Source organism: Gallibacterium melopsittaci (genome assembly GCF_042433085.1).
Lineage (GTDB): Bacteria > Pseudomonadota > Gammaproteobacteria > Enterobacterales > Pasteurellaceae > Gallibacterium > Gallibacterium melopsittaci.
On the sequence record NZ_JBHLWA010000013.1, the window covers coordinates 1 to 115343 of the forward strand.

Here is a 115343-nt window from a genome sequence, read left to right on the forward strand (position 1 = left end):
ATAAATATTAGCCACAATTTTGTCCACTTGGCATAGTTTTTGACACATCAGCAACAATTTTGTCTACTATGCCAAAATATGGGGTTCTTACTTTATTAACGTAAACTAAATGGATCACTATAAGGAATAATACCTGTACTTAGCATCTTACTAACACTACTACCGTGGCGATTACCCAATCCAGATAACTCAAAATTAATACCAAAAGAATTGGTATAAAACACATCTTCACGACTAGTATATTGCTGCTCTTCTTTCGGTGCAGTGAGATAACGTCTTGCACCTACATTTACTCGCCAACAACAAGTACGATATTCAACACCAATATATTGCTCTACCGGTTTATTTAATGAAATATCATGATAAGCATGACCAACTATTGCCCAATTATCATTAAGCTGCCATGCAGTAGCAATCCCAATCTGACGAATATTTTGATCATAGATATTGCTACCAGTTAAATTTTGGTCAATATATTTCTCACTTACATAACGGTAGGATAATTGAATTAAATTTTCTGCAGATGGGCGATATTCTACTGCGGTATTCATTAATGACGTTTCTTTCAATAAAGTATCGTATTGATAACTACCTTTCCAATTCCATTGTTCACTGATTTTCCAGTTAGCTTCTGCTGCCCAAGATGACGATGTACGCTGCGTTTGATTATCAGTGTTTTCATCAATTTTTGATGGTGTTAAATAAAGAATTTGCCCTAATGAGAAATTAAAGCGTTCATCTGCATCTTTATCAAAGAAACGTGTAGTTCCTCCAATAGTAACTTGATTAGCAGAAGAAATTCGGTCTAATCCACTATAACGTCTATCATTAAAGAGAGAATAGAAATCTTGTTGCAACAGAATTGAATCATAACCAAAACCTAAATAACTATAACGATCTGTACCGATATTACTTTGATTTCGATACGGACGATAGACATACTGCACCTTAGGCTCAATCGTTTGGGTATAGCCATCAATTAAAGTTTGATTGGATGCTAATACAGTGGCAAGCTCTGCCTTAAATTGTGGAATAACACGATTTACGGAACTATCTACTTCTTCGCTAGCACCATCACCCTTCTTCTGCGAATAATGTGTAGCATATAATTTTGTTTCCAAATTAAGGCTACCATAACGATTAGCTAATGGCATTGAGAAAGTCGGCTCCATATGGAAACGCCATGCCGATGGCATTACATCACTATCATTTTGGAAATGGACGGCTTGAGAATATAACGAAAAATCAATTAAATCATTCGCTAAACCATCACGATAATAATTAAAGTCAATTTGTGGCAAAGTACGATATGGTCCTACAGAAACCGTATCAAATACTTGGAATTGTGTTGCTGAAACTGTGATATTGTAATTTGGTTGATAATAGCTTAAAGCGAAATTTTGTGTTGCATAACCGTCAGTACTTTTTCCGTATGGCGAAGTAAAATCATTAAAATAACGACGATCACTTACCTTAGTGTAATTTACATTAAAACGCCAGTTATCCCAAAGTGAGCCACTATTTTGCCAATAGAGTAAATAACGAGGATCGCCTTTGTTATAATTTTCATAACGATCATTTTTCAAATACTCTCCAGCAAATATTCCAGATCCCAAGATATTTAAATAGCGTGCTTCTCCTAACCATTGCCAACCACGACGGCTCATATACTTTGGCGTTACTGTCATATCATAATTTGGAGCCAAATTGAGATAAATTGGTTGTGCATAATAATATCCATCTGTACTAGATGCCCCAAAATCAGGCATTAATAAACCAGAACGGCGACGATCGCCGATTGGAAACTGAACATACGGGAAATAAAAAATTGGCACATCTTTCACATAAAAAACTGCATTCCAAAGATCTGCATATTCTTCTTTAATATGTTGCTTCATCTCTGATGCACGAATTTTCCACGAATTATTATCTGGTAAACACGATGTGAAAGTTGCATTCTTCAATAAACGATAATCCTGACGCAATTCCGCTTTTTCAGCATTACCTCGCCCTTGGCGTCCAACAAATTGATAATTAGAGTGGTAAATATTGGAATCTTGAGTATTCAAATGAATATCTGCTTTTTCCCCGACAACCTGAACCAAATTATCTTGGTAATTCATATTGCCATTAATATAAGCATAACGTTGTGGATCCTGTTTATCCCCCTTTTGCTCAATAAATACTGAATCAGCTCGTAATTTACGGTTTCCTTGTTCAACTTGAACATTACCTCGATATAACGCATTATTTGGCTGATTAATTTCCGCACTATCAGAATCAATATAAACAGGTAATTCATTAGGATCAGTTGTCACAACTTCACCGCTAAAATGTGGTACGCCTAATAAACATTGGCTAGTAAGATCGGCATAACCTGATTGGCTATATAACGCCGAGAGAATCGATAAAGATAAAAAGGAATAATATTTTTTCATCGGGCGCTTCAACTATCTCGTTAACAACATCAAATGCTAGGCATTATAGCCTAAAACGTAGTTAATGATGAGCAGAAAATAAAATAAAAAGCGTTGGTTAAGGAGAATAATTAACACCAACGCTTTTTGGGAAATTACGGCTTTTATCTTACTGTACTACCGTATAAATAGGCAATCTATTACAATTTTGCTGCTAACATTGCCTCTAATTTCTCAATATCCGCAGCAAATTTACGAATACCATCAGCTAATTTTTCTACTGCCATCGCGTCCATATTATGCTGCCAATAGAATTCCGCTTCGGTCATCGCTGCTGGACGAGGTAACACTTCACCTTGATAATCAAGTTTACGTGGTAATTCGCTATTGTTTGCTTGTAACTCTTTTAACAATGCTGGAGAGATAGTTAAACGGTCGCAACCTGCCAATTCAGTAATTTCACCAATATTACGGAAACTCGCTCCCATTACTACTGTTTTATAACCATATTGTTTGTAGTAGTTATAGATTTTAGTCACAGAAATTACGCCTGGATCTTCATTTGGTGCAAATTCTTTTTTATCGCCATTCGCTTTATACCAATCTAAAATACGACCTACGAATGGCGAAATTAAGTACACACCAGCTTCGGCACACGCGCGAGCCTGTGCTTCAGAGAATAACAATGTTAAGTTACAGTTAATTCCTTCTTTTTCTAGAATTTCAGCCGCACGAATACCTTGCCAAGTTGACGCAATTTTGATCAAAATGCGGTCATTACTGATACCTGCTTCGTTATAAAGTGAAATCAGTTTGCGTGCTTTTTCTACTGTTGCCTGTGTATCATAAGAAAGACGTGCATCTACTTCTGTTGAAATACGTCCTGGGACAATTTTTAAAATTTCTAAACCAATGTTAACCGCTAATTTATCTTCTGCGTCAATTAGTTGTTGTGCCTTATCTGCACTTTTACTTTTCGCATAAGCTACAGCTTCATCAATTAATGAAGCATATTGTGGTAATTGAGAAGCGCTAAGAATAAGAGATGGGTTGGTAGTTGCATCTTCTGGTTGGTAGGTTTTGATTGCTTCGATATCACCAGTATCTGCAACCACTACGGTCATTTTACGTAGTGCATCAAGTTGAGACATGAATTTACTCCTTTTGTATATATTGTCCAAAAAAACGTACGAATAGTATCATAGAAATAGATAGAATGAGTAGTCAGTTACATAGCAATTATTGCTATCATTTAAACTAATCAATACCCAACTCTTGCCAAACTTGATCAATTTTTGCCACAACTGCTGGATCTTTCTTAATTGGTCTTCCCCATTCACGTTGCGTTTCACCTGGCCATTTATTTGTTGCATCAATGCCCATTTTCGATCCTAATCCAGCCACAGGTGAGGCAAAATCAAGATAATCAATAGGCGTATTTTCCACTAAAGTTAAATCCCGTGCGGGATCACAACGTGTGGTAATCGCCCAAATCACATCTTTCCAATCACGTGCATTCACATCATCGTCACAGACAATCACAAATTTGGTATACATAAATTGCCGTAAAAAAGACCAAACGCCCATCATTACTCGTTTAGCATGCCCTGCATATTGTTTTTTAATCGTAACCACCGCTAAACGGTATGAGCACCCTTCAGGTGGAAGATAAAAATCAACAATTTCAGGGAATTGTTTTTGCAAAATTGGAATAAAGACCTCATTAAGTGCCTCGCCTAATACCGCAGGCTCATCTGGTGGTCGCCCAGTATAAGTGGAATGATAGATCGGATCTTGACGCATCGTAATATGGGTGACCGTAAAGACTGGAAAATACTCTTGTTCATTATAATAGCCAGTATGATCACCATAAGGTCCTTCCAATGCTTTTTCCTCTGGATCAATATGCCCCTCTAGCACAATTTCTGCGCCTGCTGGGATCTCTAAATTACAACTTAATGCTTTAGCAACTTCAGTTTTATTACCTCGCAATAGCCCTGCAAAGGCATACTCTGATAAGGTATCTGGAATAGGCGTTACCGCACTAAGAATGGTTGCTGGATCAGCTCCCAATGCAACAACCACAGGAAATTTTTCGCCAGGATGAGCTTCTTGCCACTCTTGAAAATCTAATGCCCCACCACGATGCGATAACCAACGCATAATGAGTTTATTTTTACCAATTAATTGTTGGCGATAAATACCAAGGTTTTGTCGTTTTTTATATGGTCCTTTAGTCACAGTTAATCCCCAAGTAACTAATGGTGCAACATCCTCTGGCCAACATTGCATAATTGGCAAACGATATAAATCTACTTCATCATCACGCCAAACAACCTCTTGACATTCTGCTCGGCTAATTGTCTTTGTTGGCATATTGAGTACAGGGCGAAATTGTGAAAATGTACTAAAGAGATCCTTAATACCTTTCGGTGGTTCAGGCTCTTTCAAGAAAGCCAATAATTTTCCCACTTCACGTAAAGCTGTTACATCTTCTTGTCCCATACCTAAAGCGACACGTCTTGCCGTACCAAACAAATTACACAATACAGGCATCGTAAATCCTTTCGGATTTTCGAATAACAATGCTGGTCCAGCTTTGCGTAAAGTACGATCAGCTATTTCCGTCATTTCCAAATAAGGATCAACCTCTTGCGTAATACGTTTTAACTCACCTTGTTGTTCAAGTAATGTAATAAACTCACGTAAATTTTTATATTTCACCCTACTCTCCTAACTCAAGCTATAACACAATCCACGCCAATACTAATGCGAGAATAAAACGATAGATTGCAAATGAAACAAATGAAATTCGACCAATTAAGTGTAAGAAAGTCCGAATCGCAATCATTGCCACCACAAACGCTGTGATAAAACCTACAGCAAATAAAGGTAAATCCTCCAACGATAAGAAAGGCAAACTCTTATATAAATCTAAGCCTGTTGCACCAATCATCATTGGTACAGCTAAGATAAAAGAGTATTCGGCTGCTGCTTTTTTGCCTACCCCCATTAATAATCCACCAGAAATCGTTGCTCCTGAACGAGAAAAACCTGGAAATAAGGCTAAACATTGGAATAAACCAATCGCAAAAGCCTGACGATAGCTAATTTGATCTACTTCTTCCGCATAGGCACGTTGTGGACGGAATTTTTCAGCTAAAATTAACAAAATACCGCCAGCTACTAAAGAACCAATCACATTATGAATGTTAAACAATGATTTAATCGTTGAATGGAATACTAGCCCAAGAACAACCGCAGGGATCATACCTAAAATAATATGTAATAAATTTAAATGGGGTTTATGTTTATCAACAGTTTCACCAAAATGAATACCGATTAAGCCAAACATTTTTCGCCAATAGACAAAGATAACCGCTAAAATAGACCCTAATTGAATTATTACTTCAAAAGTTGCCGCTTTTTCTCCTTCAAAGCCAAGAAAGTGCCCAGCAATAATCATATGTCCAGTTGAAGACACAGGTACAAATTCCGTCAATCCTTCGACACAACCTAAAATAAAAGCAATCAACAATTCAGACATCAACTTTTCCTCACTATTTATATTCTCTTAGTTATGGCAGCATCTTGCCTAATTGTTTACCACCTACTAAGTGCATATGGAGATGGAATACTTCTTGGCCACCATGCTTATTACAATTCACAATCAAACGATAGCCATCTTCTGCAATTCCTTGTTCTTTCGCAATTTTGGCTGCCACAACAAACAGATGACCAAGCACTTGTTCATCTTCAGCTGTCACATCATTAACGGTAGGAATGATTTTGTTAGGAATAATTAAAATATGGGTTGGAGCTTGTGGTGCAATATCTCGAAAAGCGGTTACTTGCTCATCTTGATAGATGATTTCTGCTGGAATTTCCTTACGAATAATTTTACTAAAAATGGTTTCTGTTGCCATAACATCCTCTTTAATCAATAAAAATGAAACAAAAAAACGCTGCTTATTATAGTACAGAAAATTAGGATTAATTTAGTTTTTTACTCATCTTAAAACCCTCTTATATTTTCATTTTTCTAAATGTTCAGAAAATATTCAGTGATAATTTGATAACAGCTTTTTAACATACAAACAACTGTTTTTATTAGAATTTGATCTGTATCAACTACTATGCAAAAGCTATTTCCTAACTCATAAAATTACTATGTATTTTTTTCAAAAATTTTTATAATTAACTAAATTTTTTGAAAATATAAAATTTTTTTGATAAAGGAAATCGTCTTTATGAAAGATGCGACAACAATAGCACTGAATCCAACCGAGATGACTAATCTTGCGGAAGACGTTGCCGCTTATAAAGCACACAAAAAATCTTTTCTTTCCTTTGCTTCAGGCATTTCTGCTGGTGCATGTATTGCATTAGCATTTGTTTTTTATACTACTACGCAAACTGGATTAGTTAACGTTTCTTGGGGACTAGCTAAATTAGTTGGTGGCTTAGTCTTTTCATTAGGCGTAATTATGGTAGTGATTCTAGGGACAGAACTTTTTACTTCTTCTACACTAACTATCACAGCAAAAGCTTCTGGAACCATTACAACCGCCCAGATGTTACGTAATTGGGTTGTTGTTTATTTTGGGAACTTTGTTGGAAGTTTAATTATTGTTGCATTAATTTGGTTTGCTGGACAAACCATGGCAGCAGACGGTCAATGGGGCTTAACTATCCTTAAAACCGCACAACATAAAATTCATCATACTTGGCTAGAAGCTTTCTCGCTCGGTATTTTATGTAACATTATGGTGTGTGTTGCTGTTTGGATGGCCTACTCTGGTCGCACTGTTACTGATAAAGCATTTATTATGATCTTGCCTATTGGAATGTTTGTGGCTTCAGGTTTTGAACACTGTGTCGCAAATATGTTTATGATTCCAATGGGGATTATTACTGCTCACTATAGCAGTCCTGAATTTTGGCAACACTTGGGTATTGATCCTTCACTTTATGCTGATCTTGATATATATCACTTTATTGTGAAAAATCTTATCCCTGTAACATTAGGTAATATTGTTGGTGGTGCGGTTTGTATTGGCTTATTCCATCGCTTCTTAGCCAAAGCGCACTAAAGATTTAATTTTTATTATTCATTCAAACGAAGGAAATGATTATGACTCAATTAACTGAGCAACAACAAAAAGCATGGGCTGGTTTTGAAGCTGGCGACTGGCAACAAAATGTGAATGTACGTGATTTTATTCAACGTAACTACACCCCATATGAAGGTGATGAATCATTCTTAGCTGGTGCAACTGCTGCAACAACTACACTATGGAACAAAGTAATGGAAGGTATCAAAGAGGAAAACCGTACTCACGAACCTCTTGATTTTGATACAGATATTCCTTCAACTATCATTTCTCACCCAGCGGGTTATATCGAAAAAGATTTAGAACAAATCGTTGGTTTACAAACTGACGCACCATTAAAACGTGCCATCATTCCATTTGGTGGAATCAAAATGGTAGAAGGTTCATGTAAAGTTTATGGTCGTGAACTTGATCCACAAGTAAAAAAAATCTTTACTGAATATCGTAAAACTCACAACCAAGGTGTATTTGATGTTTATACTCCAGATATCTTACGTTGCCGTAAATCTGGTGTATTAACTGGTTTACCAGATGCTTATGGTCGTGGTCGTATTATCGGTGACTACCGTCGTGTAGCACTTTACGGTATCGACTTCTTAATGGCAGATAAATTTAAACAATTTACTTCACTTCAATCTCGCTTAGAAAATGGCGAAGATTTACAAATGACCATTCAATTACGTGAAGAAATTGCTGAACAACATCGTGCATTAGGTCAAATCAAACAAATGGCAGCAACTTATGGTTGTGATATTTCTGGCCCAGCAACCAATGCAAAAGAAGCTGTTCAATGGACTTACTTCGGTTACTTAGCTGCTGTTAAATCACAAAATGGTGCAGCAATGTCATTCGGTCGTGTTTCTTCTTTCTTAGATATCTATATTGAACGTGACCTTAAAGCAGGCAAAATTACTGAAGAACAAGCACAAGAATTAATTGACCATTTAGTGATGAAACTTCGTATGGTGCGTTTCTTACGTACTCCAGAATACGATCAATTATTCTCTGGCGACCCAATTTGGGCAACAGAATCTCTTGGTGGTATGGGCTTAGACGGACGTACTTTAGTAACTAAAAACACTTTCCGTTTCTTAAATACCCTTTACACTATGGGTCCATCACCAGAACCAAATATGACTATTCTTTGGTCTGAAAAATTACCAGATAACTTCAAACGTTTCTGTGCAAAAGTTTCTATTGATACTTCTTCAGTTCAATATGAAAACGACGATTTAATGCGTCCAGACTTCAACAACGATGACTATGCAATTGCTTGTTGTGTAAGCCCAATGGTTGTTGGTAAGCAAATGCAATTCTTTGGAGCGCGTGCAAACTTAGCGAAAACTATGCTTTACTCAATCAATGGTGGTATTGATGAGAAAAATGGTATGCAAGTGGGTCCAAAAACTGATCCAATCAAAACTGAATACCTCGACTTTGATGATGTAATGACTCGTATGGACAGCTTCATGGATTGGTTAGCAAAACAATATGTGACAGCATTAAACATCATCCACTATATGCACGATAAATACAGCTATGAAGCATCATTAATGGCATTACATGATCGTGATGTTTACCGTACTATGGCTTGTGGTATCGCTGGATTATCTGTTGCAGCTGACTCACTTTCTGCAATTAAATATGCGAAAGTTAAACCAATTCGTGGCGACATCAAAGATAAAGATGGTAATGTTGTAGCGAAAGATGTAGCTATCGACTTTGAAATCGAAGGTGAATATCCACAATTCGGTAACAATGACAGCCGTGTTGATGAAATCGCTTGTGACTTAGTTGAACGTTTCATGAAGAAAATTCAAAAACTCAAAACTTATCGCAATGCTGTACCAACACAATCTGTGTTAACCATCACATCTAACGTTGTGTATGGTAAGAAAACTGGTAATACCCCTGATGGTCGTCGTGCTGGTGCACCATTCGGACCAGGTGCTAACCCAATGCACGGTCGTGACCAAAAAGGTGCGGTAGCATCATTAACATCTGTTGCTAAACTTCCATTTGCGTATGCAAAAGATGGTATCTCTTATACCTTCTCAATCGTACCAAATGCGTTAGGTAAAGATTACGAAGCACAAAAACGTAACTTAGCGGGTTTAATGGATGGTTACTTCCATCACGAAGCAACTGTTGAAGGTGGTCAACACTTAAATGTTAACGTGATGAACCGTGAAATGTTATTAGATGCAATGGAAAATCCAGAGAAATATCCTCAATTAACCATTCGTGTGTCAGGATATGCAGTACGTTTTAACTCTTTAACCAAAGAGCAACAACAAGACGTCATCACTCGTACTTTCACACAATCTATGTAATCTAGATATAAACTGATAAAAAACTGCTCTTCGGGGCAGTTTTTTTATTCTTTATGACTAATCTATCAATTAAATATCTCTCATTTATTTTTCTAACTTAATTTAATCTTCCTTTATTTTTATATTGCTAAACTGTAAACAATTTGTTACAAATAAATTTCCTTTCACTTACTCACATAAGGAAATTTAATATGAAAAAATCCTATCTCTATAAAAAGAGCTTACTCTCGCTGTTGATCGCACTACCCCTAATAACTTTAAATGTTGAAGCAAATACTCAACCTGTTAATGCGACCTCACAAACAACCGCAGCAGCACAACGTTATGATAGTAGTAAAGATATTTTCCATCCTATTTATGCCAAACATGGTATGGTAGCGACTGAACAGCATCTTGCTACTAAGGTAGGATTATCAATCTTAAAAGAAGGTGGAAATGCCGTTGATGCTGCAGTGGCAGTAGGTTTTGCGTTAGCTGTTGTATTACCAAACGCAGGCAATATTGGTGGTGGTGGTTTTATGGTGCTACATGATGCCAAAACAGGTGAAGATTTTGCTATCGACTTCCGTGAAGTTGCTCCATTAAAAGCACATAAAGATATGTACGTAGATGAAAAAGGCAATGTTGTTGATGGTAAATCACTCTTCACTCACTTTGCAGTTGGTGTTCCAGGTACTGTTGCTGGTATGGAATATGCATTAAAAAAATGGGGAACAATGCCACTAGAAAAAGTTATTGAACCTGCTATTAAACTTGCTGAAAATGGTTTTATTATTAGTGACACTCTTGGTAATACCCTTGCAGTAGAAAAAGATAATTTAGGTAAATGGGAAAGTACCAAAGCAATTTTCTTTAAAGATGGAGTTCCATTAGCCAGTGGCGATCGCCTAATACAAAAAGATCTAGCTCACTCCTTACGTTTGATCGCTAAACAAGGTTCAAAAGCCTTTTATGAAGGTGAAATCGCAGAAAAAATTGTAAAAGAAATGGAAAAACACGGTGGCTTAATTTCATTAGAAGATATGAAGAGCTATCAAGTAGCCGAGCGTAAACCTGTTACGGGTGAATACCGTGGCTATAAAATTGTTACTATGCCACCACCAAGTTCAGGTGGCGCCCATTTAGTACAAATCTTAAATATCTTAGAACGTTATCCATTAAGTGAATATGGCGTAAATAGCGCCAAAGCAATTCAACATTATGCAGAAGCAATGAAATTAGCCTACGCTGATCGTTCCGAATACTTAGGCGATCCTGACTTTGTTAAAATTCCATTGAAAGGTTTGATTTCAAAGAAATATGCTGACGAATTAGCACAAAAAATCCAAGACGATAAAATCACTCCAGCTAGTGAGATTAAACCAGGAAAACCACAGCCTTATGAAAGTGATCAAACCACACATTATTCAATTATGGATAAATTTGGTAATGCTGTTGCCGTCACTTACACCCTAAATCTCAACTTTGGAACAGGAATTGTTGCTCAAGGCACAGGAATCTTACTCAATAATGAAATGGATGACTTTTCATCTAAACATGGCGTACCAAATGCCTTTGGCTTAATTGGTGGTACAGCGAATGCAATTGAAGCGAAGAAACGACCGCTATCATCTATGACACCAACCATTGTGATGAAAGATAATAAACCTTGGTTAGTCACAGGTAGTCCTGGTGGTGCACGTATAATCACTACTGTATTACAAAGTATTGTAAATACGATTGATTATGGTATGAATGTTGCTGAAGCAATCAATACCCCTAGAGTACATCATCAATGGTTACCAGATGAATTACGTATCGAAGAAGGTATTAGCCCAGATACAATTCATCTCCTTGAAAAACAAGGTTATAAAGTAGTCACAAAGGCAACAATGGGACGTGTACAAATTATCCAAGCAAAAGATGACGGCTTTTATGGTGCATCTGATCCACGTAATCCTGATGGAGCAACTTTAGGCTATTAATCCTAAAATTAAGGTCGGATACATTCCGACCTTATTCAATATCAATCCATACTTACCAATATAAACGATGTCTTCGCCAACGAGGTCCTAAATCATAAGGTGGATAATCATCATAAAACTGCCTTTCTAATTCCATCTGTCTGATTTGTTTCTCCGCCATATAATTTTGTAACGCTAATTTATAGCAGGCTTGGAACATTGGATCATTTACTTTCTTTGTATATTCCTCTTCAAACGCTTTTTGCTGTTTTGCAGTTAAGCCAATATCTTGATCAAAATGACGCTGCATCAATGCAGCAGTTTCTGCATCACATTGTTTCGCTAACGATACTTGCAATGCTTGTTGCTGACGAATTTTCGCCTCTTCCATAGCACGTTGTTCTTCTGGCGATAATGCACAACCAGCAAGTAAAGTGATAGAAATAATAAGTGGAAGTGCTTTTTTCATAATGATTCACCTATATTTGAGTAATACTGCATAAGCATACTATCAATTATGGTTGATGAATAGAGTGTTCTTTAATTACTGATACAATAAAAAACTGCACCTCACAATAACTGTTAAGGTGCAGAAACCGACTTTCAAATCAATAAGGAACTTACAATGATAAATTAACGATTATTTCTTCTTAGCATATTTCAATGAGTCAATAGCTACCGCTAAGATAATAATGGTACCTTTAATAATATATTGCCAGTACGGGTTAACACCAATATAAGTTAAACCATAGTTGATAACAGTAAAGATGATTACCCCAGTAATAACACCAATTACTGTACCCACACCACCAGCGAAAGATACACCACCAACCACACAAGCAGCAATTGCATCTAACTCATACATAAAACCAAGGTTATTTGTTGCACTACCGATACGTCCACCTTCTAACATACCTGCAAAGCCATAGAACGCTCCAGCAAGGATATAAACAAAGATTAAGTTTCGTGCAACGTTTACCCCTGATACACGTGCCGCTTCTGGGTTACCACCGATAGCAAACATATTCTTACCAAACCGAGTTTTGTTCCATACTACCCAGATAAAGAACGCTGCAATTGCGGCATAAATGGTAATATAAGAGAGCTTGAAATCCCCTAGTTGGATAAATCCTTGAGTAAATTCAGAGAATGATTTACTAAAGCCAGCAATTGGTGAAGAACCTACTGCATCATAGTAAAGTGAGTTCGCACCATACACGATAATCATCGTACCTAATGTTGCAATAAATGGTGTTACATTAAGATAAGCAACTATCAAACCATTAACCATACCAATCACTGCACCAATCGCACAAACAATTAAGATCACAACTGGAATCGGCATTTCTGCTAAATCAGGGAAAACACGATTAGTATTATCTAATGCTTGTAACATGGTTGCTGATACCACCGCAGCAAGACCAACTTGGCGACCTGCAGATAAGTCAGTACCTTGGGTGATCAAGATCCCCGCCATACCAAGTGCAATAATAAGTCTAACAGATGATTGAGTAAGAATATTACTAAAGTTAAGTAAACTTAAGAAGGTATCATCTTGAGATACGATAACGCCTAATAAGATTAATAGAACAAAATAAATCGCATTTTGTTTCATAAAATCTAGTGATTTTTTTTGTTGAATACCAGCCATAATTCAATCCTTTTATCAACTTATAAATATTTCGCAGCAAGTTGCAAAATTTCTTCTTGGGAAGTTTTTGCTGTTTCGACAATACCCGCAACACGACCATTACTCATCACTAGAATTCTGTCGGTTACTCCTAACAATTCAGGCATTTCGGATGAAATCATTATGATTCCTTTGTCTTTTTCTGCTAACTGCATCATTAATTGGTAAATTTCAAATTTCGCCCCAACATCAATACCACGAGTCGGTTCATCCATCATTAAAATTTCTGGTTGCGTTAATAACCAACGACCGATAATAACTTTTTGTTGGTTACCGCCTGATAAAGAACCAATATTCGTACGATGAGATGGTGTTTTCACATTCATTGAATCAATAACCCATTGAGTATCACTCTTCATTCTCGCTGTACTCAATAAACCAAACTTACCAAGATAGGCTTTCATATTTGAAATCAATGAGTTAAATTCAATACTTAAGTTAGCATAGATACCTGTTGAACGACGTTCTTCTGTAATTAACGCAAAACCATTGTTAATTGCTTCTAATGCATTACGGTTACGCATTTCTTTACCATGTAAAGTAATCGTACCGCTTCTCTTTTCACGAATACCAAAAATGGTTTCTACAATATCAGTTCGCTTCGCTCCGACTAACCCAGCAATCCCTAAGATTTCACCTTTACGAAGTTCAAAACTTACATCTTGAATAGATGGTTGGTTTTTAGCAGTTAAATGTTCTACGGTAAGGATAGTTTCTTTTGGAACATTATGTTTTTCTGGGAAACGTTGTGTTAATTCACGTCCCACCATCATTGCAACTAATTGATCCATATTAGTATCTTTAATCGCAACTGTATTTACCCACTTACCGTCACGTAAAATTGTTACTTCATCACAAATTTTGAAAATTTCATCCATTTTGTGAGAAATATAAATTATTCCACAACCACGATTTTTTAACTTATCAATAATCTTGAATAAGTGATCAACCTCTTTTTCAGAGAGTGACGAAGTTGGTTCGTCCATGATCACAATTTTTGCGTTATAAGAGAATGCTTTTGCGATTTCGATCATCTGCATTTGTGATACAGATAATTTAGCAACTTTCTCTTTTGGATCGATATCAATTCCTAATTCTTCAAAGATTGCTTTAGTATCACGATACATTTTTCCATGATCGACAAAACCTGCTTTTAAAGGATAACGGCCTAACCAAAGGTTATCCATTACACTTCTTTGGCGAACCAAGTTTAATTCTTGGTGCACCATGGAAATCCCATTTTCTAATGCTTCTTTTGATGTTTTAAAATTAACTGTTTTTCCGAGATAAAGGATTTCTCCTTCATCTTTAGCGTAAATACCGAACAGACATTTCAGTAATGTTGATTTTCCTGCACCATTTTCACCCATTAATGCATGCACGGAATATGAACGTACCGTTAAGTTTGCATGATCGAGCGCTTTCACACCGGGAAATGACTTACTGACATCTTTCATTTCCAACAGTATTTCACTTCGGTTTTCGACTTGCATTGACATATCTAACCCCAAACTAACGAAAGAGGGGAATTTCTCCCCTCTAGGAACTACATTACGGTATTATTTTAAGAAATCACCTATGTTATCTGCATCTACACCAACATATGGAACTCGAACATAACGGTTATTGATTTTCCATTGAGTACCTTCACCAGCTTCTTTACCGTGAGCTAAGTTATTAGAAAGATCAACAACGGCTTTAGCTTGGTTTACACCATCGTTTAACACAGTACCCGCAATTTCACCTTTCTTAATTAATTGCAATACTTCTGGTAATGCATCCACACCAAAGATTGGTAATTTCTTACCATGTGCTTTAGTTGCTTCTAATGCACCCATTGCCATACCATCGTTGTTAGAAATGATAACTTCAATGTCATTTGCTTTAGAGCTTGATAACCATGCATCAGTTTTATCTTTCGCCATTGCAGCATCCCACATACCAGTATCTAAGAAGAGTTGTTCAGTTTGGATACCTTTTGCATTTAACTCTTCAATAACATATTTAGTACGTGCTTCTGCGTCTGGGTGACCTGGTTCACCTTTTAATAATACGAATTGGATTTTACCATCTTTATTTAAGTCCCATTCTGGATGTGCTTTCCATTGTTTCGCAATTAAGTCGCCTTGGATCAATCCTGATTCTTTCGGATCTGTACCTACATAATAAGCTTTATCATAGCTATTGATTGCTTTTTGACCTGGATCTTTATTGAAGAACACTACTGGAACATTGTTTGGTTTAGCTTTTGCAATAATGGTTGGTGCAGCTGAAGGGTCAACTAAGTTGATTGCTAATGCTTTAACACCTTTAGAAAGTAGAACATCTACTTGGTCATTTTGAATTGATTGTGCGTTTTGAGAGTCATTCATTAACAATTTAACGCCTGGAAGTTTTTCTGCATCTTTATTAATCTCTTTACGCATTAATGACATAAAGTTGTCATCATATTTGTAAATGGTTACACCGATACGCACATCTTTTGCTTGTGCTACAGAACCTAAACCTAAGCCTAATGATAAAGCAATCGCACTTAAAACAATTTTCTTCATAATACAGATCTCCTGATTGTAATTTTACTGGAAATTCATTGTGTTAAAGTTAACAACTTTCCTTCATTTAACAGTCCGTTATTTTTAACCAACTGTCTTGTTATCTTTCCATACCACTACTGCAGAAATATAACTGTAAATAGCATACCGATTTTTTTTCAGCTTTGATGTGATCGGTTTCACAAAAATGTAACTCTATTACAAAATTTTTTATTTTTGTCGTCTTTCTACTGAAAAACGTCTGACTAAAGTCGGATTAAACTGGATAGGTTTAGGTAAATTTGTATCATCGTTTGCCAAACCCAATGCCAATTCAGCAGCATAATTTGCCATTAAATCAATAGGATACCTAATTGTTGTTAATTTAGGAATTAGATGATTAGCGATTGGCATATCGTCAAATCCAATGACAGAAAAATCTTTTGGCACAATAATACCGTTTTCACTCAAGACCGACATTGCTCCTGAGGCCATTGAGTCGTTATATGCCACTACTGCCGTTAAATCACTGTTATAACTTAATAAATTAATCATCGCTTCCTCACCACCTTCAAAATTCGGTGCCCCCTTGGTAATAGCAAGTTTACGAATAGGTAAGTTATATTTTTGCAACATATTCAGATAACCTTGTAAACGGTCAGTTTCATCATGAATTGGGTGGTTAGAACCTATGTAGCCAATACTTTTATGTCCATATTTAATTAAAGTTTCTGTAGCAATCTCTGTACCTTTCGTATTATCTAATCCAACACAGCGATTCTCGAATCCTGGAATCACACGATTAATAATCACCATTCCTTTTACCGTTTTCAGATAATTTGCTAATTCTTCATCTGACAAGGCTTTCGCATGCACAACCAAACAAGTACAACGTTTACGCAATAAATTATCTATCGCCTTACGTTCTTTCTCTGCATTATGGTAGCCAATACCAATCAAAATATTTTTTTGATACTTTTCGGCAACCTGATCAATTGACTTGACTAAAATAGCAAAAAAAGAATCCGTTACATCTGTTACAACAACACCAATAGTATCAATACTTTGTGAAGCTAATGCCTGTGCATTGGCATTTGGCTGATAATTTAATTCTGTAACTGCTTGTAATACTTTATTTTTTGCTTTTTCACTGATACTCTCATGGTTATTTAAAACCCGAGAAACTGTGGCAACTGAAACGCCAGCAAGTTTAGCAACATCACGAATTGTTACCATATTTTCAACCCTTCAATGACTCTGTTACATAATTTGTTTAAATAATAACGCTAAATAAGGATATAGAGTGATAAATATCTTCTTTTTGTGATCTAGATAACAGTTTATCGGACAAATAATTGGTATCTTACATAGAAATTTTGTAAGCGTTTTCATTTTATCTCAGATACAAGGAAAATATCATGAGTGAGTTTTTTGATCCTACTGAACACCCACATCGCCGTTATAATCCTTTAAAAGGCGAATATGTCCTCGTTTCACCTCATCGCGCCAAACGCCCTTGGCAAGGTCAACAAGAAAAAACGGCAGATGAGCAAAAACCTAGCCATGACCCAACTTGTTATTTATGTCCAGGCAATAAACGCATTACTGGTGAACAAAATCCGACTTATACCAAACCTTTTGTATTTAAAAATGATTTCTCTGCTTTATTGCATCAAACACCAACTCCACCAGTCAGTGACAATCCACTATTCCAAGTTTCTCAAGCAACTGGAGAAAGCCGTGTGGTCTGTTTTTCGCATGATCACAGCAAAACACTACCTTTATTAAGTGAAACAGAAATTGTTGAAGTGATTAAAGTTTGGCAAGAACAATTAACTGAATTAGGACAACATTATCCTTGGGTACAAATCTTTGAAAATAAAGGCGCTGCGATGGGGTGTTCTAATCCACATCCACATGGACAAATTTGGGCAAATAGTTTTTTACCAAATGAAGTTGCTCGAGAAGATCTGATGCAACGTCAATACTTACAACAACATGGATCTATCTTATTAGTGGATTATGTTCAACAAGAATTGCAACGCAAAGAACGAATTGTAGTTGAAACTGAGCATTGGGTGGCAGTCGTTCCATTTTGGGCTGTTTGGCCATTTGAAACATTATTATTACCAAAAGAACATATTCAACGTCTAACCGATTTAACACTAGCACAACGAGATGATTTAGCGATAGCGATTAAACAACTTACAACTAAATACGATAATTTATTCTCTACTTCATTCCCTTATTCAATGGGATTCCATGGTGCACCGTTTAATCATGAAGACAACCAACACTGGCAGCTGCATGCCCATTTCTATCCACCACTTTTACGTTCCGCTACTGTACGTAAATTTATGGTTGGTTACGAAATGTTAGCCGAATCACAACGAGATTTAACTGCTGAACAAGCCGCTGCACGCCTTGCAGCTTTATCAACTATCCACTATAGCCAACACTAAGTGAGTGAGGAATTTATGCACCCAATTCAACAAGCTAAACAGGTTTTTATTGAACATTTTGCCACTCAACCAACCTTACAAGTTTATGCCCCAGGTCGAGTGAATTTAATTGGAGAACATACTGACTATAATGATGGCTTTGTGATGCCTTGTGCCATTAATTATGGTACATCAATCTGTGGTAGTACCCGTGATGATCATCAATTCCATATTTTTGCTGCAGATCTTAATGAAACCGATCAATTTTCATTACTAGAAGAGATTAAACCTGTCGAACGTAAATGGTGTAACTATATCCGTGGTGTGGTTCATTTTATCCAGCAAACTTGTCCTGAATTTAAACAAGGGGCAAATTTAGTGATTAGTGGCAATGTACCTCATTCTTCAGGATTAAGTTCTTCCGCTGCCTTAGAGGTTGCAACAGGGAAATTCTGCCAACAATTAGGTAATTTACCGCTTACCAATACAGAATTAGCCTTAATTGGACAAAAATCCGAAAATATTTTTGTTGGTTGTCAATGTGGTAATATGGATCAATTAATTTCTGCATTAGGTCAAGAACATCACGCCTTAATGATCGATTGCCGTAGTTTAGAAACCGTCCCAACGCCAATCCCAGATAATCTGGCTATTATGATTATCAACTCACATGTTAAACATGACTTAGTCGATGGTGAATACAACATTCGCCGTCAACAATGTGAACAAGCAGCCGAATTCTTTGGTGTAAAAGCATTAAGAGATGTTTCCGTCGAACAATTTAACGCCAAAGGTTTCGAACTTAAACAAACTAATCCATTAGCCTACCAACGAGCCAAACATATTGTGACTGAAAATCAACGGGTATTAGAAGCTGTTGAAGCCTTACAACATAATGATATTAAGCGTTTAGGTGAATTAATGGCACAATCGCATGACTCCATGCGAGATGATTTTGAAATCACCGTACCTGAAATCGACTACCTTGTAGAGCTCGCACAAGTTGCTATTGGCGATACTGGTGGTGCACGTATGACAGGTGGTGGTTTTGGCGGTTGTATTGTTGCGATTGCCCCTTATGATCGTGTTGATGCTGTGCGTAAAATTATTGCCGATAACTATGAAATACGAACAGGATTAAAAGAGGACTTTTATGTTTGTACCGCTTCACAAGGAGTGCATTTATGTTAGTACAAAGTCAAATTAAAGCTCCCGATAAACAATTTTATCAACTGGTTACTCTACGTAATCTTAATGGTATGCAAATCAAATTAACTGATTGGGGCGCAACGTTATTATCCATAAAAGTTCCCGTTAATGGCCAGTTACGCGAAACATTATGCAGTTGTCCTTTAGAAAAATTAGCGGAAAATCAAGCCTACTTAGGTGCAACTATCGGGCGTTTCGCCAATCGAATTAATCGTGGCAAATTCCGCCTGAATGGCAAAACTCAACAGCTTGTCAGAAATCAACAAAATCGTCATACCCTACATGGTGGGAACGGGTTTGATCAACGCCGTTGGCAAGTTAGTCACGTTACTGAAAATACGGTGATTTTTTCCCTATTTTCTGTCGATGGCGATCAAGGTTTTGCTGGAAATGTTTCCGTACAAGCTCGCTATCATTTAGCAGAAGATAATCGATTAATATTAGATTTAACCGCTGTTTCCGACCAAGATACCGCATTAAATCTGACTAATCATGCTTATTTCAATCTTGATGGTACAAATTCTGATGTACGCCAACATCAATTACAGCTATTTGCCGATCACTATTTACCAGTTGATCAAGAAGGTATTCCAAATCGCCCTTTAACAGCTGTAGCACAAACTGGGTTCGATTTTCGTCAAACTAAAACGATAGCCAAAGATTTTCTATCCGATCAAGATCAACAAGCTGTTGGTGGTTATGATCATGCTTTCTTATTACAAGGGGCATTGGGGGAATTAAAAACAGCAGCGAAATTAACTTCCGCCACGGGTGACCTCTCATTATTGCTTTCTACTAATCAAGCAGCAGTACAGGTCTATACGGGTAATTTCTTAGCAGGCAATCCAAGTCATTTTGGTACTTATCAAAATTATCAAGCGATTGCCCTAGAACCTGAAGCACTACCAGATGCACCAAATCATCCTGAGTGGTATCAATATGGTGGGATGCAAAAAGCGAATAAACCTTATCACCATCAAATTGTGTATCAGTTTGTTAGTTAATCTTAAAAGTCGGATCATAGTATCCGACTTTTACTTAATCCACTAATCCTTTCTCTGCCAAATAATCCAATACCAAACAAGCCGCTTGGGAACAAATTGCTTTATCGGCAGTAGTTAACCAACGAATTTCTTCGATTTCTGCACTTGCTTGTAATTGCCCTTGGTAATCTCCTTGATAACAACGCATTACCACCATCACGCCTTCTGCTTTACCGTGAGCTTGTGCTTGAAAAACATCCACTAAAGATAATGTTTCAGGTATCAAATCAACGTTTAATTCTTCTTTAATCTCACGTACTAATGCTTGCTCATCACTTTCGCCAACTTCACGTTTACCTCCTGGCAAATAATATTGATCTTTACCATAAGATCGTGTCATTAATACTCGATGCTGATCCAATAAAATCCAAGCTAATTTATCGATATGTTGTGTCATTTATTTCTCCTATTAAATTTAGCGAGTCTGTTTCCTTGTATGAAGTTTCTTTGTTAGTATAGAGCGTTTTCAAATAATCAACACCTTTATTTATAGGATAGTTATGCTAACTGTTTATGGAATTAAAAATTGTGATACGGTGAAAAAAACCTTATCGTGGCTGCAACAGCATCAACTTGAATCAGTACTACACGATTATCGCCAACAAGGCGTTGATCAACATTTTTTACAACAAATTATCAATTATTTTGGTTGGGAAAATGTGGTCAACAAACGCAGCACTACTTGGCGTAATTTAGATGAACAAACAAAAAATAATTTAAATTCAGATAATGTTGTTACTTTGCTTTTGCAACAACCTACCTTAATTAAACGTCCTATTGTACTAGGTGAACATATCCAACTGATTGGATTTAATGAAAAACAATATGCTACCACCTTTGGAGTCACAAAATGAAACAATCGGTTATTACCTTAGCACAAGAATTAATTCGTCGTCCCTCTCTCAGTCCAAAGGATGAAGGTTGTCAACAATTAATTGCAGACCGCTTAGCAAAAATTGGGTTTAATATTGAATGGATGCCATTTGGCGAAACTTTAAATCTTTGGGCAACGCATGGTGATTCATCACCGACTATTGTCTTTGCAGGACATACTGATGTTGTTCCAACAGGCGATGAAACGCAATGGCAGTATTCGCCATTTTCTGCGGAAATCGTTGACGATCTGTTATATGGTCGTGGTGCTGCCGATATGAAAGGATCTTTAGCTGCAATGATTATTGCTGCTGAACAATATGTCCAACAATATCCTCACCATCAAGGACGAATTGCATTCTTAATTACTTCTGATGAAGAAGCAGCTGCAAAAGATGGTACAGTAAAAGTTGTTGAAACCTTAATGGCTCGCGGTGAGAAAGTCGATTATTGTTTAGTCGGTGAACCCTCTAGTACAGCAACATTAGGCGATATTGTAAAAAATGGTCGTCGCGGTTCAATTACAGGTAATTTGTATATTCAAGGCATTCAAGGTCATGTCGCTTATCCACATCTTGCAGAAAATCCAATTCATAAAGCTTCTGCGTTTATCAATGATTTGGTAAATATTGAATGGGATCAGGGTAATGAATTTTTCCCACCAACAAGTTTGCAAATTGCCAATATTCACGCTGGCACTGGATCAAATAATGTTATTCCTGGCGAACTCTATCTGCAATTCAATCTGCGTTTTAATACTGAAACCACTGATGACAAAATCAAACAACGAGTAGAACAGCTATTACAACACCATCACCTTAAATATCGAATTGAATGGTGGTTATCTGGACAACCTTTTTTAACACCAAAAGGGAAATTAGTTGACGCGGTTGTGCAATCGCTACAACAAATTGCTCACATTACTCCTACATTAGAAACAAGTGGAGGTACATCTGATGGACGCTTCATTGCATTAATGGGAGCTGAGGTTGTCGAGCTTGGACCTTTAAATAAAACAATCCATCGTGTTAATGAATGTGTCAGCTGTAAAGATCTCATTACATTAACTACAGTTCATGTTAAAATGCTCCAGCTTTTATTAGGAGAATAATTTATGTTATCTACTGAGTGTTTGACAGGAAAATCTCGTCAACATTTATCCCCCATACCCTCAACTTATTCAACTGCACACTTTTTACAAAAAGAAGCAGTAACTGCCTTTTTAGGGTTACAACAAGCTGCCAAACAAGCTGGGATTAATTTGCAACCCGCAAGCAGTTTTCGTGATTTTGGACGTCAACAATGGATTTGGAATCATAAATTTAATGGGTTACGAAAAGTACACGATGATCGAGGAAATATAATTAATGTTTCACTCTTTCCAGATTGGCAAAAATGTGAAGCTATTTTACGTTGGTCAACTTTACCTGGGTCCAGTCGTCATCATTGGGGAACAGAAATTGATGTATTTGCACCAAACTTACTTCCTGTTGGACAACCACTGTTACTGGAACCACAAGAATATCAAACTGGTGGTTATTTTGCTCCTTTAGTCGAATTTTTACTTGAAAATATGGAAAATTTTGGTTTTACCCTACCATTTGTTAATTTTCCTAAATATAAAAAAATGGGAGTTGAATTTTGGCATCTTAGTTATCAACCACTTGCAGATGAAGCTAAGCAACAATTTACCCCTGAAATCTTGCTTGAATCCTGGAAAGGGGAAAATATTGCTGGAAAAGAAACGATTATCGAGCACCTACCTGAAGTCTTTGAATACTTTATGCTTTAATCACTAAAAAGCCAGTTCAATAAATAATGGATTGTGATCCGAAGCAGTTGTCTGCACAGTTTTTGCTTGGATCACATTTATTCCTCTTACAAATACATAATCTAAAGGATATCGATTAAATCGAATTCTATCATCAGGCGTGAATTGTACTTCTTGTAAACCTAGCTGTTTCATTAACTGCCGCAATAACACCGTTCTTTCTTGATTCCAAGCATTAAAATCTCCTGCGAGAAGCACTGGCCCTGTGTGTTGTTTTATTTGATCAGTAATTTGTTGTAACTGCTGTTGATAAGCAGTAGGAATCCATTCAAAATTGATTAAATGGGCATTAATTACTAACAAAGCTTGTGCATTATTGCGTGAATAATTTGCACTCATACTAGCCTTCGGAAAACGAATCCAAGGTTCTACAACCGAGGCACTACAATAATATTGAGGTACAAATTTACTGATTTGGGCAACGCCAGACATCACATTACGATAAGCAAAAGGACTAGCAAAAAGTTGTTCTGGTAACGTTGGTAATAATTGAGGCAATTTTTGTTCACTGGTGACTTCTTGTAATAATAGGATATCAGCCGACTGGCTATAATGTTGTAATGCTTGTTGCCAACCACGATCCAATCCTTTGTGTAAATTCCAGACTACTACTCGTAATTGCTTTTGTTCAATCGTTGATGCCTTTAATGTTGGATGATAACAGGTACGATCTGTCTGCTCTGTCTGTATAACAGGGGTGTGATGGACTACAGAAGAAGCAGAAATTAAAGTTGTATATGGCGAGGGATAGATTGTCACTGAATCAATTAAAAATCCACTTAGCCCCAATAATACCAGTAAAAACAAGAAACGCTTTTTCAGCAAATTTTTCATAAATTATCAAAAATTTTTAAAATATACCTACATACTACCACTTTACTTATTAGCAATGAATTGCTTTAATAGCGCGCGTTAATGACTTTAATCCAAAAAGGCTTATTATGAGCATTTATACTTATATCTGTTTTTTATCTGCCATCTCAATTATTCTCGGTTTTGTCACCAGTAAAATTAGCGATAAGATTCAATCAACTATCGCTATTACTGCAGCAGCCATGGTAGGTTCATTATTATTACTACTATTAGGTTATCTCGGCTGGTTCCAAATCGATTCAATTGCGATTGAAGTGATGCAGAAAATCGATTTCAAAAGTTTCCTTCTTGACGGGATTTTAGGTTTTCTATTATTTGCTGGTGCTTTGGGAATTAAAATTCCTGTACTACGCGATCAAAAATGGGAAATTACTATTTTCGCCCTCTTTTCAACGCTTGCCTCAACCTTTATTGTCGGTGCGCTTATTTATCTTGTAGCAAATTTAATTAACCTCCCAATTAATTTCATTTACTGTTTATTATTTGGTGCGTTAATTTCGCCAACCGACCCAATTGCTGTACTAGCGATTATTAAAAATTTACGTGCGCCAAAACGCCTTTCTATGCAAGTTGAAGGTGAATCATTATTTAATGATGGTGTTGGTTTAGTTATTTTCGTTACTATTTTTACTGTTGCATTTAGTACCGAACAAATGACAGCGAGCGAAGTATTACATCTTTTCTTACATGAAGCGATTGGTGGTATCTTATTCGGTTTTGTGCTTGGTCTTATTGCTCACCTTTTAATTTCCTCAACCGATGATGGTAGCTTGGAAATCTTATTAACGTTAACCATCCCAACAGCAGGCTTTATGTTAGCGAATATGTTAGGTGTTTCTGGTGCATTAGCAATGGTAGTTGCAGGTATTATGGTGGGGAACTGGACTCGCCATCGTGGCTTCTCTGAACAAAGCCAACGTTACCTTGACCATTTCTGGGAGATGATTGACCATTTCTTAAATTCACTCTTATTCTTCCTTATTGGTTTCGCGTTATTATTAATTGATTTCACCTTTAAAGGTTTCTTAATGATGCTGTTAGCAATTCCTGTTTGCTTAGCAGCACGTTATCTTAGCCTCTGGATTCCATATTCAATTTTAAAATTCTTCCGTACTTATAACCCATATACCTTAAAAATTATGACATGGGGTGGTTTACGCGGTGGGCTTGCCTTAGCAATGGCACTTTCCTTACCAGCGAAAACCGTTTTTGTAAACGGAACAGATGTGAAAGATATTATCTTGATTATGACTTATGCGGTTGTAGTGTTCTCTATCCTAGTACAAGGTGTAACTATTGAGAAAATGATCAAGAAATCGAAATTAGTGGATCCAAATCGTGAGGAATACCTTACTCCAAGCAGCCACTTTGATTCTCAAGTATCTGCACATAAATAATTTTGCTCGATATTAGAAGAATCAGTATAATTTATTCATCTCGCCGCACATATTTTGTGCGGCATCTTTTTTCTTAGTTAGATAGGTAATTACAATGACAGCAACCATTATTACTATTGATGGGCCAAGTGGTGTAGGGAAAGGAACACTCTGCCAAGCACTTACTAAACATTTCGGTTTCCACTTACTGGATTCTGGTGCTATCTATCGCATTCTTGGGTTAGCTGCATGGCAACACCAACTTGATTTTAATAATGAAGAAGCTTTAACCAAACTTGCACAAACTATTCAAATTCACTTTGTTCCAGATGAAAATGGCGTACGCACACTATTAGATCAACAGGATGTAAGTGATACGATTCGTACACAACAAGTTGCTGAGTATGCGTCAAAAATTGCAGTATTTCCGCAAGTTCGTGCAGCTCTATTACAGAAACAACGTGATTTCGCCATTGCACCAGGTTTAATCGCTGATGGGCGGGATATGGGAACGATTGTCTTTCCTCAAGCAGATATTAAGTTTTTTCTCGATGCCACTGCAGAAGAACGTGCAAAAAGACGTTTAAAACAGTTGCAGGAAAAAGGAATTAATGGTAATTTTGCCCAGATTTTATCCGAAATTCAGGAACGAGATTATCGTGATAGAAATCGTGCAGTAGCGCCGCTTGTTCCAGCGGATGATGCGATTCTATTAGACTCATCTTCCCTTTCTATCAAAGAAGTCTTTTCGTTGGCATTACAACATATTCGTCAGCGACTCCCTCATTTGGGATAAATCGTTTTTGTGTGTTTATTCAAGGATGAATAAACAATTATTATCAGCCCCGTTTAATAGGATGTTAGACGGTCGTTATTAACTTATTGAAGATTAATTTATATGTCAGAATCTTTTGCTCAACTTTTTGAAGAATCACTAAAAGAACTTGAAACTCGTCAAGGTTCAATTGTTACTGGTACCGTTGTTGCTATCAACAAAGGTTTTGTTTTCGTTGATGCTGGTTTGAAATCAGAAGCAGCTATCCCTGCTGAAGAATTCCAAAATGCACAAGGTGAAATCACTGTTCAAGTTGGTGATCAAGTTCAAGTTGCGTTAGACGCTGTTGAAGATGGTTTCGGTGAAACTAAACTTTCTCGTGAAAAAGCTGTTCGTCACGAATCTTGGATTGCCTTAGAAAAAGCATACGAAGATCAAGAAACTGTTGTTGGTTTAATCAATGGTAAAGTAAAAGGTGGTTTTACTGTTGAGTTGAATGGTGTTCGTGCATTCTTACCTGGTTCATTAGTGGATACTCGCCCAGTACGCGATACTCTTCACTTAGAAGGTAAAGAATTAGAATTTAAAGTTATCAAATTAGACCAAAAACGTAACAATGTTGTTGTTTCTCGTCGTGCTGTTATCGAATCAGAAAATAGCCAAGAACGTGATCAATTATTAGAAACCTTACAAGAAGGTGCTGAAGTTAAAGGTATCGTTAAGAACTTAACTGACTACGGTGCATTCGTTGATTTAGGTGGCGTTGATGGTTTATTACACATCACTGATATGGCTTGGAAACGTGTTAAACACCCAGGCGAAATCGTAAATGTTGGTGATGAAGTTACTGTTAAAGTATTAAAATTCGATCGTGATCGTACCCGTGTTTCTTTAGGCTTAAAACAATTAGGTCAAGACCCTTGGGCTGCAATCGCAGAAAATCACCCAGTAAATAGCAAATTAACTGGTAAAGTAACTAACTTAACTGATTATGGTTGCTTCGTTGAAATTTTAGATGGTATCGAAGGTCTTGTTCACGTTTCAGAAATGGATTGGACAAACAAAAACATTCACCCATCTAAAGTCGTTAGCGTAGGTGATGAAGTTGAAGTAATGGTATTAGAAATCGATGAAGAACGTCGTCGTATTTCTTTAGGTTTAAAACAATGTAAACCAAATCCATGGCAACAATTCGCTGATACTCACAACAAAGGTGACAAAGTATCAGGTAAGATCAAATCAATCACTGACTTCGGTATTTTCATCGGTTTAGAAGGTGGTATTGACGGTTTAGTTCACTTATCAGATATCTCTTGGAATGTTCCAGGTGAAGAAGCTGTTCGTAACTACAAGAAAGGTGACGAAGTTGAAGCTATCGTATTACAAGTTGACGCAGCTAAAGAACGTATTTCTTTAGGTATCAAACAACTTGAAGAAGATCCATTCAACAATTTCGTTGCTGTAAACAAAAAAGGTAGTGTTGTAAGTGCGAAAGTTGCTGATGTTGATTCTAAAGGCGTAAAAGTTGAATTAGACAATGGTGTTGAAGGTTATATCCGCACAGCAGATCTTAACGGCGACGTTAATGTTGGTGATGTAGTTGAAGCTAAATACACTGGCGTTGATCGTAAAGCACGTATTGTTCACTTATCAGTTCGTGCGAAAGACGAAGCTGAAGAAGCAGCAGCTTTAGCAAGCGTAAATAACAAACAAGAAGATGTTGTTATTCCTAACGCAATGGCTGAAGCATTCAAAGCAGCAAAAGGTGAATAATCTCTGATCATTCATTGATTTGAAATAAATCCGATATGCCTAGCATATCGGATTTTCTGCGATTAGACAGAAGGAGACTAACATGACAAAGTCAGAATTAATTGAAAAGTTAGTTAATCGTCACCCGACTATGCCGATTAAACAAATTGAATGTTCAGTTAAAGAAATTCTAGAACATCTCTCTGCTACCTTAGAAGATGGGGATCGTATTGAAATTCGCCGTTTTGGTAGTTTTGCTTTACGTTATCGCCAACCTCGTACTGGTCGTAATCCAAAAACTGGCTCTCAAGTTAGCCTTGAAGCAAAATCAGTTCCGCACTTTAAAGCTGGTAAAGAATTGCGTGAACGTGTCGATAATTAATTTATTATGATCTATTTTTTCTAGAAGGCTGTTAATTCATTCCAAATTAACAGCTTTATCTTTATTTCTTTTCTTAATCACGTTTAAATTCAGAATTCCTCTATTATAGTTGAGCTATTTTTGGCATAATGAACCATCTTCAAGTATGTTCATCCCCAGGAGGCAACGTGAAATTAAAATATATTCTAACGCTCGTCGTTGTTATTGCTTTAATTATTGTAGGCATTACAGTCGGTGCAAATAATGACCAAGTTATTGCAGTAAATTACATTATTGCAAAAAGTAATATTCAACTCTCCTCTCTCGTTGCAATTCTCTTTGGTTTCGGTTTTTTACTTGGTTGGTTAGTAACAGGCTTTTTCTACCTTAAATTAAAAATGAAGAATATTGCGTTAAATCGCCAAATTAAAAAACAATTACAACAAATTAATGAGCTAATGACTGCAAGAGATAAAAACGCATAATGCTAGAACTTCTCTTTCTCCTTTTGCCTATTGCTGCTGCTTATGGTTGGTACATGGGGCATCGCAGTGCAAAAAAAGATCAAGAGGAAATTAGTAATAAATTATCCCGTGATTATATGACCGGGGTAAATTTTTTACTTTCAAATCAACAAGAAAAAGCAGTTGATCTTTTCTTGAAGATGCTAGAGAAGCAAGAATCTGAAAATGCTATCGATAATAGCTCACAATTTGAAGCTGAATTAACCTTAGGTAATCTCTTCCGTTCTCGTGGTGAAGTTGATCGGGCTTTACGCATTCATCAAAACATCGATAATAATCCTAATTATACGTATGAACAAAAGCTACTCACCAAACAACAACTTGCTAAAGACTTTATGTTTATTGGTTTTTTAGATCGTGCTGAAAAACTCTATCAAGAACTTAGCGAGGAACCAGATTATGCAGAAAATGCGTTACACGAATTAGCAAATATCTACCAACGAATGAAAGAATGGCATAAAGCGATTGAAGTTGGTGAACGTTATCGTAAATTAACGCAATCTGAAAATAATATTGCTTTGTCACATTACTATTGCGAATTTGCTTTACAACAAGAACAAGAACAAAAAAACCGTCAACAAATTATTTCTTATTTAACCAAAGCTTTAATTGTGTCACCAAATTGTGTGCGTGCTTCAATGATTCTTGCCGAAGAATATGCACTACAAAATGATTATGAACAAGCTATTAAAACATTAGAACATATCGCTGAACAAAATACCGCTTATGTCAGTGAGGCTCTACCCGCTTTAGTTGAGTATTATCAACATCTACCAACGCAGCTACATGAATTTGAACTTTTTTTAGTTCGCTTACAACAGCAAAAAGCAAGTAGTGCAGTTGTCTTAACACTGACCCATTATATTGAACAAAAATCAGGTACAGCAATTGCTAAAGAGCATCTTTATCATCAACTTGAAAAACAACCTACTATGCGAATTTTCCATCGTTTTATTCAATATCAAATTGATGAAGTTGAAGAAGGAAGTGGTAAAGAGAGCTTAAAACTGCTTTACAATATTGTTGATGAACGCTTAAAACAGGGCTTTAAATACCGCTGTCATCATTGTGGATTTCAAAGTCATAAACTAATTTGGCAATGTCCATCTTGTCGCCATTGGGAAACCATTACCCCAATTGATAACTAAACTTAACCTTAAACATAATGAGGAAAATCATGGAAAATAAAGTCATTGTTGCTTTAGATTACGAAACTAGAAAAGAAGCGATGCAGCTTGTTGATCAACTAGATCCTAGTTTATGTCGCCTAAAAGTGGGCAAAGAAATGTTTACCACTTTAGGTACTGAATTTGTTAAAGAGTTACAAAAACGTCATTTTGATGTTTTTCTTGACCTTAAATTTCATGATATTCCAAATACTGTCGCTCGTGCAGTTCGTTCTGCTGCGGATCTAGGCGTTTGGATGGTTGATATGCATGCCAGTGGTGGTTTAAGAATGATGGAAGCTGCTAAAAAAATTCTTGAACCCTATGGTAAAGATGCACCAATTCTAATTGCTATTACCGTTTTAACCAGTATGGAAGAAGCAGATTTATTACAAATTGGTGTGAATACTTCTCCTGAAGAACATGTTATTCGTTTAGCCCGTTTAAGCCAACGTGCAGGATTAGATGGTGTGGTTTGTTCGCCTCAAGAAGTGGAAATTCTTCGTCAACGTTGTGGCACCGACTTCAAATTAATTACACCTGGTATCCGTCCAGAAGGCAGTCAACTAGGCGACCAACGTCGTGTAATGACCCCTAAAGAGGCCATTGAAGCTGGTTCTGATTATTTAGTTATTGGTCGTCCAATTACTCAAGCAGCAGATCCGATTGCAGTATTAAAACAAATTAATGCTTCTATTCAAGGGTAGTATATGTCAGAAAGTCAGCTTGTTTATTCAACCGAACTTGGTCGGATCAAACCTGAAAAAACTACGCCACAACATCCAAAAGGGGATGGTATTGTACGTATTCAACGCCAAACATCTGGACGAAAAGGGAAAGGAGTATGTGTAATTACTGGCTTAGATCTAGAGCCTGCTGCACTAACGCAACTTGCTTCTGAACTTAAAAAACGTTGTGGATGTGGAGGTTCAGCCAAGAATGGTACGATAGAAATTCAAGGTGAAAATCGAGAACTCATTAAACAGCTGTTAGAAAGCAAAGGCTTTAAAGTCAAATTAGCTGGTGGTTAAGTCAAATAACTCTCTCGTTACTTTCTATTTTTGAGCAAAAACGAGAGAGTTTTTTATTTTTAACGAAAAAATTAAATTTTAACCCTACTTTTTTTTGTGAATTATCGCTCATTTTTTAATAAAACTTACAATATTTTTTTGACAAACCTCTCATTTACGAAAAAACACACTTTACAAACATTCGATTTAGTCCTTAAATACACCTCAAATGTTCGATTATGAACATTAACTACTCTACTTTTTTACTTATCAAAGGAGTCTTTATGGCACTTGATCGTTCACTTAAAGGACAATGTATCGCTGAATTTCTCGGTACTGCATTGTTAATATTTTTCGGTTGTGGTTGTGTTGCTGCAGCACGTGTTGCAGGTGCACAATTTGGTCTTTGGGAAATCAGTATTGTTTGGGGATTAGGGGTCGCCTTAGCAGTCTATCTGACTGCTGGCGTATCTGGTGCACATCTTAATCCTGCAGTTACGATCGCACTTTGGAAATTTGCTTGTTTTGATGGTAAAAAAGTAATTCCTTTTATCATTGCACAAGTTGCAGGTGGTTTTTTCGGTGCGGCAGTCGTCTATTTTCTCTATCGTGGTGTAATTATTGACTATGAAGCAAGTCAACATATCGTTCGTGGTTCAGTTGATAGTCTATTCACTGCAGGTATTTTCTCTACCTATCCTAATTCACATATCGATTTATTCACTGCAGCACTAGTTGAAATTACACTAACCGCAACATTAGTCGCATTAATCTTAGCATTGACTGATGATGGTAATGGTGTGCCTCGTGGTCCATTAGCTCCATTACTTATTGGTATTTTAATTGCTGTACTCGGTGCAGCCATGGGCCCTCTAACTGGTTTTGCTATGAATCCAGCTCGTGACTTTGGTCCAAAACTCTTCGCTACACTTTTTGGTTGGGGTGAAATTGCTATGACAGGCGGTACTGCAATTCCTTATGCTTTAATTCCAATTATCTCACCAATCATTGGTGGCCTATTCGGTGCTTGGGGTTATCGCCATTTTATTAGTAACCACCTTCCTTGTAACAGCTGTAAAATTGATAACTAATTCTTCGTATAAAAGGTAACTATTATGACAGATAAAAAATACATCATCGCATTAGATCAAGGTACAACTAGTTCTCGTGCAGTACTACTCGATCATGATGCTAATATTGTTGGTATTGCCCAACGTGAATTTACGCAAATTTATCCAAAAGCTGGTTGGGTAGAACATGATCCAATGGAAATTTGGGCAACACAAAGTTCTACCTTAAATGAAGTGGTCGCTAAAACAGGTATTAGTTCCGATCAAATTGCTGCCATCGGTATCACTAACCAACGTGAAACTACTATCGTCTGGGACAAAAATACAGGAAAACCTGTCTATAACGCTATTGTGTGGCAATGTCGCCGTACTGCTGATTTCTGCGATAAATTAAAAGCAGCTGGATATACTGACTATATTCGTAATACCACTGGTTTAGTCGTTGACCCCTACTTCTCTGGTACTAAAGTAAGATGGATTTTAGATAATGTTGAAGGTGCAAGAGAACAAGCTGAAAGAGGTGAACTTCTCTTCGGAACTGTGGATACTTGGCTCATTTGGAAATTAACTCAAGGTCGTGTTCATGTTACCGATTATACCAACGCTTCTCGTACCATGATGTTTAATATTCATACCAAACAATGGGATGAAAAAATGTTGGAAATTTTAGGCGTTCCTCGTTCTATGTTACCAGAAGTGAAAAACTCTTCTGAAATCTACGGTCAAACCAATATCGGTGGTAAAGGTGGTATTCGTATTCCAATCGCAGGTATCGCTGGCGACCAACAAGCTGCATTATATGGTCATCTTTGTGTTAATTCAGGACAAGCTAAAAATACTTATGGTACAGGTTGTTTTATGCTAATGAACACTGGTGATAAAGCGATTACTTCTAAAAATGGTCTATTAACAACTATCTGTTGTAATGCGAAAGGTGAGCCTGCTTATGCATTAGAAGGTTCTGTTTTCGTTGCTGGTGCGTCTATCCAATGGTTACGTGATGAATTAAAAATTGTTCATGATAGTTCAGATACCGAATACTTTGCACAAAAAGTTCCTGATTGTAACGGTGTTTATGTGGTTCCTGCCTTTACTGGCTTAGGTGCACCTTATTGGGATCCGTATGCACGCGGAGTAATTGTTGGACTTTCTCGTGGCGCAAATCGTAATCATATTGTTCGAGCCACACTTGAATCTATCGCTTACCAAACTCGTGATGTATTAGAAGCAATGCAATCAGACTCTGGTGAAAAATTACAAACACTACGTGTTGATGGTGGTGCAACAGCTAATAACTTCTTAATGCAGTTCCAAGCCGATATTCTTAATACCCAAGTAGAACGTCCAACCGTAAAAGAAGTTACCGCTTTAGGTGCTGCGTATCTCGCTGGTTTAGCAACAGGCTTTTGGCAAAATCTTGAAGAGCTTAGAAATAAAGCCTCTATCGAAAGAACCTTTACGCCAGATCACGATGAAGCTAAACAACAACGTCGTTACAAAGGTTGGAAAAAAGCGGTTAAACGTGCATTAGAATGGGCGAAAGAGGACGATGAAGAATAGGATAGAATAAACCAAATCTTGATCTGTACCCTAAAAGTTGGACTAACTATCCCTCATTAAAAAGGTGCAGATCATATTGTTTTGCGTGATAATGCTTTTTTATATATGTCTAAATTTTCTCTTTTTCCAACTGAAAGCACAATCACTGTTAGTTCATTTTCGTTTACGTCATAAACTAGGCGATAACCTGAAGAATGTAATTTTATTTTATAAAGTGTTTAAAATCCGTGTAATTTATCACTATGGATGTATAGTTACAAAATCATAAAAAAGAAATGTGAAAACTAACTCACATACTAATCTAATTTCAAGACTAGAGAGCATTCCACCAAAAACAAAACCACGCAAAAAGAACAAAATAAACAGAATGGATTTAGAAATTGCTTATTTAAGCTAGTGAACAATATAAACAAAAACGCTTGAAAAAATCTTTCTTCTGGCGGTGAGAGAGGGATTCGAACCCTCGATGCACTTTCGCACATACACACTTTCCAGGCGTGCTCCTTCAGCCTCTCGGACATCTCACCAATAATCCCCTAATCAGGAAATTGCAATATATTCACTTTCCGATATTTCGTCAAGCATTTTTAAATTTTATTAAGTTTGATACTTCTTTAAACCACTAAAACGTAATGAATTTTGTTAATACAATATAGGATATGCTCAATTACTGTCATACCCTATATTTACCTAATTAGGCATTTTTTTGTGCATTAAATATTTCCACTACTGAATCAAATTTTTCAGCAACATCTGGTGCTACTGGTGCAAAAATTGATGAAGCAACAGTTACGGCTGAACAAGCTAAGAAACCAGGAATAATCTCATATAAATTAGCAATATCATTCCAATTTAATGTTTGCATTAGTGGTTTCCAAGCAACTACAGTTACCGCACCCGCTAGCATTCCCCATAATGCAGCATTTGAAGTGATGTTACGGTTAAACAATGACAAGATCACTAATGGTCCAAATGATGCACCAAAGCCAGCCCATGCATAAGAAACTAATCCCATTACTTTAGAATTTGGATCTTGAGCAATTAACATTGCAATGGTAGCAATAACTAATACCATTGCTCGACCAACCCAAACAAGCTCTTTACTTGAAGCATTTTTACGTAAGAATCCATGATAAAAATCCTCTGTAATTGCTGCAGAACACATCAAAAACTGTGCAGATAAAGTACTCATAATGGCAGCTAAAATAGCAGATAAAACAATACCAACTACCCACGGATTAAAAATCGCTTTAGATACTTCAATAAAAACGGATTCCGCAGAATCTAGCATTACGCCTTTGACTTCAAAATAAGCCAAACCGAAATATCCAACCGCACAAGCACCACCAAGACAGAGAATCATCCAAGTAATACCGATCACTCTAGCTTTTTCTAAGGCTTTTACTGAATTTGCCGCCATAAAACGAGCGAGAATATGTGGTTGACCAAAATAACCTAAGCCCCAAGAAAGTGCCGAAATAACACCAATTCCTGAAACGTTATACAGCCAATTTGAATATGGAATACCAGTTTGTTCCGCTTTCACCGCTAATGCTGCAGAAATTTCACCCCAACTAATATTCAATAGCACAATAACAGGTGCTAGTAATAACGCAAAAATCATCAAAGAGGCTTGAATAGTATCACTCCATGAAATTGCTAAATACCCACCGATAAAGGTATAAGTAATTGTTGCAATTGCACCAAAAATTAGTGCTGTTCCATAATCAATTCCTAATAAACTTTGGAAAAGTTTTGCCCCTGCAACAACACCAGAAGCACAATAAATTGTAAAAAAGAACAAAATGACTGAAGAAGAGATAATTTTCAATGATTTTGCACGGCGAGGGAAACGTACTGCAAAAAACTCTGGTAATGTCAATGCGTTACCATATTGTTCCGTGAAAACACGCAAACGCCCAGCTACAATTTTATAGTTGAAATAAGCTCCTACGGTTAAGCCTACTGCAATCCAGGCTTCAGATAATCCAGTAACGAAAATAGCACCTGGTAAACCCAATAAAAGCCAACCAGACATATCTGATGCACCTGCAGACATTGCAGTAACAAAGCTACCCATTTTACGACCACCTAAAATATAGTCGTTAAAATTTTTCGTAGAATAATAGGCATAAACACCTATACCTAAAATGACAACAAGATATAAGGCAAAAGCCGTATAAATTTGATAGTTTTGCATATGTTCTTCCTGTGTTAGAAGTTATTGTTCTTCAATAGCCATAAGTGTTGCATTACCACCTGCGGCTGCAATATTTTCACTACGCGAAAATTCATGATATAACAAGGTTAAATCTTGTGTTTTTGTCCAATCATATAAACATAAAATGGCTGGATTCTTTTTTGCTAAAGATTGCCGTTTTGCCAGACTCACTGGGGACACAAATACTGCTTTCTGATAGTATTGTCCTTCAATACGACGTTCTACATCAGGTAAATCCTGTTCTAATAATGGGTTATCACTTTCCACAACAACCTTAAACCCTGATTGTTGTAAGTTCCGATAGGCAGCAAGTAATTGCGTAATATCATTACCAAGTAATAAAATACTTGTTGTTCTATAATCAATACTATTTAATTCACCAGTGATACTTGGCAAGACTTTTGGTCTTTCTGCCAACGAAGAATAATATTGGTTAGTTTTCGTTAAACGTTGCACATAAAGTTCACCTCCCGCTTTTGGACCTGTTCCTGATAAACCATGACCACCAAACGGTTGTACTCCTACTACAGCACCTACAATATTACGATTAATATAGAAATTACCACACTGTAAGTTTTCTTCGACAAACTTCACAGTACGTTGAATTCGGCTATGACATCCGCCTGTTAATGCATATCCTTTCGCATTTACTTCAGATAATAAACGTGGTAATGATTGCACTTTATAACGAACAAAATGGAGAATTGGTCCAAATACTTCATGAGTAATTTGATCAAGTGAACCTACTTCATAAATAGACGGTGCAACAAAATGTCCACTTGTTGGTGTAGTTAATTCTAAATAACGACGAGAGATTTTACGGACAGATTCTTGATAATCAAGTAATTTTTGTTTCGCTTCTGCATCAATCACTGGTCCAATATCAGTATTCAAATACGCTGGATTACCTAATACTAACTCTTGCATCGCTTCTGTTAACATTTCATACAAACGATCGGCAATGTCTTCTTGAACCAACAAAATACGTAAAGCAGAACAACGTTGTCCAGCAGAATCAAAAGCTGAACTTAATACATCGGTAATCACTTGTTCCAATAAAGCAGATGAATCCACCACCATTACATTCATTCCACCAGTTTCAGCAATCAAGACAGGTTGATCTTCCCGAGAAATTAATTGTTTATTTATTAACTGTGCTACTTCGGTCGAACCAGTAAACATTACCGCATTGAATGGTTGTGCGACTAATGTCGCACCGAGTTCTCCAGCCCCTAACGTTAATTGCAAGGCATTTTGAGGCACTCCAGCTTGATGTAAGAGATGCACAGCATAATATGCAATTAATGATGTTTGTTCTGCTGGTTTGGCTACCACACTATTCCCTGCTGCTAATGCAGCCACAACTTGACCAGTAAAAATAGCTAATGGGAAATTCCATGGTGAAATACAAAGAACAACTCCCAATGGTTCAGCTAATGCCTTTTTATCTTCTAATAAACGGATCTGTTCTGCGTAATAGCGTAAAAAATCAACTGCTTCTCTAAGTTCACCAATTGCATTCGGCAGTGTTTTTCCAGCTTCTTCAATCGCTAATTTAATTAATAAGCCAAAATTTTCTTCATACAAATCTGCTGCTTTTTCAAGAATGATAGCACGTTCTGTAACTGACTTTTGTCGCCAATCACTATTTTTCGCAGCCTGAAATACCTCTGCTACTGATTCCACTGCCATAAAATCTACTTTAGCTAATCGTTGATCTAACTGTGCTGGATTAATAACTTGAGATTGTTTCTCTGTCATTACATTCACTGTACATAAAGAAGCTATATCTGAATAGCTAGCTTGATTCAACGCTATCTCTAAACGCAATAGAGCTGTTTCATCATTCAAGTTAAAACCAACTGAATTTTGGCGAGTTGCAAATAAATTGCGAGGTAATTTAATCGCTTTATTTGGTTCTCCTTGAAAACGAGTAAATTTCTTCCATGGAGCCTCAATTAATTGCTCAATTGAAATATTTGGATCAACTAATTGATGTACAAAAGATGAATTTGCACCATTTTCTAATAATCGGCGTACTAGATAAGCAAGTAATGTTTGATGTGTTCCAACTGGAGCATAAACCCTAACTCGGCGGTTAAATTGATGAGCACCAACAACATTATCGTAAAGTGTTTCTCCCATACCATGCAAACATTGAAACTCAAACTCTTTTCCTTTTCCTAATTCAGCAATAGTTGCGAGCGTTTGAACATTATGTGTTGCAAATTGAGGATAGATTACATCCTGTGCGGCTAATAATTTTTGTGCACAGCTTAAATAGGAAATATCGGTATGTACTTTTCGAGTATAGAGTGGAAATCCCTCTACACCTTCTGTTTGAGCCCATTTAATTTCACTATCCCAATATGCACCTTTTACTAAACGCACCATCATTTTGCGTTGATAACGGCGATTCATTTCAATGATGTAATCCAATACATATGGACAACGTTTTGAATAGGCTTGAACAACAAATCCAATTCCATCAAACTCCATTAAATCTGGATCTTGTAATAATCTTTCTAATAGATCTAATGAAATTTCTAAACGTGATGCTTCTTCCGCATCAATATTTAAGCCAATATTATATTGTTTAGCTAATACAAATAGCTGTTTTAAACGAGGATATAATTCCTCCATTACACGGTGTTGTTGAGAACGAGAATATCGTGGGTGAATTGCGGATAATTTTACTGAGACACCGTTAGAATCATATAAAGAGCCTCCTGCCGATTGATGTCCTACTGCATGAATTGCTTCAACATAATCTTGCAAATATTTATCAGCGTCTTGCATTGTCATCGCAGCTTCGCCAAGCATATCAAACGAAAAGCAATAACCTATTTTTTCACGCTCAACAATATTCTTTAAGGCTTTCTCCATAGTTTCGCCTGTGACAAATTGATCGCCAAGAATCCCCATTGCTTTTTCAATTGCTAACTTCATCATTGGTGCAGACAATTTAGCAAAGCTCTTCATTAATGCTGAGGATAATACTTCCTCACTCAATGCGGCACTAATTTTCCTCCCTAATAACAGACCATAACTGGCTGCATTAGTAAATAAAGAACTGGAACGTTTTATATGTGAACGCCAATTACCTAATTTCAGTTTGTCATTAATTAAAGCGTAACGTGTTTCTGCATCAGGAATACGCAACAATGCTTCCGCCAAACACATCAATGCAATCCCTTCCTCACATCCTAAAGAAAATTCATGCATTAATGCATCAACACCATAATGATTCTGCTTCTTTGTTCGTATTTTCGTAATAAGCTGTTGTGCTACCTGACTAATTGACATTTCTTGTTCTGGTGAAAAATGAAGTGTTGCGACTAATTTTGCCACAGCTTCTTTTTCAGAACAGGCATAATTTTCACTAATTAAACGGCGTAATTCAGATTTTTGACTTAAGTTATTCGCATATTGATATTGCATTTTAGATATTACTCATGGATAGTTATCGGAAAGAAGTGGAGATAAGTGTAAAAGATTACCAAAAATAATAAATATTAATTTGTTAAACTTGTGATTTCTTTCAAAAAAATAATTTAACATTTTAAAAACATAAATACAAATTTGATAAAAAATGCTGCATTTCTCTATATAAAAAAACTCCTATTTCAACTCTCAACTTGTAGTGCACCACTACATATCATTGAAAAAGTTGATACTAATCCTATTGGCACAGATCCATTCAAGCCCATTTTCTTACCAAAAAGATTCTTTAATTCGCATAAAGCATTTGATGATGATTGGGAAGACCAAACCAAAATTGCTCGTTTAGTATTTGCTATTACTCCTGATATCTCTGCCTATCATGCAAACTTGAAGAAAGGTGAATGCCAAGTAATGCCTTATCCAAATCCAGCTGATATTGCAAAAATGAAAAAAGATCCTAATCTTGTCGTGCATGAAAAAGATAGCTTTGAAAAAGGAGTTAGCAATGAACTTTGGGCTATGCTAGTTCCCCTCCCCATACAACTTAAATGCTCATCGTATAACGAAAATGATTCAATCTGATTGGAAAAAGGTCAGTGTTGATACAAAAATTGTAAGTTATGATGGAATAAATACTTACAACATATGCGTAAAAGTAAAGACTCTACTGGTATGATGGGTTGGAGTGGTGATAATAGTGATCCTGATAACTCCTTTGGTACATTACTAATGTTGTACATCTAAAGAACAAGGTTCTAACTATACTAAATTCTGTTATGTACCATTTGATAAATTAATCCGTGAAGCAATGCAATCAAGTGATCACGCAAAATGTGTTAAACTTTATAAACAAGCTTTAGTGATTTTCAAAGAACAAATTCTTGGATTACAATTGCACACTCAACTATGTATGAGCCAGTATGTAAAGAGGGTAAAAACTATGTGATTAACCCACTAGGATTACACTCATTCTATGGCGTTGACTTAGAGTAATCTCAATAGCTATATTACATACTTCCTGATCACTATAATAAATATTCTTGCCTTGTCCTATGGCAAGAATATCTTAATAATTAGCGAGCAAACAAATTTATGTTTCGATTTATTTTTAAACGGGTAACCATGGTTATTCCAACTTTTATTGGTATTACCCTTTTAACTTTTGCCCTAATTCATCTTATTCCTGGAGATCCTATTGAAATAAGAATGGGCGAACGTGGGTTAAGTCCTGAAGTACATCAACAAATGATGCATCAATTAGGTTTAGATAAATCTTTACCTGAGCAATATATTAATTATCTAAAAGGTATTGCTCATGGTGATTTTGGTACCTCATTTAAAAATAATGTTCCTGTATTAGATGAATTTTTATCTCTCTTTCCAGCAACGATTGAGTTAGCCGTATTCGCAATTTTATTTGCAATTATTATTGGTATTCCTATTGGTATTCTAGCGGCAATCAAGCGAGGGTCTATTTTTGATCATTCCGTAATGGCTATCTCGCTGACCGGTTATTCTATGCCAATTTTCTGGTGGGGCTTATTATTAATGTTGTTAGTTTCTGTGCAATGGAACCTTACACCTGTTTCAGGGCGAATAGATGCCGAATATTGGGTTGATTCAGTCACTGGATTTATGTTAATTGATAGTTGGCTTTCTGGTGAACCTGGAGCATTTAAATCTGCTGTTATGCATCTCATTTTACCTTCTATCGTATTAGGAACGATTCCCTTAGCAGTCATTTCTCGTATGACTCGTTCTTCTATGTTAGAAGTTTTAGGAGAAGATTACATCCGTACTGCACGAGCCAAAGGCTTGTCATCTATGCGAGTTATCATTATTCATGCATTACGCAATGCGTTAATTCCAGTTGTTACGGTTATCGGATTAATTGTCGGTCAATTATTATCTGGTGCAATTTTAACCGAAACAATATTTTCGTGGCCTGGCATTGGTAAATGGGTAATTGAAGCAATCCGTGCTCGTGATTATCCAGTAGTACAAAGTGCCGTACTCATTATTGCTACGATTATTATTGTTGTGAATTTATTGGTTGATCTCTTATATGGTGTGGTCAATCCTCGTATTAGACACCGTAAATAAGGATTAAAATATGTCGAATTCCGTTATTTCTGTTTCTACACCACACACGCCATTACAAGAATTTTGGTTTAATTTTAGCCGCAATAAAGGTGCTGTGGTTGGTTTAGGCTATATCGTTATTATTTTTCTGATTAGTGTATTTGCTGATGTCATTGCACCTCATGATCCTATCACACAAGTTAGAGATGCGTTCTTATTACCACCAGCTTGGATTGATGGTGGTACATGGAATCATATTCTTGGTACCGATGATGTTGGGCGAGATATTTTATCACGCTTAATTTATGGTGCACGTCTTTCTTTATTTATTGGCTTATTAGTGGTTTTTCTCTCTTTTATTTTCGGAATCACACTTGGCTTAATTGCAGGCTATTTTGGTGGCATACTCGATATTATCATTATGCGTATCATCGATATTATGCTAGCACTACCAAGTTTATTATTGGCTATTGCGATTGTAGCAATCCTAGGACCATCATTATTAAATGCTTCCTTTGCAATTGCATTCGTATCATTACCGAGTTACGTCCGATTAACTCGTGCTTCCGTACTAAATGAGATTAATCGTGATTATGTTACATCTTCACGTGTCGCAGGTGCTGGCATTTTACGTTTAATGTTCATTACGATTTTGCCAAATTGTCTAGCACCATTAATTGTACAAACCTCAATGGGCTTCTCTAATGCAATCTTAGATATGGCGGCACTTGGCTTCTTAGGTATTGGTGCTCAACCACCTACACCAGAATGGGGTGCGATGTTAGCCGAAGCTTTACAATTCGTACAACGTGCTTGGTGGGTTGTTACCTTCCCAGGTTTAGCAATTTTATTTACAGTGCTTGCTTTTAACCTAATGGGTGATGGTTTACGCGATGCTCTTGATCCAAAATTAAAACAATAAGGAGCAATAATGACACTTTTAACGGTAAATAATCTCTCTGTCCATTTTGGTGAAAAAAATAAACCTTTTAAAGCAGTTGATCATGTTAGCTATCAAGTTGAACAAGGTGAAGTACTAGGTATCGTAGGAGAATCTGGTTCAGGTAAATCTGTTAGTTCTCTTGCTATTATGGGATTAATTGATTTTCCAGGACGTGTATCCGCTGATAATCTGCAATTCGATGGGCAAGACCTACTCACTCTTAATGAGAAACAAAAACAAAAATTAGTGGGCGCTGATGTTGCGATGATCTTCCAAGATCCAATAACTAGCTTAAATCCATGCTACACCGTTGGTTATCAAATTATGGAAGCGTTAAAAGTCCATCAAGGTGGCAGTAAAAAAGCAAGACGAGAACGTACTATTGAATTATTGCGTATGGTAGGTATTCCTGCTCCTGAGTCCCGTTTAGATGTTTATCCTCATCAACTCTCTGGAGGAATGAGCCAACGGGTAATGATTGCAATGGCAATTGCTTGTAAACCAAAACTCTTAATCGCGGATGAACCTACAACCGCATTAGATGTAACTATTCAGGCTCAAATTATTGACTTGTTATTGGAATTGCAACAAAAAGAAAATATGGCCTTAATTCTGATTACGCACGATCTTGCTTTAGTTGCCGAATCGGCACATAGAATTATTGTTATGTATGCAGGACAAGTGGTAGAAGAAGGATTAGCCGCAGATATTTTCCGCGAACCAAAACATCCTTATACACAAGCCTTATTACGCTCATTACCTGAATTTGCTGCTGGTAAATCACGTTTAGAATCACTACCTGGTGTTGTTCCAGGTAAATACGATCGACCTCAAGGTTGTTTACTCAATCCACGCTGTCCATATGCAACCGATGAATGTCGTCAAACTGAACCTGTTTTACACCGCATTGGCAACCGTCAAGTCAAATGTCATATGCCATTAGATGCAGAAGGAAATCCACAACATGTCTGAAGAAGCAATGATTTCAACTCAATCGTTACAAACACCACTATTAGAAGCGATTGATCTCAAAAAATATTATCCTGTAAAAAAAGGAATGTTTGCCCCTGTTCAATATGTCAAAGCATTAGATGGCGTTTCATTTAAGTTAGAACGAGGCAAAACCTTAGCTGTTGTAGGTGAATCTGGTTGTGGTAAATCAACTTTAGGGCGTTTGCTCACCATGATTGAATCGCCAACAGAAGGTGAACTTTATTACCAAGGACAAAACTTTTTAGTCAAAGATAATGAAACTGTAAAATTACGTCGTCAAAAAATTCAAATTGTGTTTCAAAATCCGTATGCGTCACTTAATCCACGCAAAAAAATTGGCACTATTTTGGAAGAACCTTTAAAAATTAATACCACACTAAATAAAGAAGAGCGTAAAGCAGCGGTATTAGCGATTATGGAAAAAGTGGGGTTGCGTGCTGAATTTTACGATCGTTATCCGCATATGTTCTCTGGTGGACAACGCCAACGGATTGCTATTGCTCGTGGTTTAATGTTAAATCCTGACATTGTAGTTGCAGACGAACCTGTTTCTGCATTAGATGTCTCCGTTCGAGCACAAGTGTTAAATCTGATGATGGAATTACAAGAAAACCTAGGGTTATCTTATATTTTTATTTCACACGATCTATCAGTTGTTGAACATATTGCTGATGAAGTAATGGTGATGTATTTAGGACGTTGTGTAGAACAAGGAACAACCGAACAGATCTTTGGAAATCCTCGTCATCCTTATACTAAAGCCTTGCTTTCTGCCACACCAAGACTTTCACCTGAACTAAGACGAGAACGAATTAAACTTTCAGGCGAATTACCAAGTCCATTAAATCCACCAAAAGGGTGTGCATTTAACGCTCGTTGTCAATTTGCGACTGATAAATGTCGTGAACAACAACCTGAACTAAAAACATATCCTGACGGCGTTAAAATCGCCTGCTTTATGGTGGATTAATCTTCTATGTTTAAAAGCTCGTTGTACAAAAAACAACGAGCTTTTATCTACTTTCCTTGTCTTACTATTGAATAATATTTCTTGAGTTCTATAATAAGCCATCTTGATTTTTTGATGTTCTTACAATGATCTCTAAACAATTTGCAAAAGGATTAATGTTCGGCTGTATAGCCGCATTTTTTTATGGTTTAAATCCGCTTTTTACCTTACCGTTATACCAACTTGGTTTAACACCTGATGCAGTCCTATTCTATCGTTTTGGTGTTGCTAGTATCCTATTAGCAATCATTATGTATCAGCAAAAAATTTCCTTTAAACTCAACAAAAAAGAGTTTCTGACACTCTTATTGGTTGGCATAATTTTTGCATTTTCATCACTAACGCTTTTTATTAGTTATCAACTTATTGAAGCAGGTATCGCTTCAACCATCCTCTTTATTTATCCATTACTCGTGGCTGTTATTATGGTACTGTTCTTTCATGAACGCCTAAATCTGTTAACCATGTTAGCCATTACTTTAGTCATTTTGGGTGTTTCATTGTTATATCAAAATGATAACGGTACTAATCTCAATCCTTTTGGTGTCTTGTTAGTATTTATTTCTGCATTAACTTATGCCATCTATATCATTGCAGTCGAACGTTCACCTTTACACAATATTCCAGTACTCAAATTAACTTTTTATGGATTATTCTTTGGCTCATTAGTTTTCTTTATTCGTCTTGATTTTGGTACTGCATTACCAATAGATTTCTCACCAACTTTATTAGTTAATGTCTTAGGTTTGTCAGTCTTTACCACTATTTTCTCATTAGTCTTGATGAACCACTCCATTCAAATGATTGGGCCTACAACAGCGTCTATTATTGGTGCATTAGAACCTATTACAGCGCTTTTAGTCGGTGTTGTAATCTTTAATGAACAAATGACAGCAAGAATATTTTTAGGAATTGTACTGATTTTATCAGCAATCATCTTGACAGTTTCTGGTAAGGAAATTCTTCACTTTCTTTTTGGCGGACGACATCATCATTTCCGCTTTAGACACTAATAAAAAAGGGGAATATCAATTCATATTCCCCTACTCAATAACCATTTAAATTTACTCAAACTCATCTAACCAACACAACAGAATGGCTTCTAAGATTCGTTCGTTTGATTTTTCTGGATCATCATCAAACTCTTCGATTTCACAGATCCAACGGTGCATATCCGTAAAACGAACTGTTTTAGGATCTAATTCTGGAAAACGATCATATAGTGCTTCCGCAATTTGTTGTGCATCTTGCCATTTCATAAACTAATGTTCCTCTTTGGCATGATTAATGGTATAGCGTGGAATTTCAACCACTAAATCTTCATCACCGACTACCGCTTGACAACTTAAACGACTATCCACTTCTAAGCCCCAAGCTTTATCTAACATATCATCTTCAAGATCAGAACTTTCATTCAATGAATCAAACCCTTCACGCACAATCACGTGACAAGTTGTACAAGCACAAGATTTTTCACAAGCATGGTCAATTTCAATCCCTGAACGTAACGCTGCATCTAAAATGGTTTCCCCTGCATTTGCGTCAACAACCATACCTTCTGGACAATGTTCTTCATTGGGTAAAAAAACAATTTTTGGCATTTTTATTTCCTTTTATTCTTCAAATTGTTCAACAGAATGACCTGCTAATGCTTGTTTAATTGAATTATCCATTCTTCTCGCCGCAAACTCACGGGTTGCTTGATCAAGTTGTTTAATACCTTGTGCAATTTGTTGGCTATCATCTTGTTGGCTAACCGCTTCTAATGCCTGTAATGCTGTTTTTATTCCAGCTAACTCATCTGCATTTAATAAATCTGCATCTTCAGCTAATGCACTATACACATTTTCCAATACTCTCGCCGCTTCCACTCGTTGCTCTGCTAATTCACGTGCCTGCATATCTGCTTTTGCATTTTCGTGCGATGATTTAATCATTTGGGTAATTTCATCATCTGTTAATCCGTAAGATGGTTTTACTTGAATTGATGACTGTACTCCTGTTGATTTTTCCATTGCGGTTACGCTCAATAAGCCATCAGCATCTACTTGATAAGTCACCCGAATATGGGCAGCCCCTGCTACCATTGGCGGAATACCTTTTAAACTAAAACGTGCTAATGAGCGACAATCTTGCACTAACTCACGTTCGCCTTGCACAATATGCACTGACATTGCTGTTTGTCCATCTTTGAACGTAGTAAATTCTTGCGCTCTTGCTACTGGAATCGTGGTATTGCGTGGAATAATCTTCTCAACCAAACCGCCCATAGTTTCAATACCTAGTGAAAGTGGTATCACATCTAATAACAACATCTCACTATCTGGTTTATTTCCTGCAAGAATATCAGCTTGAATAGCTGCCCCTAATGCAACCACTTTATCAGGATCGATGGACGTTAACGGCTGCTTAGCAAAAAACTCTGCAACTTGTTCTCTCACAAATGGCACTCGAGTTGAACCACCTACCATTACCGTTTCAATGACTTCATCCACACTCACATTTGCATCTTTTAATGCGCGACGGCACGCAAATAATGTCCGTTTCACTAATGGTTGAATTAATTGGTTAAATGTCGCTCGTTCAACCACAATTTGTCGATCATTTAAGGTTACAGTAGTTTCTGTGGTCGCAGTTAACGCTAATTTAGTTGCTGTTGCTAAATCTAATAATTGACGTTGTTGTTGATCGTTTTCTGCCGTAAAGTTTGCTTGTTGGGCAAGGTAATCTGCTAATAAATGGTCAAAATCATCACCACCTAATGCCGTATCACCACCTGTTGCTAATACTTCAAAGACCCCTTTACTTAACCGCAAAATAGAAATATCAAAAGTACCGCCACCTAAATCATAAACTGCAATAACCCCTTCTTGTCCGCTATCTAGACCATAGGCTATTGCCGCTGCAGTCGGTTCGTTTAATAAACGTAATACATTTAATCCCGCAAGACGAGCTGCATCTTTTGTTCCTTGCCGTTGAGCATCATCAAAATAGGCTGGTACCGTAATGACGCAGCCGACTAATTCACCGCCTAAACGCTGTTCTGCTAAAGAATGTAAACGTCGCAAAATATCAGCAGACACTTCAACTGGACTGTGAATACCCTGTTTCGTTACCAATAAAGGCAAACCATTCTCACTGGCTTGCAAATGATAAGGCAAATTTGGATAACGCTGCTGTACATCAGTTAAACTCCGGCCCATTAAACGTTTAACTGAAATAATCGTATTATGTGGATCTTCTGCTGCAAATGCTTTTGCTTCATGACCAACTATCGTTTGTTCTCCGCCATAATAAACAACAGATGGAATTAACGCACGTTCTTGTTCATCAAGTAAAATATCTGCTTTACCACTGCGTACGGTTGCCACTAAAGAATTTGTTGTACCAAGATCAATTCCGACTGCTAATCGTGCTTGATGAGGTGCGGCACTCTGTCCTGGTTCTGCAATTTGTAATAATGCCATTTGCCTTATGTTCCCACATTAAAAATCAAAAAGTTTTTCTTCTAAACGAGCTATTTCTTGTTGTAATTTCTGAATAAATTTCAAACGATCAACGATCTGTTTTGCATTATGCCATTCTTGTTGCGTTAGCTTTTCGGCTAGCACATGCAAATTTTGTTGATAACTTGCTTTTGCTTGTTGAGATAACGCCTCTAATAACGTTTCATCTTGTTCTTGTTCAGCTTGTTCCAATTGTTCCCTTAATTCCATTTGCTGCATCAAAAACTCAATATCATGCGTCGTATTTTCACTCTCAACAGGCTTTTGCAACGCTAAACTTAACATTGCTTCTGCACGTAAAATAGGATCTTTCAAGATTTGATACGCATCATTCACTTGCGTTGATTGTTGTAATGCCAAACGTTGTTCTTGTTCTGTTGCAGTGGCAAAATTATCAGGATGTAACTGTTTTTGTAGTTGTAGATACTGTTGTGATAAGGCAGCAAGATCAACTTCAAACTTTACAGGTAATGCAAACAATTCAAAAGGATTAAACATAATATCTTCAATAATACTGGACAATTAAACGTGGAAGCTCTCACCACATCCACATTGTTCTTTTACATTTGGGTTGGTAAATTTGAAGCCTTCATTTAAACCTTCTTTGACGAAATCTAATTGTGTTCCATCTAAATAAACAAGGCTCTTACTATCAACAATAATTTTTACCCCATTATCTTCAAATACTTGATCATCTTCATTTAAGACATCAACAAATTCGAGAACATAGGCTAATCCAGAACAACCTGATGTTTTGATACCTAAACGCAGACCAATTCCCTTACCCCGATTTGTTAGAAAATCTCTAACACGTTGTGCTGCACTTTCAGTTAATGAAATCGCCATATTTTGCTCCTAAATGGGAAAAGGTGTTATCTCTTCGATAACACCTAAAAAATTATTTAACGTTTTTTGCTTTATAGTCTGCGATTGCCGCTTTAATTGCATCTTCTGCAAGGATTGAACAGTGTACTTTTACTGGTGGTAATTCAAGTTCCGCCGCAATATCGCTATTTTTGATCGCTTGTGCTTCATCTAATGATTTACCTTTTACCCATTCAGTAATCAATGAACTCGAAGCAATTGCAGAACCACAACCATAAGTTTTAAATTTTGCATCTTCAATAATGCCATTATCATTCACTTTAATTTGTAATTGCATTACATCGCCACAAGCTGGTGCACCCACCATACCACTACCAACTGTCGGATCTTTTTTATCGAATGATCCGACATTGCGTGGGTTTTCATAATGATCAATAACTTTTTCGCTGTATGCCATAATTCACTCCTATTAATGTGCTGACCATTCAACAGTACTAAAATCAACGCCTTCTTTGTACATATCCCATAAAGGAGAAAGTTCACGCAATTTTGCAACTGCTTTTTTTACTAATTCAATCGTATAATCAATTTCTTCTTCTGTGGTATAGCGTCCAATCGTAAAACGAATTGAGCTATGTGCTAACTCATCATTTAAGCCTAATGCACGCAACACATATGAAGGCTCTAGACTTGCAGAAGTACAGGCTGATCCAGAAGACACCGCAATATCACGCAATGACATCATTAATGATTCACCTTCAACATAGTTAAAACTCATATTAAGGTTTGTGCCTACACGATGTTCCATTGAGCCATTTACATATACTTCTTCAATATCTTTTAAACCGTTATATAAACGATCACGCAAGGCAGTTAAACGAGGCATTTCGGTTGCCATTTCTTCTTTACAAATACGATAGGCTTCACCCATACCAACAATTTGGTGAACAGGCAATGTACCTGAACGCATTCCTCTTTCATGCCCACCACCATGAATAATTGCTTCTAAACGCACACGAGGTTTACGACGGACATATAATGCACCAATTCCTTTTGGCCCATAAAGTTTATGACCAGACATTGACATTAAATCTACTTTTAATGTTGAAAGATCGATAGGTAACTTACCAACAGATTGTGTTGCATCAACATGAAAAATAATTTTACGTTCACGACAAAGTTCACCGATTGTCGCAATATCTTGAATAACACCAATTTCATTATTGACATGCATAATAGAAACTAAAATAGTATCTTCACGCATTGCAGCTTTAAGTTCTTCAAGATCGATTAAGCCGTCTGCTTTTGGTGAAAGATAAGTGACTTCAAAACCTTCACGCTCTAACTGACGACAAGTATCTAATACCGCTTTATGCTCTGTCTTACAGGTAATAATATGTTTACCTTTCGTTTGGTAAAAGTGAGCTGCACCTTTAATCGCAAGATTATCAGATTCTGTTGCACCAGAGGTAAACACAATCTCACGTGCATCTGCACCAATAAGATCAGCTATGTGATTACGTGCAACATCTACCGCTTCTTCTGCCTGCCAACCAAATTTATGTGAACGAGATGCAGGATTACCAAATGTGCCATCTACAGTTAAATACTCCATCATTTTTTTAGCAACACGTTCATCAACTGGGCAAGTTGCTGCATAGTCTAAATAAATAGGTAGTTTCATTTTCACTCCAATAAATTCATTAAGAAATATTTCTTAACTTTCAATCTGTTCTAGATGTTGCTGTACATTGATTTCTGCTCGATAACGCTTTTGCATTTTTTCTTGTTGTGAGCTTACCAATTCAGCGACAGTAATTTCATTGAGAAATTCTTCGATACGATCACTCAATTTTTGCCACAATGAGTGAGTTAAACATTGTACGCCATCTTGACAGTTACCTTTACTACGGCATTTTGTCGCTTGGACATTTTCATTTACCGCCGAGATAATCATTCCAATAGAAATCTCTTCACTTGGATAACCTAATTGATAACCGCCACCTGGACCACGAGTACTTTTTACTAATCCATGACGACGCAATTTGGCAAATAATTGTTCTAAATAAGAAAGTGATATTTTTTGACGTTCAGAAATATCCGATAAAGTAACAGGGCCATCTTCAGCGTTTAACGCAATGTCTAATATAGCGGTAACCGCATAACGTCCTTTAGATGTAAGTTTCATCGTGAATTCCCTAACCTTGTTTCAAAACGGGGAAAATTCTCACATAACCTACTAAAACAGTCAAGTATTATTCCATTTATAATAACGTTTTTAACTATTGTTGATTTCTATCTTTTTTTAATAAACGTTCTACTGCAGTCAACATACCTTGTAAAATATTTAATTCATTACGCTGAATCGCTGTACGTAAATAAAGACGACGCAATTTCTTCATGACTGCACTGTTCTGAATAAAGCCAATCTCTTGATAAATCTTTTCCGTTTTTTGGAAAAAATACTCTAACTCTTCTGCTACCACACCTTCTGGCATCGTTGATTTATGTTGCGGAGTAGTCGGTGACGACTGAGCTTGTAAATAGGCCATTCTAATTTCATAACTGACTAATTGTACCGCCATAGCAAGATTTAATGAGGAATATTCTGGATTTGCAGGAATATTAAGATGATAGTGACATTTCAATAACTCTTCGTTGGTCAACCCAATTCGTTCACGCCCAAAGACAATCGCCACTTTTCCATTAGCAAGATGCTCTATTGTTTTTTCACCACAATAACGTGGGCTAATCGCTGTTGTAGTTAAATGACGGGATCTTGCACTAGTCCCTATAATCAAGGAACAATCTGCTACAGCTTCATCAAAACTAGCAACAATTTTCGCATTCTCAACCACATCTGCAGAACCTGCCGATAAGGCAATAGATTCTTCGTTAGGCAATACTTTGGGTGCAACAAGGTAAAGTTGTGATAATCCCATCGTTTTCATTGCTCTAGCAGCAGAACCAATATTCCCTGGATGAGAGGTTTCCACTAAAACAATTTTAATTTGATCTAATGACATAATTTTATTTTCAACAAAAAATGATGGCGCAGTTTAGCACGTTTCACTGCCTGATGAAATTCCTCGCAATTTTGTCTTTCTTTCTCTATAATGCGCAGCGATTTATTAAATTTATCAAACAACTGTTCTTTAAAATCTGGTGGAGAAAATCAATGAATCCTATGTTAAATATCGCTATTCGCGCAGTGCGAAAAGCAGGCAATATCGTTGCCAAAGGTTTTGAACGTCGTGATGACATTCAAACTAGCCAAAAATCGACTAATGATTATGTTACTAATATTGATAAAGCCTCTGAAGCTGCCATTATTGAGATTATTCGTAAATCTTACCCTGATCACACTATTATTGCGGAAGAAAGTGGTGCCTTAGAAGGTAAAGAAAGTGATATTCAATGGGTCATTGATCCACTAGATGGTACGACTAACTTTGTGAAAGGTTTACCACATTTCTCAATTTCTATCGCAGTCCGTGTAAAAGGCCGTACAGAAGTTGGTGTGGTTTATGATCCAATCCGTAATGAGCTATTCACTGCTGTACGTGGTGAAGGAGCTAAACTCAATGAATACCGCTTACGTCTTGATAATTCAAGTGAATTAACTGGTGCAATTATAGCAACAGGTTTCCCTTACAAAATTAAACGTTACGTTCCAATTCACTTAAATATGGTCACAGCATTAATTGAAGATTGTGCAGATTTCCGTCGCACTGGTTCTGCTGCACTTGATCTTTGCTATGTTGCCGCAGGTCGTGTTGATGCTTATTTTGAAATGGGTGTAAAATCATGGGATTGTGCTGCTGGGGATTTAATCGTACGCGAAGCTGGCGGTTTAGTAACCGATTTTGTTGGTGGACATAGCTACCTCACCAAAGGAAATATTGTTGCAGGATCAGCCCGTATCACTAAACAAATCTTATCTAAACTACAACCTTGTTTAACCGATGAATTTAAAGGTTAATTCATCTGTATTCACAAAAGCTAACTGTATTGCTAGCTTTTGTGTTTTCAATTAATGCTAAAATATTTCGGTGTAATAGACAAATTTGTTGCTAAAAGTAGGCTTAAAGCCTTATAGTACAAGGCTTTAAGCCTACTTTTTGAAATATGAACAAAAAACTGCCCGTTTTGCCAAAGTACGAAAATAAAGAAACATGGTACATCAAATAATATTCAGCGATATTTTTGTCATCATTGCCATAAAACATTTACCTTCAAGAATAAATTAGTTCCAAATAAAATTTGGTCAGATTACACCTCTGGAAAACAAAGGCATAGTAGACAAAAAGGTTGGTATTTTGCCGAACTATGCCAATATTTCTATTTTATACCGACAAAAAAACCGCCATTTTGGCGGTTTTTTATATCTATGAATATTTTCTAATTATTTAGAAATATGAGCAACTAAGTCTAATACTTTGTTTGAGTAACCAGTTTCGTTGTCATACCAAGAAACAACTTTAACGAAAGTATCAGTTAATTGGATACCTGCTTTCGCATCAAAGATAGAAGTTAATGCACAACCATTAAAGTCTGTTGATACAACGTCATCTTCTGTGTAACCTAAAACGCCTTTGAATTCATTTTCAGAAGCACGTTTCATTTCTGCACAGATTTCTGCATAAGTTGCTGGTTTTTCTAAGTTTACAGTTAAGTCAACAACAGATACGTTTGCAGTAGGAACACGGAATGCCATACCAGTTAATTTACCATTTAATGCTGGGATAACTTTACCTACAGCTTTAGCTGCACCAGTTGATGATGGGATAATGTTTTGAGATGCACCACGACCACCACGCCAGTCTTTAGCTGATGGACCATCTACAGTTTTTTGAGTTGCTGTAGTTGCGTGAACAGTTGTCATTAAACCGTCTTTGATACCCCATTTGTTGTGTAATACTTTAGCAATTGGTGCTAAGCAGTTAGTTGTACAAGATGCGTTAGAAACGATATCTTGACCAGCATAGCTATCGAAGTTAACACCATTTACAAACATTGGAGTGTTGTCTTTTGATGGACCAGTCATAACAACTTTTTTCGCACCAGCAGTGATGTGTTTACGTGCAGTTTCATCAGTTAAGAATAAACCTGTTGCTTCAACAACAACGTCAACACCGATTTCATTCCATTTTAAGTTCGCTGGATCACGTTCTGCAGTAACACGGATTGTTTTACCGTTTACCACTAAATGACCATCTTTAACTTCAACAGTACCGTCGAAACGACCGTGAGTTGAATCGTATTTCAACATATACGCCATGTAATCAACATCGATTAAGTCGTTGATACCAACTACTTCGATGTCATCACGGTGTTGTGCTGCACGGAAAACGATACGACCGATACGGCCAAAGCCGTTAATACCAATTTTAATTGCCATAGTATTTACCTATATTTAATGTTAAACAAAATCTATCTAATTAAATCGCTGTTAATTTTTTTAGATTTAAAATTAATTGCGCTAAAACCGCGGCGGATTATAACATAAACTTCCATTCTACGAAAATCTGCCGTAGCGCAGATGAAAGATAACAGATAACTTTTTTGTGATCTACATCAAATTTTATTCATTAAAATTATCTGGTAGATGTTGTTGCATACTCGACCAAATCAGCCCACTTTCAATCCCATATTGCCTAATACAAGGTCTAACTTGTTCTAGGTCTTCAGTCTGACAAATTGTGTGTAATTGATGATAAAACTTCAAGGCCAACTCACGACTTAGTGGATTGGAAAAATAAAAGCGACCTACCCGCTCATACAAACTCTTTAAACTATTTAAAATTAATCCATATACAGGATTTTTAGATGCAAATGCTAACTGGCGAAATAAATCATAGTCAAAAGATGTGTAATCTTCTGCAGTATCCTTCAAACGAGCTAAAGGTTCAAACACAGCTAATGATTCTTCCTTAGCAATACGGAATGCTTTGCGAATATAAATGGCGGAAATATTGGTTCTTGCCGATAAAATATTTGCAATTAAAGTAGGAACACGCGTGCCATCTAATTTAATCAGTGCTTCTAAAATATTTAATCCTGAAGTTTCCCAAATATTATTTACCCGTGTAGGTTTTCCGTGTTGAATACTCAACCAACCATCTCGAGCTAAGCGTTGTAATACTTCACGCAATGTAGTCCGTGTTACTCCAATTTTATCTGCTAACTCTCGTTCTGCTGGCAGATCTGAACCAGGTGGGAAATGATTATTCCAGATACTTCTAATGATATATTCTTCAGCTAATCCTGCTGGGCTGTGTGCTTTGATGACATCATTATTTATTGTCATTAGTTTATTCCTATATTAATAACTCAAATACCTATTCAATACATTGGCGCTACTTGAGAAAAATCGTCTGTATTTATATCAAAAATCAATACAGTGCATATAAATTCATTAAACGGCTTATTTACAATAAAATCGTAAAAATCTTTGATCCCACACAAATAAACCTAATATTCGAATGAAATAAATCTGCAAGATTGTATTACAATCGGGCGAGTTGTAAATTAAAAAACACAACATTTTGAATAAATAATAATCTGAAAGTCTATGGAGATGACGGTATGACTTATTTGCAAGCTGGTATGCAAAATTTTCTGGGGCAGAGTCCTAACTGGTACAAACTACTTATTATTGGCTTCCTCTTCATTAACCCTCTAATTTTCTATGTTGATCCCTTTCTAGCTGGTTGGCTCCTTGTTGCAGAATTTATTTTTACCCTAGCCATGGCATTAAAATGTTATCCGTTACAACCTGGCGGTTTACTTGCTTTGGAATCCGTTATTATTGGTATGACAACACCAGAACATATCAAACATGAAATTATGGCAAATTTTGAAGTTATTATGCTATTAATGTTTATGGTGGCTGGTATCTATTTTATGAAGCAATTACTGCTGTTTTTATTTACCAAATTACTGCTTGCCATTCGTTCTAAAATTACTTTATCGCTTGCATTCTGTATCAGTGCCGCATTCCTTTCTGCTTTCTTAGATGCACTTACTGTTGTCGCTGTTGTTATTAGTGTGTGTATGGGCTTTTATGGTGTTTATCACAAAATTGCTTCAGGTAATAAATTTGATGATTCTACTGATATTACTAATGATGACAAAATCACAAGTGCCAAAAAGACCTTAGAAGAATTCCGTGCTTTCCTTCGTAGTTTAATGATGCACGCTGGCGTTGGTACTGCATTAGGTGGTGTAATGACGATGGTAGGCGAACCACAAAACTTAATTATTGCAGAACAAGCTGGTTGGCATTTTAGTGAATTTTTCTTCCGTATGGCACCTGTTACAGTACCTGTATTAATTTGTGGTTTATTAACTTGTTTTGCTTTAGAGAAATTTAAACTTTTTGGTTATGGAACACATTTACCTCGCCGAGTTTGGTTAGTCTTAGCGATTCTGGATCGTAGTCAAAGCGAAAAAATGACCCGCAATGATCGTATCAAATTGGTAGTACAAACAATTATTGCTGTATGGCTGATTATTGGATTAGCCTTCCACCTTGCTGCCGTAGGTTTAATTGGTTTAACCGTTATCATTTTAGCAACATCATTTTGTGGAATTACTGATGAACATACTATCGGTCGAGCTTTCCAAGAATCTCTGCCATTTACTGCCTTATTAGTTGTTTTCTTTACTGTTGTTGCTGTCATTATCGATCAACATTTATTCGGTGACATTATTCAATTCGTTTTAAGTGCAAGTGAAAGTTCACAATTAATTTTATTCTATGTATTCAATGGCTTATTATCTTCAATCTCAGACAATGTTTTCGTTGGTACGGTTTATATTAATGAAGCAAAAGCTGCCTTAGAAGCTGGAAAAATCTCACTTTCTCAATTTGAAGCAATCGCAGTAGCCATCAATACAGGAACCAATTTACCATCCGTAGCAACTCCAAATGGGCAAGCTGCTTTCTTATTTTTATTAACTTCATCATTTGCCCCATTAATTCGTTTATCTTATGGTAGAATGGTACTCATGGCGTTGCCTTATACCATTGTGTTATCCGTTGTAGGCTTAATCGGTGTCGAATTTTTCCTACCTGAACTAATGAATCTCTTTACACAATGGGGGCTTATTCCTGCGCCACATATTCCACCAGTACATTAAGAAGGATAAGCAATGCTCACTGTATTTAAATCTTGGTCTTTAACTCGCACAGCTTGGTTCATTATGGCCCTCTCTGGCCTAGCACTAGAAGGTGCTGCCCTTTATTTTCAACATGGATTAGGCTTACATCCTTGTGTGATGTGTATTTATGAACGTGTTGCATTGCTTACCGTGATTTTAGGTGGTCTCATTGGTGCAATCTATCCATCATCACTTTTTTTCCGTATTGTCGCTATTCTTGTTGGCGGTTGGGGAGCAATTAAAGGAATATTGCTTGCAGTAGAACATGTTGATCTTCAGCTAAACCCTGCCCCTTGGAAACAATGTGAGTTCCGCCCTGACTTTCCTCAAACATTACCATTAGACCAATGGTTTCCATCAATCTTTCAAGCAAGTGGTTCTTGTAGTGATATTACTTGGAAATTTTTAGGCTATACCATGCCACAATGGTTAGTTGTTGTATTTGCTATCTATATAGTTATCTGGGCAATCATTGCATTAAGCCAATTTAAACGTGGCAATTCAACTCGACAAAGACGTTTATTTAAATAGTACTTTCTCAAAAATAAGGATAAATTTCGTGAAGTCATTTATCCTTATTTCATTATATTTTCAAGGATATAAAATATGGTTGCTATTCGTCGTTCATTACAAAAATACATTGATTGGGTTATTCGTTTAGGACGGTTACGTTTCTCTTTATTAGGAATTGCTATACTTGCTGTATTTGCCTTATGCGTGCAAATTTTATTAAGTATTTTTGTTACTGGACAAATCTATTGGATGGATATTGCTCGTTCAATTAGTTTCGGCTTAATTTCTGCTCCATTTGTTATCTATTTTTTCAATGTGATTGTAGAAAACTTAGAGCTTTCTCGCCAACGTTTACATGAGTCCAACCGTGAACTATCTGACGCTTTAGCATTACTTGAAAAAGAGATTTCTGAGAAAAATAAAGCTCAAATTGCCTTACAACAAAAAGCGGATTTTTTACGTTCATTTATTGATGCCTCACCTGATTTAGTCTTTTCTCGTGCAGAAAACGGTAAGTTTCTCGAATGTAATCGGGCGATGGAACTACTAACAGGAAAAACAGAACAAGAATTAAAAAATCTCACTATTACTCAAACATTTCCTAAAGAGTTAGCGAAATATATTCTTGGAACCGACAAAGCAGTGTTAGAAAATAATATTGGTATGACTTACGAACAATGGTTTAAATATCCTAATGGCAAATTGGCTTGCTTTGAAATCCGTAAAGTTTCTTATTATGATCAAATTAATCAACAACACTGTCTTCTCGGTTTTGGTCGTGATATTACTGAACATAAACGCTATCAGGAAACGATTGAAAAGGCGAATCGAGATAAATCTAACTTAATGACTACCATCAGCCATGAACTACGTACCCCGCTTAATGGAATTATCGGGCTTAGTCGAATCTTGCTAGATAGTCAATTAAATGAGAAACAACGCAACTATTTGCACACTATTAATGTTAGTGCCATTTCTCTAGGTCATATTTTTAGCGATATTATTGATTTAGAAAAAATCGATTCTCGACGTATCCAGTTATACAAAAAAGAAACAGATGTACTACGCTTATTAAGTGATATTGAAAACTTTGCCACCTTTATGGCAAACCAAAAGAATTTATCCTTTAAACTCGAATACGATAATAATCTACCAAACTTCCTAATGTTGGATTATGCCCGTATTTCACAGATCTTATGGAATTTAATTAATAATGCCGTCAAATTTACTACCACTGGTGGGCTAACATTAAAATTTTCTCGTTTAGATCAGCTAACTTATAGTTTTGCATTAACGGATACTGGCGTAGGAATCCCTTTGGCGGAACAGAAAAAAATCTTTGCCATGTATTATCAAGTCCGTTCTGGTAATCAAAAAGCCTTGGGTAGCGGAATTGGCTTATCTATCTCGAAAAAAATTGCAAAATTAATGAATGGTAATTTAACCGTGAAAAGTGAAGTCGGTAAAGGTTCAACGTTCACCTTCACTTTCAAAGCAGAAGAAGCTGTAAAATTACCGCCTATTGTAACCATTCCTGAACTACAACATCTTTCTATTCTCTTAGTTGAAGATATTGAAATTAATGTTATTGTTGCTCGTTCTGTATTGGAAAAACTTGGTTATCATGTTGATGTTGCAATGACAGGTAAAGATGCAATCAGAATGTGTGAAGCCAAACAATATGATCTTGTTTTATTAGATATTCATCTGCCTGATATGACTGGTTTTGACGTTGCAGAATATTTGCATAAACAGTATGAAGAAGAAAAATATGATTATTTACCACCATTAGTTGCACTCACTGCAAATGTGGTAGCAAATAAACAAGATTACTTCAAACATGGTATGGATGATGTGCTACAAAAGCCATTATCATTAGATGCACTCAATCAATGCTTACTAAAATTATTTGATCTTCAACCACAAATTATTGAAGAAGACTTGCTTAATACGCCAACTGTTTCACCAGAAAAAAGTAAAGAGAGTGACCGTTGGCAACAACTAGATACTGTGATGCTAAATGAGTTAGCTAATATTCTTGGTAAAAAAACGATTCAGAATAACCTGAATCTATTTGCTTCAATGATGCCAAATTACTTACAAGAATTAAACGATACATATCAGGCTTACCAACAAGATCCACAATCCAAACAAGCGTTATGTGAAATCGCACACAAGATTAAAGGTGCAGCTTCCTCTGTTGGCTTAAAACAATTACAAGAACTAAGTAAACATATTCAAGACGGCGATAAAGCAGATTGGGCTGATCAATTAGCGACACGCCTTGAGCAATTACAACATTGGCAGCAACATACCGCTTGTTTACAACAATGGTTAGATCAGAAATATTAATAATATGCAGAATTTCATTTTTTTACATGGTTTTCTCGGATCTCGTGATGATTGGCAAGCGGTTGTCAATCACTTACCTAATATACGTTGTTTTTGCTTAGATTTGCCTGGACATGGGCAAAATCCGTTATGCTCCGTGACTGATTTTCCCAGCACAGCCAAATGGTTATCGCAACAAATCAAATTAACCGTTGATATGCAACCTTATCATCTTATTGGTTATTCCCTTGGTGGTCGTATAGCGGCTTATTTTGCAACGCAAACTGATTTTCCAACCCATAATCTGCATAAAGTTTGCCTAGAAGGGGCAAATTTAGGGTTAACCGCTCAAAATGAACGTGAACAACGCTGGCAGAATGATTTAAATTGGGCTATTCGATTTTCGCAGGAACCTATAGAAAAAGTATTAGCAGATTGGTATCAACAAGCTGTGTTTGCCGATCTTAATCATACGCAAAGACAGGCATTAATCCGCTTACGCACGAATAACCAACCACAAGCATTAAGCAGTATGTTACAAGCTACTTCATTAGCTAAACAACCTAATTTATGGGCTGATATTCAAGCTCAACCAGATCGCTTTTACTATTTTTGCGGAGAAAATGATCAAAAATTTCGTCAACTAGCTGAAAAGCATCAATTAAACCTAACATTAATCAGTAAAGTTGGGCATAATGCGCATATTCACCAGCCAGCAGAATTTGCTCTCAAGTTGGCTACCCTATTTTGTTAATAAAAAAGGAAAAATTATGTTATATCCAAGCGAAGACTTTTTATACGCACCAGTAGAATGGCAAGATTGTAGCGAAGGCTACACCGATATTCTCTATCATAAATCAACTGATGGTATCGCCAAAATCACTATTAATCGTCCTCAAGTGCGTAACGCATTTCGTCCACAAACAGTAAAAGAAATGATTCAAGCCTTTGCCGATGCACGTTTTGATGAAAAAATTGGTGTGATCGTATTAACTGGTCAAGGTGAAAAAGCATTCTGTTCTGGTGGTGATCAGAAAGTGCGTGGTGACTACGGTGGTTATAAAGATGATCAAGGGGTACATCACTTAAATGTGCTTGACTTCCAACGTGATATCCGTACTTGTCCAAAACCTGTCGTCGCAATGGTTGCGGGTTATGCCATCGGTGGTGGTCATGTATTACATATGATGTGCGATTTAACGATTGCTGCAGAGAATGCAATTTTTGGTCAAACTGGTCCACGAGTCGGTTCATTTGATGGTGGCTGGGGAGCTTCTTATATGGCTCGTATTGTAGGACAAAAGAAAGCACGTGAAATTTGGTTCCTTTGCCGTCAATATAATGCACAAGAAGCGTTAGATATGGGCTTAGTAAACACTGTTGTCCCTTATGCAGATTTAGAAAAAGAAACCGTACGTTGGTGTCGTGAAATGTTACAAAACAGTCCTATCGCCTTACGTTGCTTAAAAGCAGCATTAAATGCAGACTGTGATGGTCAATCTGGCTTACAAGAATTAGCTGGTAATGCAACAATGTTGTTCTATATGACCGAAGAAGGACAAGAAGGTCGTAATGCCTTCAATGAAAAACGCCAACCAGACTTTAGTAAATTTAAACGTAATCCTTAATGATGTAGAACAAAATGGTCAGCAATCGCTGACCATTATTTTTTTGAGATAATCGCTATGACTATACGTAAATACTTAACTTATCAACCGCAACTCGGCGAACGTGTTTATATTGATGAAAGTGCTGTTGTTATTGGAAAGGTTTGGCTAGCCGATGATGTTTCTATTTGGCCAGGTGCAATTTTACGGGGTGATGTGAACGATATCTATATTGGAGCTAGAAGTAATATCCAAGATCTTTCTGTACTCCATACTACACGAGCAAGTGAAACCAACCCAACTGGCTCACCGCTACATATAGGTGAAGATGTCACTATTGGCCATCACGTTACATTACATGGCTGTAAAATTGGCAATCGTGTGCTTGTAGGAATGGGAACTATTATTTTAGATGACGCTGTGATTGGTGATGATGTAATGATTGGTGCTGGCAGCTTGGTTCCACCAAAAAAGCAATTAGCTAGTGGATATTTGTATCTCGGCTCTCCTGCAAAAGCAATCCGCCCACTTACTCCAGAAGAAATCGCTTTTCTCAAGATCTCTGCACAAAATTATGTGCAAACTGCTACTGAATACCAGCAAACTGAACAAGCCTAAACAAAAAAGGAAGAATCTTAGTAAATTCTTCCTTTTTTCTTAACTACTATTAATTATTGTAATAACGAAATATCTGCTACTTTAAAGAAGAGATCGCGTAAATTTTTCAACAATGCTAAACGATTTTGGCGAAGTTTAGCATCCTCCGCATTTACCATTACGTTATCAAAGAAGTTATCCACACTTTCGCGTAATCCTGCTAATTGATCCAAAGCAGTTTGATAATCGCCTTTTTCAAACAATGGCTGTAATTCACGTTGTAATTCTAATACACGTTCAGCTAAGGTAATTTCTTGCGCTTCTTTACATAGTGCTAAATCAATATATTCAGGTAGTTCACCCTCAACTTTAGACAGAATATTTTGTACACGTTTATTTGCTGCTGCTAATGCTTCCGCTGCTTCTAGCGTACGGAAATGGCTAACCGCTTTCACGCGTGCATCAAAATCAGCTGGTTTAGTTGGACGGCAAGCTAGCACGGCTTGAATTGTATCAATCGCATAACCTTCATCTTGATACCATGCACGGAAACGACCAAGAATAAAATCAACCACTTCTTCTACAACTTTTGAATTGGTTAATTTATCACCATAGAAAAGTACTGCTTTTTGCGTTAATTCCACTAAATCTAACGGTAAATTTTTCTCAACAATAATACGTAATACACCTAATGATGCTCGGCGTAATGCAAATGGGTCCGCACTTCCTTTTGGTGCTTGACCGATACCAAAAATTCCGACCAAAGTATCAAACTTATCTGCAAGCGCAACTGAACAAGCGACTAAACTACGAGGCAATTCATCACCAGCAAAACGTGGCATATATTGTTCATTTAATGCCACCGCTACTTCCTCATCTTCACCATCATGACGTGCGTAGTGCATTCCCATTACACCCTGAGTATCAGTAAACTCAAACACCATATTGGTCATTAAATCACATTTTGAAAGTAAACCTGCACGTTGTGCTTGTTGTACATTCGCACCAATTTGTGCAGCGATTTCACCACTTAATTTCTCAATCCGCTCTGTTTTATCAAATAACGTTCCTAATTGTTGTTGGAACAATACTGTTTTTAAGCGAGGAAGATTATCAACTAAACGTTGTTTTAAATCGGTTTTAAAGAAAAACTCTGCATCACTTAAACGTGGACGCACTACTTTTTCATTTCCTTGAATCACTGCACTTTGATCGGCAGGATTAATATTGGAAACAAAAATAAAGTGAGGTAATAACTTGCCATTTTGATCATAAATTGGGAAATATTTTTGGTCACCTTTCATGGTATAAACCAAGGCTTCTGCTGGCACAGCTAAGAAACGTTCCTCAAATTTTGCGGTCATTACCACTGGGAATTCAACCAATGAAGTCACTTCTTCCAATAGATCTTCTTCAATATCCGCAATACCACCTACTTTTGCTGCTGCTTGTTCTGCATCACGACGAATAATCGCTTTACGTTGTGCAAAATCTGCAATCACACTACCTTTTTCAGCTAAAAGTTGTGGATATTGATCCGCATTATCAATCGTAAACTCTGATTGACCTAAGAAACGATGCCCACGAATTGTACGTGCACTTGCTACCCCAAGAATCGAACCTTCAATCAATTCATTACCAAACAGTAAAGTCACCGTATGTACTGGACGAATAAATTGTTCATTTTTATCACCCCAACGCATTGGTTTTGGAATTGGTAATTTTGCTAACGCATTTGTGACTAAATCAACTAATAAAGTTTTGGTTGGCTTACCTGGCTCAACACTACGATAAAGTAACCACTCACCTTTATCTGTACTAACACGTTCTGCTTGATCAACAGTGATACCACAACCTCTTGCCCAGCCTTCTGCTGCTTTGGTTGGATTACCTTCTGCATCAAAAGCAACAGATACCGCTGGACCACGTTTTTCAATCGTCTTACTTGGTTGCTCAGTAATTAAATCTTGTACTTTCACTGCCAAACGGCGAGGTGCTGCAAACCATTCCACTTTATCAAAAGTTAGCCCTGCATTATTTAACTCTGCAGTGAAATTATCTGCAAATGCCACCGCTAATTTTTTCAGAGCTTTCGGTGGTAGCTCTTCTGTGCCGATCTCGGCAAGGAAGTTTTGTGTTGTCATCTTATTGTTCTCTAATAACAAATATATCTATATCTTATGGAAAAACTTGTTTAAAACTTTCAGACCAAATTTGAGGATTTAAAGGTCTTGTACAAAAACCTTTAGTTCTACCATTTGCAATCATCATTGCATCATTTTTTTTATCCGCTCTTTCAAATGATTTAATTTGAATGCGTTGGTTATCAGTAATCCCTGAAAGTTTTCTTTGTTTAATTTGCTCAACAAATCGCTGTGCAATTTGTTTTAATTCAGTATTCTTTTCAATTTCTTGTTTAGCCAGATCATTGCTTTCATTTTGAACATTAAGAACATTTTCAACATTAATTACGATGTCATTATTCACTAATGTCCATTTTCCAGTCATTGCATAGCTGTAATACAATATGCTCAAGAATTTAGCATCCGGCAATTCCTTCGCTGGAAACATAAACATCGACACAATTTGAGCTGTTCCATTCTTATGGAAGCGATAATCTGCTAACACTTTTGCATTATGATCTTGATGTTCAATTTGGCAATGCCAATCTCCATATATATCTTTTTCACTGTATCCAATACTTTTGGCATTTACAAAAGGGCTAATTAACACCAAAAAATAAAGAAAACTTTTCTTTAATGTTGTCACTAAAAAATGGCATTTTTGTAAAAAAGCAATATGCACGATCTAGTTTGTTCCCTGATTAAAATAATTTGATAGTTGCTCTTTATCTAAAATCACATTATCGCCAATAACTAACGCGGGAACACCAGCATACCCATTCGCTTTCACAGAATCAAAAGCAGAATGCTGATCACGTAAACGTAAAAAACGTTTAAGATTCGCCATACTCTCTAAAATACTGACACTTTCATATTCCACATTTAAACGTGTTAACTCCGCAATAAATGGTTCAGTATCTGGACAAAGATGAGCATAAAATAAAACTGGTTGCATAATAACTCTCTTATTATTTTAAGCAGTTGGTTTGGTTGCTTTGAGGCAAGCATATTTCTCATTCATCATTGCTGCCCATTCAATTAATTTAGGGAAATGTGCTGCTAAATCAAATCCCGTATTCTCAGGACGGAAAGTCCACCAATCAATTAAACAGACCGCACTTAATGTGCCAATATTTAATTCATCACCATATATAGCAAGTTGTTGTTCTAGTTGAGCAAAACTACGAATATTTCTTTCCATTAGCTGTTGGTGTCTTGCTGTCCACCATTCACTTTCAGGACGTAAACGTCGTTCTGCTGTTATTGTTGGGATAGTATTTTCTAAAATACCATCTACTAAAGCATGTAACCTTAATACTTGCCAGCGTTTACCATTCATTGGGAATAATGTTGGTTGCGAACCTACTTCATCTAAATATTGGCTAATTAAAAAACTACCAAATAACCATTCCCCATTCTGCATTTGTAATGCTGGAATTCTGCCTAATGGATTATCCTGATTATGAGGAGAGTTAGGATCAAATGAATTTGTGATTCTTAACATCTCAACTTGATTGTCTAATTGATGATATTTTAAGGTTGCAACTGCCTTACGAGCAAAAGCACTTGTTGTAGAATACCAAAGTTTCATTTCTTCTCTCCTCAGATTGATCACTTATTATTTTTTACAGCCTGGAAATCCTAACGCTTCACGACTTGCATAATAGGCTTCAGCAACACCTTTCGTTAATGCACGAATACGCAAAATATAACGTTGACGTTCAGTTACCGAAATTGCTTTGCGTGCATCAAGTAAGTTAAAACTATGTGCCGCTTTTAGAATACGTTCATACGCTGGTAATGGCAGAGGTTTTTCTAAAGAAAGCAAATATTGTGCTTCTTTTTCATACTGTTCAAAACATTTGAATAGGAAATCTACATCCGCATACTCAAAGTTGTAAGTTGATTGTTCTACTTCATTTTGATGGAACACATCGCCGTAGGTAGTTTTACCTAAAGGACCATCTGACCAGACGAGATCATAAACACTATCCACACCTTGGATATACATTGCCAAACGTTCTAAACCGTAAGTAATTTCACCTGTGACTGGACGGCATTCTAGTCCACCTACTTGTTGGAAATAGGTAAATTGCGTCACTTCCATACCATTAAGCCACACTTCCCAACCTAAGCCCCAGGCACCGAGTGTTGGGTTTTCCCAGTTATCTTCCACAAAACGAATATCGTTTTGGGTTGGATCAAAACCAAGCATTTTTAATGAACCTAGATAAAGTTCTTGGATATTATCTGGTGATGGTTTAATCACTACTTGGAATTGATAATAGTGTTGTAAACGGTTTGGATTTTCACCATAACGACCATCAGTTGGACGACGTGATGGTTGTACATAAGCAAACGCCATTGGTTCTGGGCCTAATGCACGCAGTGCTGTCATCGGGTGAGATGTCCCTGCTCCAACTTCCATATCAAATGGTTGAACAATAGTACAACCTTGTTCTGCCCAATAAGATTGAAGAGCAAGAATCATCCCTTGAAAAGTCTTAATATTAAATTGTGTTGTCATCATAAAATCTTCAATATAGTTTACAGAAATTCGCATATTCTACTTGATTTTTATTGGCTTGAGTAGGCAAAAACTCAGGATATATTTGGATTTATTTTATCTTTTTATCGTAGATTTAAATGCTAGTGGGTAAGAGAAAATCGAATAAAAATTTATCATCTTATGTTTAAAAAAGATCCATTCTTGATAAGAAAAATCAAACTTTGGAGCAAAATTGGTGTTATAATAAAAATAATGAAGTTTTATTTTAAAATTTAATTTTAATCAAACAAGGAGCCAACTATGCGTCTAATTCCCTTACAAAATGATCAACAAGTTGCTAAATGGGCAGCTCGCCATATTGTCGATAGTATTAATCGCTTTGCCCCAACAGCTGATCGCCCATTTGTACTAGGCTTACCAACTGGGGGTACACCACTTGCCACTTACAAAGAATTAATCAAACTTTATCAACAAGGTGAAGTAAGTTTTAAACATGTTGTCACTTTTAATATGGATGAATATGTTGGTTTACCAAAAGAACATCCTGAAAGTTACCACTCTTTTATGTTTAATAATTTCTTTAATCACGTTGATATTCCTCACGAAAATATTAACATCCTTAACGGTAATACTGATGATCACGATGCAGAATGCCAACGTTATGAGGATAAAATTAGATCTTACGGTAAAATTCATCTCTTTATGGGTGGTGTTGGTGAAGATGGGCATATCGCATTCAATGAACCAGGTTCATCACTTTCTTCTCGTACTCGTATTAAAACATTAAATGAAGATACGTTGATTGCAAATTCCCGTTTCTTTAACAATGATATCAATCAAGTACCAAAATATGCACTAACCATTGGTGTAGGTACATTATTAGATGCTGAAGAAGTTATGTTATTAATTACGGGATATCGTAAAGCATTAGCACTCCAAGCTGGTGTTGAAGGTGCGGTTAATCACCTTTGGACCATCAGTGCATTACAAATGCATAGTCGTGCAATTTTTGTTTGTGATGAAGCTGCAACCCAAGAATTAAAAGTAAAAACTGTTAAATACTTCAAAGAGTTAGAATCACACGCAATTCATAGTGTAAGAGAGTTAAAATGAAACAATATGCGTTAACAAATAGTGTCATCTATACAGGTACACAAATTCTGTATGGTCATGCTGTTATTGTTGAAAATGATAAAATCCAAAATATCGTACCAGAGCAAGATCTGCCTAAAGATCTTGCCAAAGTTGATTTAAAAGGTGCTAATCTTTCTGCAGGGTTTATTGATCTACAACTTAATGGTTGTGGTGGTGTGATGTTTAATGATAACTGTTCAGTCAAAACATTAGAAATTATGCAAGCCACCAATCTAAAATCAGGGACAACAAGTTTTTTACCAACCTTTATTACGGCACCTGATGAAGAAATTAAACAAGCTATTGCTGTTATGCGTGAATATCTTGCTACTCACCAAAATCAAGCTTTAGGTTTACATTTGGAAGGCCCCTATCTCAGTAAAGAGAAAAAAGGTGTGCATCGTGAAGAGTTTATCCGTGAAATTTCAAACGAAATGTTAGATTTTTTATGTGATAACGCTGATGTGATCACAAAAATTACACTTGCTGCAGAAAATCCAACAGCTAATTTTATTCCACAATTTACCGCCAAAGGGATTGTTGTTTCAATCGGGCATTCTAATGCCAGCAGTGAACAAGCAAATGAGCGATTCCAACAAGGTGCAACTTTTGCAACTCATCTTCATAATGCAATGTCACCAGTATCATCAGGACGTAATATGGGGGTTGTGGGTGCCGTATTGGACAATTCTAATGTTTATACTGGCATTATCGTTGATGGATTACACGTTACGTTTGGCAATGTTCGTATTGCTAAGCAGTGTAAACAAGATAAATTATGTTTAGTGACTGATGCAACTGCCGCAGCAGGAGCAGATATAGAATCATTCCAATTCGTTGGTAAGACCGTGTATGTACGCGATCATAAATGTTATGACGCCAATGGTACAATCGGAGGGTCTGCTGCAACAATGATTGAATCTATCCAAAACTGTGTCAATGAAGTAGGTATTCCTTTAGATGAAGCCTTACGTATGGCAACACTTTACCCTGCACGAGCCATTCACATTGATGATAAACTTGGTAGTATTGAAGCGGGTAAAATTGCTAATCTCACAGCGTTTAACCATAAATTTGAAGTATTAGGTACTGCGGTTAACGGTCACTGGCAGTTTAATTAATACAATAATTAATCATAGATTGTGATGAATATTTTTCGTCACAATCTTTGTTTTTGTGCAATATAACTCCTCTCTCATCCTCTATTTTTGTAAAAAAATAAACAAATTGTCTATTCTCTATGCGAACAACTTAAAAAATCTTTTTTTCTAAAAAAAGTTGTTGACGAGGATAGGATATATCAGCATAATTAGCGCCGCAAAAGCGAATGGCTACGTAGCTCAGTTGGTTAGAGCACAACACTCATAATGTTGGGGTCACAGGTTCGAATCCCGTCGTAGCCACCAGTTAGCGGGAATGGCGAAATTGGTAGACGCACCAGATTTAGGTTCTGGCGCCGTGAGGTGTGTGGGTTCAAGTCCCTCTTCCCGCACCATTTAAAAGTTGGGGTATCGCCAAGCGGTAAGGCACCGGGTTTTGATCTCGGCATCCCTAGGTTCGAATCCTAGTACCCCAGCCATCTCTTATTAATCAAATTTTGAATATTCCTGTTGGGGTATCGCCAAGCGGTAAGGCACCGGGTTTTGATCTCGGCATCCCTAGGTTCGAATCCTAGTACCCCAGCCATCTTCTTTTTACTTTCCTACTTTTCTGCAATTAATAAAATAATATCATTACATCATTTCAGGATCTGGGTATTGATAGACAAAATCTAAATCTTGGCAAATTTTATCGGCTGAAATAATACGTTCCATTGGTTCACTGTTCTCTGCAAACTGTGGTAATGGCAATCCTAATTTTTCTGCAGTTTTTGTATAATATTCGCCTTTCAATGGATGGATTGGTGCAACTAAATTATAGCGGCGGTGATAAGATGGAGTTTCAAGTAGCAGCTGAATTGCCCGAATACAATCCGTAAGGTGAACCAGATTAATTGTCTGATTTCCACCAGATATATGTTCCTTACCCGATAAATGATACACAGGATGCCGATCTTCACCAACTAATCCAGCTAAACGAATTATATCAACATCAATATCTTGTAATTCCCATAAGCGTTGTTCAATTTCCAATAATGCTTTACCTACATCTGATGTCGGTTTTGGAAAATAATCTTCCGTAAATGTACCTGATATCATTGGATAAACAGAAGTAGAACTAATAAAAATAATATGCTGTACGTTATGTAACAATGCTTCGGTTAGGAGATTTTCAACACTAAGAATATAGTTATTTAAATCAAAGAAATATTCACTTGGTGGGATATTGATAATTAAACTATCAACATTTAATAATGTTTCTAAATCATCTGGATCGGCATTAATCGCTGGGGTCAACTCAAGATAATAACTTTCTACTCGTTGCAATCGCATTCGTTCTACCCCTTCATGCGTTCGCTTACTCCCTTTTACATTCCAGCCTAAACTTTGCAAATAACGGGCAAGAGGGAAACCTAACCAACCTAATCCAACGATTGCAACACTTTTCATACTTGTCTTATCCAATCTTTATCTGCAAAATAATTAATCTCATTTTTCACTAATTCTAAGACAATAAAATCAAAGCACAAGCCATTATTATCTTTCTTTAAGGAGAATTTATGTCGGCCAATCGTTATCCAAGAATTCAAATTTTTTTGCATTGGTTCTCCCTACTACTTATCGGCTTAACTTATATCAATATTCATCTACATGACTTAGATCTTACTTTCGACTGGTATGACTTAATGATGGATACCCACTATACATTAGGAATCTTAGTATGGTTAACTGTATTATTTCGATTAATTATTCGTCATATTTATTTAAAAAGAACACCTGAGATTCTTCCTACACCACCAATATGGCAGACTAAATTAGCACATTATGTACATTTAGCCTTATATCTTCTTTTTATTCTGATACCTATTTTTGGCTCATTAACAGTTTTAAATAAAGGCGTAGATGTGACCTTCTTTGGTTACCCGATGTTGACAGGCTTTACTGCTAATTCTGAAACGGCACATTTCATCAAAGAAATCCATGAAGCCTTAACCAATATTGCACTCGCCTTCATTAGTTTACATGCGATTGCAGCCCTATATCATCACTATATCGTAAAAGATAATACCCTATTACGAATGATACCAAATAAAACAAAATCCGCAGATTAATTAAATTGAGCGAACAATAAACAACTATCGGTTTTTATCGTTCGCTTTCTCGACATATTACCAATGAATAAGCTATAATCGGGCGTTCAATTTTTTAATACACCCGTATTATTGTACACAATCAATAATTATTTTTTGCGTGTTCGGTAGATAATTGCCGAGTACATTCATTTTTTTGAGGTAGCATAAATGCAAATTTCAGTAGAAACAACTCAAGGATTAGAACGCCGTATCAGCATTACCGTACCGGCAGATGTAATCGAACAAGCTGTTCGTGAAGAATTAAAAAAAGTAGCAAAAACTGCTCGTATCGATGGTTTCCGTAAGGGAAAAGTTCCTCCTAGCATTATTGAACAACGTTTTGGTGCATCTGCACGTCAAGACGTATTAGGTGATTTAATGCAACGTCATTTCTTCGATGCCATCATCCAAGAAAAAATTGATTTAGCAAGCCGCCCAACTTTTGCACCTGAACAATATAAAGTAGGCGAAGATCTTACTTTCTCTGCAACATTTGAGGTTTACCCAGAAGTAGAACTTAAAGGTTTAGAAAACATCAAGGTCGAAAAACCAGTAGTAAAAATCACTGCAGCTGATGTAGATAAAATGGTTGATACATTACGCAAACAACAAGCAACTTGGGAAGAAAAAGCAGAAGCTGCACAAGCAGATAGCCGTGTTACTATTGATTTCGTTGGAACAATTAACGGTGAAGAATTTGAAGGTGGAAAAGCAACTGATTTCGTATTATTTATGGGACAAGGTCGTATGATTCCTGGTTTCGAAGATAGTATCATTGGTCATAAAGCTGGCGAACAATTCGATGTTGAAGTTACTTTCCCTGAAGAATACCATTCTGAAAACTTAAAAGGTAAACCAGCTAAATTTGCAATTACCTTGAAGAAAGTCGAAGTAATGGTATTACCAGAACTTACAGATGAATTTGTTGCTAAATTTGGTCCAAATACCAAAACTGTTGCAGATCTTCGTGCAGAAATTGAGAAAAATATGCAACGTGAACTTGATAACGCAGTTACTGCAAATATCAAAACTCAAGTACTTGATGGTTTATTGGAACAAAATGAAATGGATGTACCAAGTTCAGCAATCGATCAAGAAATTGATGTATTACGTCAACAAGCAGCTCAACGTTTTGGTGGTAATTCAAAACAAGCATTAGAATTACCTCGCGAAATTTTTGAAGAACAAGCAAAACGTCGTGTGAAAGTTGGTTTATTACTCAGCAAAGTTATTTCAAGCAACGAATTAAAAGTTGATGAAGATCGCGTTAAAGCAATGATCGCAAGCATTGCTTCTGCTTATGAACAACCACAAGAAGTTGTTGATTACTATAGTAAAAATCAAGAATTATCTAACAACATTCGCAATGTTGTGTTAGAAGAACAAGCAGTTGATGTAATTCTTGCAAAAGCTCAAGTATCTGAAGTTGAAAAATCATTTGATGACATTATGAATGCACCTCGTGCATAATTCATAAACCTATCATTATTCAACCTATCAAGTGCGGTTATTTTTCGACCGCACTTTTTCTATTTTTGCTACCTCTTCTGAGGTTTGCTGACAACAGGAGAAAATATGGCATTAGTCCCTATGGTAATCGAACAGACTTCACGTGGTGAACGCTCTTTCGATATTTATTCTCGACTACTTAAAGAACGAGTCATTTTCCTTACTGGAGAAGTAGAAGATAATATGGCGAATTTGATCGTCGCTCAATTATTATTCTTAGAATCAGAAAACCCAGATCAAGATATTAATCTTTATATCAATTCACCTGGTGGTTCCGTGACTGCTGGAATGGCAATTTACGATACCATGCAATTTATTAAACCAGATGTACGCACGCTTTGTATTGGTCAAGCCTGCTCAATGGGTGCTTTTTTATTAGCTGGTGGAGCAGCAGGAAAACGTTTTGCACTACCTCATTCTCGTGTAATGATCCATCAACCTTTAGGTGGTTTCAGAGGACAAGCATCAGATATTCAAATTCATGCACAAGAGATCTTAAAAATTAAAGAAACCCTAAATCAACGCCTAGCTTTCCATACTGGTCAACCATTGGAAGTTATCGAAAAAGATACTGATCGTGATAACTTTATGTCAGCGGAAGCTGCCAAAGCCTATGGCTTGATTGATACTGTATTAACTCATCGAGATCAATAAGTGAGTCATGTATGTCAGATAAACCAGAAAATAATGAAAAATTCTATTGTTCTCTTTGCGGTAAAGAAAAACATGAAGTAGAAAAATTAATTGCTGGCATTTCCGGCTATATCTGTAATGAATGTGTGGAAACTTGCCACGATTTATTATCGACTGAAGCAAATTCAGCAATAGAACAATCAGAACAAACTGAATTAGATGTCATCCCTACGCCACACGAAATTCGTGCACATTTAGATAATTATGTTATTGGACAAGATCAAGCGAAAAAGACGCTAGCTGTTGCAGTTTATAATCACTATAAACGTTTACGCAGTAATGAAAGTGATCTTGATGTTGAATTAGGTAAAAGTAATATTTTATTAATTGGTCCAACTGGAAGCGGAAAAACCTTCTTAGCTCAAACCCTTGCTCGCCAACTTAATGTGCCTTTTGCTATTGCAGATGCAACAACATTAACTGAAGCTGGTTATGTAGGGGAAGATGTAGAAAATATTATTCAACGTCTTTTACAAAACTGTGAATATGATACCGATAAAGCAGAAAGAGGCATTATCTATATTGATGAAATTGATAAGATTTCTCGTAAATCTGAAAACCCATCAATTACTCGAGATGTTTCAGGCGAAGGTGTGCAACAAGCTCTCTTAAAATTAATTGAGGGAACTGTGGCTTCTATACCGCCACAAGGTGGTCGTAAACACCCACAACAAGAATTTTTGAAGGTAGATACCTCAAAAATCTTATTTATTTGTGGTGGTGCATTTGCTGGACTAGATAAAATTATCGCTAAACGTACTCACAAAGATCGTGGTATTGGTTTCAGTGCAGAAGTTAATAGTAAACAAAATGAGCAAAATATTACTGAACTCTTTACGCAAGTTGAAACGGAAGATTTAATTAAATTTGGTTTAATTCCTGAATTTATTGGACGCCTACCAGTAATTGCTACTTTAGCAGAACTAGATGAAGAAGCATTAATTAATATTCTTACCGTACCAAAAAATGCTCTCATTAAACAATATCAAGCACTATTTAAGCTCGAAAATGTAGAGTTAGAGTTTTCACCAGAAGCATTAAAAGCGATTGCACAAAAAGCATTAGCTCGTAAAACTGGTGCTCGTGGTTTACGTTCAATTGTCGAAAATATTCTATTAGATACAATGTATGACCTACCTTCTTTAACAGGTTTGAAGAAAGTGGTTATTGATCAAGATGTAATAGAAAATAAATCGCTACCAAAATTAGAATATTAATCTAAACATTAAGGGGTGATACTTGTTGCCCCTATTATTTTTCCTTTCAATGAACCATAAAAACGGTTATATTAATAAGAATTTTTCTCAAAAACTTAGTAATAATTTTTAATGTAGCATAGATGAAAAATCGTTTCTGCTGCATAAAAAGACGACACTTCCAAAGATTCTAGATATGTTACGTTATTTATATATTTTTCTTGGCTTTTTATCACTGGGATTAGGCATTTTAGGCATTTTTCTCCCTGTTTTACCAACAACGCCATTTCTTTTATGTACTCTCTTTTTCTTCGGTAAAAGTTCCCACAAATTAGAAAGCTGGTTTAAACAAACACCAATTTACCATAAATACTTAAAAACCTTTCATGAGCAACGTGCCTTAACAAAAAAAACAAAACTATATATTTTATTTATCTCTACTCTGATGATGGCATTTCCTTTATATACTATTCCTAATATTTTCGGCAAAGTCGCCATTCTGCTCTTATTACTTATTCAGTATTGGCTCTTTTTCTTCTGGATTAAAACTTTACCTGAATAATATTCAACCACTTTTCAATCAACTCGTCTGAATAACATACTATTTTAGATCTAACTCAAGAATCTACGTTTAAAAACTGCTAGAATTCTAGCCGCAAAGTATTATAGCAGTTCAATCTGAATACTCTGTTGTTGTGTGTTATTTATAAACTACAAGGAACTTATATGATTTGGCTACAATTTTTAGTTGTACTATTCTTTATATTTTTAGGTACCCGTTTAGGCGGGATTGGAATTGGCTTTACTGGTGGTTTAGGTGTCGTAGTATTAGCAATGTTAGGCTTAACACCAGGTGAAATCCCTTTTGACGTAATTTCTATCATCATGTCAGTAATTATGGCAATTGCTGCAATGCAAGTCGCTGGTGGTATGGATTTCCTCGTAAAATGGGCAGAACATATTTTACGTAAACATCCAAAATATATTACTTACCTTGCACCAGCAGTGGGCTATTTTATGACTGTTTGTGCTGGTACAGGTCATACTGCATTCTCTATTCTTCCAGTGATTGCAGAAGTAGCAAAAGAACAAGGTGTACGTCCATCTCGTCCATTATCTATTACAACTATTGCTTCACAAATTGCAATTACTGCCTCCCCAATTTCAGCAGCCGTAGTTTACCTTGCTGGTGAAATTGAAAAAACTTATGGTATTGGATATCTTGAATTATTAGCAATTTGGATTCCAACTACTTTTGTTGCTTGTATGATTACTGCTTTCATCTGTAATTTCTTAGGCAAAGAATTAAAAGATGATGCAGAATATCAACGCCGTTTAGCAGCAGGATTAATTAAATTACGTGGTGAAACTCAAATTGAAATTAAACCATATGCAAAACGCTCTGTTGCAATCTTCTTAGCAACTGTAATTGTCGTTATGCTCTATGCAACTTTAATCAGTAAAACTGTAGGCTTAATTGATAATCCAGTATTACCACGTAATGAAGCTATCGTGAGCTTTATGTTAGGAGCTGCTACATTAATTACTATCTTCTGTAAGATTGATGTAAGTAAAATTACTTCTGCAGCAACATTCAAATCAGGTATGTCTGCATCAATCTGTGTAATGGGGGTTGCGTGGTTAGGAAACACTTTCGTTGCTGGTCACATCAATGAAATCAAAGCTGTTTCTGCGGATCTATTAAATAACTACCCTTGGATGCTTGCTGTTGTATTATTCTTTGCAAGTACTCTACTTTATTCACAAGCTGCAACTGCTAAAGCATTATACCCAACTGCAATTTTACTTGGGGTATCTCCACTTTCTGCAATCGCAGCATTTGCTGCTGTATCAGCATTATTTGTATTACCAACTTACCCAACTTTAATTGCTGCAGTAGAAATGGATGACACTGGTTCAACTCGTATTGGTAAATTTGTATTTAACCATCCATTCATTATCCCAGGTGTTATTGCAATTTCTCTCTCTGTATTATTCGGTTTTATGTGGGGCAGTTTATTTATCTAATAAACTAATTATTTTTTTCTATAAGAGAGGGAAGCAAATTTTGTTTCCCTCAAATTATTATTCTATTTAACATCGAGTAACTCTATACAATATAGTAAAGCAAGAGTTCTCTATGAAATTGTTCCATTTTATTTTTAATCAACCTTAAATATTTAAAACTTATCAACATACTTTGATTCTCTAAGATTAATAATTCATTTATATATTGTATATATTTTATAATGTAATTGTTAATTTTTACGCACACACCGATGATGAGTAACCCTCATAATAAAAATCAAAATTGTAACGGTCGGTAAAATTAGTCTCTTTTTTGATGGCGATCCCACAATATGAGTATTGTCCTCGAGTAAACTTTCGGATTAACCAATCACTAAATCTACACCAGTATGCATAAAGCGATTTACCGTTACGTTTACCCTTGTATAACGCTAAATACACTTACTGCTCCTCCGCTAATAAACGAAGTGCAACACTGCACATCTTACTTTATCAACTTGTTTTCAAAAAACGTTGCACTTCAAGGTTGAATTTAAAGAATGTATTAAAACTATATACCTAATTTAAATAAATTCAGTAGTTCATCTAAATTTTGAGCTTATTTATATTGCATAAGTCGTACTTATAAATAGGTATTTAGGCTTTAAGTTATACAAATAGCAAAAACCAATAAAAACAAAAAATACAAAACTTACACTTTATTAAAGTTATTGTAAATAAAAATACCTCCTTTTGCGGATTTGTTATTTGTAATTAATTGATTTTTTTAAGTTAAAAGTTGATGACGATAAAAGAGCATACTTACGTAAAATTTTCACTATTAATAATTTATATTTTTATAACCGTTAATCATTGATTTTAAATGGGCTGGCTTTAATCTTATTTGTAAGTTTTTTGAGCGAAAAGGGGAGGGGGGGGGGAATTTACATTAATAAGTATATGCCTTATTATTGCTCGTTCTTAAATTTTACAAAGGTTGCTATCAATTTTAATAAAATAACAAGGAAAATTTATGAGAATATTAAAATCATTTTCAGTCGCCTTATTTACTCTAATAATGTTTGGCTGTACGACAGCTCCAAATTCCTTATCATGGAAAAATACTCAAAAGGAAAGCTATCAGCAGGATATTCCAGAAAACCGTTCTTCACTGATTGTTTATCGTACTCAAAATGCAATTGAAGGGGCAACAACTAATATTTATGTAAATGGTGAGTATTTAGCCTCTTTACAGCCTAATGCGTATTCACAGACATTGGTTTGCCCTGATAGCCAACGTTTATATTCTGAATTTACTCATCAAGATCCTGGCTATCGCAATAAAGCTAACTTAGGAGCTTACTATAGTTTACCTCAAGGGAAAATCAGCTTTTTCAAAGTAATAAATATAAATGGCAAACCGAGCCTAACTCCAGTAGAAGAGAGCTTAGCTAAACAAGAGTTAGAAAGCATGCCTCGCCAATCGCATACATTATCTCGAGTAGATTATACAAATTGTTCAGTAACTAAACATTATGATTTACAAGCATCAGCGTTATTTCCATTTAATAAAGTGGATTATCAATCTATGCTAACGGTTGGAAAACAAGAATTAAGTAAAATTGCTATGGATATTCAACAATATGGATTAGATATCAAGAAAATAGAAATAATAGGGTATAGCGATCCTATGGGAAGTGAAAAATATAATAAGAAACTTTCCTTACAACGTGCCAATACAGTTAAACAAGTTTTTGTGGATAATGGTATTGCAGAAGCATTAATTAGTGTTGAAGGCAAAGGTTCTGAAAATTTACTTGTTTCTAATTGTCAAATTCAATCCAATAACAAAATACAACAACAATTATGTAATCAACCTAACCGCCGAGTAGAAGTTGTATTACACACTAATCGTAATAAGTAGCCTTAATAGTATTAAAATATTGAAAAAAAACATAAGTAGTTAGGATATAGAAATGTCAAAAACAATCATTTTAAATATTAATAACAGCAAAGAAACCATTCAGACCTTAAAATTAGAAAAAGGTCAATTAATTAAAATCAAAGCACAAGCTAAAGTACATTATCAATTCACTGATGAAGAAACACAATTTGCCCCAGAAAATATTATGACGAAGCGAGTTGGTGATGACTTAGTTATTGCATTTGAAGGGAGTGATATTGAGCAACCAGACTTGATAATTGAAGATTATTATAATCAAGAAAATAATGATTGCTTATTGGTTGGTCAATATGAAAATGGTCAAATTTATCCTTATGTTCCTGAAAGTACATTACAAACAGATGCCGTTACATTATTAGCCGATGGGAATAGTGCAGGACAAGCATTGGGAGGAGATCCAATTAGTAATCTATGGGCATTTTCACCTTGGTGGTTATTAGCTTTATTGCCTCTCGCCGCAGGGATACAAGTTAATCATAGCGATTCAGGGGTTGCGATTAATGTTACGGTTGTTGTTCCTAATCCAACTAAAAATAATACTCCTGAAATTACGGGAGAAACGAATGCACCTGAAGGTTCAACAGTTACTATTACCATAACGGATAGTGAAGGTAATACCCAAACAGTAACCACTACTGTTAATCCTGATGGCTCTTATAATGTAGAAGTGCCAAATGAATTACCAGAGGGTAACTTTAATGTTGTTGTTGAGGTAACAACACCTGATGGTAACTCAGGTAAAACCAACGGGAATGGTGAAATTGATACTACTCCACCAACAGTTGATGCCACTGAAATTGCTAATGATAAACAAGTAGGGCAAGATACAGGGGACACTGATAACTATTCTTATGTGAACAAACAAGAGAAAGCAAACGGGTTTACAATCAGTGGTAACACGGCGGAAGATACTAAAACCGTTGTAGTTGAAATCTTAAAAGAAGATGGAACGACAACAGGTACAAGCTATACTGCCACTGTTGATAATGGAACTTGGACAGCCAATGTGCCAGCGAATGCGAGTTGGACAGACAATGACGGCACATATCAAGTTAAAGTAACCGCAACTGATAAAGCAGGTAATACCAATACCGATATTGATTTAACGGTTGTTGATACAACGCCTCCAACCGTTACTGTTGATGCACCAGATATCACTACTAATAAAACCCCTACGATTAAAGGTAATGTAACGGATGTGCCAGAGGGAACAACGGTCACCGTGATTGTTACAGATAAAGATGGTAATACTCAAACCGTAACGACTAAAACAGATGAAAATGGCGACTATAGTATTGAAGTACCTAATTCGCTACCTGAAGGTAACTATGATGTAGAGGTTGAAGTAGAAGATCCAGCAGGTAATAAAGGTGTGGATAAAGACGGCAATAAACCGCAAGATAAAGGTAATGAAGTTGTAAAAACGAATGTTACGCTTGATCCAATTACACCAGATGATGTTATCAATAAAGAAGAATCTCAACAAGATATTCCAATCTCAGGTAAAGTAACAGGTGAATTTACTGAGGGTGATAAAGTAACGGTAACGGTGAATAATAAACCATTTACAACTACAGTCGAGAAAGACGGTAGCTTTACTGTTAATGTGCCAGGTAAAGATTTAGCTGAGGCAGACCAACCTAAAGTTACTGCTACAGTAGAGGTAACAGATAAAACAGGTTCGAAAATTCCAGTAGAAACGGATCGTGATTATGCTGTAGATACGACGCCACCAGACATAACGGTTAATGTACCTTCAACAACCAAGGATACAACGCCAGAAATTACTGGTACAACAGATGCACCAGCGGGATCAACTATAACTGTAACGATCACAGATAAAGATAATAATACTCAAACAGTAACGACTACGGTTAACCCTGATGGCTCTTATAGTGTAGAAGTGCCAAAAGAATTACCAGAGGGTAACTATAATGTTACCGTTGAGGTTACAGATCCAGCTGGTAACACAGGAACAAATAATGGTAATGGTGAAATTGATCTCACACCACCAAACATAACGGTTAATGTACCTTCAACAACCAAGGATACAACGCCAGAAATTACTGGTACAACAGATGCACCAGCGGGATCAACTATAACTGTAACGATTACAGATAAAGATAATAATACTCAAACAGTAACCACCACAGTTAACCCTGATGGCTCTTATAGTGTAGAAGTGCCAAATGAATTACCAGAGGGCAACTATAATGTTACCGTTGAGGTTACAGATCCAGCTGGAAACACAGGAACAAATAATGGTAATGGTGAAATCGATCTCACACCACCAAACATAACGGTTAATGTACCTTCAACAACCAAGGATACAACGCCAGAAATTATTGGTACAACAGACGCACCAGCGGGATCAACTATAACTGTAACGATTACAGATAAAGATAATAATACTCAAACAGTAACCACCACAGTTAACCCTGATGGCTCTTATAGTGTAGAAGTGCCAAATGAATTACCAGAGGGCAACTATAATGTTACCGTTGAGGTTACAGATCCAGCCGGTAACACAGGAACAGATAATGGTAATGGTGAAATCGATCTCACGCCACCAACAGTTGATACCACTGAAATTGCTAATGATAAACAAGTAGGGCAAGATACAGGGGACACGGATAACTATTCTTATGTGAATAAACAAGAGAAAGCAGACGGGTTTACAATCAGTGGTAACACGGCGGAAGATACTGAAACCGTTGTAGTTGAAATCTTAAAAGAAGATGGAACTACAACAGGCACAAGCTATACGGCTACTGTTGAGAATGGAAGTTGGACTGCCAAGGTGCTAGCTGATGAAGACTGGGTAAAAGATGGTACATACCAAGTTAAAGTAACCGCAACTGATAAGGCAGGTAATACCAATACAGACATTGATTTAACGGTTGTTGATACAACACCACCAAATAGCTCAACCACAAACATTACTATTACAACCATTGGCGGTGATGATGTCATCAACAAAGAAGAGGCTGGTTCACCAAAAGTGCCAGTGGTTGGTAAAGTAACAGGTGAGTTTAAAGAGGGCGATACAGTAACAGTTACGGTTAATGGCAATCCATATACAGATACAGTCGATAAAGACGGTAACTTTACTATTAATGTTCCAGGTAAAGAATTGGTAGAAGATAATGATAAGACCATTGAAATAAGCATTACGACGACCGATGATGCAGGAAATACGGCTACTGTAGAAGGCACACCGAAAACTTATACAGTTGATACCAGTGTAACGATTGATATCAATCATATTGCAGGTGAAGACCAAGGCGATACGGATAAAGACGGCTATGCTACAATCAATATCAAAGATAAAGCAGAGGGTTTCAAGGTATCAGGTACAACAGATGCGGAAGATGGTCAAAAAGTAACAGTTACTGTAAAAGATTCTACTGGCTCAACTGTGGCAACTTACACAGAGGCAGCTACAGTGGCTGGAGGAAATTGGTCAATGCAAGTTCCAGCTAATGAGGATTGGATTACAGACAAAACCGTTTACACCTTTACAGCGAAAATAACAGACAAAGCAGGGAATACAACGGAAGATCCAGATAAGACAGCAGAAACTGACTTAACGGCACCAAGTAATGATACGACCACCATTACTTTAAACCCTATTACACCAGATAATATTATTAATCAGGAAGAGTCAGGTAAAGAGATCCCAGTATCAGGAAAAGTAACAGGTGAGTTTAATAAGGGCGATACGGTAACTGTAACGGTTAATAACAACCCATATACAGGTAAAGTAGATGAAGAGGGTAACTTTAGTATCAAGGTTCCAGGTCAAGAGTTATCAGGCGCAGAGCCACCGAAAGTAACAGCGACAATTGAAGTTACAGACAAAGCAGGTAATCCGGGTAAAGCGACAACAGAAAAAGATTATGACGTGGATATTACACCTCCTACAGTTGATGTAACTCATATTGCTGGAGATGAGCAAGTAGGAGCGGATAGCGGTAATGAAGATAACTATTCATATGTGAACAGTACTGAAAAAGCAACTGGGTTTGAAATTAAAGGCTCTACTGATGCTACAGATGTATCGAGTGTTATTGTTGAAATTCGCACACAGAATGGCGATAAAATCGGTGATGGCGTAACCTATACGGCAACAGTTGAAAATGGAACTTGGACAGCCAATGTGCCAGCTGATGCAGATTGGGTAAAAGATGGTACATACCAAGTTATCGCAACAGCAACTGATAAGGTAGGTAATACCAATACCGATATTGATTTAACAGTGGTAGATCTCACTCCACCAAATAGTGATACTACTCAAGTAACCATTACCACAGTAGGCTATGATGATGTCATCAACAAAGAAGAGGCAGATTCACCAGAAGTGCCAGTGGTTGGTAAAGTAACAGGTGAATTTACTGAGGGTGATACAGTAACAGTAACGGTTAATAACAATCCATATACAGGTAAAGTCGATAAAGACGGTAACTTTACAATTAAAGTACCAGGTTCAGCATTAGATAATGACAGCGATAAACAAATTGAAGTGGAAGTTGAAGCTAGCGATAAAGCAGGTAATAAAGGTAAAGTACCTGGTTCGCCAAAAACCTATACGGTTGATAAAGACGTATCGATAGATATTAATCACATTGCTGGAGAAGACCAGAATGGTGCAGATGCTGATGGTTATGCAACGATTAATAATACTGATAAAGAGAAAGGCTTTAAAGTATCAGGAACAACGGATGCAGAGCAAGGTCAAACTGTTACAGTAACCGTTTCAAACGGCACAAACGAGGTGGCACGTTACACAGCGACAGTTGAAGAGGCTGGTAAATGGTCAGTGAATGTTCCAGCTAATGAAACTTGGATTACTGATAAAACAGTTTATACCTTTACAGCTAAAGTAACGGATAAAGCGGGTAATACAGCAGAAGATCCTGATAAAACAGCAGAAACTAATTTAACCCTACCAAATGTAACCGTAACAGTGAATAAAATTACGGATGATAATGTGGTAAATAAAACTGAAAGTGAAGATAACATTACGATTACAGGTAAAGTCACTAGTCCAGATGTGAAAGTTGGGGACAAAGTGGTGGTAACTGTTGACGGTAATAAACATGAAACCAGCGTTAAGAAGGTTACTGATGGTCAAGGAGAGTTTGAGGTTACGGTATCAGGTAGTGAGCTGAAAAATGCTTCTACACCAAAAGTTACAGCGACAGCAACGGTAACCAATACAGCGGGTAATGAAGGCACAGGTAGCGGAGAACAATCTTATACCGTGGATACAACGGCAACGATTGATATTACTCATATTGCAGGTGAAGACCAAGGCGATACGGATAAAGACGGCTATGCCACAATCAATATCAAAGATAAAGCAGATGGTTTTAAAGTATCGGGTACAACAGATGCTGAAGATGGTCAAAAAGTAACAGTTACTGTAAAAGATTCTGGTGGCTCAACTGTGGCAACTTACACGGATATAGCTACAGTGTCAGGAGGAAGTTGGTCAATGCAAGTTCCAGCTGGCCAAGAATGGATCAAAGATCAAGCGGTCTATACCTTTACAGCGACTGTAACAGATACAGCAGGTAACACAGCAGAAGATTCAGATAGCACTGCGGCAACAGATTTAACGCCTCCAACAGTGAGCGTAATGGTTGATAATGTTACTGAAGATAATGTTGTGAATAAAACGGAAAGTAGCGGTAAAGTTACCATTACAGGTAAAGTAAATAGTCCTGATGTTAAAGTGGGCGATGATGTTACAGTAACCGTTAACGGTAAAGGATACCCAGCTAAGGTTACTAGCGTAAGCAATAACGAGGGTAACTTCAGTGTTGAAGTTGATGGTAGCGAATTGGCTAGTGCAAACCCTCAAACGGTAACAGCAACGGCAACCGTTACTGATCCATCAGGTAACCCTGCAACAGGTACAGGAACGAAAAATTATACTGTTGATACCACAGCTCCAGTGATTGATATTAATCAGATTGCAGGAGAACTCCAATCTGGTGATGATCAAGGCGATGATGATAGTTATGCTTATATTAACAGCTCAGATAAAGCTAGTGGCTTTACTATCTCAGGAACGACTGATGCTGAAAATGATCAGACAGTGAGTATCAAGGTGTATAACACAGATGATGCTAGCAACCCTGTTGCAACCTATGAAGCAAAAGTAGCTAATGGAGCTTGGACTGCCAATGTGCCAGCTAATGAGGCATGGATTGAAGATGGCAAAACCTACAATTTTACTGCGACAGTAAGTGATAAAGTTGGTAATGAAGGGCGTGATACGGATAAAGTAAACGCAGATCTCACTAAACCAGCGGTTGATGTCAACCATATTGCTGGTGATGATCAGCCTAGTACAGGCGATACAGGAAATACTGATAAATATTCCTATGTGAATAAAGCAGAAAAAGAAGCAGGCTTTACCATTAAAGGCTCTACTGAAACTGGTGTTGAAAACGTTATCGTTGAGATTTTGAAAGAAAATGGTGATCAAATTGGTAATGGCGTAAGTTATACTGCCCCTGTGAAGAACGGTACTTGGACTGTCGATGTTCCAGCCAATGCAACTTGGGCAACGGATGGTACATATCAAGTTAAAGCAACAGCGACAGATAAAGCAGGTAATACCAATACTGATATTGACTTAACCGTAGTAGATACCACGGCACCAACTATTAGTATTACTGTACCAGCAACGAGCAAAACACCAAAACCAACCATTACAGGAACAGTAACAGGTGTTGAGCCAGGAACAGAGGTTACCGTAACCATTACTTACAACAATGGTTCTACACAAACTGTAACAACGACAACAGATAGTAGTGGCAATTATAGCGTTGTGCCTGATAGCAACTTACCATCTGGAGATTACACAGCAACTGCTAAAGTAAAAGATCCAGCCGGTAATGAAGCAAATAGTAATAGTGGTACAGGTAATGTTGATTTAACGGCTAAAATTGATATTACTGAAATTGCTGGCGAAACCCAATCAGAAGCTGCATTTACTGATAATAGCGATACAAACCAATATGCTTCTATCAGTGATTCAGACAATGCAAATGGTTTTGCTGTAAAAGGTAAAACTGATGTTGGAGCAGGTCAAACAGTAACCTTAGAAGTTATTGAACAAGCGAAGAGTGGATTATCAGTTCAGGCTGATGGAACTTATGCCCCAACACGTGTTGTGAAAACTTACACTACAACAACAGATACTAATGGTGATTGGACAATCAATCTTGATAAAAACTTTGGTTTCTCTCAAGGTAGAACATATCAATTCAAAGCAACGGTTACTAGTGAATATGGAGCAACAGCTACGGATATAGATGTAGTAACAACAGCTATGACAGCTACGGTTGATATCACAACAATTAACGGTTATTCTCAAAATCCTATAGGCACTGATGCAAATGATTATGCAATTATTGATAGTAATGCTAAATATGAAGGCTTGACAATATCAGGAACCTCAACCAATGCAGCGGGGCGTTATGTGTCTATTAGTATTGATGGTAAAACCTTTGGTACCTACGGAATCAGTAATGTTATTCAAAATGATGGAAATTGGACGATTACCATTCCAGGGATTAAAGATTTAACAGGGCGTAACTCCCTTGATGAATTGGATATCGGTATAGCCCACGATGTAACAGCAACAATTGTTGATTTGAAAAATAATGGAGTAGCAATTACAGATACAGATAAAACAAGGCCTGTTGAACCAATTATTCGTTTAACCCGTTTATCAACTAACCTTAATGAAAGCGGAGGCCCAAATCATAAAGGAGGGTATTCTCACGGGAATGATAATGCTTATCCTGGAGATAGTAATGTATATAATGGGCAACTGCAAACTTATCAAGCAGGTAGTGCTAATAAATCCAGTGATAATGATGATGTGATTTATGTAGAAAAAACTACAGATAATGGTAAAAGCAATGAGGGCAATTTTATTACAATAAATTTAGGTAGTGGTAATGACTATTTCTCGACATCAGCATTTTCGCCTGTTGACGTGAAATTCTTCGATGCAGGTAAATCCGATCTTACGGGTAATGTAGGAGTTGTTATCAACGGAGGCAGTGGAAATGATGTTATTGATGTTTATAACAAAAATTCGGCTATTATGCAAAATACTTATGTAGGTATGGGGCCTGGCAATGACATTATTACTGCTTATAACCAAGGTTTAACCACTGAGAATTATATTGATATGGCTGATGGCAACGATGCTATTTATACCACTCGTATAGGTAGTTCTAATAGAATTCATATGGGGGCAGGAGATGATTTACTCGTTATTTATGGTGACCTTAAAGCAGGCCCGAGTTCTACCCAACTAGATACTAGCTTATCCTCTGCTTCAAATACAATTATTGACTTTGGATCTGGTACGGATGTATTACGTATTGCTTCAAACTCAACCTTTTCAGATGGAGGTTCAGCAGTAATTGCTATGCAAAATCTTAAAAATTTAGAATTTTTAAATTTAAATGGTACAGCTAATCAGGTATCTTTTTATAACTATCTTAACCAAAATAAAGGATCGCAGGATTTAGTGATTTATGGTACAGATGGTGCAAAATACCTAAATTCAGATGGGGCATTGGTTCAATCAAGTAATCAGATTTTGGGCTTAGATAAATCAACTAAGAGTAGCACGACCACAACCTTTACTTTGCCAGAGAACGGAAAAGTATTGATGAAAGATTTGATATTAGATACAGACAATAACAATGAGTTATTGGGAGTAAAAGAGACGACTATAACTCAAGTAGATGCTTATCGATATCAAACTATTGATGGTGTAACTGTGTATGTAGATAAAAACTTAATTGGTATTATTGCATAAGTTTAAACCCTCCGTTAGGAGGGTTTTTTATTTGAATGTAATTTATATTGTAGTAAATAATTTTGATCTGATTAAAAGCTCTGAATATTTACTGAGTAACGTTAGGATAGTTGATAACATAAAGGAGTTATAATTGATGATAATTTATCATTGCCTAATTTAATCTTATGACAGGAGATTGTTCACAATGCCAAGAGGAGTTAAATTAGGCAATAATAAAAAATAAGTTGAGATGGTTTGTGACGAAATCGACACAGCACATCTTGGTTATTTGGGGTCACAAGATACATTTTATGTTGGGAATATCAAAGGCGTGGGGAGAATTTACCAACAAATCTTTATTGACACTTATAGTAAAGTGGCGTTTGCCAAATTATATACAATAAAAACCGCTATGAAGAACACCAATAGCACATTACTTGATGGAAAGTGTATTTAGGCGGAAAAGAATTTAAACTCAAATTAATCTGACAGGCACGGTAATTTAAAACGGAGGACTGTCAGCTGTCAGATTAGTCTTGATCTTCTACAATTAAAACCCATCCTTTTCCAATATAGCTTCTTCCACAATGTTAAAATTTTGCAAAAAATAGAAATTACCTATTTTATCAATAGCTATTATCATAAGAATTTCTGTAATTTTTACTATATAGTTAAGAATTTATTTTTATTAAGATGCTATAAAAATTAATATAAATACCTAAGTGGAGCATATATATGAAAAAACGGTTCTTAATTCATTCATTGATTAGCTGTATATTTTCTTTAGCTAGTACAAATAATATTTATGCAAATGATCAATTTACATTAAAACAAATTTTAAATAATGCTTTTGCTACCGATCCAGAATTACTTGAAGCAAAAACAAATACAATGGTAGCTCATAATCAGACTGAACAAGCTATTTCAGGTCATTATCCAACACTCTCAGTATTTGGACGACAATCATTAGAAGAGTACTCTCGAAATAATAATACTGATCAGCCAAAGTTTACACCTGGCGTTTCAGCTTCAATGAATATCTATTCATTTGGGGCTGTTGAGAAGAAAATTTCAGCCTCAGTCGCAAATGAAGAATCTTTGCACTATAAATATGACGAAACAAGAGAAAATCTAGCTTATCGTATTACAGAACTCTATTTATTAGCATTAAGATATAACGATACTTTAGCAGCTCAGTCTCAAGGATTAGCTCGTTTACAAACTATTATTCAAGAAATTGGTGCTATTGCTGATAATGATGATGGCAGACGTTCTGAATTTGTTCAAGCACAAGCACGTTTATTTGCTGTTAAGCAGCAGATGAATACCACTGAGCGAGATCTTCAAGATACCTTAAGTCAATTACAGCGCTATTCTGGTATTAGGCTCAGTCGAACCAGTTTACAAGATCCTTTTCATTCAATGACAACAACTATACTAAAAAAGCATTTTTCACAATCTCAACGTTTACATCCTTCTTATAAAACAGCAGATGCTAACATAAAAACAGCTTATGCGACTTTAGAAGCCGAAAAAGCAAGTCGTTATCCAAAATTAGACTTAGTTGGACAAGTGACAAAAGATGATCGCCAAGTTTATTTAACTATTTCTTGGGATATGTTTAATCGGGCCAACACTTACAGTGTGCAGGAAAAAGCACAATTATTAAATGCAGAAAAAAATCGTTTAAACAAGACTATTTTAGATCTACAAGAGAAAACAAGAAATGCGTTAATTAATTTAGATGAATATAGTAAACAAATTAAAACACTTTCTAATCAAGTTAATTCTCTTTATGAAGTCACTCAATTTTATAAATTACAATTTTCTATTGCGAAACGTTCTTTACTTGATCTGTTAAATGCAGAAAATGAATTATTAAATGCTGAACTCAGTAAAGTCATTACTGAATATCAATTCCGTCATTCTTATTTAGATTATCTCTATTCACAAGGAATGACTTTCCATTGGGCAGCAAATTTAAACTAATTTTTAGATCATATTATGAAACTTATTATTGAAAACCTTGCTTTAATGACTCAATTACTTGGCTCTCCATTATCTGTGCCAACTCTAGCAACGCATTCTATCCGCCGTACAGGTAATAGTATTGATTTTTCTGTACTTTGCGAATATTTACGTAGTGAAGGATTCGATAATCATTTATCACAACGTGCATTACACGAAATTCCTTCTCTTGCTTTGCCTGTATTGGCATTACTACATAATGAAGAAGCAGTAGTTATTACAAATATTACACAAGATGAAAAAGGGAAAAGAGTTTATTCAATTACACAACTAGATAATCTCACTTCACAACTTAGCGAAGCGGAGTTAATAGAAAAATATCTTGGGTATTGTTGGTTTATGAAACCGCGTTTAGCTAAAGATATTCGTTCTGAATTACCTGAATATGCCTTACCTAAAACTTGGTTTTTTAAAATTATTTGGCGTTTTAAGAAATATTATTACCAAGTTATCTTGGCAACTTTCATTATTAATTCATTAGCACTAATTAGTTCACTTTATGTAATGAATGTTTATGATCGCGTAATTCCGAACCAAGCTTATGAGACACTTTGGGTATTAAGTATTGGAGTAGTGATTGCAATCTTCTTTGAGTTTATGGCAAAAATGATCCGTGGACATTTAACTGATATTGCGGGGAAAAAAGCCGACTTAATTATTAGTTCTATGTTATTTCGACGTGTGATGGCATTACGTTTACAAGATCGTCCTGCTTCATCTGGCTCATATGCAAATAATTTGCGTGATTTTGAATCAGTGCGTGAGTTTTTAACGAGTGCAAGTTTACTAACTATTGTTGATTTACCATTTCTGATTTTATTTATTGGTGTAATCGCACTTATTGGCGGAAAGCTTGCTTTAGTACCAGCAATTATTATTCCTACTGTGATCATTATTGGCATTTTTGCACAATTTCCTTTAGCAAAAGCAATTAATGAGTCCATGCGTGAATCTTCTCAACGCCAAGGTTTGGTCGTCGAGGCGATTGAAGGGATAGAAACAATTAAAAATAATAATGCGATGTCATGGGCACAAAAGCGTTGGGATTACTATACAGCCAAAAGTTCTTATTCTTCGATCAAGGTAAAAGATACTAGTAACTTTGTAATCAATATAATGATCGCATTACAACAACTTAATACAGTTATTCTTGTAATTGTCGGAACTTATTTAATTCATAGTGATGATACGACTTCTCGAATCACAATGGGGGCATTAATTGCTTCTGTCATTTTATCGGGACGTGCTTTAGCACCATTAGGTCAAATCGCAGGATTAGCTACCCGTTTTCAACAAGCTTGGACAGCTTTAAAAGGAGTAGATAGTATTGTTTCGAAACCTATCGATAAATCTACCGATCGGGATTACATTAGTTTGAAACAAGTCTCAGGACACTTACAGTTTAAAAATGTAAGTTTTAAATATCAACAAGACAGTCAATTAGCATTAGATGATTTTAATTTAACAATTCGTCCAGGAGAAAAAGTCGCTATTCTGGGGAAAATTGGAAGTGGTAAATCTACTGCATTAAAACTCGGTGTAGGGTTATATGTACCAACGACAGGAAATATCACGTTAGACGGCATCAATCTACAACAGCTCGATCCCTATTTTTTACGCAATCAGGTTTTATTATTAGAACAAAATCCTCGTCTATTTTTAGGAACTTTAAGAGAAAATCTGGATATTGGCAGAATGGATTCTTTTCCATCTGATCAAATATTATTACAGTCTTTAAAACGCTTTGGCTTATTGGAGCTTATCCAATCTCATCCTCGTGGTTTAGATATGCAATTGGGAGAAAACGGTATGGGATTATCTGGTGGGCAAAAACAAGCCGTTGCTTTAGCTAGAATGACCTTAAAAGATCCTAAGGTTGTTTTACTTGATGAACCAACTACTGGATTAGACCAATTCCACGAACAACAAGCATTAATTGGATTGGCACAATGGTTACAGAATAGAACCTTAGTTGTAATTACTCATCGACCACAAGTCTTACAGTTAGTTGATAGGATTGTTGTGGTAGATAACGGAAAAGTAATTATGGATGGACCAAAAGAGGCAGTCCTGAAAAAACTTTCTGCCTCACCAGCACAAAATACATCTACAACACAACAAGAAAATCAAGCATAGTGTGAGATTAAAGTGATGACACAAGAACAACAAAATAAAGAGCACAGCACTTCAACAACTGAAGTGGTAAATCCTACACAAGCCTCTACCACAATGTCAGTAAAAAACTCAGGTGAACAAGTGTCTAATAAAGATCTTCACCTTTTAAATGATTTACACGCAGCATTGCAAGAGGAAAAACATACAGGTTTATTTGCAATGATTTGGTTATTAGCCGCATTTTTAGTTGTTTTTTTGACTTGGTCTTATTTTAGTAAGATTGAAGAAGTCACTCGTGGACAAGGGACAATTATTCCAAATAGCCGTGAGCAAATTATTCAAAGTTTAGATCCTGGTATATTGAACCAAATGTTGGTAAAAGAAGGCGATTTAGTCGAAAAAGGGCAAGTTTTGCTAAAATTAGACGATACTCGTACTTCTGCTATTTTACGTGAAACACAAGCCAAAGTAGATAACTTAGAAGCAATTGCAATTCGGTTAAAAGCAGAAATTTCTGGTAAACCATTAGTTTTTCCCGATACTATTCCTGCTGAAATGCATGAACGTGAAAAAGGGGTTTATCAAGCAAAAAAAGATGCTCTAAATGAAGCATTAAGAACTCTTCGTGAAAGTAAAGCATTACTTGATTCAGAAATAGCATTAACTGAACCTATGGTAGTTAAAGGAGCAGTGTCACAAGTTGAATTGCTTCGTATGAAACGATCTGCAAACGATATGGCATTACAAATTTCAGAGCGTGAACATAAATATATTACTGATGCGAGTAATGAATTAGTTCGTATTCAGGGAGATCTTGATCAAGCAAAAGAAAATCTCGCTGCACGAGCGGATCCTGTAGAACGTTCTTTATTACGTGCACCGATGAAAGGAATTGTGAAAAATATCCGTGTAAATACGATTGGTGGCGTGATTTCTGCTGGTCAGGATATTATGGAAATTGTTCCTGTAGAGGATAATTTATTGGTTGAGGCCTATATTAATCCTAAAGATGTTGCTTATATTCGCCCTGGTATGAAAGCTGTCGTAAAATTAAGTGCTTATGACTATGCTATCTATGGCGGGTTAGATGGGGTAGTAACGTTACTAAGTCCAAGTACACTACAAGACAAACGTCAAGCAAGCGACTTAAATTTAAATCCAAATAACTCGTTTTATCGCGTATTGATTCGTACTTCAGGTAGTCATTTAACTGATAAAAATGGGAATGAATTACCTGTATTGCCAGGTATGATTGCAACTGTAGATATTAAAACAGGAGAAAAAACTGTCTTCCAATATCTTATCAAACCAATTACACGGATGAAGCAAGCTTTACAAGAAAGATAAATTATTATTTATCTCGTCTAATAAACCCACCTACAATGAAATATAATAGGTTTGCTAATAGTCAGAGGGAGCATTTGCTCCCTTTATACTACTTATTTAGAATAAATAATGGTATATCTAAAACGATTTAGCTAAAACCTCCTCTTTAATCAAAAAACTGATTTTTTCCTCAAGATTCCTATTACTCCCCCAATAAATTGGGTTAAAATTAGTCGATTTTTTTATGACTGACAACAATCTAAGGAGTCCTCGTGTTTAATTTAATCGAAAACGACATCCATCTAGGTGAAAAAGCTGATGACAAGCAACAAGCCATCACAGCAGTAGCTCAAGCATTTATTAACAAGGGTTTAGTTGAAGAAGGCTACCTACAAGGTATGCTTGCTCGTGAACAACAAACATCAACTTTTTTGGGTAATGGTATCGCTATTCCTCATGGAACGTTGGATACTCGTCACCTAGTCAAACAAACTGGAGTACAAATTTTCCAATTTCCAAATGGCGTTAGATGGAGTGACGACAACATTGCATATTTAGTCATTGGAATCGCGGCAAAATCAGATGAACATCTTGCTATTTTACGTCAATTAACTCATTTACTTGGTGATGAAGATATTGCTGAAAAATTAGCAAAAACGACTGATCCACAATTATTTATTAATTTATTTAATGCCAGTATCGTTGATTCCACTTTAATTTCATTAAATGTTGATACTAATAGTCTATTAACATTGACTGCAATTAACGCCGCAAAATTACAAGAAGCTGCTGCAGTTGATAGTCAATTTGTAAGTGAAGTCATTATTTCTGCTGCATTACCAATCGGTAATGGCATTTGGGTAAATGATAGTGCTTCAGGTAATAAGAAAAATGCAATTGCTGTTGCTCGTCCACAAAAAGCCTTTCAACATAACAATAAACAAATTGCTGCATTAGTCACTGTCGCAAGTGTTGATCAAAAAGTTGATGAGTTATTAGTTAATTTACTCGATCCTCAATGTCAACAAGCATTGTTAAATGGCAATGTTGAACAAGTAAAAGCGGCATTGCAAGGACAAGTCGTTGAAGTTACAACTAGCAGTGAAAACAAAACTGATGTGTCTGCTGAAAATACTAAAACAGCTACTCACGCAGCAGCAGGTCAATTAGAGGCAACTTTTATCGTCAAGAATGAACATGGTTTACACGCTCGCCCATCTGCGGTCTTAATTAATGAAGTGAAAAAATATAAATCTACTATTCAAGTGAAAAACCTTGATCGTGATACCTCATTTGTCAGTGCAAAAAGTTTGATGAAAGTTGTTGGCTTAGGTACCACTAAAGGTCAACGCCTCTGTTTCGTTGCTGAAGGTGAAGATGCTGAACAAGCATTAAAAGGTATTGGTGAAGCCATTAATGCGGGCTTAGGAGAATAATATGCCAGGTATTGCGACTATTACACTCAATACAGCATTTGACCTTATTGGACGATTACCAAGAATCCAACTCGGTGAGGTAAATACTGTTGAAACCTTAGGTATTTATCCTGCCGGTAAAGGGATTAACGTTGCCAAAGTGCTGCATGATTTAGATCTACCTGTTACCGTAAGTGGTTTTTTAGGGCAAGATAATCAAGGCGATTTTATTCAGTTATTCCAACAACTTGGCTTAGAAGATCGCTTTCAACGTGTTGCAGGTAAAACTCGGATTAATGTCAAAATTACCGAAACTGAAGCGGATGTTACCGATTTAAATTTCTTAGGTTATCAAGTTTCTTCTGAAGCATGGCAGCAATTTGTTCAAGATTCGCTTGCTTGGGCAAAGAATTACGATCTGGTTGCAGTTTGTGGCAGTTTACCAAAAGGCGTTGAGGTAGAAGCCTTTAAAGAATGGTTACTTGCATTAGGACAAAAAACTAAAGTGGTATTAGACAGTAGTAATGCAGCGCTTACCGCTGGTTTAAAAGCCTCTCCTTGGTTAGTCAAACCAAACCATCGTGAATTGGAAGCCTGGATCGGTAAGCCATTGAATTCGCTTGCAGAAATTATTACTGCTGCGAAACAGCTACACGCACAAGGCATTGCGAATGTCATTATCTCTATGGGAGCAGAAGGTTCGCTTTGGATTAGCGATAAAGGTGTATTACAAGCACAACCACCTAAATGTACCAATGTTGTCAGTACAGTAGGTGCAGGCGACTCTATGGTGGCAGGACTTATCTATGGTACGCAACAACAATTATCCCAAGAAGAAACCTTGTGCTTCGCCTCTGCTGTATCAGCGATGGCAGTATCCCAAAGTAATGTTGGTGTTGCCGATAAACAAGCATTAAACCAATTACTTGACCAAGTTAAGATTAGCAAAATTGAGGAATAATTTATGAATATCGCTCTACTTTCTCAAGAAAAACGTGGCAATGCGACGTTATTCTTATTAAAACAAATGTTTGCAAAAATTGCTGCCCAACAAAATCATCAAGTTGTAACCCAATTACAAGATGCTGAACTTGTGATTGTCTTAGGGCAACAAATCAATAACACCCCAGTATTATCAGGTAAAAAAGTTTATCTCACTACATTTGAACAAGCATTCAATGCACCTGAAACTACTTTCCAACAAGCATTTGCTACTGCTACTACTTATCAAGCAACTGATGAAATCGTATCAGAAGCACCTGTTGCACAAGATCGTCCATTAAATATTGTTGCAGTTACTGCTTGCCCAACAGGTGTAGCACATACTTTTATGGCAGCAGAAGCGATTTCTACTTACTGCCAACAAAAAGGTTGGAATGTGAAAGTGGAAACCCGTGGTCAAGTTGGTGCAAGTAACCTTATTTCGGCTGAAGATGTTGCTGCTGCAGATCTTGCTTTTATTGCTACAGATATTGATGTTGATCTCAGTAAATTCGATGGCAAATTGATGTATCATACTTCAACTGGTTTAGCATTAAAGAAAACCGCACAAGAATTTGATAAAGCATTCAAAGAAGCGAAAACCTATCATTACAAAAAAGAAGCGGTTGCCGAAAAAGCAGATAATAAAGAGAAAGGTGAGAAAAAAGGCATTTATAGTCATTTAATGACGGGCGTTTCTCATATGTTGCCAATGGTGGTTGCTGGTGGTTTGATCATTGCATTATCTTTCGTATTCGGAATTGAAGCCTTTAAACAAGAAGGAACTTTAGCGTCAGCATTAATGAAAATTGGTGGTGGTAGTGCCTTTGCTTTAATGATTCCAATTCTATCTGGATATATCGCTTACTCTATTGCAGACCGCCCTGGATTAACTCCAGGCCTTGTGGGTGGTATGTTAGCGAGTTCTTTAGGTGCTGGTTTTATCGGTGGTATTATTTCTGGTTTCTTAGCTGGTTATATTGCAAAAGCAATTAATGAGCATGTGAAATTACCGCAAACTATGAATGCCCTAAAACCAATCTTAATTATTCCATTCCTTTCAACACTCGCTGTCGGTTTAATTATGATCTATATCGTTGGTGGTCCTGTTGCTTGGGTAATGAACGGTATGACTGAATTCTTAAAAGGAATGCAATCAGGCAGTGCTATCTTACTTGGTATTCTCCTCGGTGCAATGATGTGCTTTGATATGGGTGGTCCAGTGAATAAAGCTGCTTATACATTCGGTGTAGGTTTATTAGCTTCCTCTTCTTATTTACCAATGGCAGCAGTTATGGCGGCGGGTATGGTGCCTGCTTTAGGTATGGGTATCGCAACCTTTATTGCACGTAAAAAATTCACTGCCAATGAGTTAGAAGGTGGTAAAGCCTCTTTTGTACTTGGTCTATGTTTTATCTCTGAGGGAGCAATTCCGTTCGCGGCACGCGATCCAATGCGTGTTATTCCAAGTTGTATGTTAGGTGGTGCAATTACTGGTGCATTATCAATGTTGTTTGGCGTGCAGCTTATGGCACCGCACGGTGGCATTTTCGTATTAGCAATTCCAGGTGCTATTCAACCAGTCTTACTCTATCTTGTTGCTATCGCAGCTGGTAGTTTAGTTACTGGCGTCTTGTATGCTGCAATTAAACCAAAAGCATTAACAGCGTAACCTATATTAGGTGCTCATGAAAAAGGCACTGATAGTGCCTTTTTTTCGAATTAAAATTGGTATTCTGGCTCATTTTTGCATTGCGGAAAATTCTCTGCCATAAAATCGATAAAACTACGCACTTTCGCACTCATAAACTCCCGATTCACATAAACTGCATATAAAGTATGTTTGCGGTTTGCTGGGTGAGGAATAATCTGTAATGTTCCTTGTTGTAATGCCGCTTCGCATAAATAGCCTGGTAAATACGCCACACCTTGCCCAGCTAAAGCAAGTTGATAGAGCATTAAAGTATTATCGCTAGCAATCGTATCTGTAAATGGATGATTAAGATGAGTATAGGTCGGAACTAATCCTTTATGCTGCTCCCATAATTGTTCAGGCTGTTTCACAAATTCTGTTAAGTATTGTGGACTGGCTACCCAATGGAACGCCATTGTCGCAATCGGTTTCACAATTAAATTATCTGATAAATGTGTAGTTACACGTAATGCTAAATCAAAACCTTGTCCGACTAAGTCTACCCGATGATTATCTAGAGAAAGTTGTAAATTCACTTTGGGATAACGTCGGCGATATTCGGCTAATAATTCAGCAAAGGAGGACGTTGCAAACCATACTGGCATCGTTACTTTGAGTGTACCTTGCGGATGAATCGTTCCTTGACTCACAATCTGTTTCGCTTCCTCTAGATCATCTAAAGCAATCACACAACGTTGGTAATATTGTGCTCCCATCTCCGTCAAACTGAGCTTTCGACTTGTGCGATGCAAAAGTTTTGCTTGTAAATAATGCTCAAGATGCGATAAATGTTTACTCACCATTGAGGTTGATAGATCCATTTTCTCTGCGGCTTTACTAAAACTACCGTTTTCTACTATTTGACGAAAAATTCGCATACTCTGTAATGTATCCATAATTATTTCCTATTAAGAAAAAATACTTTTCTATAAACGATATAGTTTTCCAATATCGAAATCAATATACTTAGCCACGTTTTGATTCACTAGATAAGAAAAGGATAACTTATGACAATCTCACTACCATTGCACACTTATGCTTTAGCAATATTAAGAATTGTGGCTGGTTATACATTTTTACTACACGGTAGTGCCAAATTATTTGCCTTACCACACGTTGCTAGTTTCGATGGTCTATCGGTTTTCTCTCTTTTAGGAATTGGTGGCATTCTTGAGTTATGCGGTGGTATTTTATTGGTACTTGGTTTATTTTCTCGAGTAGTTGCTTTTATCCTATCAGGTGAAATGGCAGTTGCTTACTTTATGTTCCATGCTTCAACTTCAACATTTTTATTACCACTATTGAATGGTGGTGAAGCAGCTGTATTATTCTGCTTTATCTTCCTTTATATTGCAGCAGCTGGCAGTGGTGCTTGGGCAGTAGATAATCTTAGAAAACAGGCATAATGAAATCAAATAATCATCTCACATTAAATTTGAGGAGTTTTTTATGAGTAATGTTTTAGTTTTACGTACTTCTGTAAATGGACAAAATAGCTTTTCTAATCAACTTATTGATCAGTTTATCGCAAAAACAAAAGCAAAATGGCCTGAAGTTCAAATTGTTGATCGTGATTTAGATGCTAATCCAGTACCGCTGCTAAATAGCGAAACTGTGGCTGCTATTCGTGCTGGTGTTACCGATACTGAAGCACAACGCAATGCAATCGCACTATCAGAACAATTAATCGCTGAATTAAAAAATGCAGATTATATTGTATTAGGGTTACCACGTTATAACTTTACTACCCCTGCTACATTCAGAACTTATATTGATTATATTGCTCGTCCACGCATTACATTCCAATATGACGAAAACGGTCCAAAAGGATTATTACCAAATGTTCCAGTATTTGCTTTCGTTACGAGTGGTGGTGAGTATGCTGGTACTGAATTTGATACATTAAGCCCTTGGGTAAAACAAACTCTTGGTTTTGTTGGCTTATCAAACGTTGAATTTATTCATGTGGAAGGTTTAGCTTATAAAGCTGAAGAAGCCGTAGCAGCCGCTTCTGCTCGAATTGATGAAATTTTAAAATAAAATAATCTTCAAATACCTCGAAAAAATTTAGGTTACTCATTTCATCCCTCATATTAACAGTATGAGGGATTTACTTTATTTAAAGCGCCTGCCAACAATATCCACAAGTAAATCAAAAATAACTTTTACTCGAGTTGGTGTCACAGCTCGTTGTGGACGATAAACATAAACTGGCCAATGATATTTTGGAATCTCGGCGAATAGTTCGACTAAATCTCCTGTTGCCAAATAAGGATCAACTAACCAATCTAATTGATGAGCAACCACTCGACCAGCTAATGCAGCTTGTAACGTAATATTCCCTTCGCTACCAATAAACTGCGGACGATTTGGTGTAAATTGTATTTGCTCATTAAGATACCAACTCCATACTCTTCCCGTATTACCATCAAAAATAGCAGATAACGGAAAATTTCTTTGTAAATCTAATACATCTGTTGGTATTCCATATTTTGTTAATAAACTAGGAGCAGCTACAATTTTCTCTGTGACTTCGCCTACTTTACGCGTAATCATACGTCCGTCAGAAAAATTACCAATCCGAATCCCCAAATCAATTTGTGCTTGAATGGCATTCATACGAATTTCACTTTTATGCCAATCCAGCATTAAATCTGGGTAAGGTGCGATTGCTGCTAACAGTTCTTGTAAAATATGTTCTTGATCAGGTAATTCTGGTAAAGTAATCCGCACTAACCCAGACATATCTTGATTATGCCTACGCCGAGTAGGTGCAAATAAACGTTCTGTTTCATCTAATAATTGCTTAGCTTGCGGTAAAAATTGCTGCCCAAATTCTGTCAACTTAATTTGACGAGTATTACGTTGGAATAGAGGTTCAGCTAAATGATCCTCTAGTTCAGCAATAATGCGAGTGACAACAGGCGGAGAAATTGCTAACCGATTTGCTGTTTCTTTAAATTGCAACGTTTCTGCTGCAACACAAAAAACTTTCAATGCTTCTAATTTATTTAACATAGTTTCTATTTTAGGAATTATGAAATTCTAATTAATAAATTTAATAGAAATAATAATTATCGTACCATATTTACATCTAATTCATTTCATCATTTATATATGTTTTAGGAGAAAACTATGACAAAAGCATATGGTGCTTATGCAGCAGATAAGCCTTTAGAACCGTTAACAATTACTCGTCGTGCCACTGGACATCATGATGTAAAAATTGAGATCGCTTATTGTGGTGTATGTCATTCTGATTTACATACAGTTCGTTCTGAATGGGCAGGAACCTTATATCCTTGTGTACCTGGACATGAAATTGTTGGTCGAGTAACTGAAGTTGGTCATCATGTTTCTAAATTCAAAGTGGGCGATCTTGTTGGTGTTGGTTGTATGGTCGATAGTTGTCGTGAATGTGATGACTGTAAAGAAGGATTAGAAAACTATTGTGAACATATGGTTGGCACTTATAATGGTCCAACACAAGATGCACCAGGACATACTTTAGGTGGATACTCACAACAAATTGTTGTTGATGAAAACTATGTATTAAAAATTAAACATAGTGCAGATCAATTAGCCGCTGTGGCACCATTACTTTGTGCTGGAATTACAACCTATTCACCACTTCGTCATTGGAATGTTGGTCCTGGCAAAAAAGTTGGTGTCGTTGGTATCGGTGGTTTAGGACATATGGGGATTAAGCTTGCTCATGCAATGGGTGCTTATGTTGTTGCATTCACTACTTCTGAATCGAAAAAAGCAGAAGCACATAAATTAGGTGCAGATGAAGTTGTGGTTTCCAAAGATCCTGAACAAATGGCAAAACATACTAAAAGTTTTGATTTCATTTTAAATACTGTCGCTGCATCACATAATCTAGATATTTTTACTGCATTATTAAAACGTGATGGCACAATGACATTAGTTGGTGTACCTGCGGATCCACATCAATCACCAAATGTTTCTATTTTAATTGGTAAACGAGCAGCTATTGCAGGCTCTATGATTGGTGGTATTGCTGAAACACAAGAAATGCTCGATTTCTGTGCTGAACATAATATCGTAGCCGATATTGAATTGATTAAAGCAGAACAAATTAATGAAGCATATGAACGTATGTTAAAAGGAGATGTAAAATATCGTTTTGTAATCGATAGTAGTACATTATAACCATAAAAAGTGCTCTCTCACGCACTTATAAATATAAAAGGACTGGCTTATTCCAGTCCTTCTATTTGATGAATTATTTACCACTATCCCCATAGTTGCCTAAAACACGTGCACTTGGATCGTTGACATTACAGCCTTCCCATTCCTTATTTGGCATCCAGAAATCTTTAATCCAATGACTTTGTCCTGGGTAAAACTTCTCAAAAATATCACGATAGAGTAAAGATTCTTTAGTAAATGGCGTACCATACGGATATTTTTCTGCTGCTTTTGCTAAATCTTCGTCACTATATTTGCTTTCTGCATAGGCTTTTAAATGATCAACCATTGAATGCCCAACGGCATCACTAAATGCGGCTTTTTCACGATAAAGAATACTATCTGGTAAATAGTCTGTCCCCTCAAAAGCACGGCGTAATAAATACTTACCTTTGTTGTAAACATTCATTTTCTTTTCAGGATTGATACTCATTGCATAATCAACAAAATCAATATCACCAAAAGGTACACGAGCTTCTAACGAATTAGCAGCTAAACAACGGTCAGCACGTAATACATCATACATATAGAGTTCACGGATACGTTTTTGTGCTTCTTTTTGGAATTCTGCTGCATTTGGCGCAAAATCGGTATATTTATAACCAAAAATTTCATCACTCACTTCACCCGTAAGCAGTACTTTTAGATCTGTCTGTTCGTGAATATATTTACAAACTAAGTACATACCAATACTGGCTCGAATAGTTGTAATATCCCATGTTTCTAAATGCCAAATAACTTTTTCTAATGCAGCAAGAACTTCATCTTTCGTCATAATCACTTCAGTATGTTCTGAACCAAGATAATCCGCCACCTCTTTCGCATATTTCAAATCGATTGGATCGGTATCCATACCAATTGCAAAAGTTTTAATTGGTTTATCTAAATGTTTTTGTGCAATTGCACAGACTAATGAAGAATCTAAGCCACCACTTAATAAAAAGCCTAATGGTGCATCAGAATGTAAACGTTTAATAACGGCTCTTTCTAATTTGGTACGTAATGTACTAGTAATGGTATCTAAATCTTGATCTACTACAACTTTAGGATCAGCAATATCGTTATAACAAATAAATTCACCATTGAGATAATAATGTCCTGGAGGGAAAGGATGAATATCTTGGCACCAATCTATTAAACCTTTTGCTTCAGAGGCAAAAGCAATCTCACCTGTTTCTTTATCATAACCATAAAACATTGGACGGATACCTATCGGATCACGACCAGCAATTAATGTCCCAGTATTACTATCCTTTAAAACTAACGCAAATTCGGCATCCAACATTTTCATCATTACATCAACGCCTACACGTTGATATAACGGGATTAATACTTCGCAGTCACTGCCTGAATGGAAGGTATAACTTGAGGATAAAAGTTGTTTTAATTCTGTGTAATTGTACACTTCACCATTACAGATAAGCGAAATTCCCTCATATTGGAACGGCTGATTACCTTGTGAACTCAAATCCATAATCGATAAACGATGGAAGCCCCAAGTTGCTCCCTCTGCATAAATAACAGCTTGATGATCTGGTCCACGATGAAAAATATGATCGAAACTACGTTTAAATGCTTCTGATGGCTGAGCCGAAGCTGAAAATACAAATCCACACATACAAAAAACCTCTTTTGATATAAATTGAATTATTTCTAGCTAGTATAGATAAAAAATAATTTTTATCTACCATTTTTAGCAAAAAAACAATAAATTTTTTATAATTAAAAACATTTGTATAGATTTTATTTAAAATAATAGGTGTTTTTTTGAATTTTATGAAGTTTATTCCTAAAAAATAGATCATTATTGATTGGTGATTACATTGGTTTTCGTTATAGTAACGTCCACAACTTCTCATTCAACAAAGGAAAAACTATGCTTTCTTGCCCACATTGTGAGAAAAAAGTCAATGAAGAATTAACTCACTGCCCTTTTTGCCAAACAGCGTTACATGACGAAGCGGCAAAACAAGTTTATCAACAACGCTTAGCCCAAGATATTGATCACCGAAAAGCAATGAATAAACAAAATGCAAAAGTACAAATTACTTGGTTTATTATCTTTACTATTGTCATTGCAGGTTTGTTATGGTGGAAAAATTAACTATTTCGCATACTACTAACATAAAAAACGGACACTTAGGTCCGTTTTTCAATCATTTATGTGGTAGACAAATAAAAATTGATACGTTACCAATTTTTTATTTACTCATTTAATCCTAGTTTTTTCTCTAGGTAATGGATATTTGTTCCACCTTTTTGGAAGTTTTTATCAGATAGGATCATTTCATGTAATGGAATATTAGTTTTGATCCCTTCAATAATGGTTTCATTCAATGCCGTTTGCATGCGACGAATGGCCACCTGACGATCTTCACCATAACTGATCAATTTACCAATCATTGAATCATAATTAGGTGGAACAGTATAACCACCGTAAATATGTGAATCCCAACGAATACCAAAACCACCTGGTGAATGAAGATGCTCGATTTTACCTGGCGATGGTAAGAAAGTAGATGGATCTTCTGCATTAATACGACATTCAATCGCATGACCACGCACTTTAATATCTTCCTGTTTGAATGACAGTGGTAATCCTGCTGCAATGCGTAATTGTTCTTTCACTAAATCTACGCCAGTAATCATTTCTGTAACTGGGTGTTCTACTTGAATACGTGTATTCATTTCAATGAAATAGAATTCGCCATTTTCATAGAGAAATTCAAATGTACCCGCACCACGATAACCAATTTCTTTACAAGCATTTGCACAACGCTCACCAATATGACGACGCATTTCTTCAGTAATACCTGGTGCTGGTGCTTCTTCTACAACTTTTTGATGACGACGTTGCATTGAACAATCACGCTCTGCGAGATAAATCGCATTACCATGTGTATCCGCTAAGACTTGAATTTCAATATGGCGAGGATTTTCTAAATATTTCTCCATATACACCATATCATTATTGAACGCCGCTTTTGCTTCCGCCTTGGTCATCGCAATCGCTTCTTCTAACGCACTTTCTTGACGAACCACACGCATACCACGACCGCCGCCGCCGCCAGAAGCTTTGATAATAATTGGATAACCAATACGTTTTGCAATCTCTTTATTCTTATTAATATCACGACCTAATGGTCCATCTGATCCTGGTACGCAAGGAACGCCTGCTTTTTTCATTGCCTCAATCGCAGAGACCTTATCCCCCATTAAGCGAATAACATCAGCTGTTGGACCAATAAAAATAAAACCCGAACGTTCTACTTGCTCAGCAAAATCTGCATTCTCAGATAAAAAACCATAGCCAGGGTGAATGGCATCTGCACCAGTTACCTCAGCAGCGGCAATAATTGCTGGAATATTTAAATAGCTCTTTGCTGAAGGTGCAGGTCCAATACATACCGTTTCATCTGCAAGTAGCACATGTTTCAACATACGATCTGCTGTGGAATGAACAGCTACCGTTGCGATATTTAATTCTTTACAGGCCCGTAAAATACGCAATGCTATCTCACCACGGTTGGCAATAACCACTTTCTCTAACATAACTTATATCCATGAGTTAAAATTTAACGACACAATTAGGGAAATCGTTGTATCGCATATTGACGGAGTTTATTCAATAACAATTAATTGTTCGTCAAACTCTACTGCATCACCATCATTGACTAAAATCGCTTTAACAACACCTGCTTTATCAGATTCAATACGATTCATCATTTTCATTGCTTCAACAATGCAAAGGGTATCCCCAACTTTAACGGTTTTACCAACTTCAACAAACGGAGCAGCATCTGGACTTGGGCTACGGTAGAATGTACCCACCATTGGAGAACGAATAATATGACCAGAAACAGCTTCCTTAGCTTCTGGTTGCACAGATTTTGCTGTTGAATCAGCGACCGCAGGAGCTACTGGCTGAGGAACTACAATCGATTGAGGCATTACTGGTGCTGGTGCGGCAACAACATTACCACGACTAATACGTACTGATTCTTCACCTTCGGAAATTTCAATTTCCATGATGCCTGATTCTTCAACCAATTCGATAAGTTTTTTAATTTTACGAATATCCATAGTTTGATCCGTTATAAGTTAATGTTTAATCGACAAACCACTAAATACTGTGGCAATGATTAATTTGCTTGTTGCTGTTGCAAATGTGCAACTGCAAACTGTAACGCATATTGATATCCCGCCGCACCTAAACCACAAATCACACCAACAGCAACATCACTTAGGTATGAATGATGACGGAAAGGTTCTCGACGATGAATATTGGAAAGATGAATTTCCACAAAAGGAATTTCAACTGATAATAGAGCATCTCGCAGTGCTACACTCGTATGCGTAAACGCTGCTGGATTAATCAAAATAAAATCCACGATACCTAAACTTTCATGGATTTTATTAATAAGTTTCTCTTCACTGTTAGATTGAAAACACGTCAGTTCCACATCGTATTGTGCTGCAGCTTGTTGTAGATTACTCTCAATATCTTGTAATGTCTGTTTACCATAATGTTTAGGTTCTCTTTTCCCTAACATATTTAAATTTGGCCCATTTAACAGCAAAATACGAAATGACATAGTTTCCCTCTTCATTTTCTAAATGAAAGCCAACATTATAATGTTTTTCTCGAAAATCGCAGCATTTATCTGCTCGTACCACTCAATTTATTCTAAATTTCCTTAAAATTGTTCGTTTTCTTCCCATTAGCAATAAAATAATTTCACAGAAAAAAGAGATTTCCTTTAACACCTGTCTATAAAGAAGGGGTAAGATAGATATCTCAACAAGGAGTATTATTATGAAAATTGCTGTTTATAGTACGAAAAGTTACGATCGAAAATATCTTGAACTCGTTAATGTGAAGTATGGCTTTGAGCTAGAATTTTTTGATTTTATGCTCAGTAAGCGTACGGCTAAAATGGCAGAAGGTTGCCAAGCCGTCTGTATTTTTGTCAATGACAATGCCGATCGAGAAGTCCTTACACAGCTTGCACAATTAGGAATCCATATTGTCGCTTTACGTTGTGCAGGTTTTAATAATGTTGATTTAATTGCTGCCAAAGAACTAGGAATTAAAGTTGTTCGAGTCCCAGCTTACTCTCCTGAAGCAGTAGCTGAACATACTGTTGGTCTTATGCTTACATTAAATCGCCGTATTCACCGTGCTTATCAACGTACTCGTGAAGCAAACTTTTCATTAGAAGGTTTAATTGGTTTTAATATGCACGGACGTACTGTTGGCGTCATTGGTACAGGTAAAATTGGTATTGCGGTAATGCGAATTCTTAAAGGCTTTGGTATGAATATTCTTTGTTATGACCCTTTTAAAAATCCAATTGCAGAAGAATTAGGTGCTACTTATGTTTCATTAGACGAATTGTATGCACATTCACATGTGATCACATTACATTGTCCTGCAACAACCGATAATTATCATTTACTTAATGCCGAAGCCTTCGACAAAATGAAAGATGGCGTGATGATTATTAATACCAGTCGTGGAACATTAATTGATACTAAAGCTGCTATTGAAGCATTAAAATCCCGCAAAATTGGTGCCTTAGGTATGGATGTTTATGAAAATGAACGTGATTTATTCTTTGAAGATAAATCCAATGAAGTCATTTTAGATGATGTCTTCCGCCGCTTATCCTCTTGTCATAATGTCTTGTTGACAGGACATCAAGCATTTTTAACCGAAGAGGCTTTAACCAGTATTTCGGAAGTAACTCTAAATAATATTGCTCAACTTATACAACATAAACCTTGTGCAAATTTACTTTGATAGGAATAAATAGTTAATAACAAGAATTTAACAACTATGTATCAATAGCTCCTATCACTGGAATTCATATTTTTTTAGAGAATAGTGTTATAATGCCACCCACGTTTTTAACATTGATTAAAAAATAGATCATTATTTATTATTTTTTTAACAAAAGGATTAAATTATGAGTGATAAAATTGTTTACTCTAGTGATGCAAATTTTGCTGCTGATGTTCTCCAATCAGATGTACCAGTATTATTAGACCTTTGGGCACCTTGGTGTGGTCCTTGTAAAATGATTGCGCCAATCTTAGATGAACTTGCTGAAGAGTTTGCTGGCAGAGTAAAAATCGTCAAAATCAATATTGATGAAAACCAAAATACCCCTAGAGATTTAGGTGTGCGTAGTATTCCAACTTTAATCGTCTTTAAAGATGGTCAACCTGTAGCAACCCAAGTAGGGGCATTACCAAAACAAAGACTTGCAGATTTTTTAAATAATTCTATTTAATTCTTAATTTAAATGTTAGAAAGCCTTAATCAGTACAATTAAGGCTTTTTATTTTTATTAACGTCCCGCATTCTTCATAATGCGATCTTTCATTAACTTCCATTCACGCTCTTTAATATCTTCACGTTTATCGTGTTGTTTTTTACCTTTGGCAATGCCAATTTTGACTTTCGCCCATGCACTTTTCCAATATAAAGAAAGCGCGACAATCGTATAACCATCACGATTAAATTTACCAAATAAAGAATCAATTTCTTTTTTACTCAATAACAACTTACGAGTACGAGTTGGATCACAAACCACATGAGAAGAAGCAACATTTAATGGCGTGATATTTGCTCCAAACAAGAAAGCCTCTCCACGTTGGAAAATGACATAACTATCACCAATATTCGCTTTTCCTGCTCGTAGTGATTTCACTTCCCAACCTTGTAAAGCAAGCCCTGCTTCAATTTCTTCCTCAATAAAATAATCGTGTCTGGCTCGTTTATTTAATGCAATTGTATTATCTTTTTTTGTTACTTTTTTCTTAGTCATTTTGAATATCTCGGCAATTTTGTTGGCTATTCTACCTAATCACTTTTAGAAAAACAAAGAGAAGCGTCCCTATTCCCAGTTATCGCGCTCTAGTATAGAATGCGCTACAATTTAGTAATATTACTTTAATAAAATGAGGACTCTATGTCTGAACAGCCAATTTTAACGACATCAAAAGGCGCACGAGTCGCCGTAGTAGATGGTCTTCGTACTCCTTTCATTAAGCAAAATACGCTCTTTAAAGAGGCAAAAGCAAAAGATCTTGGTGCAATGGTGGCGAATGACCTTCTAAGTCGTTTAGCAATTCCTAAACAAAAAATTGAACAAGTTGTTTTTGGACAAGTTATCCAAGATCCTGATATTCCAAATATTTCTCGTGAAATTTCTCTGTTACTCAATATGCCTCACGCACAATCTTATACAGTGAGTAGTTCTTGTCCAACTGGTTTACAAGTGCTAGTGAATCTTAGTAACAGTATTCTTATGGAAAATGCCCATTATGCTCTAGCTGGTGGTGCAGACTCATTATCAAATGCACCAATTCGCTTGAATTCTCATCTCATTCAGCTCGTTAGAGAAATTTTATCTGCAAAAAGTTACGAAGAAAAATATCGATTATTCCGTCAAATTAGTTGGCAAGATTTGAAATTACAGGCTGTCAACCTAAAAGATCCCCTTACTCAATTATCGCATTCTGATGTTTCTGAACAGATGGCGCAAGATTTTCATTTGAGTCGTCAAGAGTTGGATGAATATGCTGCTCGTTCACACCGCTTAGCACATCAAGCATGGCAAAGTGGCGTATTACGTCAACAAGTAATGGTTTCTTTTCCACCTCCATATGAAAAGTTTGTAGTTTCAGATAATCAAATTGAACGTAATTTAAAACCAGAGTTTTATCAAAAATTTAAACCATCTAATGGTAAAAAATATGGTACTGCAACGGATTGGAATACCTCTCACTCTTGTGATGGTGCAGCTGCAGTATTATTAATGAATGAACACACTGCAAAAGCCGAAGGATTAAATATTTTAGGTTATATCCGTCATTACACTATGACAGCTAATGATGTTTGGAAAAATATGTTTGTTGGTGTGACCCATTCTGTTGCTAAAGTCTTGGAAAATGCGAATATGCAATTAAATGATTTAGATTTAATTGATTTCCACGAAACCTCTTCAGCACAAATTTTAGCAAATTTGAAACTATTAGAATCAGATTCTTTTGCTCGACAACATCTAAACCGTTCTACTGCAATTGGATCGATTGATATGAATAAATTTAATGTTTTAGGTGGTTCAATTGCTTATGGAAACCCTAGAGCAGTAAGCAGTCTACGCTTAATTATTCAATCTTTATATGCGTTAAAACAACGTGGTGGTGGTACTTCCTTAATTGCGTCAGGCGGTTTAGGTGGTATTGGCGGTGCAATGATTTTGGAGAGTGAATAATGGACATTAATCAACAACAACCTAAATTATCTCCATTTACGTTAAGCATTGATGAGCAACAAGTTGCGACTTTGCTAATTAATGTACAAGATAAAAGACGTAACGTACTTTCAGCCGATTTTGTTTCTCAATTAGATAATCTCTTAACATCTCTTCCCGCAGAAACAAAAGGACTTATTCTACAATCGGCAAAAGAGAATAACTTTATACAAGGGTTCGATCTTAATAGTTTAATTGGTAAATCTGATCTACAACTTGAAGCCTTTCTCACTCAAGTACATCAATTAATTGAAAAAATTCAAAACCTACCATTTCCTACTGTTGCTGTGATCCACGGTGCTTGTTATGGAATAGGCCTTGAATTGGCATTAGCCTGTCGTTATCGAATCGCATCAGATAATATTCATACACAATTTGCTATGCCTCAAGTGCGTTCAGGTATTGTTCCCTTTGCGAATGGAATCTCTTATCTTGTTGAGCGTGTTGGCTTAAAAAATGCTTTATCCTTTTTACTTTCTGGCGATAAATTTGATGTACACACGATGCAATCTTTAAATTGTGTTGATGAAGTTGTACCTGTTAGTTTATTGACTGTTACTGCCTATGAATACTTTGGTAAACAAAATTTTGTTGCCAAAACCCTCTCACAAACAGCTGTATTGTGGCAAAAAGTCCAACATTACTTACATAATAATATGCTTTCTCGCCGTTTTTTGTTTGATGCGGCAGAAAACAAAGAGTGGTTAGGTCCGATCGATAATTATCCTGCAATGTCTAGAATTATTGAGATACTCAAACAACCTACCCAACTTGAACGTTTAGCAGCAGAAAAACGTGCTTTTATTGAACTGTTTAATAGTGAAAATTCACGGGTATTACGAGATCTTGAACAAACTAAACGTGCAATGCGTTTACAATATGAAACCCGCGGTAATGTGAGAGATGTCAACAAACTTGCTATTATTGGTGGTGGTTTTATGGGTGCTGGTATTGCCTACATTACTGTGCGTAATGCCCGTATTCCAGTAAGAATTAAAGATATCCATCCAAGCGGTATTACCAAAGCATTACATATGACTCATTCATTATTACAACGTGAAGTGAGTAAACAATTGTTATCTTCTGGCGAAATGCAGCAAATGATGTACTTAATTTCTGGTGGAGAGCGTTTCCTAGCAGCACCAGATGCAGATTTTGTAATTGAAGCCGTTTATGAAGAGCTAGAAGTAAAACAACGTGTCTTACAAGAAAGCGAAGTTTTTTATAGCGAAAATACCATTTTTGCAAGTAATACTTCTACCTTATCAATTGCGGATATTGCCAGTGTGGCTAATCGTCCTGAAAATGTCATTGGTTTCCATTATTTCTCACCAATTTCACAACGAAAAATGTTGGAGATTATTCCTCACGAAAAAACATCTGAGAAAACCATTGCAACTGCTATTCATTTTGCAATTCAACAAGGCAAAATTCCATTATTAGTCGCAGATAAACCAGGCTTCTTCGTTAATCGAATCTTGATTCCATATCTACTAGAAGCCTTTTATTGTTTATGTGATGGGGAAGCAGTTGATTTTGTTGACCGTGCATTACAAGAGTTTGGTTTCGAAGTCGGTCCTTTAGCAATGTTAGACGATTTTGGATTAGATTTATTGGCAAAAATGTTGCCAAATCTTGAACGTTACTATGGTAAGCCTTTTGCTGTGCCAGCTAAACTCGGCAATTTATTGCGAGATGATCGTAAAGGACGTAAAAATCGCCGTGGTTTCTATCTTTATAATTCACAAACCGAAGAACGTACTATGGTCGATAAGAGTATCTACTATGTTATGGAAACGATCTCTGAAAATAATCTTGAATCAGAACAAGTCGTTCGTCGTTGTATTTTAATGATGTTAAATGAAGCTGCTCGTTGCTTACAAGAAGGTGTCATTAGTAGTCAAGATGAAGGAAATATGGCTTCCGTATTAGGGCTATTTTTCCCTGAATTCCGTGGCGGTATTTACGCTTATATGCAATATATCGGGGCAACTTCGATTGTTAAAGCATTGAATGAACACGTTATTCTTTATGGCGATCGTTTCCAACCATGTGAATGGTTATTAGAACAAGCTGCTAAAGAACAACAAGCTAGAAACTAATCAGGAAATATCATGGTATCAGCAGCACGTTGGAATTATTACAGTAAAATCTATAATTTTTTCTTACGTGCTGCCGATAATATGCGTCAAAGCCAATTTGCCCTCCTTGATCAACAGCAGGTTTGGACTGATACGCCACAGCATATTTATCTCGCTGGTGCGGGAACAGGGTTAGATATCCCTTATCTTGCAACTCGCCTTATGCCTCATAGCAAACTCACTTTAGTTGATTTTTCAGCCAAAATGTTAGCGAAAGCAGAAAAGCAATTACAGCAACAACCTTACTCTTGGCAAGTTACAACTCACGTAGGTCGTGCAGAACAGAGTGGATTAGCAGATCAATCTTGCGATCTAGTATTATTACATTTGATTTTAGCCGTCACTGCTACACCAGAAGAATTACTTGCAGAAGCAGTCCGTGTATTAAAGCCAAATGGTGTCATCTCTTTGTGGGATAAATTCTTACCTGATGGGCAACAAGCGAGTTATTGTCGAAAAGGATTTGATTGCATTACAAGTGCATTAGGAACAACAATTAACCTACGGTTACAAGATTTAATTGCACCATTACCATTAGTTATCGAACAGCGCAATTTTTGTCATTGGGGCTTAATGCAACAAGTAGTATTACGCAAAACTAGCTCGTAATACTACTCGATCTCTACTATTTGTTTTAATAGCCACTCATATTATCTTTTGGTAGAAAAACTTTCTCTTTAATACGATTCACTTTTGTTTCTAACCGTCCATCAGGATAAAGCGTAATTTCTCGCCAACCAGGTTGCAAATTATCTAACGTAAAATGCGCACAATCTGGCTTAAATTGAATACAAGTAGATGGTGTTGCAAACACGGGAAGTCCCATCCATTCTGCATTCACTTCTTGGTGGATATGACCATAGATAATGCCTTTCACTTTTTGATGTTTATTTAGCACTTCAGAAAAATCATATGGATTTCTAAGATTATGTTGATCCAACCAAGCCGAACGTGTTGGTAATAGATGATGATGTAATACAACTAAAGTATTTCGTTCTGGATACATCAACAAATGTTGTTCTAGCCAAGCTAGCTCAGATTCACTCAACATTCCATGTGGTACACCATATAATTGGCTATCTAATAATAGAAGTTGCCAATTTTCGCCAAGCAGTAAATGTTTATGTGGCTGCATAACAGCTTTATAAACATCAAATACCGCTTCCATTTTAGGTTGAAAATCGTGATTACCAGGAATCCAAAAAACTTTTTTGCCTAATTGTGCAATTTCCTTCACAAAACGATGATAACCTTGTTCGCTACCATCTTGCACAAAATCGCCTGTTGCTAGAATAAAATCACTCTCAAAGCCAGAACTTTTCACCTCGCTTAATACTTGCTGGAAACTAGCAAAAGTATTAATGCCTAATAACTCACCATCCGCATCCGCAAATAGATGAGGGTCTGTTACTTGGAGCAATTTGATCACACCAGTCGATTCATCTTGAAATAGATCTGACATAATGCCCCCTAAAATATTTTCAAATTTCTATTGCTTACTTTAGACATTTCAATAAAAAAGTCAGTAGGCAAATAGTAAAAATGTTAGTTTCCGCACATTTTTTTAAAAAATTTTTTTCGAAATTGCTTGTTCTATCACAGAATTATTGCCATAAAGCCTGCAACTTAACATAGTTTAATTGTAACCATTGCAAACCAATTACTGCGACACCGTTATCAATTTTGCCTTCTTCTAACCATTGATAAGCTACTTCTCTTTTTACTACATGAACACGAATATCTTCATTCTCTTCAGCAAGTCCGTGAATGCCACCAACTTGACTTGAATCTACTCTCCCTGCAAATAAATGGATGCGTTCGGACATACCGCCAGGGCTATCCCAAAATTGCATAATTGGATAAAGTTGCGTCAAATATACGCCAGCCTCTTCTTCACTTTCACGCACAGCCACTTCATCTGGTTTTTCACCTGTTTCAATCATACCAGCAACCAATTCAAGCAACCAAGGCGATGCACTAGAAGTCGGATCAATAGCACCAATTCTGACTTGTTCAACTAAGACAACATTATCTCGCTGTGGATCATACAATACCACTGCAGTTGCCTCGTTTTTAGTTAAGACTTCTCGCGTCACTACTCCACTCATTTCACCAGAAAATAGCCGATGACGGAACTGTACACGTTTCATGGTATAAAACCCTTTAAACACCACTTCATCATGTAACATCTCAATGTCTTGTTGTCCATATTGGCGAATTACTGATTCCTCTGCCATATTCAATACTCCTATTTTCTTTTCTCTGCCATATTGGCTAAAAATAATGCCGCCACCATTAATAAAATGGCTGCCGAAATTGCTAATGTACCTAATGCACTAGAGTGATCAACAATGATCAAACGGATCATCGCAGTGATCCCAATATATAGAAAATAACGCAATGGAAAGTGGAAACCTGCATTAAAATACTTCACAATCAATGCAAGAAACTCAAAATAGAGAAAGTAAACAACAATTCGTTCTGCTAGCACATAAGCAATCGTGGTATCACTAGCTTTTAATACTAAAATTTCGCCTAATTCAAATGTTTGTTTACCTAGCAAACACACTAAAATCACTGCAAGTACAATCAAAGCAAAATTCAGTATCCATTGTAAAATATTAGCGAATTTCGCCACAAAACGATGTTGATGCTGTTGATCAAAATGCTCCTCTGTCATAATGACTCCCGATTTACGACACAATAATCACTAAAATTCAGATGCACTTTTTGCAAAGTGTCATCATTCCATTGATAACAATAAAATTGTTCTGCTGAGAACTGTTCAACAAAACAAGCTAAATAAAATGGCAATGTTTGGCAAAAGCGTAAAACCCCATTAGGCGCATCTGAAGTAGTAAAGGTTGCTTGTTGTGGTTGAAAGATAACTTTAGAAATTGCCCCTATCCCACGCCCTTTCGCTTTTAAAATCGCTTCTCTTGCACACCAACTAAGATAGAATGCCATCTCTTGATTGGAATGCTGTTGCCACCATTGCAACTCCTCCTCTTGGGCATAGTAACCCAGCAAACGAGCAAAGGATCGTTTTTTGCTTGGTTGCTCAATATCAACTGCCACAACCTCCTGTGCGGCTGTCCGCTTGGTAACAATGACCGCTACCCACTCACCTGAATGACTGAAATTAAAATCAACACCTGAGGCAATTAAATAAGGACGTCCATTTTCATCTTTGGATATGCCTGGTAAAAACAGATCTGCACATCCCATTTTCTGTAATATTTGCCACAATAAAAAATAAGCAACTTGCCGTTGTTGCTTTAACTTGGGTAACAGAGTTTGCTGCGAGTTTGCATCAGAAAAAACAAGTGGCGGTTGTAAATGAAATGGATAAGTTTGGTGGATATTTCCCCACGCTACAAAAACTTCAGACATAATACGATCATCATTGCAAACATAATGCAAGTGTACTCAAATTCACTCCTAATACCAATAAGAATTCTAGGATTTACGATTATCTACACTGTAGCAAAAATTGTCATAAGCCCTATTAATTACCAGCATTTTAAGCTATTCTATACCACATTTTTTAATTCTAAATATTCATTTAAATTTTGGTACTAAATAGGACAACTTACCATGCAAGAACAATATCGTCCCGACGTAGTAGAGAGTCGAATTCAAAAATTCTGGCAAGACAATAAAACCTTCAAAGTTCAACAAGATCCCCACAAAGAAAAATATTACTGTTTATCCATGTTCCCTTATCCATCTGGTCGTTTACATATGGGACATGTGCGTAATTACACCATTGGC

General features: G+C 36.5%; 101 protein-coding genes, 5 tRNA genes and 1 pseudogene (1 of these 107 running past the window's edge). 64 read left to right on the plus strand and 43 right to left on the minus strand.

Annotated elements, in window-relative coordinates:
• Positions 1-95: 95 nt before the first annotated feature.
• The 5 genes from lptD to hinT form a co-directional block, all read right to left on the minus strand.
• A complete protein-coding gene (gene lptD / locus ACFFHT_RS02780) occupies positions 96-2438 on the minus strand; it encodes an LPS assembly protein LptD (RefSeq protein ID WP_382373271.1) in 2343 nt (780 codons plus the stop codon).
• A 179-nt stretch (positions 2439-2617) separates the two neighbouring features.
• Positions 2618-3568 (minus strand): transaldolase, encoded by a 951-nt coding sequence (tal, locus tag ACFFHT_RS02785; protein ID WP_382373273.1) that lies wholly within the window; start codon positions 3566-3568, stop codon positions 2618-2620.
• Between the two features lie 106 nt (positions 3569-3674).
• Positions 3675-5141 (minus strand): 4-hydroxy-3-polyprenylbenzoate decarboxylase, encoded by a 1467-nt coding sequence (gene ubiD / locus ACFFHT_RS02790; protein ID WP_382373275.1) that lies wholly within the window; start codon positions 5139-5141, stop codon positions 3675-3677.
• 19 nt (positions 5142-5160) lie between these two features.
• Positions 5161-5964 (minus strand): undecaprenyl-diphosphate phosphatase, encoded by an 804-nt coding sequence (gene bacA / locus ACFFHT_RS02795; RefSeq protein WP_382373277.1) that lies wholly within the window; start codon positions 5962-5964, stop codon positions 5161-5163.
• A gap of 31 nt (positions 5965-5995) precedes the next feature.
• Complete coding sequence (gene hinT, locus ACFFHT_RS02800; protein ID WP_382373279.1) at positions 5996-6343, minus strand: purine nucleoside phosphoramidase; 348 nt, start codon at positions 6341-6343, stop codon at positions 5996-5998.
• A gap of 324 nt (positions 6344-6667) precedes the next feature.
• Here hinT and focA point away from each other — a divergent pair, with 324 nt between their 5' ends.
• From focA to ggt, 3 genes are all read left to right on the plus strand, one after another.
• Complete coding sequence (focA, locus tag ACFFHT_RS02805; protein WP_382373281.1) at positions 6668-7510, plus strand: formate transporter FocA; 843 nt, start codon at positions 6668-6670, stop codon at positions 7508-7510.
• 41 nt (positions 7511-7551) lie between these two features.
• Positions 7552-9864, plus strand: coding sequence for a formate C-acetyltransferase (gene pflB, locus ACFFHT_RS02810; protein ID WP_382373283.1), 2313 nt, complete (start codon positions 7552-7554; stop codon positions 9862-9864).
• 191 nt (positions 9865-10055) lie between these two features.
• Positions 10056-11828, plus strand: a complete 1773-nt coding sequence (gene ggt / locus ACFFHT_RS02815; protein WP_382373285.1) for a gamma-glutamyltransferase — start codon at positions 10056-10058, stop codon at positions 11826-11828.
• A gap of 52 nt (positions 11829-11880) precedes the next feature.
• Here ggt and ACFFHT_RS02820 read toward each other — a convergent pair whose 3' ends face one another.
• From ACFFHT_RS02820 to ACFFHT_RS02840, 5 genes are all read right to left on the minus strand, one after another.
• Positions 11881-12276, minus strand: coding sequence for a hypothetical protein (locus ACFFHT_RS02820; RefSeq protein ID WP_382373287.1), 396 nt, complete (start codon positions 12274-12276; stop codon positions 11881-11883).
• A 171-nt stretch (positions 12277-12447) separates the two neighbouring features.
• The gene (gene mglC / locus ACFFHT_RS02825) at positions 12448-13458 is read right to left on the minus strand and encodes a galactose/methyl galactoside ABC transporter permease MglC (RefSeq protein ID WP_382373289.1); all 1011 of its coding nucleotides are present in this window, start codon (positions 13456-13458) and stop codon (positions 12448-12450) included.
• Positions 13459-13478: 20 nt separating this feature from the next.
• Positions 13479-14996, minus strand: coding sequence for a galactose/methyl galactoside ABC transporter ATP-binding protein MglA (gene mglA / locus ACFFHT_RS02830; RefSeq protein ID WP_382373291.1), 1518 nt, complete (start codon positions 14994-14996; stop codon positions 13479-13481).
• A gap of 60 nt (positions 14997-15056) precedes the next feature.
• Positions 15057-16049 (minus strand): galactose/glucose ABC transporter substrate-binding protein MglB, encoded by a 993-nt coding sequence (mglB, locus tag ACFFHT_RS02835; RefSeq protein WP_382373293.1) that lies wholly within the window; start codon positions 16047-16049, stop codon positions 15057-15059.
• 210 nt (positions 16050-16259) lie between these two features.
• Positions 16260-17264 (minus strand): substrate-binding domain-containing protein, encoded by a 1005-nt coding sequence (locus ACFFHT_RS02840; protein ID WP_382373295.1) that lies wholly within the window; start codon positions 17262-17264, stop codon positions 16260-16262.
• 182 nt (positions 17265-17446) lie between these two features.
• Here ACFFHT_RS02840 and galT point away from each other — a divergent pair, with 182 nt between their 5' ends.
• From galT to ACFFHT_RS02855, 3 genes are read left to right on the plus strand one after another with little or no spacing between them, the layout of a single operon-like run.
• A complete protein-coding gene (gene galT, locus ACFFHT_RS02845; RefSeq protein WP_382373297.1) occupies positions 17447-18490 on the plus strand; it encodes a galactose-1-phosphate uridylyltransferase in 1044 nt (347 codons plus the stop codon).
• 15 nt (positions 18491-18505) lie between these two features.
• On the plus strand, positions 18506-19660 hold the full coding sequence (gene galK, locus ACFFHT_RS02850) for a galactokinase (protein ID WP_382373299.1): 1155 nt from the start codon (positions 18506-18508) through the stop codon (positions 19658-19660).
• Positions 19654-20682: a galactose-1-epimerase gene (locus tag ACFFHT_RS02855; protein ID WP_382373301.1), complete on the plus strand. Its 1029-nt coding sequence runs from the start codon at positions 19654-19656 to the stop codon at positions 20680-20682. Before galK ends, ACFFHT_RS02855 begins: the two co-directional genes overlap by 7 nt.
• A 34-nt stretch (positions 20683-20716) precedes the next feature.
• Here ACFFHT_RS02855 and ACFFHT_RS02860 read toward each other — a convergent pair whose 3' ends face one another.
• Entirely contained in the window at positions 20717-21118 is a 402-nt protein-coding gene (locus ACFFHT_RS02860; RefSeq protein ID WP_382373303.1) for an NUDIX hydrolase, read from the minus strand.
• A 103-nt stretch (positions 21119-21221) separates the two neighbouring features.
• Between ACFFHT_RS02860 and ACFFHT_RS02865 the strand changes: the two genes are divergently transcribed.
• From ACFFHT_RS02865 to ACFFHT_RS02875, 3 genes are read left to right on the plus strand one after another with little or no spacing between them, the layout of a single operon-like run.
• Positions 21222-21575, plus strand: coding sequence for an ArsC family reductase (locus ACFFHT_RS02865; protein WP_382373305.1), 354 nt, complete (start codon positions 21222-21224; stop codon positions 21573-21575).
• Positions 21572-22705, plus strand: coding sequence for a succinyl-diaminopimelate desuccinylase (dapE, locus tag ACFFHT_RS02870; protein WP_382373307.1), 1134 nt, complete (start codon positions 21572-21574; stop codon positions 22703-22705). The genes ACFFHT_RS02865 and dapE overlap by 4 nt, the downstream gene beginning before the upstream one ends.
• 3 nt (positions 22706-22708) lie before the next feature.
• Positions 22709-23386 (plus strand): M15 family metallopeptidase, encoded by a 678-nt coding sequence (locus ACFFHT_RS02875; protein ID WP_382373309.1) that lies wholly within the window; start codon positions 22709-22711, stop codon positions 23384-23386.
• A gap of 3 nt (positions 23387-23389) precedes the next feature.
• Here the strand turns inward: ACFFHT_RS02875 and ACFFHT_RS02880 are convergent, their stop codons facing one another.
• Entirely contained in the window at positions 23390-24259 is an 870-nt protein-coding gene (locus ACFFHT_RS02880; RefSeq protein ID WP_382373311.1) for an endonuclease/exonuclease/phosphatase family protein, read from the minus strand.
• A gap of 107 nt (positions 24260-24366) precedes the next feature.
• Here ACFFHT_RS02880 and ACFFHT_RS02885 point away from each other — a divergent pair, with 107 nt between their 5' ends.
• The 10 genes from ACFFHT_RS02885 (at position 24367) to glpK (ending at position 33892) form a co-directional block, all read left to right on the plus strand.
• Entirely contained in the window at positions 24367-25695 is a 1329-nt protein-coding gene (locus ACFFHT_RS02885) for a cation:proton antiporter (protein WP_382373313.1), read from the plus strand.
• A 94-nt stretch (positions 25696-25789) separates the two neighbouring features.
• On the plus strand, positions 25790-26470 hold the full coding sequence (gene cmk, locus ACFFHT_RS02890) for a (d)CMP kinase (RefSeq protein ID WP_382373315.1): 681 nt from the start codon (positions 25790-25792) through the stop codon (positions 26468-26470).
• A gap of 102 nt (positions 26471-26572) precedes the next feature.
• Positions 26573-28222: a 30S ribosomal protein S1 gene (gene rpsA / locus ACFFHT_RS02895; protein WP_382373317.1), complete on the plus strand. Its 1650-nt coding sequence runs from the start codon at positions 26573-26575 to the stop codon at positions 28220-28222.
• An 82-nt stretch (positions 28223-28304) separates the two neighbouring features.
• Complete coding sequence (locus ACFFHT_RS02900; protein WP_382373319.1) at positions 28305-28583, plus strand: integration host factor subunit beta; 279 nt, start codon at positions 28305-28307, stop codon at positions 28581-28583.
• Positions 28584-28711: 128 nt separating this feature from the next.
• Positions 28712-29047, plus strand: coding sequence for a LapA family protein (locus ACFFHT_RS02905; RefSeq protein WP_382373321.1), 336 nt, complete (start codon positions 28712-28714; stop codon positions 29045-29047).
• Positions 29047-30234 carry a lipopolysaccharide assembly protein LapB gene (lapB, locus tag ACFFHT_RS02910; RefSeq protein ID WP_382373323.1) on the plus strand — a complete coding sequence of 396 codons (1188 nt, stop codon included), beginning with the start codon at positions 29047-29049 and terminating at the stop codon, positions 30232-30234. The genes ACFFHT_RS02905 and lapB overlap by 1 nt, the downstream gene beginning before the upstream one ends.
• A gap of 29 nt (positions 30235-30263) precedes the next feature.
• A complete protein-coding gene (pyrF, locus tag ACFFHT_RS02915) occupies positions 30264-30959 on the plus strand; it encodes an orotidine-5'-phosphate decarboxylase (protein WP_382373325.1) in 696 nt (231 codons plus the stop codon).
• 3 nt (positions 30960-30962) lie between these two features.
• Positions 30963-31283, plus strand: coding sequence for a stress response translation initiation inhibitor YciH (gene yciH, locus ACFFHT_RS02920; RefSeq protein WP_382373327.1), 321 nt, complete (start codon positions 30963-30965; stop codon positions 31281-31283).
• A 263-nt stretch (positions 31284-31546) separates the two neighbouring features.
• The gene (locus tag ACFFHT_RS02925) at positions 31547-32353 is read left to right on the plus strand and encodes an MIP/aquaporin family protein (protein WP_382373329.1); all 807 of its coding nucleotides are present in this window, start codon (positions 31547-31549) and stop codon (positions 32351-32353) included.
• Positions 32354-32377: 24 nt separating this feature from the next.
• Positions 32378-33892, plus strand: a complete 1515-nt coding sequence (glpK, locus tag ACFFHT_RS02930; protein WP_382373331.1) for a glycerol kinase GlpK — start codon at positions 32378-32380, stop codon at positions 33890-33892.
• A gap of 437 nt (positions 33893-34329) precedes the next feature.
• Here glpK and ACFFHT_RS02935 read toward each other — a convergent pair.
• The 3 genes from ACFFHT_RS02935 to putA all read right to left on the minus strand — a co-directional run bounded on the left by ACFFHT_RS02935 (position 34330) and on the right by putA (position 39554).
• Positions 34330-34419 (minus strand) — tRNA-Ser (locus ACFFHT_RS02935).
• Positions 34420-34586: 167 nt separating this feature from the next.
• Entirely contained in the window at positions 34587-36092 is a 1506-nt protein-coding gene (gene putP / locus ACFFHT_RS02940) for a sodium/proline symporter PutP (RefSeq protein ID WP_382373333.1), read from the minus strand.
• Between the two features lie 21 nt (positions 36093-36113).
• Positions 36114-39554 carry a bifunctional proline dehydrogenase/L-glutamate gamma-semialdehyde dehydrogenase PutA gene (gene putA / locus ACFFHT_RS02945; protein ID WP_382373335.1) on the minus strand — a complete coding sequence of 1147 codons (3441 nt, stop codon included), beginning with the start codon at positions 39552-39554 and terminating at the stop codon, positions 36114-36116.
• 141 nt (positions 39555-39695) lie between these two features.
• On the opposite strand from putA, the gene ACFFHT_RS02950 reads away from it, so the two are divergent.
• From ACFFHT_RS02950 to ACFFHT_RS02975, 6 genes are all read left to right on the plus strand, one after another.
• Positions 39696-40139: an ABC transporter substrate-binding protein gene (locus ACFFHT_RS02950; protein WP_382373337.1), complete on the plus strand. Its 444-nt coding sequence runs from the start codon at positions 39696-39698 to the stop codon at positions 40137-40139.
• A gap of 510 nt (positions 40140-40649) precedes the next feature.
• Positions 40650-41660, plus strand: a complete 1011-nt coding sequence (locus ACFFHT_RS02955) for an ABC transporter permease subunit (protein WP_382373339.1) — start codon at positions 40650-40652, stop codon at positions 41658-41660.
• Positions 41661-41670: 10 nt separating this feature from the next.
• Positions 41671-42561 carry a dipeptide ABC transporter permease DppC gene (gene dppC / locus ACFFHT_RS02960; protein ID WP_382373341.1) on the plus strand — a complete coding sequence of 297 codons (891 nt, stop codon included), beginning with the start codon at positions 41671-41673 and terminating at the stop codon, positions 42559-42561.
• A gap of 9 nt (positions 42562-42570) precedes the next feature.
• Complete coding sequence (gene dppD / locus ACFFHT_RS02965; RefSeq protein WP_382373343.1) at positions 42571-43554, plus strand: dipeptide ABC transporter ATP-binding protein; 984 nt, start codon at positions 42571-42573, stop codon at positions 43552-43554.
• Complete coding sequence (locus ACFFHT_RS02970; RefSeq protein WP_382373345.1) at positions 43547-44545, plus strand: peptide ABC transporter ATP-binding protein; 999 nt, start codon at positions 43547-43549, stop codon at positions 44543-44545. The genes dppD and ACFFHT_RS02970 overlap by 8 nt, the downstream gene beginning before the upstream one ends.
• Positions 44546-44670: 125 nt before the next feature.
• Complete coding sequence (locus tag ACFFHT_RS02975; RefSeq protein ID WP_382373347.1) at positions 44671-45597, plus strand: EamA family transporter; 927 nt, start codon at positions 44671-44673, stop codon at positions 45595-45597.
• Between the two features lie 51 nt (positions 45598-45648).
• Here ACFFHT_RS02975 and iscX read toward each other — a convergent pair whose 3' ends face one another.
• The 9 genes from iscX to trmJ all read right to left on the minus strand — a co-directional run bounded on the left by iscX (position 45649) and on the right by trmJ (position 51941).
• A complete protein-coding gene (gene iscX, locus ACFFHT_RS02980; protein ID WP_382373349.1) occupies positions 45649-45843 on the minus strand; it encodes a Fe-S cluster assembly protein IscX in 195 nt (64 codons plus the stop codon).
• A 3-nt stretch (positions 45844-45846) separates the two neighbouring features.
• Positions 45847-46185, minus strand: coding sequence for an ISC system 2Fe-2S type ferredoxin (gene fdx, locus ACFFHT_RS02985; RefSeq protein WP_382373351.1), 339 nt, complete (start codon positions 46183-46185; stop codon positions 45847-45849).
• Between the two features lie 12 nt (positions 46186-46197).
• Positions 46198-48051, minus strand: coding sequence for a Fe-S protein assembly chaperone HscA (gene hscA, locus ACFFHT_RS02990; RefSeq protein ID WP_382373353.1), 1854 nt, complete (start codon positions 48049-48051; stop codon positions 46198-46200).
• Positions 48052-48069: 18 nt separating this feature from the next.
• Positions 48070-48588 carry a Fe-S protein assembly co-chaperone HscB gene (gene hscB, locus ACFFHT_RS02995; RefSeq protein WP_382373355.1) on the minus strand — a complete coding sequence of 173 codons (519 nt, stop codon included), beginning with the start codon at positions 48586-48588 and terminating at the stop codon, positions 48070-48072.
• Positions 48589-48612: 24 nt separating this feature from the next.
• On the minus strand, positions 48613-48936 hold the full coding sequence (iscA, locus tag ACFFHT_RS03000) for an iron-sulfur cluster assembly protein IscA (protein WP_382373357.1): 324 nt from the start codon (positions 48934-48936) through the stop codon (positions 48613-48615).
• A gap of 52 nt (positions 48937-48988) precedes the next feature.
• Positions 48989-49372 (minus strand): Fe-S cluster assembly scaffold IscU, encoded by a 384-nt coding sequence (gene iscU / locus ACFFHT_RS03005; RefSeq protein WP_382370209.1) that lies wholly within the window; start codon positions 49370-49372, stop codon positions 48989-48991.
• Positions 49373-49384: 12 nt separating this feature from the next.
• Positions 49385-50599 (minus strand): IscS subfamily cysteine desulfurase, encoded by a 1215-nt coding sequence (locus ACFFHT_RS03010; protein ID WP_382373359.1) that lies wholly within the window; start codon positions 50597-50599, stop codon positions 49385-49387.
• Between the two features lie 33 nt (positions 50600-50632).
• Positions 50633-51103 carry a Fe-S cluster assembly transcriptional regulator IscR gene (iscR, locus tag ACFFHT_RS03015; protein ID WP_382373361.1) on the minus strand — a complete coding sequence of 157 codons (471 nt, stop codon included), beginning with the start codon at positions 51101-51103 and terminating at the stop codon, positions 50633-50635.
• 94 nt (positions 51104-51197) lie between these two features.
• Complete coding sequence (trmJ, locus tag ACFFHT_RS03020; protein ID WP_382373363.1) at positions 51198-51941, minus strand: tRNA (cytosine(32)/uridine(32)-2'-O)-methyltransferase TrmJ; 744 nt, start codon at positions 51939-51941, stop codon at positions 51198-51200.
• 152 nt (positions 51942-52093) lie between these two features.
• On the opposite strand from trmJ, the gene suhB reads away from it, so the two are divergent.
• Together suhB and ACFFHT_RS10980 are read left to right on the plus strand one after the other, a co-directional pair.
• On the plus strand, positions 52094-52897 hold the full coding sequence (suhB, locus tag ACFFHT_RS03025; RefSeq protein WP_382373365.1) for an inositol-1-monophosphatase: 804 nt from the start codon (positions 52094-52096) through the stop codon (positions 52895-52897).
• Between the two features lie 183 nt (positions 52898-53080).
• The gene (locus ACFFHT_RS10980; RefSeq protein WP_446685286.1) at positions 53081-53320 is read left to right on the plus strand and encodes a transposase-like zinc-binding domain-containing protein; all 240 of its coding nucleotides are present in this window, start codon (positions 53081-53083) and stop codon (positions 53318-53320) included.
• On the opposite strand, the gene gapA is transcribed toward ACFFHT_RS10980, so the two are convergent.
• The gene (gene gapA, locus ACFFHT_RS03030) at positions 53321-54316 is read right to left on the minus strand and encodes a glyceraldehyde-3-phosphate dehydrogenase (protein ID WP_382373367.1); all 996 of its coding nucleotides are present in this window, start codon (positions 54314-54316) and stop codon (positions 53321-53323) included.
• Positions 54317-54499: 183 nt separating this feature from the next.
• On the minus strand, positions 54500-55225 hold the full coding sequence (fadR, locus tag ACFFHT_RS03035; protein ID WP_382373369.1) for a fatty acid metabolism transcriptional regulator FadR: 726 nt from the start codon (positions 55223-55225) through the stop codon (positions 54500-54502).
• Positions 55226-55503: 278 nt separating this feature from the next.
• Here fadR and nhaB point away from each other — a divergent pair, with 278 nt between their 5' ends.
• The 6 genes from nhaB to ACFFHT_RS03065 all read left to right on the plus strand — a co-directional run bounded on the left by nhaB (position 55504) and on the right by ACFFHT_RS03065 (position 62150).
• The gene (gene nhaB / locus ACFFHT_RS03040; protein WP_382373371.1) at positions 55504-57060 is read left to right on the plus strand and encodes a Na(+)/H(+) antiporter NhaB; all 1557 of its coding nucleotides are present in this window, start codon (positions 55504-55506) and stop codon (positions 57058-57060) included.
• A 12-nt stretch (positions 57061-57072) separates the two neighbouring features.
• Positions 57073-57612, plus strand: a complete 540-nt coding sequence (gene dsbB, locus ACFFHT_RS03045) for a disulfide bond formation protein DsbB (RefSeq protein WP_382373373.1) — start codon at positions 57073-57075, stop codon at positions 57610-57612.
• Between the two features lie 75 nt (positions 57613-57687).
• Positions 57688-59946 (plus strand): ATP-binding protein, encoded by a 2259-nt coding sequence (locus tag ACFFHT_RS03050; RefSeq protein WP_382373375.1) that lies wholly within the window; start codon positions 57688-57690, stop codon positions 59944-59946.
• Between the two features lie 4 nt (positions 59947-59950).
• Complete coding sequence (gene menH, locus ACFFHT_RS03055) at positions 59951-60679, plus strand: 2-succinyl-6-hydroxy-2,4-cyclohexadiene-1-carboxylate synthase (protein ID WP_382373377.1); 729 nt, start codon at positions 59951-59953, stop codon at positions 60677-60679.
• A 16-nt stretch (positions 60680-60695) separates the two neighbouring features.
• Positions 60696-61553, plus strand: coding sequence for a 1,4-dihydroxy-2-naphthoyl-CoA synthase (menB, locus tag ACFFHT_RS03060; RefSeq protein WP_382373379.1), 858 nt, complete (start codon positions 60696-60698; stop codon positions 61551-61553).
• 57 nt (positions 61554-61610) lie between these two features.
• Positions 61611-62150, plus strand: coding sequence for a gamma carbonic anhydrase family protein (locus ACFFHT_RS03065; RefSeq protein ID WP_382373381.1), 540 nt, complete (start codon positions 61611-61613; stop codon positions 62148-62150).
• A 53-nt stretch (positions 62151-62203) separates the two neighbouring features.
• On the opposite strand, the gene glyS is transcribed toward ACFFHT_RS03065, so the two are convergent.
• Genes glyS through glyQ form a run of 5 tightly spaced genes read right to left on the minus strand, consistent with a single transcriptional unit; the run spans position 62204 to position 66779 of the window.
• A complete protein-coding gene (gene glyS / locus ACFFHT_RS03070; protein ID WP_382373383.1) occupies positions 62204-64273 on the minus strand; it encodes a glycine--tRNA ligase subunit beta in 2070 nt (689 codons plus the stop codon).
• Between the two features lie 34 nt (positions 64274-64307).
• Positions 64308-64934 carry a hypothetical protein gene (locus tag ACFFHT_RS03075; protein WP_382373385.1) on the minus strand — a complete coding sequence of 209 codons (627 nt, stop codon included), beginning with the start codon at positions 64932-64934 and terminating at the stop codon, positions 64308-64310.
• Between the two features lie 3 nt (positions 64935-64937).
• On the minus strand, positions 64938-65207 hold the full coding sequence (locus ACFFHT_RS03080) for a hypothetical protein (protein WP_382373387.1): 270 nt from the start codon (positions 65205-65207) through the stop codon (positions 64938-64940).
• A gap of 18 nt (positions 65208-65225) precedes the next feature.
• Positions 65226-65843, minus strand: a complete 618-nt coding sequence (locus ACFFHT_RS03085) for a glutathione S-transferase family protein (RefSeq protein ID WP_382373389.1) — start codon at positions 65841-65843, stop codon at positions 65226-65228.
• Between the two features lie 27 nt (positions 65844-65870).
• A complete protein-coding gene (gene glyQ, locus ACFFHT_RS03090; RefSeq protein WP_271141345.1) occupies positions 65871-66779 on the minus strand; it encodes a glycine--tRNA ligase subunit alpha in 909 nt (302 codons plus the stop codon).
• Positions 66780-67061: 282 nt separating this feature from the next.
• Between glyQ and nagB the strand changes: the two genes are divergently transcribed.
• From nagB to ACFFHT_RS03120, 6 genes are all read left to right on the plus strand, one after another.
• Entirely contained in the window at positions 67062-67874 is an 813-nt protein-coding gene (nagB, locus tag ACFFHT_RS03095; protein WP_382373391.1) for a glucosamine-6-phosphate deaminase, read from the plus strand.
• The gene (nagA, locus tag ACFFHT_RS03100) at positions 67871-69016 is read left to right on the plus strand and encodes an N-acetylglucosamine-6-phosphate deacetylase (RefSeq protein ID WP_382373393.1); all 1146 of its coding nucleotides are present in this window, start codon (positions 67871-67873) and stop codon (positions 69014-69016) included. Before nagB ends, nagA begins: the two co-directional genes overlap by 4 nt.
• Before the next feature lie 208 nt (positions 69017-69224).
• Positions 69225-69301 (plus strand) — tRNA-Met (locus tag ACFFHT_RS03105).
• Between the two features lie 4 nt (positions 69302-69305).
• Positions 69306-69390: transfer RNA gene (locus ACFFHT_RS03110), tRNA-Leu, on the plus strand.
• A 9-nt stretch (positions 69391-69399) separates the two neighbouring features.
• Positions 69400-69474, plus strand: a tRNA-Gln gene (locus ACFFHT_RS03115).
• Between the two features lie 32 nt (positions 69475-69506).
• Positions 69507-69581: transfer RNA gene (locus ACFFHT_RS03120), tRNA-Gln, on the plus strand.
• Between the two features lie 47 nt (positions 69582-69628).
• Here the strand turns inward: ACFFHT_RS03120 and ACFFHT_RS03125 are convergent.
• A complete protein-coding gene (locus ACFFHT_RS03125; protein ID WP_382373395.1) occupies positions 69629-70444 on the minus strand; it encodes an SDR family oxidoreductase in 816 nt (271 codons plus the stop codon).
• Between the two features lie 110 nt (positions 70445-70554).
• Between ACFFHT_RS03125 and ACFFHT_RS03130 the strand changes: the two genes are divergently transcribed.
• The 15 genes and pseudogenes from ACFFHT_RS03130 to fruA all read left to right on the plus strand — a co-directional run bounded on the left by ACFFHT_RS03130 (position 70555) and on the right by fruA (position 96868).
• A complete protein-coding gene (locus ACFFHT_RS03130; protein WP_382373397.1) occupies positions 70555-71106 on the plus strand; it encodes a cytochrome b in 552 nt (183 codons plus the stop codon).
• A 189-nt stretch (positions 71107-71295) separates the two neighbouring features.
• Positions 71296-72597, plus strand: a complete 1302-nt coding sequence (gene tig, locus ACFFHT_RS03135; RefSeq protein WP_382373399.1) for a trigger factor — start codon at positions 71296-71298, stop codon at positions 72595-72597.
• 105 nt (positions 72598-72702) lie between these two features.
• Positions 72703-73290: an ATP-dependent Clp endopeptidase proteolytic subunit ClpP gene (gene clpP, locus ACFFHT_RS03140; RefSeq protein WP_065237866.1), complete on the plus strand. Its 588-nt coding sequence runs from the start codon at positions 72703-72705 to the stop codon at positions 73288-73290.
• 11 nt (positions 73291-73301) lie between these two features.
• A complete protein-coding gene (clpX, locus tag ACFFHT_RS03145) occupies positions 73302-74546 on the plus strand; it encodes an ATP-dependent protease ATP-binding subunit ClpX (RefSeq protein ID WP_382370700.1) in 1245 nt (414 codons plus the stop codon).
• A 175-nt stretch (positions 74547-74721) separates the two neighbouring features.
• Positions 74722-75087: a YbaN family protein gene (locus tag ACFFHT_RS03150; protein ID WP_382373401.1), complete on the plus strand. Its 366-nt coding sequence runs from the start codon at positions 74722-74724 to the stop codon at positions 75085-75087.
• A gap of 164 nt (positions 75088-75251) precedes the next feature.
• On the plus strand, positions 75252-76553 hold the full coding sequence (locus tag ACFFHT_RS03155; protein WP_382373403.1) for an anaerobic C4-dicarboxylate transporter: 1302 nt from the start codon (positions 75252-75254) through the stop codon (positions 76551-76553).
• 1012 nt (positions 76554-77565) lie between these two features.
• Positions 77566-78456, plus strand: a complete 891-nt coding sequence (locus ACFFHT_RS03160; RefSeq protein ID WP_382373405.1) for an OmpA family protein — start codon at positions 77566-77568, stop codon at positions 78454-78456.
• A gap of 52 nt (positions 78457-78508) precedes the next feature.
• Positions 78509-87349: an Ig-like domain-containing protein gene (locus ACFFHT_RS03165; protein WP_382373407.1), complete on the plus strand. Its 8841-nt coding sequence runs from the start codon at positions 78509-78511 to the stop codon at positions 87347-87349.
• Positions 87350-87587: 238 nt separating this feature from the next.
• Positions 87588-87785, plus strand: a pseudogene (locus ACFFHT_RS03170) (IS481 family transposase); the annotation flags it as partial.
• Positions 87786-88066: 281 nt separating this feature from the next.
• Positions 88067-89320, plus strand: coding sequence for a TolC family protein (locus ACFFHT_RS03175; RefSeq protein WP_382373409.1), 1254 nt, complete (start codon positions 88067-88069; stop codon positions 89318-89320).
• A 15-nt stretch (positions 89321-89335) separates the two neighbouring features.
• Positions 89336-91495 carry a type I secretion system permease/ATPase gene (locus tag ACFFHT_RS03180; RefSeq protein WP_382370712.1) on the plus strand — a complete coding sequence of 720 codons (2160 nt, stop codon included), beginning with the start codon at positions 89336-89338 and terminating at the stop codon, positions 91493-91495.
• Positions 91496-91588: 93 nt separating this feature from the next.
• A complete protein-coding gene (locus tag ACFFHT_RS03185) occupies positions 91589-92821 on the plus strand; it encodes a beta-barrel domain-containing protein (protein WP_382370769.1) in 1233 nt (410 codons plus the stop codon).
• 251 nt (positions 92822-93072) lie between these two features.
• Complete coding sequence (gene fruB, locus ACFFHT_RS03190) at positions 93073-94236, plus strand: fused PTS fructose transporter subunit IIA/HPr protein (RefSeq protein WP_382370714.1); 1164 nt, start codon at positions 93073-93075, stop codon at positions 94234-94236.
• Position 94237: 1 nt separating this feature from the next.
• Positions 94238-95176 carry a 1-phosphofructokinase gene (fruK, locus tag ACFFHT_RS03195; RefSeq protein WP_382373411.1) on the plus strand — a complete coding sequence of 313 codons (939 nt, stop codon included), beginning with the start codon at positions 94238-94240 and terminating at the stop codon, positions 95174-95176.
• A gap of 3 nt (positions 95177-95179) precedes the next feature.
• Positions 95180-96868 carry a PTS fructose transporter subunit IIBC gene (fruA, locus tag ACFFHT_RS03200; RefSeq protein ID WP_382373413.1) on the plus strand — a complete coding sequence of 563 codons (1689 nt, stop codon included), beginning with the start codon at positions 95180-95182 and terminating at the stop codon, positions 96866-96868.
• 50 nt (positions 96869-96918) lie between these two features.
• Here the strand turns inward: fruA and ACFFHT_RS03205 are convergent, their stop codons facing one another.
• Positions 96919-97785: a LysR family transcriptional regulator gene (locus tag ACFFHT_RS03205; RefSeq protein WP_382373415.1), complete on the minus strand. Its 867-nt coding sequence runs from the start codon at positions 97783-97785 to the stop codon at positions 96919-96921.
• 111 nt (positions 97786-97896) lie between these two features.
• On the opposite strand from ACFFHT_RS03205, the gene ACFFHT_RS03210 reads away from it, so the two are divergent.
• Together ACFFHT_RS03210 and ACFFHT_RS03215 are read left to right on the plus strand one after the other, a co-directional pair.
• The gene (locus ACFFHT_RS03210; RefSeq protein WP_382373417.1) at positions 97897-98295 is read left to right on the plus strand and encodes a DoxX family protein; all 399 of its coding nucleotides are present in this window, start codon (positions 97897-97899) and stop codon (positions 98293-98295) included.
• A 43-nt stretch (positions 98296-98338) separates the two neighbouring features.
• A complete protein-coding gene (locus ACFFHT_RS03215; protein ID WP_382373419.1) occupies positions 98339-98929 on the plus strand; it encodes an FMN-dependent NADH-azoreductase in 591 nt (196 codons plus the stop codon).
• A 75-nt stretch (positions 98930-99004) separates the two neighbouring features.
• Here the strand turns inward: ACFFHT_RS03215 and ACFFHT_RS03220 are convergent, their stop codons facing one another.
• Positions 99005-99907 carry a LysR family transcriptional regulator gene (locus tag ACFFHT_RS03220; RefSeq protein WP_382373421.1) on the minus strand — a complete coding sequence of 301 codons (903 nt, stop codon included), beginning with the start codon at positions 99905-99907 and terminating at the stop codon, positions 99005-99007.
• Positions 99908-100024: 117 nt separating this feature from the next.
• On the opposite strand from ACFFHT_RS03220, the gene ACFFHT_RS03225 reads away from it, so the two are divergent.
• Complete coding sequence (locus tag ACFFHT_RS03225; protein WP_382373423.1) at positions 100025-101065, plus strand: NAD(P)-dependent alcohol dehydrogenase; 1041 nt, start codon at positions 100025-100027, stop codon at positions 101063-101065.
• Positions 101066-101138: 73 nt separating this feature from the next.
• Here the strand turns inward: ACFFHT_RS03225 and asnB are convergent, their stop codons facing one another.
• Positions 101139-102722, minus strand: a complete 1584-nt coding sequence (asnB, locus tag ACFFHT_RS03230; protein ID WP_382373425.1) for an asparagine synthase B — start codon at positions 102720-102722, stop codon at positions 101139-101141.
• 258 nt (positions 102723-102980) lie between these two features.
• Between asnB and ACFFHT_RS03235 the strand changes: the two genes are divergently transcribed.
• Positions 102981-103208: a hypothetical protein gene (locus ACFFHT_RS03235; protein WP_382373427.1), complete on the plus strand. Its 228-nt coding sequence runs from the start codon at positions 102981-102983 to the stop codon at positions 103206-103208.
• A 101-nt stretch (positions 103209-103309) separates the two neighbouring features.
• On the opposite strand, the gene accC is transcribed toward ACFFHT_RS03235, so the two are convergent.
• The 3 genes from accC to aroQ form a co-directional block, all read right to left on the minus strand.
• Positions 103310-104656 (minus strand): acetyl-CoA carboxylase biotin carboxylase subunit, encoded by a 1347-nt coding sequence (gene accC / locus ACFFHT_RS03240; protein ID WP_382373429.1) that lies wholly within the window; start codon positions 104654-104656, stop codon positions 103310-103312.
• Between the two features lie 69 nt (positions 104657-104725).
• Positions 104726-105187 carry an acetyl-CoA carboxylase biotin carboxyl carrier protein gene (gene accB, locus ACFFHT_RS03245; RefSeq protein WP_382373431.1) on the minus strand — a complete coding sequence of 154 codons (462 nt, stop codon included), beginning with the start codon at positions 105185-105187 and terminating at the stop codon, positions 104726-104728.
• Between the two features lie 59 nt (positions 105188-105246).
• Positions 105247-105699, minus strand: coding sequence for a type II 3-dehydroquinate dehydratase (gene aroQ, locus ACFFHT_RS03250; RefSeq protein WP_382373433.1), 453 nt, complete (start codon positions 105697-105699; stop codon positions 105247-105249).
• Between the two features lie 221 nt (positions 105700-105920).
• Between aroQ and ACFFHT_RS03255 the strand changes: the two genes are divergently transcribed.
• The gene (locus ACFFHT_RS03255) at positions 105921-106907 is read left to right on the plus strand and encodes a 2-hydroxyacid dehydrogenase (RefSeq protein WP_382373435.1); all 987 of its coding nucleotides are present in this window, start codon (positions 105921-105923) and stop codon (positions 106905-106907) included.
• 166 nt (positions 106908-107073) lie between these two features.
• On the plus strand, positions 107074-107400 hold the full coding sequence (trxA, locus tag ACFFHT_RS03260) for a thioredoxin (protein ID WP_382373437.1): 327 nt from the start codon (positions 107074-107076) through the stop codon (positions 107398-107400).
• A 57-nt stretch (positions 107401-107457) separates the two neighbouring features.
• Here trxA and smpB read toward each other — a convergent pair whose 3' ends face one another.
• Positions 107458-107937 carry an SsrA-binding protein SmpB gene (gene smpB, locus ACFFHT_RS03265; RefSeq protein ID WP_382373439.1) on the minus strand — a complete coding sequence of 160 codons (480 nt, stop codon included), beginning with the start codon at positions 107935-107937 and terminating at the stop codon, positions 107458-107460.
• A gap of 144 nt (positions 107938-108081) precedes the next feature.
• Here smpB and ACFFHT_RS03270 point away from each other — a divergent pair, with 144 nt between their 5' ends.
• From ACFFHT_RS03270 to ACFFHT_RS03280, 3 genes are read left to right on the plus strand one after another with little or no spacing between them, the layout of a single operon-like run.
• Positions 108082-109389 carry an acetyl-CoA C-acyltransferase gene (locus ACFFHT_RS03270; protein WP_382373441.1) on the plus strand — a complete coding sequence of 436 codons (1308 nt, stop codon included), beginning with the start codon at positions 108082-108084 and terminating at the stop codon, positions 109387-109389.
• Positions 109389-111530 carry a 3-hydroxyacyl-CoA dehydrogenase NAD-binding domain-containing protein gene (locus ACFFHT_RS03275; protein ID WP_382373443.1) on the plus strand — a complete coding sequence of 714 codons (2142 nt, stop codon included), beginning with the start codon at positions 109389-109391 and terminating at the stop codon, positions 111528-111530. Before ACFFHT_RS03270 ends, ACFFHT_RS03275 begins: the two co-directional genes overlap by 1 nt.
• A gap of 12 nt (positions 111531-111542) precedes the next feature.
• Positions 111543-112178, plus strand: a complete 636-nt coding sequence (locus ACFFHT_RS03280) for a class I SAM-dependent methyltransferase (RefSeq protein ID WP_382373445.1) — start codon at positions 111543-111545, stop codon at positions 112176-112178.
• Between the two features lie 25 nt (positions 112179-112203).
• On the opposite strand, the gene cpdA is transcribed toward ACFFHT_RS03280, so the two are convergent.
• The 4 genes from cpdA to ACFFHT_RS03300 all read right to left on the minus strand — a co-directional run bounded on the left by cpdA (position 112204) and on the right by ACFFHT_RS03300 (position 114962).
• Complete coding sequence (gene cpdA, locus ACFFHT_RS03285) at positions 112204-113031, minus strand: 3',5'-cyclic-AMP phosphodiesterase (RefSeq protein ID WP_382373447.1); 828 nt, start codon at positions 113029-113031, stop codon at positions 112204-112206.
• Positions 113032-113173: 142 nt separating this feature from the next.
• Positions 113174-113806 carry an ADP-ribose diphosphatase gene (gene nudF, locus ACFFHT_RS03290; protein WP_382373449.1) on the minus strand — a complete coding sequence of 211 codons (633 nt, stop codon included), beginning with the start codon at positions 113804-113806 and terminating at the stop codon, positions 113174-113176.
• 11 nt (positions 113807-113817) lie between these two features.
• Positions 113818-114249, minus strand: coding sequence for a phosphate-starvation-inducible protein PsiE (psiE, locus tag ACFFHT_RS03295; RefSeq protein WP_382373451.1), 432 nt, complete (start codon positions 114247-114249; stop codon positions 113818-113820).
• On the minus strand, positions 114246-114962 hold the full coding sequence (locus ACFFHT_RS03300; RefSeq protein WP_382373453.1) for a 4'-phosphopantetheinyl transferase family protein: 717 nt from the start codon (positions 114960-114962) through the stop codon (positions 114246-114248). The genes psiE and ACFFHT_RS03300 overlap by 4 nt, the downstream gene beginning before the upstream one ends.
• Positions 114963-115166: 204 nt before the next feature.
• On the opposite strand from ACFFHT_RS03300, the gene leuS reads away from it, so the two are divergent.
• Positions 115167-115343, plus strand: partial view of a leucine--tRNA ligase gene (gene leuS, locus ACFFHT_RS03305; protein WP_382373455.1) — the beginning only. 2406 nt of this gene lie beyond the right edge of the window; 177 of the gene's 2583 nt are visible here — the first part of the coding sequence; its start codon is at positions 115167-115169; its stop codon lies off the right edge, out of view.

Excerpts from the sequence above, each read along its gene's own strand:
- lptD (WP_382373271.1), bottom strand. The coding sequence starts at position 2,438 with ATGAAAAAATATTATTCCTTTTTATCTTTATCGATTCTCTCGGCGTTA.
- tal (WP_382373273.1), bottom strand. The coding sequence starts at position 3,568 with ATGTCTCAACTTGATGCACTACGTAAAATGACCGTAGTGGTTGCAGAT.
- bacA (WP_382373277.1), bottom strand. The coding sequence starts at position 5,964 with ATGTCTGAATTGTTGATTGCTTTTATTTTAGGTTGTGTCGAAGGATTG.
- hinT (WP_382373279.1), bottom strand. The coding sequence starts at position 6,343 with ATGGCAACAGAAACCATTTTTAGTAAAATTATTCGTAAGGAAATTCCA.
- focA (WP_382373281.1), top strand. The coding sequence starts at position 6,668 with ATGAAAGATGCGACAACAATAGCACTGAATCCAACCGAGATGACTAAT.
- pflB (WP_382373283.1), top strand. The coding sequence starts at position 7,552 with ATGACTCAATTAACTGAGCAACAACAAAAAGCATGGGCTGGTTTTGAA.
- ggt (WP_382373285.1), top strand. The coding sequence starts at position 10,056 with ATGAAAAAATCCTATCTCTATAAAAAGAGCTTACTCTCGCTGTTGATC.
- ACFFHT_RS02820 (WP_382373287.1), bottom strand. The coding sequence starts at position 12,276 with ATGAAAAAAGCACTTCCACTTATTATTTCTATCACTTTACTTGCTGGT.
- mglC (WP_382373289.1), bottom strand. The coding sequence starts at position 13,458 with ATGGCTGGTATTCAACAAAAAAAATCACTAGATTTTATGAAACAAAAT.
- mglA (WP_382373291.1), bottom strand. The coding sequence starts at position 14,996 with ATGTCAATGCAAGTCGAAAACCGAAGTGAAATACTGTTGGAAATGAAA.
- mglB (WP_382373293.1), bottom strand. The coding sequence starts at position 16,049 with ATGAAGAAAATTGTTTTAAGTGCGATTGCTTTATCATTAGGCTTAGGT.
- ACFFHT_RS02840 (WP_382373295.1), bottom strand. The coding sequence starts at position 17,264 with ATGGTAACAATTCGTGATGTTGCTAAACTTGCTGGCGTTTCAGTTGCC.
- galT (WP_382373297.1), top strand. The coding sequence starts at position 17,447 with ATGAGTGAGTTTTTTGATCCTACTGAACACCCACATCGCCGTTATAAT.
- galK (WP_382373299.1), top strand. The coding sequence starts at position 18,506 with ATGCACCCAATTCAACAAGCTAAACAGGTTTTTATTGAACATTTTGCC.
- ACFFHT_RS02855 (WP_382373301.1), top strand. The coding sequence starts at position 19,654 with ATGTTAGTACAAAGTCAAATTAAAGCTCCCGATAAACAATTTTATCAA.
- ACFFHT_RS02860 (WP_382373303.1), bottom strand. The coding sequence starts at position 21,118 with ATGACACAACATATCGATAAATTAGCTTGGATTTTATTGGATCAGCAT.
- ACFFHT_RS02865 (WP_382373305.1), top strand. The coding sequence starts at position 21,222 with ATGCTAACTGTTTATGGAATTAAAAATTGTGATACGGTGAAAAAAACC.
- dapE (WP_382373307.1), top strand. The coding sequence starts at position 21,572 with ATGAAACAATCGGTTATTACCTTAGCACAAGAATTAATTCGTCGTCCC.
- ACFFHT_RS02875 (WP_382373309.1), top strand. The coding sequence starts at position 22,709 with ATGTTATCTACTGAGTGTTTGACAGGAAAATCTCGTCAACATTTATCC.
- ACFFHT_RS02880 (WP_382373311.1), bottom strand. The coding sequence starts at position 24,259 with ATGAAAAATTTGCTGAAAAAGCGTTTCTTGTTTTTACTGGTATTATTG.
- ACFFHT_RS02885 (WP_382373313.1), top strand. The coding sequence starts at position 24,367 with ATGAGCATTTATACTTATATCTGTTTTTTATCTGCCATCTCAATTATT.
- cmk (WP_382373315.1), top strand. The coding sequence starts at position 25,790 with ATGACAGCAACCATTATTACTATTGATGGGCCAAGTGGTGTAGGGAAA.
- rpsA (WP_382373317.1), top strand. The coding sequence starts at position 26,573 with ATGTCAGAATCTTTTGCTCAACTTTTTGAAGAATCACTAAAAGAACTT.
- ACFFHT_RS02900 (WP_382373319.1), top strand. The coding sequence starts at position 28,305 with ATGACAAAGTCAGAATTAATTGAAAAGTTAGTTAATCGTCACCCGACT.
- ACFFHT_RS02905 (WP_382373321.1), top strand. The coding sequence starts at position 28,712 with ATGAACCATCTTCAAGTATGTTCATCCCCAGGAGGCAACGTGAAATTA.
- lapB (WP_382373323.1), top strand. The coding sequence starts at position 29,047 with ATGCTAGAACTTCTCTTTCTCCTTTTGCCTATTGCTGCTGCTTATGGT.
- pyrF (WP_382373325.1), top strand. The coding sequence starts at position 30,264 with ATGGAAAATAAAGTCATTGTTGCTTTAGATTACGAAACTAGAAAAGAA.
- yciH (WP_382373327.1), top strand. The coding sequence starts at position 30,963 with ATGTCAGAAAGTCAGCTTGTTTATTCAACCGAACTTGGTCGGATCAAA.
- ACFFHT_RS02925 (WP_382373329.1), top strand. The coding sequence starts at position 31,547 with ATGGCACTTGATCGTTCACTTAAAGGACAATGTATCGCTGAATTTCTC.
- glpK (WP_382373331.1), top strand. The coding sequence starts at position 32,378 with ATGACAGATAAAAAATACATCATCGCATTAGATCAAGGTACAACTAGT.
- putP (WP_382373333.1), bottom strand. The coding sequence starts at position 36,092 with ATGCAAAACTATCAAATTTATACGGCTTTTGCCTTATATCTTGTTGTC.
- putA (WP_382373335.1), bottom strand. The coding sequence starts at position 39,554 with ATGCAATATCAATATGCGAATAACTTAAGTCAAAAATCTGAATTACGC.
- ACFFHT_RS02955 (WP_382373339.1), top strand. The coding sequence starts at position 40,650 with ATGTTTCGATTTATTTTTAAACGGGTAACCATGGTTATTCCAACTTTT.
- dppC (WP_382373341.1), top strand. The coding sequence starts at position 41,671 with ATGTCGAATTCCGTTATTTCTGTTTCTACACCACACACGCCATTACAA.
- dppD (WP_382373343.1), top strand. The coding sequence starts at position 42,571 with ATGACACTTTTAACGGTAAATAATCTCTCTGTCCATTTTGGTGAAAAA.
- ACFFHT_RS02970 (WP_382373345.1), top strand. The coding sequence starts at position 43,547 with ATGTCTGAAGAAGCAATGATTTCAACTCAATCGTTACAAACACCACTA.
- ACFFHT_RS02975 (WP_382373347.1), top strand. The coding sequence starts at position 44,671 with ATGATCTCTAAACAATTTGCAAAAGGATTAATGTTCGGCTGTATAGCC.
- iscX (WP_382373349.1), bottom strand. The coding sequence starts at position 45,843 with ATGAAATGGCAAGATGCACAACAAATTGCGGAAGCACTATATGATCGT.
- fdx (WP_382373351.1), bottom strand. The coding sequence starts at position 46,185 with ATGCCAAAAATTGTTTTTTTACCCAATGAAGAACATTGTCCAGAAGGT.
- hscA (WP_382373353.1), bottom strand. The coding sequence starts at position 48,051 with ATGGCATTATTACAAATTGCAGAACCAGGACAGAGTGCCGCACCTCAT.
- hscB (WP_382373355.1), bottom strand. The coding sequence starts at position 48,588 with ATGTTTAATCCTTTTGAATTGTTTGCATTACCTGTAAAGTTTGAAGTT.
- iscA (WP_382373357.1), bottom strand. The coding sequence starts at position 48,936 with ATGGCGATTTCATTAACTGAAAGTGCAGCACAACGTGTTAGAGATTTT.
- iscU (WP_382370209.1), bottom strand. The coding sequence starts at position 49,372 with ATGGCATACAGCGAAAAAGTTATTGATCATTATGAAAACCCACGCAAT.
- ACFFHT_RS03010 (WP_382373359.1), bottom strand. The coding sequence starts at position 50,599 with ATGAAACTACCTATTTATTTAGACTATGCAGCAACTTGCCCAGTTGAT.
- iscR (WP_382373361.1), bottom strand. The coding sequence starts at position 51,103 with ATGAAACTTACATCTAAAGGACGTTATGCGGTTACCGCTATATTAGAC.
- trmJ (WP_382373363.1), bottom strand. The coding sequence starts at position 51,941 with ATGTCATTAGATCAAATTAAAATTGTTTTAGTGGAAACCTCTCATCCA.
- suhB (WP_382373365.1), top strand. The coding sequence starts at position 52,094 with ATGAATCCTATGTTAAATATCGCTATTCGCGCAGTGCGAAAAGCAGGC.
- gapA (WP_382373367.1), bottom strand. The coding sequence starts at position 54,316 with ATGGCAATTAAAATTGGTATTAACGGCTTTGGCCGTATCGGTCGTATC.
- fadR (WP_382373369.1), bottom strand. The coding sequence starts at position 55,225 with ATGACAATAAATAATGATGTCATCAAAGCACACAGCCCAGCAGGATTA.
- nhaB (WP_382373371.1), top strand. The coding sequence starts at position 55,504 with ATGACTTATTTGCAAGCTGGTATGCAAAATTTTCTGGGGCAGAGTCCT.
- dsbB (WP_382373373.1), top strand. The coding sequence starts at position 57,073 with ATGCTCACTGTATTTAAATCTTGGTCTTTAACTCGCACAGCTTGGTTC.
- ACFFHT_RS03050 (WP_382373375.1), top strand. The coding sequence starts at position 57,688 with ATGGTTGCTATTCGTCGTTCATTACAAAAATACATTGATTGGGTTATT.
- menH (WP_382373377.1), top strand. The coding sequence starts at position 59,951 with ATGCAGAATTTCATTTTTTTACATGGTTTTCTCGGATCTCGTGATGAT.
- menB (WP_382373379.1), top strand. The coding sequence starts at position 60,696 with ATGTTATATCCAAGCGAAGACTTTTTATACGCACCAGTAGAATGGCAA.
- ACFFHT_RS03065 (WP_382373381.1), top strand. The coding sequence starts at position 61,611 with ATGACTATACGTAAATACTTAACTTATCAACCGCAACTCGGCGAACGT.
- glyS (WP_382373383.1), bottom strand. The coding sequence starts at position 64,273 with ATGACAACACAAAACTTCCTTGCCGAGATCGGCACAGAAGAGCTACCA.
- ACFFHT_RS03080 (WP_382373387.1), bottom strand. The coding sequence starts at position 65,207 with ATGCAACCAGTTTTATTTTATGCTCATCTTTGTCCAGATACTGAACCA.
- ACFFHT_RS03085 (WP_382373389.1), bottom strand. The coding sequence starts at position 65,843 with ATGAAACTTTGGTATTCTACAACAAGTGCTTTTGCTCGTAAGGCAGTT.
- glyQ (WP_271141345.1), bottom strand. The coding sequence starts at position 66,779 with ATGACAACACAATTTAATATTAAGACTTTTCAAGGGATGATTCTTGCT.
- nagB (WP_382373391.1), top strand. The coding sequence starts at position 67,062 with ATGCGTCTAATTCCCTTACAAAATGATCAACAAGTTGCTAAATGGGCA.
- nagA (WP_382373393.1), top strand. The coding sequence starts at position 67,871 with ATGAAACAATATGCGTTAACAAATAGTGTCATCTATACAGGTACACAA.
- ACFFHT_RS03125 (WP_382373395.1), bottom strand. The coding sequence starts at position 70,444 with ATGAAAAGTGTTGCAATCGTTGGATTAGGTTGGTTAGGTTTCCCTCTT.
- ACFFHT_RS03130 (WP_382373397.1), top strand. The coding sequence starts at position 70,555 with ATGTCGGCCAATCGTTATCCAAGAATTCAAATTTTTTTGCATTGGTTC.
- tig (WP_382373399.1), top strand. The coding sequence starts at position 71,296 with ATGCAAATTTCAGTAGAAACAACTCAAGGATTAGAACGCCGTATCAGC.
- clpP (WP_065237866.1), top strand. The coding sequence starts at position 72,703 with ATGGCATTAGTCCCTATGGTAATCGAACAGACTTCACGTGGTGAACGC.
- clpX (WP_382370700.1), top strand. The coding sequence starts at position 73,302 with ATGTCAGATAAACCAGAAAATAATGAAAAATTCTATTGTTCTCTTTGC.
- ACFFHT_RS03150 (WP_382373401.1), top strand. The coding sequence starts at position 74,722 with ATGTTACGTTATTTATATATTTTTCTTGGCTTTTTATCACTGGGATTA.
- ACFFHT_RS03155 (WP_382373403.1), top strand. The coding sequence starts at position 75,252 with ATGATTTGGCTACAATTTTTAGTTGTACTATTCTTTATATTTTTAGGT.
- ACFFHT_RS03160 (WP_382373405.1), top strand. The coding sequence starts at position 77,566 with ATGAGAATATTAAAATCATTTTCAGTCGCCTTATTTACTCTAATAATG.
- ACFFHT_RS03165 (WP_382373407.1), top strand. The coding sequence starts at position 78,509 with ATGTCAAAAACAATCATTTTAAATATTAATAACAGCAAAGAAACCATT.
- ACFFHT_RS03175 (WP_382373409.1), top strand. The coding sequence starts at position 88,067 with ATGAAAAAACGGTTCTTAATTCATTCATTGATTAGCTGTATATTTTCT.
- ACFFHT_RS03180 (WP_382370712.1), top strand. The coding sequence starts at position 89,336 with ATGAAACTTATTATTGAAAACCTTGCTTTAATGACTCAATTACTTGGC.
- ACFFHT_RS03185 (WP_382370769.1), top strand. The coding sequence starts at position 91,589 with ATGTCAGTAAAAAACTCAGGTGAACAAGTGTCTAATAAAGATCTTCAC.
- fruK (WP_382373411.1), top strand. The coding sequence starts at position 94,238 with ATGCCAGGTATTGCGACTATTACACTCAATACAGCATTTGACCTTATT.
- fruA (WP_382373413.1), top strand. The coding sequence starts at position 95,180 with ATGAATATCGCTCTACTTTCTCAAGAAAAACGTGGCAATGCGACGTTA.
- ACFFHT_RS03205 (WP_382373415.1), bottom strand. The coding sequence starts at position 97,785 with ATGGATACATTACAGAGTATGCGAATTTTTCGTCAAATAGTAGAAAAC.
- ACFFHT_RS03210 (WP_382373417.1), top strand. The coding sequence starts at position 97,897 with ATGACAATCTCACTACCATTGCACACTTATGCTTTAGCAATATTAAGA.
- ACFFHT_RS03215 (WP_382373419.1), top strand. The coding sequence starts at position 98,339 with ATGAGTAATGTTTTAGTTTTACGTACTTCTGTAAATGGACAAAATAGC.
- ACFFHT_RS03220 (WP_382373421.1), bottom strand. The coding sequence starts at position 99,907 with ATGTTAAATAAATTAGAAGCATTGAAAGTTTTTTGTGTTGCAGCAGAA.
- ACFFHT_RS03225 (WP_382373423.1), top strand. The coding sequence starts at position 100,025 with ATGACAAAAGCATATGGTGCTTATGCAGCAGATAAGCCTTTAGAACCG.
- asnB (WP_382373425.1), bottom strand. The coding sequence starts at position 102,722 with ATGTGTGGATTTGTATTTTCAGCTTCGGCTCAGCCATCAGAAGCATTT.
- ACFFHT_RS03235 (WP_382373427.1), top strand. The coding sequence starts at position 102,981 with ATGCTTTCTTGCCCACATTGTGAGAAAAAAGTCAATGAAGAATTAACT.
- accC (WP_382373429.1), bottom strand. The coding sequence starts at position 104,656 with ATGTTAGAGAAAGTGGTTATTGCCAACCGTGGTGAGATAGCATTGCGT.
- accB (WP_382373431.1), bottom strand. The coding sequence starts at position 105,187 with ATGGATATTCGTAAAATTAAAAAACTTATCGAATTGGTTGAAGAATCA.
- aroQ (WP_382373433.1), bottom strand. The coding sequence starts at position 105,699 with ATGTCATTTCGTATTTTGCTGTTAAATGGGCCAAATTTAAATATGTTA.
- ACFFHT_RS03255 (WP_382373435.1), top strand. The coding sequence starts at position 105,921 with ATGAAAATTGCTGTTTATAGTACGAAAAGTTACGATCGAAAATATCTT.
- trxA (WP_382373437.1), top strand. The coding sequence starts at position 107,074 with ATGAGTGATAAAATTGTTTACTCTAGTGATGCAAATTTTGCTGCTGAT.
- smpB (WP_382373439.1), bottom strand. The coding sequence starts at position 107,937 with ATGACTAAGAAAAAAGTAACAAAAAAAGATAATACAATTGCATTAAAT.
- ACFFHT_RS03270 (WP_382373441.1), top strand. The coding sequence starts at position 108,082 with ATGTCTGAACAGCCAATTTTAACGACATCAAAAGGCGCACGAGTCGCC.
- ACFFHT_RS03275 (WP_382373443.1), top strand. The coding sequence starts at position 109,389 with ATGGACATTAATCAACAACAACCTAAATTATCTCCATTTACGTTAAGC.
- ACFFHT_RS03280 (WP_382373445.1), top strand. The coding sequence starts at position 111,543 with ATGGTATCAGCAGCACGTTGGAATTATTACAGTAAAATCTATAATTTT.
- cpdA (WP_382373447.1), bottom strand. The coding sequence starts at position 113,031 with ATGTCAGATCTATTTCAAGATGAATCGACTGGTGTGATCAAATTGCTC.
- nudF (WP_382373449.1), bottom strand. The coding sequence starts at position 113,806 with ATGGCAGAGGAATCAGTAATTCGCCAATATGGACAACAAGACATTGAG.
- psiE (WP_382373451.1), bottom strand. The coding sequence starts at position 114,249 with ATGACAGAGGAGCATTTTGATCAACAGCATCAACATCGTTTTGTGGCG.
- ACFFHT_RS03300 (WP_382373453.1), bottom strand. The coding sequence starts at position 114,962 with ATGTCTGAAGTTTTTGTAGCGTGGGGAAATATCCACCAAACTTATCCA.